Raw genomic sequence first — 104,082 nt, 5'->3', positions numbered from 1 at the left:
CATTCGACTTTCTCCAGCGTCGTGGAAAACACGATTTTGGCTGTCTTTTCGATCCACTCGGCATGATTCCGTTCATGCTGCGAAGCTGATGGGTTCGAAGGCACAGACGGCCAGTAACTGTGCATCATCTGATAAGTCCCACGTCCCCAAATGACAGTGTCGGCAGTACTCAGAATTTCTTTCGCGTGTTTCTCCAAATCAGCATCGTAGGAAACCCAGCCAATGTCCATTTCACCATTCGGCCCTTCTACAAAACCGTCAAGCGATGCGTGCAGAAATAGAACGAGTTTTCTCATGTTCGTTTCTCCTCCAATTTTGAATTTATTTGTTCGATTTTTTGGCCGTTGGCCCGCGTATCACCCTGCTGTTACATTCATAATAAATCATTACGTAACGTAAGGTTCAAGTGGAAATCTGAATTTTTTTGAAGACAACAATGTTGCGCAAAACTGTCCGTTACTTCAATGGCGAACAGCAGCCGATCTTATCAGGCCAGTTAGAGCCTCGCGAACGTGATGTAATCGACTTGGACAGGCTCTGCCGATTCGATCCGAAGTGCCCGGTTGATTTGCCCCCGGTGATATTGCCCATGTAAGAGAACCTGCAACAGGATGTCCCGGATGGACGTTTGGAACGGAACCCCGCTCTGGTTCGCATAGTCGATCATCTCGTCCAACTCGGATTCCTCCAGCCCTTCGATATAGACGCGATATTGATCGGCGTTTTCTTCGAACATCACTCGAATCGCCATCAGGTCATCCACTTCCTCCCACAACGAATACTGCGCGCTGCCCTTGCCCTGCAATCGGGACAGCCAGACTCGTTCCGCGACCGCGATGTGCCGAACCAGCTTCAGTAGATCCTTGTTCTTCGTCTCACTCTCCTCGAGCGCGTCCAAGATGCGTCCGTCCGCCCAGTATAGGTGGTCCATCATGCACTTAATCGTCTTCATTTCGGTTTCCCCCTCTTCGTCTCATCGATTATTTGAACCTACTATTATCCGTTAGTTTAATCATTTGAATCAACTAAAACAACTTTTTTTCATGTGAATTCCTTGTTGCTGTAGCACTTCCCCATTCGGTCGTTTCTACATGGGGGCGTACACAACCAGAAATATGTGGTCCAACAACAGGCTTTACATCCAGCGTTAATGAAATGATAAAAGAGAACGAATATTTATTTCACAAAAAACTTCATCATCTTTATATAAAATGGATTAACCAAATAACCAATCGGATTGACCGAATACCTTTTGCCCGTATTCAATCGATCTATTTTTTCTATTTCTTTTTCTGTTAATTCAAAGTCGAATATCTCAGTATTTTCTTTTATTCTTCGTGAGTTTGAGGATTTTGGAATCACAATAACCCCCCTTTGTAAATGCCAACGCAAGATGACTTTAGCCACCGACTTATTGTGATGAAAGGCTATTTTGACCAACTCCGGACGATCAAGCAACGCTTTATTTCCTTGCCCCAATGGTCCCCAGGCCTCATGTAACCTATGCCGAGCGAGATATTCGTGCAATTCGTTCTGTGGAAACTCCGGATGAGTCTCGATTTGATTAATCATCGGCGGAATCCTGGAATGCTTCATTACATTCTCAAGGTTTGAACTAAACTGCCAGTTACTTCAACAAAAATAAATATAGGAGCAGAACCACTAAGGCTGTTCTGCTCCTTGGGCATTCTGTTACCGGGTTGGTGATATTAAGATATCGTTAATTGAGTAATAGTATATATAAAAAAAGTGTTTCTCAACAAACAATTTCACATCGGATCGCGGAAATTATCGTCTAATTCTGTATTCATATTGATTTTATAAACGGTATATTGCTTATGAGAGTTGTCGTTAAGAAAATAAAAATGAGCTTCGAAGTAATCATGATCTCCATTAGACCATTTGAAGCTGTACTCAATATCAAGTAATTTCGTTTTTTCGTCAGGGTAAGTCTTTTTCAAATACTGAATTGCTTCATTCTTAAAGTTATATTTTTGAAATGGACTGCCGTAAGCCAAGGAGTATACAAAAAACACTAGATATCCTGCACCTATCAGAACAACGATTAATAGTAGCTTTGACAGAAACCTCAAAGTTATCACGCTCCCGTTAAACATGTCATTATGTATTCTAGGTGTTGTTAGAACATTACAATAGTACTATCTTTACTTAGTACTCGAAAATCGAAGATGATGGCGAAGTACTATACAGGAGACTATTGCATTATAGGCTTCTTGATGCTGAGAATAAGCTATAATAATAGCAAAGAACGAAAAATTTATTGAACGAGGAGAAAGTATGAATCCTAACGATTTTGTAGCGATAATTCTTGGCAGTGATGAGAATGCCTATGGCAACGTCAGACTTATCCATGAAACCTATCAGATCAAACCGCTCCTGGTTTGTACTCGACTGTTGATTCCAACCAGACACAGCAACTTATTCGATCTTATCCAAATCGATCATTTCGACAATGAGGATGTTTTTCCCGGCGCGTTGTTGTCCATCTTGGAGAAATTTGCCTCCTCGAACAAGAAACTGATCGTCATTCCTTGTTCTGATTACTATGCCGGGATGTTGTCGCGCCACTATGGCAAATTCAATGGATTGATAGCAAATCATTTTCTATCAGACATGTTGTTGGAAACGCTCGATACTAAAGACAAGTTCTATGAACTGTGCGATCGATTCGGTTTAGACTATCCAAGGACGCTTGTTTGTGAGCCGCATGAACGTGAAAATGCTTTGGAACGCATAGAATTTCAATTTCCGATTGTTGTAAAACCTGAGAATAGTAATGCCTATGAATACCTTCATTGTTACTTCAAAGGCAAAAAGAAAGTGTTCTTCTTTAACAATCGTGAAGAATATTTAGCGATGATCAGCAACATGAATACATCCGGCTATAATGGCAAACTGATCATACAAGAGTTTATTCCCGGCGGCGATAGCGCAATGCGAGTGATCAACAGCTACTCCGATGATAGTGGGAACGTGAAAATGATGTGTCTCGGTCAGCCTGTGCTCGAAGAATATGCGCCGAATACGTTAGGTAACTACGCCGCTATCATTAGCCGCTCAGATATGGACATATATGAGAAGGTTAAGGCATTCTTGGAGAAAGTCGGTTATGTTGGATTTTCCAACATCGACATGAAGTTCGATAGCAGGACGGGCAAATACATGATGTTCGAAATCAACCCGCGATTAGGTAGAAGTAGTTTGTTCGTACGGGGGGCCGGGTTGAATATGATAACAGCGCTCATAAGTCACGTCGTTTACGGCGAAGACACCGAATGCAAATACGGTCAAGCTACCGCATTATGGACTAACGTACCGAAAATGGTATTGAAGCGCTACGTCACCGATCCGGCGTTGTCGATCGAGATCGATAAGCTTTATAAGCAGAAAAGAGTGATCCGCTCACTTTGGTACAACAAAGACCTAAATGTGAAGCGTATTATTAGTGTCTCGCGCTATTTTTTTGGACACATTAACAACTATCGGCGATATTATTTTGATAAAGAACAAGCCTTATTTGTGGATCAAGACCGCTCGGAACGATAACAAGAAACGATAGCCAACTGAAGCAGCTATGCCGATAAGCTAAATATAATTATCATGGACTACCATAGATATATAGTTAATTTGATGTAGTTGAAGAAAGACAACCGGTCATTTCTGGACGGTTGTCTTTTTGTTTTTGTTGATCTGTCATTCACCTTCAGGTTAATCATCAACTTGAGCTGACACTAAAATTGATAAACCCCGTTCTTCACCATAATCCCATAATTTCACCCACGGATATGTTCCAGTAGGAAGCAGAAATGTCCTTATTTCAAATGGCTTAATATTGTCCATATCACACTTAATGCCGCTTATCTCCGTACCAGGGTGAATACTGATTAGTCTTCCAGTGTCATTATAAAATTTGAATTTCATTCGACGCACCTTTCTTTCTATAAACCCCAGAATAATGTTTTCCACCAATCTATTAATCTCTAGCCCGTTAGTATAATGAGTTGTACTAATTATCAAACCAAAAGACCATACGGATATTTTCTGGCTCGTCAATTTTAATTAAACGGGGGATAAACTCATCCACAAAAGGAATTACCATCGCTCTAGATGAAAAATTTCATCATTGTCATCCTCGAAATTTTGTTGCCAATCATATTCGAGAAGTTCTTTTAAAGTAAGCCAACTTCTGGTATGTGCATCCTCACCTTCTATATCACTTCGATTTTTCACTTCTGGGCTAACATCGTCAGGCAGTCCCTTTGGTAACGCAATAGGATGGATATCATAATGATTTCTTACATCCGCTAGTATCGCAAATAAGAGATAATTTCTATCCCTCCAGTATGGTTTTTGAACCCATGTTTCCTCATAGTCAGGGGTATGTATCCATTCGTCTAAGCTTATCCATTCAGTTAACAAAGGATTGTCTTTTTTGATTGTTTTCTGCTCGATAAATACATGAATATCGGTGCCCATCTGTTCCCATTCCTTTCATTAATGAAACTCACTTGAGGTTCAGTGATCTTCGAAAATTTACTACATACTGGATTAAATAATACTACTTAGCTCAATGATTAGGCTATGAAAAATCCATCTGGGTAGATTTTATCTTCGTCCGTATCTACATCAGGATATCGTTTAAAGACTGACTGAAAATTGTCTTGTATAATTAGATGGTCGATAAGCAGTTCAATTCTCTGCCTGCTAATAACGTCAATTAATACCATGTGACTGGACCAAAAATATGTACCATTCATACATTCACCTGAATTTATGTTCTTTTGCCTCAACGACTCAATATTCTTGTAGGTGAAAAAACTTGTAAGTATTCTGTAAGTTAACTAAATGAAGAAACTTCAGTCTGTTAATTCACAAACAAACAGAAAGAGATGTCGAAGATCGACATCTCTTTCTACATTCCATTACATTTTCCATTATTGCTGCTCGAGAACTCGCTTCGTAACCGGTATCCATATTTCGCTTCGATAATTCGGAGAGGAGACATCTTTGCTTTCATTCCACAGCAGCTCAGGTCCGTTAATCTGCTCATAGCTCGAGGAAGGGAACCACTCGGAATAGATGCGACCCCATATTTCTTGGAGCGTTTGGGGAAACGGACCAACCGCCTCGAACACCGCCCAGTCGCATGCCGGCACTTCCAAGCACGCCAGATCATCCGGACATGCCAATGTCGTAGCCGCTCCGATATAATGATCGAGCCCTCCTTTCTCCTCCATTCGCTCTTCGGAGAAATTGACCGATGCGCTGATTAACCCGATAGGCTGCGTATTGGATAAGCTTTTCAACTGTCCGATTATTTCCTCATTCAAGCTTCCCCACATCGCAGCAATTTCAGGATTCACTCCCTCGAATTGAATGGGAACCCGCTTCATAATGCCGACGATGCGAAAAGCTTCTTTTTGCTCGATACGATAATTCATTGCACTTACCCCTTTGATGGTCAGCTGGAAGGTCATACGAGGATATGCAAGCAATGACTGCCCGTTAACCCTCGCTTCGGTTGGAGTTATACCATGCATGCTCAGGAACGCTCTCGAGAAGGAATCCGGCGATTGATATCCGTATTTGACCGCCACGTCAATAACCCTCACGGAGCTTTCCTTAAGCTCAAAGGCGGCTAGCGTTAAGCGTCTGCGGCGAATGTATTCGGACAGCGGCACTCCTGTAAGAAACGAGAACATTTTTTTGAAATGAAACTCCGAGCAAAATGCCAGCCGCGCTGCCTCCTTGAAGTCAATATCATCCGCCAGATGTTCCTCGATATAGTTTAACGCTGCATTCATAGATTCAAGCATTCGGTATGACTCCTTCCTTCTTCCGCAACTATAACGTAACAAATATGATGCCGAACGTTCCGACTTTTCGTGTCCGATGATGCAGGGGGTGCAACAAAGAAAGACGCCAAGCGTTAAGCGAGTCGTCTTTCCAATCGTGCTCATGCTTCATATGAGCTTATGCTTATACCACTTCTTCCCGCGGAAGCGCCATAGGAAGATCGCTCCGCGTACGCCCCATTCACAGTTCATTGCAATCCATACCCCCATAATGCCTAAGCCCGCTGTAATGCCCAGCAAGTAACCTAGTATGACGCGGAATAACCACATGCTAAGCATCGAAGACAACGAGGTGAAGCGGGAATCGCCAGCCGCCCGCAGCGCGGACGGCAATATGAAGCTCATCGCCCACAACGGGATTTGCACGATTGCCGTAAGCAGCAGCACCCAAAAGATGTCGTCTACAATTTCGGCAGGAGGTTCGAACAACCCTACCAATAACGGATAGAACGGCATAAGTATAATCCCCATCACGAATAACATTAGCGATGCTATCCATAGGAACGACTTGACGAACTTGCGCGCATCGGCCACATCGCCTCGTCCAATGCACTGACCGACAACAGTGACGATCGTTAAGGACAATGCGGCACCTGGAATTTGCAGGAGACCAGTCAGTACAGAAGCAATCGCGTTCGTAGCAATCGCGTACGTTCCTAGGCTAACGATGAACACCTGGGTGAGCAGCTTGCCGCCGTTGAAGAACATCTGCTCGGCGGCGAATGGCAGTCCGATGGACATAATCTTCTTCAGCATGGAGATCGGGACATGGAACATATCGCGCAAGCGCAGATGCATTGTCCCATCCATTTTGAACAAATAATAGATCGCGCAAGCAGCCCCGGCAAATCTGGCGATATTGATCGCAATCGTCATTCCCATAACACCCATATTCAACATCGTAATGAATACAATGTTAAGCAGCACATACAACAGGTTCATTATTAACGAAAGCGCGAGCGAAGCGCGGCTCTTCCCGACTCCTCTAAGCGCGCCGCATACGGCTTGAACAATCGCCAGCCCAAGGAAAGAAATGCCGCTCCCTATAAGATAAATTCTTGCACTATCCAGCACTTCGGCTGACGCGGAACCGAACAGTAAACGCAGCAGCGGATTATGCAATGCAATGATGAGCAGCCCGATTACTACGGAGAGCATGGAGACGGAAGCAATGCTGCCCGACGTGGCACGAGCTACCATCTGATTGTTCCCGCTCCCCTTATATTGCGCTACGACGACAGTGCCCCCGGTTGCTACGGCTACGAAAACATTAATAAGAAATAAATTCAAGGAATCGACCATATTGACCGCGCTAACCGCCGATACGCCGGAGGAGCTGATCATCGCGGTGTTCACGAGATTCAGTCCGACGATAAACGCCTGATCAATCAGAATCGGGATATACAAAGCGATAATCGCCCTGTAATCCATCGACTCGCCAGTCAAATACTTATTCAAATACGCACTCATCTGCGTTCGCAAACGAATCGGAATCAATACGATCACATTCTTTTCTATTGAAGTTAACGAAGACACTAACTGCACAGTTAGTGTCTTCTTATCGTACCTTATTATTTGTCTATGATTTCAATAATTTGGTTAGCGTTGTCGTAATCATCTCATGATCCATATGGCCTTCAAGCCCGGATACCGTAATCGTACCGACAGGTCCAGCATTCTTAATGATGATCGGGAAGCTGCCGCCTTCCGTCGCATATTCCATTGGATCGAGATATTCGCTGTCCTTAATGTTGGTATTCCATGATTTGTACAGCACGTGCATATAGTAGGAGCTATGTCCAAAATGTTTGACGATGTTATTTTTGCGTTCGATCCAGCGATCATGTCCAGCGCCAGTACCATCCATCTTCGCATGGAATAGTAGTTGCCCGTTCTTTCTGATGTCTACGACAATAAGTTTGTTCTCATTTTGCGCTTTCGCGAGAATAGCGCTGCCAATCTGGACAGCTGTTTGATTCGAGAACGAGGTGAACTGTAATTCGGATTCCTGCTCAAGCAACTCTGCTAATAATACTTCGTAATTTTCCAAGTGAAATCCTTCTTTCTTCATCCTAAGTCGTACAGCCCCATTCATTATACCTCCTAAATCGTTAAATCGGAAGATAGATAGAGAATATACTGCCTTTGCCTAACTCGGATGTTACCTTCATATAGCCAGACTGATCGGTAATAATCTTACGGGCCAGATAGAGACCTTTCGTAGCAAGCGCCCTGGCGATCGCGACACGCTGCTGCTGCCCGCCGGACAGCTGATTCGGCAGCTTGTCCAGCTTATCCGCTAGACCTAGCGTCTTAACGATATGATCAAGAAACGGCTTATCGATGGCATTTCCGTCAAGCTCGATCGGAAGCACGATATTTTCATATACATTAAGAATCGGCACTAAGTTGTATTGCTGGAATACGCTGAACTTCTTACAAACTCGTGACAATCGGAATCACACTACATATCAATCTATCAATGAAAACCTATTTTATTCTATTAAACGCACTCGTCCAATCGAATCTGTAACCTAGCGAATAAACTGCATTAACTTCTAAAAGAAGGAGGAGATTCGAATGGGATACTATGTTAAAAAATGCTTCAAACCAGTGTTCAAAAAATCGTGGAAAAAAGAGCACCACGGCAAAAAAGAGCATGGCTGTAAAAAAGAGCGCCCTTCTTACGACTACGGCAAGAAGGAGCATCACTTCTACGGCAAAAAAGAGCACTCTTACGGCTGTAAGAAAGAGCATCATTTCTACGGCAAAAAAGAACATTCTTGCGGCAAAAAAGTTCATCATTGCTGGAAGAAAAAAGAGCATCACAAAAAATGGAAACCTTATTGCTAAGATTCCAGGGGGAGCCTGTTCATTCAGGCTTTCCTACATATTCGAAATAGTAGATAAGAAGCAGGGAATCGACAGCGATTTCCTGTTTTTCTATTTTGTATTTGTTATCCAATATTGCTACAATAGTAAAGGAGTTAAAGTATACCAATGAGAACAGAGGAGCGATAACCTTGTCCGTTGACGTCTATCTGAATTTTGACGGTAATACTCGTGAAGCAGTAACTTTCTACGCAGAGGTATTTGGGACAGAGCAGCCGCATATTATGACATTTGGCGAGACTCCGCAAAACCCGGAATATCCGCTTCCGGAAGAAGCAAAAAATCTCGTTATGCATACGAGACTTAACATTTACGGCAGCAACGTCATGTTCTCCGATGTGTTCCCGGGCATGCCGTTCACACAAGGCAACAACATCAGCCTCTCTCTTGTACATAAAGATGAGGAGATTATTAAGGCGGCTTTCCATAAGCTGAAGGAGGGCGGCACTGTCGTCATGGAGCTTCAAGAAACGTTCTGGAGCAAATTGTATTATGTAAGTTCTTAATGGAGTAACAAAAAACCTTACTCTTTATGAGTAAGGTTGTATATACTGACTAGAATTTTTTTTGATTCTGTCCCATAGCCGAATAATCTAACCGCTTTTTTGTAATCCTCCCACAGTTCTACGATGACCTGATCCAATTCTTCTTCTACCAACATACAATTCTCCACTTCTCAAATCCTCCCGCTTTTTCCTTATACAGATGCTTATTCAATAAGTTGATTGTCCTATTCTCTGGTCGAGTACGTTCTTTTTGTAGAGATGAAATTGTGTCATTTAATATTTCACTTCTATGTATTACTGTTGAATGATATGTTTTATCGTATAAGTTCATTTATCCAATCTCGTGTTTGAATCAAACTTTCTTTATTTATGTATCCTCTATGCAAGTAAAACTTTGGAGACTCTAAACTAAAACCATCGATATCATATTTGTAATTAGTTTTCAATAGTTTGCTTTTTACTTTAATTCCAAGCAATTCACAATCTTCTCTACTTAAGCTTGATTTATCATTAGACTCAGCAAATTTAATAAAATCATTTATATGTATGAAGTATGTGACATTAGGGAAACATTTTGTCTTTGTTTCTCGTTCTCTAAAGTTAACAACAAATCCCCCAATAACTCCATGAACCTCAACTGCCTTCATTAGTTCCTTAACTTGGTTAGATTTAATCATTACTTGCGTTTTCTTATTTTCTGGTTTCTCATATGGCTTCTTTGGATTAAAACTAATACCTGTTCCTTGAGTGCTTTTTAATTCAAGCAACCAAATAAATGGTGATTTATATTGAAGTGAGTCAAATGGATTTTCTGGAGTAAAAGTTGATCCTTCTCCTCTTTGCCATTTAGCAGCATCCTTTAACCTTAGATAGTAAATGGGCAACTTAGCATAACTATTTTTCCAACATGCTTCGAACGCTTTACCACCGTTAGTTTTACTATTGATCAATCCTCTATCTCCTCTCCTGCGATTTTACGCACTACACCATATCGCTCCATCAAAACTTCCTTGTCGTCAAGTAGTACATCACCTTCAGGAGTCTCCAAGTATGTATTTTCCTCATAAATCTCTTCAGTAGAAACCGCACAAGTATATAGTACTTTAGCGCATTGCCGATCTTTTATTCCAAACTGGATACTTTTGTGCCTATCCATTAGCTACACCTCGTTTTGATGTATAGCGATAACTGACAAACTTACCTACCGTTTTCAGTATGCTCAGTGATTCTTTATTGATCGGTCTCTCATTAGCAATGCTAATGATTCTTGATTTCAATATTTTATACTTATTGATATGTGATTTCATTGAATCAACATTTCTGAATGAAAGAGTAATTTTATCACCTGACTCATCAAGGTATTGAAGATAAATCTTAGTGTTTGTAAGGGTTTTATTAGTGCTATTTTTGGACATTTCTACATTCCTCCTAATGATCGTGTTTCAACCTTTAATGATCGAGCAGCCGATAAGCCAAGGCTCTGTTGTTTCCATTTCAATCCACTCGCCATTTTCATCTTTCTTTTTTCTATTTTTCACTTCGATATCAAGATTTTTAATCATTGAGCCTATTGCCAATCCACTCTTTTTAAATATCTTGGCAGACATTTTTATTATTTCCTCTTCACCTGTTTGCAAATTGTATATCGATAATTTTGGCGAATACTTGGTATCAATTTCAACAATTACTCCATGATATTCTTTTAGATGTTCATATTTCACATCTGCATAACCCAAAGCTTCTTTTTGAAAAAGTATCATTTCTGAAGGGAAGATGTTTTTACTTATATCAGAACTTCTGATTTGTAGTTCTTCTTCCTTTAGTGCTTCTGTTCGTTTAATTTTTGTTTTTTCTACATAGGTCTTCTTGTACTGATTTTTACCTGTTAAGAAATTCTTGTATATTTCTAACAGCTCATTATTGCCACCGAATCTCGAAAAATAATTTAGTTTAATAAGTATTTCAATATGTGTTTTATTGGCGCATGTATTTTCTGTTAAATCTATCAGTAAATCCGTAAATGTTTCATATGTATTGTCTCTCATATCATAAAGATCATTGGCTAGATTGTTACTCATGTGTTTAATACCAGCTAGATCAGGGTAGATTGAATTTGTTTCAGTATCGGCAACAAAACTCCTGTTGTCCTTCCCGAACTGCATACCACCATCCTTAATATTAAAAGCAAATCCCATTTCGTGTTTAAGTTTTGCTACCTTATCTTTATTCTTTTTTGCAGCAAAGTGACGAAGCAATGTTTCATAAAAATATAACGGATAATGGCTTTTGAGGTAAGCGCAGTATGCAGAATCAAGTGCATAACTGTAAGCATGACTAGCGTTAAATCCGTATCCGCTAGAATCCTCAATGATCTTCCATACTTTATCACTCATTTCTAATGCTTCATCTAGGGTAACCGTTTCTCTTTGCAAAATCTTATCACTGAAACCTTTGAGAAACCTTTCTTTGAGTGGTTTTACTACCGCAGGTTTCTTCTTACTGATTGCTTTAATGATTCCGTAAGTTTCATCAGAAGGAAATCCAGCATAAGCCAAAGTTGCCATTGTCTGTTCTTGATATAGTACGTATGAATTTTTCATTTCTTCTGTCTGAATCAAATCATCAAAACTACTTATCCCATATGAGAAAGGCTTTCTTGTTTCAAATGTATGATACATTGACTTAAAAGAAGGCCGTATAGCTGCTATAAATGCAGTTAACTCGGAAATATTCTTCGGTTTATATTTTTTAGCTTTCTGTGTTGTAGAGTATTTCTCCACTTGGTTTACTCCAACGGTATATCCGTCTGCATATACATTCCATACTTTATCATTATTCTTAATCGTATTAAGTAATTCTGTTTCACTATGTATAGGCAATCCAATTCGCTTATAAATATCATGTATTGTTTTTGCGACATCTACTTTCAATAGATCATTTTTCAGGAATTTAAATCGCTCTGCTATATCTCCATCAATCAAAACAGCGATGACTTCTTTCTTTGTTGATTCGCTTTTAATTCGAATTAAACCAATCTCTTCCTTGATGTTTCCTTGATATAGAAGATATCCACAAGGATGAGGCTTCTTGTCAGAAATAATGCCAGTATACTTTTCACTCTCTTTAATAAGATGATGATACTTTTCTTCTACATAATCATATACGTCGATCAAATCTTTCTCATCGTCTTCAGCATACTTAAGATCATTTTCATATTCCTCAAGTTGTTTTGATATCTCATTAGCAATATCAAATGATAAGTTCTGTGACTTAGCATACATTTTAAAACCTGATTTAATTTTAAATGTACCATATGCAATCATAGGATATGCATGTCCTTCACCTAGTACCTTGTTTTGAGCTGCTACAAATACTTCCACGTTTCCGAGGTTTAGATCTAAATCGGGAAGCGACTTAGTCTCAAGTATTCGACTTTCACTCATAAACCTTTCAGGGTATAAATGTACTGGGGCAGATATTCTATCCACTTTCGAGAACCCAAGAAGAGTATTAGTGTAAAACGAAACTCCTGAACCTCTTCCTGTTGAGGTAATGATACCCCCATTTTTAACTGCTTCATCAACAATGGCTGTATCGATTAAGAAATAATCGGCCATTCCTGTATTTACAACAACTTCTCCTTCTTTTCTAATCTCCTCCAGATACTTTTTATGTTTCTCGTTTGGGATAGTATTTCTAATCTCTTTCCATTTTTCATTTAATAACTGCTTATATTTATCGTCTTTTTCCTTCTGTGTTAATTCAGGATATAGGGTAGGTAATTTAATGTCCTTGCTGAATACTTTAATGTTATTATCATCATAATCTTCAAAGTCCAAGAAAATTAATGTGTTTTTGATTGCACTGTTGATTTGTTCATCGGATAATATGCCTTGCTCCTGAAACCTTTTGACGAGTGTTTCTCCATCAGGATAATCCATATACCATCCGACTTCATCTTCATAATGTACACCTTTCGCTTCCAATACATCATCTCTATCCACTTTCTGTTCAGGGTATATGAAATGACTATCACAACCAGCAATTAATTCAACATCATACTTTTTTGCTAAGGAGAGAATACGTTTATGTAGATTTTTTTGTGGTTCTGTATTGTGTGCTTGAACTTCAAACATAAAGTTCTTTCCGAAGTATGATTTTAAATCTTTGACAATAGCTTCAATGTCTTCATAATGCCAAAATGCAATACAGGCAGAAGTGATGAATACCTCGTTCGGATCTAAAGTTGAAAGTAAATCTATATCAACCCTTGGTCGATAATAATAGCCAGTCAAATTTGCTTCTGACAAGATCCTGTTAATATCGCGTCTTCCCTTTTCAGATTTCGCAAAGAGACAGATATGCGCATTAGTCTTATCCTTATCAAATCTGTTTTTTACCCAATATGCTTCAGTACCAAAGATGAATTTTAGACCATTTTTCTTAGCTAAGTCATATGTATTAAAGTATCTTCCCTGATATCCATGTTCAATGCTAGCAAGAATTTTGTGATCTAATTCTTTAGTACGCTTCACATAATCCATTATTGTAACTGGACTGTCTGGTACATATATGTTGGATTCATCAGTATGCTTATGGTAGTTACAGAAGAAACACAATTATCTCTCACTTCCTTCACAATAAAACTATCATTTCAACGCCTGTTTTCTATATTTAGCATCTATATGTAGTGTATGAATCCAATCTTATTGACTATATGTGGGCAGGATACTTCCTAAAATAGCAGCTCTAAACTCATCAGTCACATCTCTCCCATTATTAAAGTAACGAAACCCCATCTGCAATTTATAATCAATCCACTTTTCAAGTCTATATGTATAAAATCCAATATGTTCTGCATCTTCATGTGACAGTGTGATACCAGCTAAAACTGCGTCACCAAGCTTGAAACTTTCGAAAACCTCTTCTTCTTCGATACCGAGGCCATACTTTATCAACTTATATTTTGTCATGTTATATTTCCTTTCGAATTCTACAAATGTATAATTAGGACGTATTCTCTAATAAAGGAGCAGTGCTGTGCTTAATGTAAAAATCTCTATTGATGATGGAAACGGAAAGAAAGCTGAAGTAGAAATTAATGAAGCTGACAGTGAAACAAAAATTCTTATCATCCAAAAAGTTTTCAACTTATTCGGTGTAGACACAGATGTTATAGAAATGACAAAGACATATCAAAAGGTAGGTGACGCATACAGCACATTCTTCTCTCAAGTTAATCCTATAGAAGAAGTATCAGATAATGAATTACCTCTAAAACATAAGGATGATATTAAGAAGGAATTAACTGAAGGTTTGACAGAACATAAAGAAGAATTAGAATCTACATACAAGGAAGTAAAAGACCAACCTGAGTTCATTCGAACAGGCATTAAGATTCGAGAAGATGGAAACAAAAGCTACAGATTACATTACAAGTGTATTGCTTGTTATAATCGAGGATCGCATTATATCCCTGAATATGCAAAGAACACTTGGTGTCATAAATGTAATCATGAAATGGTTGTTTATCCAGCACATCCAGATGGTTTCCCATCACAAGACACATTCGGTAATTTCTTTAGAGCTGGTGATTTCAAAGATTGGAATATAGAATGGAAAATAGGTTAATTTATATATTTAACTTAATAAGTGTATTTAGGGAGGGAGTAACCCCTCCTCTATTTATTCTTATCGTTAACATACTTTTGAACGTTGTACTCTTCTGAACGTCCAAATGAATCGGAAATAAATGCTCCCTTTCTCTTCTTATGCCCCCATGTAGAGCCTTCTTTGTAAACAGGAAGTTTTGTAGCTTTTTTTGTTTTTATTGCATCTATAGTATATGGCTTCTCCCATATCGTCATTAACCAATGTGGTTTGAAATTATCTTTGGCTACTTCTAACCATCTGTCACCAAAGGCAATCTCCCCCAATTGATTTCTAGTAGGATTTTTTATGCCCTTTATATCAAGATACTTTCGCATCATCTTGAGGAACTCATTTAGTAACACATAATCTGGTCTTAAAACCATCAACGAGTTAGTCATTCCTCTAATAGCATCAAGATAAAATTTCTCGTCAACAAAGTTATTAATGATAGCTGCTCCAGATTCAAAGTCTACATTACCTTCTATTAGTCCAAACCTTATGATACATGTCGATCCTACATGTAATACCGAATTCGTATGAGGATTTCGAATTACAAAATTACACTTTAGATGAGGATTGTTACAAAGGCCACAAACGTTTGTAAACCCTTCAGATGTCTCATCGATCGCATTTTCTAGTTGCCATTCAAGTTTTGCATCATCAAAAATACGCGCCCGACTATTATCCAGAACAATATTAATCGAAATAGGTTTGGGCTTGGACAGCTCTTTTCGGGCATCTAGTTTGACTTTGAATTTATTGCGAGCACTTTTATACAATAAGTTTGTACCTCCGAACGTATGTTTTGTGGATTGCATTTCCAACTATATCATACATTCAGTAGCATATCAATATGTATACACAAAAGTTCTCTACAGAGAACAGATTAACTATATATTGTGTTGCACTCAGATTTTTTTGATAATGAAAGTGTTCTTTCAATTGCTTATCCCTCTACCCCAACATTTCAACTTAGGCTGCACAATAATTATTTCTTGCCAATCGGGTTCGTAAAAGGGTGGTTCATCTCGGCTTCCTTCGTGTACGCAAACCAAATCTCCAGACATTATGTATGTGTGAATATACTTGCCGCCCAATTCTTTCTCATCAATGTAAGTTCGATATTTATAATCATTTGGATAACTCCATGTCATTGGATGATTAACAGGATGATATGATACCTTAATATCGTATATTTTATTCAATTGATTCTCCTTCCCAATACAATGACATTTTCATTAACTTCATGCTATAATTTACTATTAAAAATATACTTGCTAAAGGTGGTTATATGCTTGAAGCTCACTTCATCAGTAAAAGACGTTGGTGGAATAGTTAATGAAAAAGATGGGATCGCCTATTTTTACATTACAGTAGAACGAGGCGACATAATAAAAGTTGGTTACAACATATCTGAGGAAAGATATCAAAATATAGCTCATTCACATCAGGCATATTGTGTCGACTGTGGCTCAGATACTTGTTTCTGTCTTCATGATCTTCAGGAGTCAATTTTTGACAACCTTATTGCCCTTAATGCATTCACTATGGCTAAGTTAATAGATATTAAAACCTAGTTTTTATTGGCTATAGTTTCAATATTAACAATCCTGCCAAAACTAGGCACTTCATTTGCCTCAACTAGAAATTGATTAAACAGATCGTTAAGTTTTCCATTGTATTTTCCTAATACTTCCTTCGATATGTATTTCAGATTGAGCCAAGATTCAGCAACTTCACCACAATCGTCATATGCTTGCTCTCCTGCATTGTCGATTAAAGTATCTAGATCAACACTAGGAATATATTTAGACAATTGCCCTATTTGAAATTCTTCTCTATCCAATCCATTCTCAATAATTTCTTCTTGTGCTGCTTGAATTGCTTCTTCTTTGGTATCGAACCATTCACATTGCCAAACATCGCGGCTATTATAAAGATTGAATCCCCCCATTGATTTGTTTTCATTTCTCATTCTCCTTATAGGTCATAAAATTTAACTTTTATCGCCATTTAGTTCATGTCGATAATCAATCCTTCTTTCACACACAAATACCCATCTCGTAATTGATTGTATTCACCACCACTTTTAATACAAATGGTTCTAGGTGTGACGATGTTTGAGGTATCCATTGCAGCCTTAATATCTGTTTTAAGACATAGAAAAGCAATAAACAAAATCAATATTAAAAATAGCGAAATACTTGAAATAAGTCCTATAATATAGTGGTTTGAATTTTCAATAGTCTCGTTCCCCTTAAAAATCACATTTCATTATTTGGTTTTGTACATTATTCTGTACAATATTTCTTTTTGACATTTCTACGTACATTTTTGTGGTCATGAAATTAATGATTTATCGATTCTAATTAGCCATTTGATTACGCTCAACTGCGTTCTGAATTGCTTTTTGCTTATAATAAACTTTTTCTGCTTCACTTACAAAAAATAATTTGTTTATGTAGTTCATATCTACTAAGTATCCATCTTTAACATAAAATAAGTTGTTGTAATAGTGATATGTCTTTGATCCATCCTTTCGATCCCCGAGATAATTCCCAAGTTCTATGCAGCGCTCAATTTTTAATTTCAGTTCATCAAATGTACGGCATTTCTTTGCACTCTTAGGGCAATACTGTGAGTACAAAGTAATTGCCATTTCATCAACATTGATCCGTCCTCTTGTTGATTGATAATATTCCTCTTTGCTTAGATATGATTTACTCAGCCTATCTGCCAATGAATTATTTTCTCTAGAAGTCCAAGTTAGTTCATAGTAAGTGAGATTACTTAATAAATACTTCGCCTTTTCTCGCAATTCATATACTTTTTTATTTTTCTTCCTTACTTTATTTTTTTCATTTATAGAATCGCATAAAGTAAGGCAATCAGAATAGATATCAGTTATAAGGATATTGTGTTTCTGTATTCTTTTTAGCAATTCTATTAAAGCAATAAATTCAACCACAGTAGAGTCTGACTCATAATTAATTTCGATACTATAATCCTCTATTATCTCATCATCGGGCGTTAAGATATAGCCACCGATGCCAGACCTTTTCGTTATTGGATTAGATGATCCATCAAACCAAGCTTTATGAAATTTACTGTTCATATTTTCTCCTTTCTTGAAAAACTGTATAAAATGGAGTTTTTATTGGATTAAAAAATATCTTCTAGGCTTACATAGTTCCAGTAGACTGTTTTATTTGGTTCATCTACTGCCACATACATTTGTTTCCTATCAAGTTTACTTATATAGAGTCTTCTATAGGCTACTGTAAATTCTTTTAGTGGGATTGTCTTTTTCTCGTAATCAAACTCCCTATGTAATATTACTCCGAAAACTCTCATCTCAGAGGTAACTTTTCGTTGCACAACATCTACTTCATTAACTGTAGCAGCTACTTGAATCCGCTTATATCTTGGAAAGTCTCTTCTCATAGCTTCCTTCATGTGTTCATAAATCATAATTATCCTCCTTCMCTATGAATTTCCCTTTTAGTGTCTCTATGGAAGAATCCTTCTTTATATAGTATCCCCATCGCCTTGAGTTCTTCTTTAAAGAATCTTTCATTTGGATAGTAAAAATGTTTATTATCTTTCCTCGAAATATAAGAGAAACTTGAAAGATAATACCTATTATTTTTCAACAAATTATTGATTTCTTCTCCAAGAGACCTGATCTGTTTCATGATTTCATCTTGGTATTTAGATGTTATGATTTCATTATCAGATAGTTTTATGCTGATGTTTTTATTTTTATCAAATATCATGTTTGTCTCGAACACCTTACTTTTGTTGTAGATTGGTCTAAATTCATTTATTAAGTAAGTTTCATATATATCTGTTAACAATTCACACTTAATCTCTGTTAATTTCACGTATTTAAAATGGTTATGAAAATCTACCGTATGAGTTTTTCCTGATAGATGATCGTTGACTCGTTTATATAAATTTTTTGTTTTTCCAATGTAAACTAATTCGTGGCTAGAGTCGAACAACAGGTAAATGCCATTTGTTTTTGGGATATAGTATCTGAACAATTGAGAGTTTTTCAACTCTGTGAAAAGTAAACCACTAACGTCCAATGAAATACACATATTTCCCCTTCTTATAATGTATTTTTAATAATCACATTTCAAGTTAGATAATTAATTCTTTATAGAACTATGTCCTCTAAACATTTCTCCTAGGAACAAGTGGACTTCTTTCATCAATTTCTAGTTCACATGGAGACTCAGATATTTTTTCAACAACAATATGTTGTTTATTGACCATAATATACCTGAACATTTCTACACCATTTATTCTTGATAGTGATTTATATATTTTATCATTATAGTAAGGACAGATCGTAATCATTCTAACGAATTCTGAAAAATATGAAGGATAAATCAAACATTGATATGGTAATCTTTCATCATCACCATTGTTTTTTATCTCTATAATACATGTCATCCCAGCAGCATCCTTTGTAAGTATGTCAATTCTCCCCTTCCTTTCAGGAAGGACATGTTGGGATTTCACAAGAACCATACCTTCCTCAATTAATGACACATCTCTAATTATTAAAGACTCGATGTCTTTTTCAGATAATTTATAGTCATTCAATTCTACAACATCAGTTGACATGAAGACACCTATTTTCTCCAGAACCTCCTGTTTATCGAGTGAATGACTTTTGCAGGATGAATGAGAGCATTTTAATATACCAATCATTTCAGGGCGCTTCTCAAGACTAAAATCGGTATATGTATTTTCTAAGTATGACTTGAGTCGTCGGAATTCATTTTCAGTTATAGACATTGGAATATCAAATGTATTCCAGATTGATTTTTTTATTTTCTTATTGGCAAAGCAGTAAGAGCATAATTCATTAATATCGTCTAGCTTTTTATAACTTATCTTTAAAGAATCTAAAAATTGATAAAAGTCTGTTGTACTATTATTGTAGACATATCTCCCTAAAAAAGTAGCATTATTAATTGACCATTCATTGCACGAAGTATTAGAATAACCAAAAATTTCAACAATCCTATCATATCCATCATATCTTTCTGTAGTATGAAAAAACCCATAATCGGAAATTCCCATTTTTTGTTCCAAATCAGATTTTATATATTTCGATATTAAGGTCAACTCTTCTGCTTCAGATAATGTTAAGCCAGTTTGATACACATATGACTCCAGTAACCTATAGTATCTCTTCATAAATTTTTCTTCTGAACCACATTTTTCGACTAAATACTCTATTGAATAATTTGACATACAAGCCTCCTAAACCAATTTTCGTTATTATTCTATTGAAACAGGTATTTTATTTCCTATAAGTMAACTTAATTTTATTTCCTATAAGTCAACTTAAATTCAAGCTCATATGTCTCTTTAGGAATAATTGCTTTAATTTTCATGCCATCACTGCCATCATCCTGAACACCTGCAAACACGGTCTGACCAACATAAATATCGTCTAAGTTTTTCATCCAATAGTCCGTTGTAAAGGTATTTAAACAAAGTAGGCTATATTTGTGTGTATTATTCTTATCCCAATAATCAATGATTGCAAATGGTAGTCCTTCAATCATTAAAATATCTCCGCATTTCAAATTATAATAATTCATTTTTATTTCTCCTTTATATAGTTGATATTGGTTTCAGTTAGCTAAATATTCAACGCTTTCTTCAATTTAAGATAGTCTTCCCATAGTAAATCTGGTCGTTCTTTCCACTMTTCATTCTCATTATTTCTAACGTAGTACTTTCCATCCTCTTTCTTTCTTTGGTGTAATATTTTATTTCCAAGTCCACCTCTAGCCTCAATCATTTCCCCTTCTTCTGGGATCATCTTTAAAGTTAGATTTCCGAGGTTAATTATGTCTTGACTATTCAATGTATTCTCTTCMCCTCCCTMATAAAACGTGTCTTTCATTTGCTTTCCAGCCATTTTAAAATTCTATCAAACATGGGTATTGTACTGTCATAAGGACTGAATTTTTTATCATCAAAGGATATTAAAAAACATTTCCCATCTCGCATATCCCAGTTAGGTCGAATGTATTTAATACATTTGTGATTAGCAGGGAAAGGATATTGTCCGAACCTATGATTTCTTCGAATTTCAGTCATTATTTCTTCGTACTGATTATCTGTTAATGAAAGGCTAACTGTCACAAACTTCCTCTCCTTTCTAAATGAAATAATTTCATCTTATACACCCATCAGAGTAACGCTTTTCTCGCTCCTGCTAAGTACTTTCACCATACCGCTTGGCAATGTGCATCAAAGATGGAACACCAACAGGAATTCAACCATTCTTTGGTGTAAAATATGCAAATGTGAATGATTATAAGTTTACAGAAAAAGTTCTAGAAGAAATGCTTATAAATGCTGCTGCTTCTTTAGTGATCATATAATTGCTCCCGACTAAGAATGAATGGATTGAACCAATATTACGTATAGATTGAAATACATATGGGCTAAGATCGTTGTATAAAGGTTCTTCGTTTTAAAGTAGAAGTAACAGAGTATCATACCTACTGTAAAGTATCCAGCAACATAGATAATGTTCATGTGTAATGCTGCGAAGATGATAGAGCTTATCGAAGCAGCAAACCATGAAAACCTTTCTCTGTACTTCTGTAAGACACCATAGATAATTCGCCTGAAGATGACTTCCTCGATTAGAGGAGCAAATAGGACTGTATAGACTGGAATGATTGGTAAGAATAATGATTGGGAGTTTGGTGGATATGGATTCATCAGTGTTATCGAGATAAAGTTTAACCCTGTCTGTGCAACCAAGGCTAATACGAAGGCTGTAATTGATTTGTCAAACGCTTGGTCATTCTTCAATACCGTGTTCCAATTGAAGTTTTTAATTTCTTCTCTGAATATGTATGTAATGAAGATCAATGTAGCTGGCGAACAAAACAATTGAGTGTATTTGTTTGGAATCAAGACTGATAAGATAATCGTTAAAGTGAAGAATGAAATAATTAGAATGTAATTTCTATTAGTTATTTTAATGACCTCTTGCACCTTCTTTGCTTATTTTGTGATAATCGGTTTGAATGATGTTTTTATATAATGGATATGTTTCTATGTATGAATGTTCTTCGATCATTATTTTCTCTTTAACCATTTTGACTTTCATTTTAAGTTTATTGCAGCCTATTGATTTCAGCATATTTCTTAACTGTGTCAATTCGTATTTTGTTTTCCTTCTGAGCTTCAATGCGTTTTGCAATCTTATTGAGATATCTAGCGCTTCTTTCTCGTTTAAGACCTTCAATTCGATTTCATGATAAATACGTGACACCTCTTTATCATACTTTTGAACCTTTTCATTTAGCATCTCGCAGTCACTTTGTATTTTATTGATTAGACCAAGTAATTGAGATGAGTGCCTAACTGCTAGTAAAGTCATTTTTCTCTCCTCCTTTAATATAAAATATGGGATAACCTATTTCTAAGTTACCCCAATGATAGCATGGCGATATTTAAGTGTCAATTATAATATTTCTCTTTGTTTTTTCGTATATTCTAAAATCTAAGCCATATGCGCCATTCTCTTCTTTTCGTTTGTAGACAGTTACATAATCCTTCAAATCGTACTTCGGGAAATATGTATCACCATCAAACTCATAATCAATGTGAGTGATGTATAGACGGTCTGCATAGGGGAGGAATTGACGATATATCTCTGATCCTCCAATTATCATTGTCTCATAATCTGCTGATGTCCATTCGCTCAGTATCTCTTCAATAGAATGAGCAACATAACAAACTTGATCACGATAATTTTCTGCCTTCGATTCATCTTTAGTTAGGACAACATTAATTCTATTTAGCAGTGGATTGCCTATAGATTCGAAAGTTCTACTTCCCATAACGACAACCTTATTCGTTGTTTGCTTCCTAAACCATTCTAGGTCTGATTTAATTGATTTACCCCAAGGCATATTACCATTGAGGCCAATAGCACAGTTGATATCGTGAGCTGTGATTAAGGAAATCATACGGCAACAGGAGCCTTTATTGTTGGATGAGGATTGTAGTCTTCGATTGCCAAATCAGCCATTTCAAAATCGAATACTGTAGCTATTTCATTATTTAAAACCAATCTTGGAAGAGGCCTCATTTCACGACTCAGTTGATTGCTGATTTGATCAAGATGGTTTAAGTAAATGTGAGCATCCCCTAATGTATGTACGAAATCTCCCACACCAAGGCCGCATTCATGGGCAATTAGATGAGTCAAAAGTGCATAGCTGGCGATGTTGAACGGCATTCCAAGGAAAATGTCTCCACTACGCTGATAGAGCTGGCAAGAGAGTTTGTCTTCTGAAACGTAAAACTGAAACAGTGTATGGCATGGTGGTAATGCCATACTTGGTACATCCTCTGGATTCCATGCCGATACAATAAGCCTTCTAGAATCAGGATTGTTATTAATAGATGTTATTACTCCTTTGAGTTGGTCAATTGTGTCTCCATGTGCTGTCTTCCAAGCACGCCATTGCTTCCCATAGACATCTCCTAGTTCTCCGAACCTAGCTGCAAATTCATCATCTGTCAGAATGCGACTTTTAAATTCGTTCATTTCAAACTCATATTCCAATGCAAAAACGGAATCTATCTGAGAACGTAAACCAAAATCGCTCATATCAGACCCATTGTATTCTGAACTCTCAACCCATTTTTTAAAAGCCCATTCATTCCAAATGTTATTATTGTTTTGAAGAAGATAGCGGATATTTGTATCCCCTTTAATAAACCAAAGTAACTCACTTGCAATGAGTTTAAAAGGTACTCGCTTCGTTGTAAACAATGGAAAACCTTCGTTTAGGTCAAACCTCATTTGGTAACCGAATATAGAGAGTGTTCCTGTTCCTGTTCTGTCTTCTTTCTTTGTTCCGTGATTCAAGACATGCTGAAGCAAATTAAGATACTGCTGTTCACTATTGCTCATTTGTTTCTCCCTTATATTAAGATTAGAGGACTACATTACATAGTCCTCAGTAGAGTGTATTACTGTTTCGCTGCTTCGATTTGTCGTTGTATTTCAGCCTCTAGTAGAGGTTCTGGAGCATATTTTTCTTTCCAGTCATCAGGTTTGATGATTTTACCAACTTCAGTATATCGTGGCTTTCCATCAGAGAAAAGTTTGCCCATGTTAGCATTATGCACAATGTCAAACAACGGATCTGGGTCAACATTAATAAGCGTAAAATTACCGTTGTTAAAATATGAAATGTCAGTAAACGCATCGGCCAAAGAAGTAAGCTTATCTTCTGGAATTGGCTTCTCATATTGCTTTTCAAAGGAATTTTCCATACGCTCTAGGAGTCTCCAGTACAATAATTCAAATTCGGTTTTGTTATCGCTTACTGCATGAATTGCTTCAATTACTTCTTCTGTAATAAAATCCATTCGATTGAGCAATGCTTCCTTATCAAGTGTTGTTGGCGAGATTGGCATAGAAATATTGAATGATTCATGAAACTCTTTAACTTTCTCGTACTTTGTTTTAGTCATTCCTCTTGAAATTCTCCTTTCATTGGTTACATGTATGTAGAATAATCAAAATCTGAATCCAGAAGTGGTTCAACATTCAATGTTTTAACGTAACTGCCACCTTTTTTACTAAAGAAGTCATGCTGTTTTGTACCTGTTCGAATACCATTGAGAACAATAGGATTTATATCCTCTTCTGGGAATAAAGTTTCGAGGCCAAGGTTCATTAATGCTTTATTTGCATTGTAACGAACATACTTTTTCACCTCTTCTTCGAGACCGATAGTAGAATAAAGCTCATCTGCATACTTAACTTCAATCTCGTAAAGTTCATTTACTAATTCATAAACCTCATTTTTAACACTTGTTTTAGTCCTTTTATTGAAATCTTTAAATAGCTCCTGCGCTAAAACACCCACGTACAAACCATGGACAGCCTCATCTTGAAGAATCATATCAATTATTTCAGCACTTGCAGTCATTTTACCTTGACCAGCTAAATACAAAGGATAGAAGAATCCAGAGAAAAATAAATAAGACTCCAGAAATACAGATGTTGCCATGCCCATGTATTGATCCCGTTTTGTTTTGATGTTTTTATAGTAATCCGTAATAATCTTTGCTTTAAGTTGCAAATATTTGTTGTGTTCGACCCATTTAAAGATCTCATCAATTTCTTCAGTTGTGGCTAGCGTGGTAAAGATGCTGCTATATGATTTGGCATGAATCTGCTCCATCATGCCCATAAATGATAGAACGGCTTTTCTTTGCAATCCATCTACATGTTCTAAAATCTTCGGCATACCAACCCCACCCTGAATAGTATCAAGAAGGGTGAGCCCACCAAGTACACGCTTATAGACCTCTTGTTCTGATTTACTTAGATCAATCCAACTCATTTTATCTTCAGATAGAGGAAATTCCTCATCTGTCCAAAACTGCATAACATTCTGTTGCCAGAATGTATAAGTAAAATCATCTTCTGGGATATTCCAATTAACCGCATTATATGTTGTCATCATATTCTCCTCTTACACTTGGCACGATGTGCATTCTTCAACTGACAAACGTTTCGTTCTGGTGTAATACAAACTAAACAGTCCTTTGTTCTGAGCATGTAAATAGAATCTAGACAATTCTCTTGTGCTGATGTTACTGTTTACGTGAATAATTGTAGATATACCTTGATCAATATGCTGTTGAATCTCTGCAATCAAATCGATCAGTTTATATTGATTAATATTATAAGCTGACTTGTAGTAGAAATAGTTGTCTTGTGCTAAATAAGGCATTGGATAGTAGGTTGTAGAATTTGCATAAGTACGAGTTTCTATATGATCTACAATTGGCATAACACTCGAAGTCGCATTTTGAATATAAGAGATGCTTTGAGTAGGAGCAATAGCAAGTCGATAAGCATGATATAATCCATACTTCTTCACTTTTTCCTTTAGGATAGCCCAATCCTCTTGTGTGGGAATTTCCATACCTTCGAAAAGGGCTTTAACTTTGCTTGTCTTAGGTCGGAAATCATTTTTAGTATACTTATCAAAATAAGTTCCTTTGGCATATTCTGAACGTTCAAAATCTTTAAAGGTAACACCACGTTCTCTGGCGATTTCCATACTCATTTCAATTGAGTAGAAGTTCATCATCATGAAAAATACACTAGCGAAATCCTTTGCCTCTTCACTTTCATAGGCGATTTTATTTTTAGCTAAATATCCATTTAAATTTAATGCTCCAAGCCCTACGGAATGAAGTTCTTCATTAGCCTTTCTTACTCCAGCAGCATTCTCAATGTTAGACATGTCACTAACTGCTGTTAAAGCAACAATACCAGTTCTCGTTGCGTAGCGTAATTTCTTCCGCTCCATTACATTTACAATGTTCAAACTAGCTAGATTGCAACTGATGTCCCTTTTAATCGTGTCTTCTTTCCCGTAATCTGCAATAATTGAAGTTTCCATGAGCTGAAAAATTTCTGTACATAAGTTTGACATTTTTATCGTTCCAATGTCTTTAAGGGCGTGGTTCTTATTAGCATTTGTGCGGTTCATAATATATGGATATCCTGATTCCAACTGAATAGTTGCTATCTTTGTTAACATTTCACGAGCGTTCATAACTATCTTTTTCTTAATACGTTCATCTGCTAAGAGCGTTTCATACATCAAATCAATATCCATATCATCCAGATGCTTTCCATATGCTTTGTATACTGAATACGGCTCAAACACATGTAGCGGTTTATTCTGTGATGCAAGTTCATAGAACTTGTAAGGAATAATCAAACCAATGGACAGTGTTTTAATCCGAGACTTTTCATCTGCATTGATTTTTTTGCAGTCCAAGAATTCAATGACATCCCACCCAAAAATATTGTAATAACCAGCACCACTACCTTTGCGCTGACCCATTTGGTCTGCATAAGAGAAAGCATCCTCCATTAGCTTGAGTACTGGCATGATGCCCTTAGCTGCACCTTCCACGCCTTTAATTTCAGCACCACGACCTCTGAGCTTCGATAAGTTGACTGCGACTCCTCCACCGATTTTAGAGAGTTGCATACATGTGCCAAGAATGTAATTGATCGAGTTAAGCGAATCATCCATTTCAAGTAAGAAACAAGATACCAACTCACCCCTACGTGACTTTCCTGAGTTTAAGAATGTCGGTGTCGCCATTTGGAGAAGCTGCTCAATGCTAGCGATTGCAATATCTTTAGCTTTTTGGTAATCACCTTCACCAAGATACAGAGCAACGATTACAATACGATCTTCGTAGAACTCTAGGTATTGTTGTTTATTATTAGTCTTCAGAGCGTAATCTTTATAAAATTTAGAAACTGCCATATAGGATTGAAATTTAAAATCATAACTCTTAACAATCTTGTCAATTTCAATAATTTGCTCAATTGTGTATTCGTTTAAAACATTATAATAATAGTCGTTTTCGATCAGATATTTAATTCGTTCTTCAACCGAATTGAAATATACCATTTTCTTTTTAATGTCCTTCATAAATTCGATTACAGCTTCTTTATCTTTATCTAAGTTAAAGAAACCATCTTTTTTTATCATAAGTTCATTGTTAAGCAAAATTGCCTTATCAGCCATTAATTTTTCGCAACCCTTCGAGGAAAATATCTACGTCTCTATTTGTTCCACTCAATTCAAATCTATGTATTACTGGCACTTTATATTGCTCACTAATTATCTCTGCTGCTTTAGCAAAGGTCTTCCAATTACGATTACCACTTGAAGCTACTCCTACCATATTTTCACCACTTAAGTTAAGAAAATCGTTTGTTGTCGATGGAACTAATCCCAACCCTGTAGTGAATGTTACAAGCACAAAAGGCATTGTTATTTTCGTTCCCTCTTCGACTCTCCTACACTTTATCCCAAGATGCTCTAATTTCCTAATAAATCTCTCTACATTTCCTGTTTTCGAATCCCATACTACAAGCAGTAAGCATCTCTCCTAATAAATTAAATATTTTATTTAGTTGCTAGTTACGATATCTGTAAATCCAAGTAAAAACAGGAGCATTGCTAAGACAATTGTCCATCCATAGAAACGCCTTCCTAAGTCTTCGCCTTTGATATGTAAGTACAAAAACAATCCTAAAGCGACAAATGCCAGAACATGAAGGAAACCAAAAAGTACATCAAGCATCTAATCCTCACCTCCCTTCACCGCCAAATAAAAGCACAATTTTATGACCTATACTCTGGATTCATAAAAGTTAAGTATCTGGAGCAGTGCATCTGTATAGCCTTGATTATACGTTTGCATGTCTACACCATTTAAAGCACCAACTGTTTTTGAGAGCTCTTCAGGTGCAACAGAGTTGAAAACTGTATATTGAATCTTAACGTGTTCCATAATCTCTTTAGCGGTTACTTTTGTGTTGCCAGTTACATATACGTGAGCATTGTTCATGTTATCACCTCCTCATTAAGAACTGTTTCATTGGATGAAAAAGTCCATCACATAAAAATCATCAAAATTATCTACCCTAGCATAATCTACAAACCCATCGGGAAACTCCAGCTTATATCTTGGTGTTCTCTTAGCAGCTACTGTTGCGTCTAATAAAGTAACTATACCTGTTATGATCGGAGAACCTCCATGCTCCTGATGAAAGTCATTCAACCTCCATAATGTATCATTAGCTTCATAGTTCTTCGATTCTTCCCGACTCAGATAAGGTTGTCTGGCAACTGCTTTAATCTTACCCTCTCTCATTTGATCACCTCATTTAGTTATTTTCTACAAATAAATGAAAGAATGGATTCATGATCTATGTTCTGTAAGTACTTCTGATACCTGCTGCTTTAACTCTTCAGAGATTTCTACCCATTTCCCACTAATCCTTTTAAAGACTTGTTCAGCATATTGGGTGTCACCACTGGTGATATCAATTCCAATCAATTCATACAATTGTTCACTTTTCATTTAGTTTTCACCTCCCCAATGAAAGGACGATTTTATTTCCAAAATTTATACCATTTTTTATTATTACCATGATTATTAGCATTGGTAATAGCAAGTTCACTACAATGCTTATACTGTTTAATTTCCTCTAATTTTTTTAATCTTTCTCTCTCTTCTAGGATCAGTTTACGTATTGCCAAATCTTCTTCTGCTTTTTCTTTAGATTCTTCATCTGCAATAATTACTTTCTTGGCAATCTGATAATGAATAGTCCCATCTTCGGCATGTGAAACAGAAGTGATTTCATAATTATTTCCATTGATGTTCAGTTTTTCGCCAACTATAAATTCACGAGTGTATTCATCTGTTCTCAATAGTTCTGTCCAGTGCATGTGCTCATCTTCATGTCTAACAAATCCGCTGACATTTGTGAGTTCTTCTTTTACATCTAATTTATACACTGCATATGCCGAAAATCCACTTCCACGGTAGGCAAGAAAATATTTTCTACTTAATTTTTCCTCAAAAACTACTGCCTTCATTTTTTCATCTCCCTCATTAAATGAGCATTTCAATAACTTAGTCTTCAACAATTATCCATTCACATTCTATATCCTCTATTAAGAAAGTACTGTCTCGAAGTGGATCATATGAGTTGATGTGGCTTTCAGTTACTGGCTTTATTTTCTTTCCATTTTTAAAAGCATTAAACGCTGCTTCAAAAGTCACTTTAATAATTGGCTTTGGCAGCTTGATCCATTCAGCACTTAACGCTGCACTACACATTTCTAACAAGTACCCTGCCTGACCAGTCCTACCTCCAACTCTTACAATGCATAATGAATTGGTAGTCGCAATAAATTCATACTCTTTCTTGTTCCAGCTATCCTGATCGCTATCGCATACAAATTTGTCTCCTTTAGTACCATCTCTGAGCATTTCCCAAAGCTTCATATAGTCACTCCTTAATTTTCTACTTAGAAATACTATTTCCAAACCTCGTACCACTTTTTGGTAGGAATTAAGTTTTCTTTATCAATATTATTTATTTTATTTTCTTCTTCAACACAGCATTTTTTATTTTCTTGTCCCTTTTTTCTCTCTTCCAGTATCTTCTTACGAGACTCTAGATCAGATTCAGCTTTTATTTTACTTTCTTCATCTACAACAATAATGTTCTTATCAATTCTATAAAAGATTGTGCCATCCTCAGCATGCGAAACATTTTCTATTTTATAATTTTCACCTTTAATATTTAGATATTCATTTTCAGAAAACTCACGTATATAATCTTCTGTTTCAAAAACTTCCTCCCACGAGACGAAATTATCTTTATAAACAACATCTCCTGCCTCATTTTCATTTGATTCTATTTTAATCTGCTTGGGAAGAAAGCTCATGAAACGGTAATAATAGTAACCAAGAAAATATGTTCGCATAAGTTTTCTTTCAAATACAACTGCTCTCATAACAATCATCTCCCATTAAAATTCGACTTTMATTAGCTCTTTACCACTCTATAATCCTCTATAAACAACTGCTTGGTTTTAACGATCTCATACTTAGGCTTATACTTAGTCCAAAGATTAAGATTCAGACTAGCAATGACATCAATCTTATCATCCTCATTGATCCCTTCAATTGTCTCTTCATCAGCTTTAAACTTCATTACCACAAAAGAAGGCTTAGTATTCTTAATATCCTCTTTATCCATAAACCAAGTATCAGTTTCAATTAAGCAGCCCAGTTTAAGTGTATCGCCACTACCAACTATCTTCTTCTCATTCACTACCAAATTCCTAATCATAAACTTAGCATCTTCAAAACCTGTTCCAGACACTCTACAGAAGTTTTGTACTTTTGTGATCAAATTCTMGTTAATTTCAGACGCATCCAACTCGAAATCATACTCAACTATTTGTTCAAATGTTTCATGTTCAAGCTTCTCATTCAAGGCTTCTTTGAATAATTCAAGATCATTCGCTAAAATTTTCACGCCTCCAGCTTCTGGATGCCCTCCTGTATTAATCACCATTTCAAATGTAGATAAGAACGCTAAGAAATCGAACTCCGCATATGATCTAAAACTGCCGTGTAATTCATCACCAACAACCCCTAGAACAATAACTGGTCTCTGATAAATACCAGCAAGATCATTTGCAACTAATCCGTTGTATCCTTTTCCTAAGCTGCTATCGATCAGAACAATACATTTATCTTCTTCATTCACATCTTGTCGCAACCTAGCTACTGCTTCTTTTTGTACCTTCTTTCGAAGCTCATTAAGTTCTTTCAGTTCAACTGCAAGGCTTAGTGCTTCTTCTGGATCATCTGATGTTAGTAAGTTTAAAGCAAGTTCCAGCCTATCTAATCGTGTCGCAGCATTTATAAATGGAGCAAGGTTATAACCTATAGTAGTTCCATTGAGTTTTTGATTTTCTTTATTTAACACTTTTATAAGTGCTTTGAGGCCATAACTTAGAATATTATCCAAAAACGTACTTACAAGATATCTATTCTCAAAATTCTCTGTGCCAACACTCATCATGTCTCCATACAATCCAAAGGCTGCAAACTCCAAAAGAGAGTCAGAATATGATTCGTGAAAGTAATCATCAAGCACCTGACACATCTTCCATGTCAACAAAGATCCCGAAGACTCTTTGTTGGGATACTCACAATCAACTTGTTGAGGATTCACAAGAATACAATGATAATTATCTTCATCAACTGTGTGATGGTCTATGATGATAATATCAATTCCTTGATCAGCTAGTTCTTTGCACTTTTCAATGTCATTACTTGAACTATCTAGTATGATAAGTAAATCAACTTTCGGTATAGTCATCGTTAATCCAATTCCGTGGCCTATAGAACGCTCGTTATAGATCAGTTGAACATTATTAGTGAAGTTCCTCAGATAATGATCCATAACAGCTCCAGAATTCAAGCCATCGTTATCACAGTCCAAGTGTACACCGATTGACTGCTTAAGTTCGATGGCTTCAACAATTCTATCTCTAGCTGCTTCAATATTTTTCAAGAGATACGGACTGTGCAACTCTTCTTCGCTTGGATATAGAAATCGAAATGGATCTTCTATACCATTCACTGCTATCAACTTATCGATMACGCTATATGTATCATCGTATTCTTTCTTAGGCTTCTTCTGTCTCCATTCCCTGTTCACTGCTCAACTCCACTCTATGTTTGCTCATCTTACCATTCGTTATAAATACTAGTCAATATTTTTATATTTTATTATTATATGTATTTACTCACCGATAAAATAACTTAGCTCTTTCACTCTCTCTGGACTCAATAAATCTCTTATGCTTTTATCCATATTGTCCCAAAACAACTGTTCTTCTTCATCGGTATATGTATCATTACCATCCCTGAAATACCCCACTGGAACATATCTGAATGTGCTGATCAAATCATAAATCTGCTCACCAGAGAACCATTTTTCATACTGTCTTGTATAATGCTTTTTGGAATTTTCATCGAGGTTCTCTAGCCCCTTCATCATAAATTTGTCATATTCCGATTGACTTAGAACGAACGAAAAATTCTCTCCTTCTAAACCATGTCTTGTATTGTAGTTAAAGTCATTCTTAATATGGAAGTCATACAACTGTCCCTTTGTTTCACCAGTCACATTACATCTATCCATCATATTACCTCCGATTCGATATTTTGTGTTTTAAGGTGTTTTCTACTTCTTCGAGTCTCGACATATACTCGTCATCTCCAAACATATCATACAGAACCTTATAGTCCTTCAGCATATCCAACAACTCGTCTGTCGTCTGAGCTGATTTAATATATACTCCGCAACTGTCCTCTTTCGGCCTAACTAGGTCATGTACAATCTGCCAGAGCTTTCCGTCTTTCTTTCGTACGGTGTACATAATTGACTCCTCATACACTCCCTTATGTATCTTTAGGTAAATATGATAACCCTCAATAGTAAACTCGTCATAATTGAAATTCTCGACCGTCACTACAGTTCCGATCTTATATGGTTTAAGGTTCACTGTCTTCACCACTCGGAAACTTTTTAGATACTCTCTTGTAGGCATCATTGGCAAGATACTTCAGACCATCAATAGCAGCGTTAGGCGATTTCATAAATGGCAGTGTAGTTGATAACTTTTCAAATCCAACAGGATCAAATTTATCAATGTAAGATGCTAATTTCTCACCATTAGCCTCAGCAGCAAAATAAATCAAAGCTAAAATCATCATGTCCTTTTCAATTTGCTTCATTGTCACACCCCTTTAAAGAGATCTTTTATTGGTTTAGTAGACCAATCAAATAGCTAAGCACCAACCATAAGAAGATAAAAAATAAGCAACCTACTTTGGTCTTAGGTGTTCCGTCTCTAAAAAAGTCTTTATAAACTTCAGACCACTTTTTCTTAATATTATCACAACTCCTCATGACAGACGTATCTAATGTTATTCCGACCTCGTTAGTTTAGGACGATTCATTTTAAATCGCTTAATCACGTCATCGATGCTAATCGGAGTGTAGTTAGTGTTCTCCACTGACACGCATTGGTACTTGGATTGGTCATAGCCCTCGATCTGACTATGCACATGCCCATGAATATTAAATTCGATTCCAGATGCGTTCAGAAGGCTCATATTCTCTTCTGAAATAGGTTCGTGAGTTAGAAGAGCGTTGAGGTATTGCAACATTCTATATGGCTTAAATCCTAGCTTAAGGAACTTTCCATTGGTAACACCTTTATCATGATTGCCACGTATCAAAATATTTCTGCCCTTGGTCAGCCGTTTAGCTATGTATTCCATTCTATCTGATTTACAGAAAAACATATCGCCTAACCAATATACAGTATCACCTTCTGACACTACTTTATTGTAATTTTCAATGATTACATTATCCATATGTTCTGTATCAACAAACGGCCTAGATTCATATGTAATCACATTTTTATGACCAAAATGCGGATCTGAAATGAACCAATCTTTACTCAATCTATTTCACCTCCTGAAAATTTAACCGCCAAACGAAACAATTATAGCCACCTGTTAATGTACGATAAGCATCCTGAAAGGTTGTCTTCAAGTCTAATGTTTCCTTCCTCAATTACTAGAAACACTTCCTCATGTTCATCTCTTCTATAGAGATCAAAAACATCTATGTGAATGCTACCATCATAGTTATAACTAAAAATTGATTCAAAAATTTCATTGTTACAGCTTTTAATAACATCAAGATCGTGTTGTGAAAACAATTGATTACCTCCCAATAAATCTGTTATTTTAATGGCTATTCTTTGAGACTAGCAGCAATAGCATCAAGTTCAATTTCCACTTTTTTCTCATCAGATAGAAGTTTATCAAGAGTTGTCTCCATTGCTTTCAGTTTTTGTTCCTCTTCTTTTCTCCCCATGAAGTCGAGTTTGCCCTTCAAGTCAGTAATCCAATCCATCACATTGTATCCACTGATACTATATTCATTGATCAACTCAAGATCCTTAGCAGCCATAGCATAAGAATTAATTTTAACTAGCATATTGATAAGCTGTTCTTTACTGAGAGTCTGAATGTTGGTTCTAATTCCGTCCAATTCAATTGAGCAATTCGTGACAGGGGAGAATTTCTGCGATTTTCCAAGCTTAAATTTCTTATCTTCAATTTGCTTTTTAAGATTTAAGATCTTCTGATCATTTGTATTTACCATTAGTATGTAACCCTCCGATATAATTTTCCGTTTTCTAAATATTCATTCTTATATACTGGACTGAATTCATTGAAAACCTGCTCTAGATTTCCGATACTACTCTTCTCATACTTGCCAAGTGCTCTATCGTAGTTTCCCTGAATATAATACTCCGCTGTTTCTGGGTCGTAATTTACTTTCATGGTAGAGGTCATATTCACTCTAATTTCAAAATAATTATTCCATTGATATTTACCCAATTCTTTCTTCGCAACAAAATCTTTAAATTCATCAATCGAGTAATTTATGTATTCATCTTTTGTTTTATCATAATGTGAATACTCTGTTCTTCGTTCTAAGCGATCAAATAAATCTGCGTAATTACCAACGCATTCATTTGAAATTGTATTAATAAACTTCTCCCCCAATGATTTAAGTGTAAGCAGATTTAATCGTTGAGTTCCACTATAATTGTCACTTGCTTCTCTTATAAAATAATAATGCTTACCCTTATTGACATTGTGAGAGATATATTCATAGCTCCTATCCCAATAGCTGCTCCCTCTACTTTTTTCTATACGCTCTGACCTAGTTCCGAGCAAATCAAATCTTCCCATGTAAATCCATTCTGTGTTGTCTTTTGATTTATAAGTCCCTCCCATTACTAAATCTTTGGATTTCACATATTTCTTTTCGTGTACAGTTTTGTTGAACTGTGACATTTCTACATAGTCAGGAGATTCCGTAGGAATGAGAATAAGATCCGAACCATCCCATCCATAAACAAACTCACCCTCAAGACCCTTACCTTTAATCGAGTTTGTATTCTCAAGTATATACAGCAGATTTGGAACTGTAATTTCGAATTCAAATCCTCGCGGATCATACACCCTTGTGTAAGTCTGTCTGTGATTCCAACCTGTCGAGTATCCTCCTGCTTTTTTATTGAGAACAAATCCTGATGTTGGCTCATTCGCGAAGTCATCTGGATCAATCTTCTTATCTCTCCAACTTTGCCAAGATGCTTCTTTACGAACTTTACCTTTTTCGTCAATATAAATTACGTATGCTAGTTTCTGTGTGTATGTATCGTTGCGGTTTTGATAGCCTACTTTAATTGTTTTAGGGATAAATATATTTGTTTTCATTGTACTGATCGCCTCTCCATATAAAAGTTATTGTACTACGAACTTATGATTGCCTTGTTCAACCTCAGATGTTGGAACGTAATCCTTAAAGCCATCCTCATATGTAACTTCAAAACAAAGATGTTCCTTCAGTCCTTCAGGTTCAACGTGAACTAGTCCAGTAATCAAAGGAATATCGAAATTTGGTMTACGATATGCATTGATGTTAACAGGCTCTAGAAACACATAATTAATCTTCATTCTTGTCGTCTCCTCATAAATGCATTATTTTATTTGTTAGTTACAACGTAGACTTCTTTGATGTTTGATTTTCCAATATCATAGTACTCTGTACCTTGTGTCCATAAATTTTTGCGCTTATTGTAGACCAATTCTCCACCATGATTATTAATATACACCCAATGATCAGTAGTAATCATTTCACCGTCTTTAGTTACTAGGATAATCGGAACACCTTTCGTCCACTTTTTACTTCCGTTGTGGATATTGGATGTCTTCGGATCTTCGTATTTGACCATTTCTTCAAGTTTATTAATCTTAATTAGTTCAAGCAGCACCGACACTCTCCCTTTATGGATTACTATTACCTGTAATATCTGCTCGTAATTGTTCATGTGCTTTTATAATCTCATAAGCAATATCAATATCAGGAGCTACCCATAATTGTTCCTCTAGTGATTCATCTATTTGTTTCAATCTAACTTCATTCTCTTGGTAATTAATCTCTACATCATTTATGTATTGGTGAATTGGACTTCCCTCACGAATTGTATCATATGAATTATATCTTCGATCCTTGTCAATGCCTTGGGTATAGTCCCTAATTTTAGATTCATGTTCTCTTCGTTTCTCTTCAAGTTCCTTGATTTGCGTATTAATTTTCCCGATATCTTCAATTACAATTGTGAGTCCAAAATGCTCGAAGGCTTTCGTTTCTTTAGCCTTAATAGCTCGTTCTTTTTCTTTTCTATAACCTTGAATAATGCTTGAAGACTTCTTATGAAAATTGGAGATTAATTTCTCAATCCTTTTAAAATCTAAACCCCTGTCATTTCTAATAATTGTCATTTTATATTTTCTCCTTTACCATCTAATTGAATAGTCGCCTTCACATTCCATCTCAGGTTTAATAACCTCTTCTACACGGTAATACTCATGATCCCAGATAACTATGTGTGTGTTTAGCGGCGGTTTAAAATCATCTGCTTTAATTTTTTCTATCGGTTCAAGCTTAAGAATCAGAATCTCCTCATTAACAGTGCTTACACTATCCCATGGTTCGTTTTCGGTATAATATTTAAGATGCTCCTCAACTTCATCATTATCATCACAGAGGTGAGTTTCATTTTGATAATTGTCGATAAGTAGATATTTCATTGTTTCTTGTCTTCTACTTTCATTATCTATTTTCTCTTGGCATTTGCTACAGGTACAATAGTTCCCGTATTCATAACTTCCGATCATCCATGACTCACGATACTTTAATGATTCAGACGAATCGCATGTTTTACATTTGGCCTCAATAGGAAGCTTTTTAATTTCCCCGTAACTCTTCCATGAATATTTAGTTTGGCACTCGCATTCTAAAGTTGTTTCCGAGTAAACCACGTTGCAATATGTACAATATTTCATTTTGCTTCCCATTCTCCTTCTCTTTCGATCTTTGTCATTCCACACGTCTTAAATGACGCATAATGCTCTCCAAACCATTCTGGCTGCAACATATCATATGTATAACTTCTACCCGTACAGGAGACGATTGTAGCTCCTTGAGCGAGTTTCATTATTGCTTTGTTGAGGTTCATAGCGTCTTGACCATTGCAGTAGGTGTTAGATCAAACTCAGCAATACCAAAATCGTGGCATATATGTATTGGCTTGATGTATTGCAGATATTCAGTTGCAAACGAACCACTAAATCCTTCTAAAAATACCTCGCTATAGTTGTGACCTTTCCTGACAAATTCATCAGATTTACAGACCCAGACCTTGCCGAAGTTTTTAGGAAAATCATGTTCCATGCATGTGTGCATGACTACATGATCGGCTTTTTTGAGCTCATAATAGTCCCTTCTTCTTTGCTTCATATGTCCTCCTTATCACCCAATGAAAATCATGTTTTATTTACTCTTGAGTACACCATCATCAAAGAATCTTGAGCAATCTTAAACTCATGATCTTCATTTCCATCAGTGTCCAAAATAGAAAGTACTATCACAACTTGATTCTCTTCATTTAAGATCTCCTTCACCTTTGCATATTCATTGGTGTAATCGTCACGCTCTAATAGTTCTCCAACTTCATAATTAAACTTGCTCATTATAATATCATCCTCCTCTTGAAATCATTGTTTTAATGCTTCGAGCAATCTATTCTTATCGTTGAAAAGTAGCCATTTATTTTCCACGACTTCTTTGGATAGAATTGAAATTGCTTCGTCATATTTTTCTTCTTTAATTAAATCGATGGTATATGACATTTCATTTAAGAGCCATCGTATCTGTAGGCGTAATACGCTAGGATCATTAGAAAAACTACTAGTAGGAACACTACTCATTTCACATCTCCTCTTGAAATCGCCGTTTCATTTGCTGTTTGATGCTGTTTCATTCAAGGGTCTCCAAACCTCATATTTCTTGACTTCAACAACTTTCTTAATTTGCCTTTTAAAATGTTCACCGCAATAACGACACTTACGACTATTCTTATTAATAATGTGATAGCGTTGATTATAGCTATTATCAAAATCATAATGATCTTTATCAAACATACAGCGGCCAATTTGAATATATGTATTAAAGAACCATTCGGTTATGTCAATCATGTGATTGGGATGAAACGTGCATAACGACCATCTTGTTGGATTATTTTTATCTAGGCTTTCACCAAGGAAATACCCACTCACCAACTGCCCACTTGGATCAATTATTATTTGGCGCTTAATGCCTAGTTCTCTATGAATGTTTTTATGATATTCGATATGGCTACCATCCCACCGACTCTTCGTATTAAACCATACTTTCACCTTACAAGTTCCTTTTTTATTGTTGTTTAGTTTTCTAAGCATATTGTATAACTTCTTATTATATTTTCCATTCTCATCTGAACCAACTGGCTTAATTTTTAACAATAACTTCTCAATATCTATTGCCATTCATCCTCTCTATCGTCATAATGACAACAATCTTTATTCAATAGTTTCATTTCTTCTAGCAAACGGGAATGAACCTGACCGATTCAGAAACCCTGACATACGTTTAAACTTCGCAGTAAGTATTTCAGTATAATCCTCTTTTGTTTCCTGATTGTAAACTTTAATAATATTTGAATTATTTATATTTATGTTTAATTCCTCGTCATTCCAATTAAAGGCTTTAATGTGACTAGGCCAGTACATTAGTATTGGCGATCCTTTTGCTCCTCGAACTGGTATATCATAACTAATAAAATATACACCTTCAACAATTTGACCATCTTCTTGTTGAATGTTAAATAATAACTCCATACATTCACACCACCTCATGAAAACTCTCTTTTATGTCCTTACTATCGGTTACTTGTCTGCAAATCGATATCTGGAATGATAGCTTCTGGCCTAAACACCATCCGATAATGGAATGGATCTACGCTAGCTGCATCAGTCTGCTCCACGAGAAAGCTAACATTGTCGCTTAATCCTAAATAGTGTTTCTTGTAAGAGTTCTCACCCACCTTACAGGTGACGCTCAATTTCTTTGGATCGTCGTTATTCCCTAATGAGCATAACCCCTCAACAGTAAGCAGATACTTGTCAGTGATTCCATTAAAAAAGACAATCCTGCGTTGTACTTCAAATGAATCGGCTGACTTTGAGAGATTATGTGACACCGTATCTGCTTCCGTTGTACATGCTGCCAATAGAATTACCATAATACCTAAAATTGTGCTTACGAGTTTCTTTTTCATTTTTTATCTCCTTTTTTGTTAATAATTATTTTTATCTTCTATTACTAATTCAAGATTATGCATCCCAGTTAGCTAACACGACATTAAAACCACATGACTGTAATAATTTTGTCGACCCTTCATGAGTCTTACCGTAAAACGTGTGAGTAGATAAATAATAGTCATCCTCATTGCTCTTGCTATGAATCCAACCACAATACTCCTCAATCTTTAGGTAATGAGTGTCTGATTTACACTCTTTTAGTTCCTCCCAGTTTTTTATTAACTGTGGCTCACTCATCTACTTCAGCTCCTTCGATTTTTGGTCAAATGTGAACCAATAAATCTAATATTTGATTGGCCTATATGCCAAGCTTCTGATATCGTTCATACTCTTCTTTGGTCAAGACAGGTGTATAATCTATGACATCTTTAAAGGTAATCTTCATATGCTTGTTTTGTTCAGGCACAAAAACTTTAAACTTCTGTGTTAGAGGATTAATTTTTGATTTGATTAAAGCATATGCCTTCTTATCATTACTTTGAATTTTAATATACTTGCCTAGTGCAAACTTACTTTTAAACTTATTGATTTTATAAGCATCCCAATCGAACTTACCGTTTTGATCGAGTTTCCCATGCGTCTTATACTCACTTGATTTGTTTAGATAATATCGATCATCTGTTGCACCCATTGCGGCGTACACAAAACCGAAGCATCCACAATTAACTGTGTAATCACATGTTTCAACTAAGTCGCATCCGCCGCAGCAACGATTATCGTTAAATACTGGACACTGGGGTTTATCAAACGGGATTTTTGATTCCTCATTTTTATATCGATTTCTTGTTTCTAGCCTATCGCAAATGTATTTGGGCTTATCATAATTGCCCTGTTTTATGTCATGATTAAGCAGAATATACTTCAATTTAGTAACAAGCTTTTGTTTGAGTTTGTTAAACATGTTTCCCTCCTTTAAATAACTATACAATTAAATTCTGACACGTACCTCTGCCATCCATCAGGAGGATCAATTACATAGCCCTTTTCTGGAGTATCCCAGTCTCCAACTTCTGAGATCTCGTATACTTCAAATTCATCTCCTAATTTGTCTTGATACCATGCAGCCCCATCAGTAATTCGAATCTTCATATCTCATCGACTCCCATGAAAGTGATATTTAATAACCTAACCCCAAGATTCATGATACTCTAAGACTCGTTTATCTACATTAACAGTCCTAACTTCAATATCAGAATAACCTACACCTTTTACACCATGCACTTTTATTAATGCATTAATTGCTGTTTGAGTAATGTTATACATTTCGGAATCATCTAATCCATTATCTACACTAAGTGATACCCCTAGTTCGATTGTTGAATGCTGTTTATCCTCTTCTTTAACACTATTAATAACCGTCATTTGCTCACTCCTTTTTCGACTAACGAACTCTTCCCAATGTTTTATAATGCAGATCAATCGCTTCTTCTACAAACCATAAACAATCAAATAATTTACTTTTATTTCGTTTGATATAATACTCTACAAATTTCAAATTTCCTCTGTGCTTTGAATCCTTCAGATTCAACATTCGTTTGTATTCAATCAATAGCTTTGATAGCATATCGGTCATAAATTTTTCACTAGGCATGATTTCACTTCCTTTGGAATTTAGTTTTTAAAGGCTCATTGAATTAACAATTACATCAACAAGATCAAACAATTCGCTTTGGGTGTCAACGTCTACAGAATTATCTGCGATCTCTTGTAATTTGTTTGCCATTGCTGCAAGAAACTCATTGTCCGCTTTCATTAACACAGCCTCCCTTCGAATTAGCATTAGAACCTACATTTATAGCCATGCACTCGCAGTAGTTTGAACATGTTGATTATATTTCCTCTTCAAATTTGAATCGATATATACCATTTTTTCGTTTTTATTTCTTTCCATTTTCATAATTTTGTTTTTATGTATTGTAAAATCTAAATCATAGTACCTGATGATTAATGTATCGCCGCCGTTTTGAATATCTATAACTTGGCCTAAAGTCACTGCTCTATGTATCTTAAATTCGATTTCACTATCGTTATTGCATTTTGAAGAACTTACTGGACAATGTTTCCTATAATGCGATATGACACATCTTCTTATTTTCATTTCACAATTCTCCTTTTTCATCTTTATTAGTTGAGTGCAAACCAAACTTATTAATGACAAGATTATGTAGATCAGACAAGCGATAGATAGGACACCTATACTACTCAACCCCCTTTTTAAAATTCCATATTTTACTTAGTAGGTCAATGATAATACAGAGCACATGATTTGGCAAGAACTATTTTTGCATAATTTATTTAGAACTTAACTTCACTACAAAAATTACCCGAAAACCAAGCAACTTATCTGCGTTTCATGATTTTCGGGTAAAAGTACATATAAAAAGTCAGTGTTTATAAGGGTTTTTCAGAGTGAAATTCCCGATAAAAGAGTAGTTTTATCGGATGGACGGTATTTAGGCCATACGGTGCTTAAATGAGTCTTTGTAAAGCTTCAGGAACGTCTCATAGCCATTATCAACAGGAGATTGCTTCAACTCTTTAGATAGCAGATTATGAGCGTCCCATAGAGCGTATACTTGTCGTGACTGACCAAACTTTTTACCTTGCTTCTTGAAATCGTCTACAGACTTATCTTTGTCGAGTGCAATCATAATTTTGATTTCGATACCTAAATCCTTAATCATCTTAACTTGATAGTCGCTTAAATCATCGCCACCGACTGCGACACAATTTGAAAATCCAAATTGAGTTGCCAGCCAACAGGATTTCTCACCTTCAAAAATAATAATTTCTTTCTTTTCATGAATATAATCAATGGCTCTGTGCCAATTGTATAATTCAATCATCTTATTAAAGTTATATAGATACAAAAATTTGTAAATGCCCTTATCTTTGTACAAAGGATCAGTAGTTCTTCCTTTAATTGAGATGATATCTCCAAACTGATTATGTATTGGATAGACCACTCTTTCGGATTGAATGTCATATCCCACTTGGAAATCAACTTGTGTTTGATATTCTAATCCTTCTTTTATGTATTGATAATAAGGATACATTACATATTGATTTAAAATGGAATCTGGAAGCATTTCATTCTGACTAAATTCACGTAATGTTTTTTTATTTCTTTTTTTCTTTAAATCCTTTAGCCATTGTAGTGGATCTGCTTTATTTGGTTCTCTGCTGCCGTTATATGCTAAAAATTCTGAAAAACCAAGAGTTTCACAGATCCATCTTTTAGCTTTTGGTAAGTTCTTAAGATGTAAAGATTCGTTATGTATATCAAAAACCAAAAAAGACACAAGCCCATATATGTCTAAATTACTGGATAATCCCATGTTCCTTACTCTGCTTGTTAAATTTTCATTGATATAAACTTGAACTGCTCTTTGGTTGTTCGAATCAAATTTATCTGGGAGTTGCGCTTCATACCTATTTGATCTAGGTTTAATCAACTGACAACCCATTGCATTCAGTAAATATTCTATTCGCTCTTCCTCTAGGATTTTCTTCTTGATATTCCATAGATCAGCACTCACTAGCCTCCTCTCCTTTTACTTGTTCAAACCGAGATTTTTAACCTTTGCATAACATACTTCTTTCCAAACGTTTAAGTCTGATATGACCTCAAATACAATCTGTTCCCCCTCGTCTCCCTCCCTATTTTTTGGTAAGAAGAGTATCAAGTATTTTTTTTCTGGGTCTAATACGTATTCCTTCTTTCCCCATTTACCGCTAAAAGCATCCTTTTCATAATTGTAGCAAAATACTTTATGCTTCCCATCAAATTCATCGTCATACATCAATCTACCAGCCATTACAACCGCAGCAACCTCGACAATTTCCATTGATTTACCAATACTATCCAAATCCAAGTAACGATATTCTTTACCAATTTTCATTTGCACGGTAGCAAGCGTTGCACAGTTGTAATTTTCATCTTTTATACAATCGTGCAAATCTTGAGCTGAGTTTGAGAATGCAAGCCAACGATCCGTTTGTTGAGTCAGATCTGGTTTGAAGGTGTCAAAATAAATATGCTTATAACCTAGCGGTCTATGTAGTTCGATATTACTAATTACATCTTCTATTCCATATTTTTTAAGGATGACTAACTTGATAAAATCTGGCTGGTTTTGTTTTAACCACTTAGCAGACTCAATAAGAATTGCCTTTTGTTCTGGAGTAAACTTGCCTCTGTTTACAGTGTCTCTCGCTATTGGCTTCTTAAGAATCCTCGACGCTACAGTAGCTAGTAAACGAGCCTGCCAACGCTTCTTTCCTTCCTCGTTCACGAATATTAATGCTTTTTCAAAATCCAATTCACTTTCTGGGTCAAGAGCTTTAACATTGTTTTCGAAGATAGAAAGCACAAACTTTTCAGTGACAATACTGCTTTTACCAACTCCTGATGATAAAACCAAATACATCAAATTCCCAAGTTTTTGACCATTAATTTTCTTGGTGAGTCTTGGAGAATCAAATAGCGGCAATCCAACCTCTTCACCTTGATCTAATTCCTCAACCATTTCTTCAATGTCTTCAGTAAGGTTATAGATAATTACATCACCTGAATTGATATGTGAGAATGATGTCTTGAACTTATGTTGGCAGAATGTTTGTAGTTGTTTCAGGTTCATATTTGCAAGTTTTTTAATAAATTCAGCACTATGAACATTTAACAAGTTTTCATCTTGCAATATTCTTAAGCTCTCATATTTCTGAATTTCACTAAAATGATAATCATCATTACTATTGTCTTTTGCACATTCATTCATTAAATCTTGAATTGTTGAAAACCCACCTGATTCATCATAATATTCAAAATATGATTTTTTATTTTGTTCTTTAGGTTTGGATGTCAAGTATGAATAAACTGATGTATCTTCAAAACTTCTTATGCTGTTATCGTACATCTCTTTACCTATATGATAATAAAAGTACCATATAGGCTTTGTAAATGTACTCTGCTCAATTTTATGCGATTTGTATTTTGAATAAAGATTAGGATTTTTCCAGAGGTTTCCTACAAACAAGCTTTCGTGAACTTCGGATGGTAATACAAACTCATCAATATATTTCGTACTAATATGACCACTCCTTTACAATAGATGTGAAATATCTCTACTGTCATTTTTTCTTTTTTGCTTAATTGGTTCTTCAATAGACATGTCTTTTGCAATTGTTTCCGACAAAGCTTTTGCTATCTCTTGTTCTTGCTTAATTTTAATCTGCCTATTCTTCCAAGCAGTGTTCAATCCATTTAACATCATCGAAATACACTTATTGATGTCGCTTGCATCTTTTCCATCATTTAGGACATCCTTAATGAACCACTTAATCTTATCTTCTTGTAATTTATATGCTTCCAACATCAAATCAAATTCAACACCAATTCGATAGCGTTGGAATTCTTTCTTTTCTTTAGTGTCAATTCCCTTTCGAAGATTCTTTAATCTAGTCACGTTCCAAGGAGGTAAAACGATCAATCCATGTAATTCTTTTATGTATTCATATAAATCTGACCACTTTTTATTTTCTTGTTTTTGATATTCCTGTTGTTCTATGTATTGTTGATGACAATCATTAATATGATAATATCTCATATTATCCACTTGAACCATTATGCTTCGAAAGTCCAACTGATTACATATTGGACATTTAACTTTCCTTTCTGCCATTTACTCACCTCACCTATATTGCTCCACAAATAAGTTCTTGTCTCCAATGTGACTAATTGTAAGATTGTCTTTGCTACGTGTCACACCAACATAAAATAATCTGGCCTCATCGATCAATTGACTTCTCTCATGTGGAAACTTCGTATTCTCAATACCTACAAGAAAGACATGTTTATACTCAAGTCCTTTACTTGCATGAATACTCATTAACTTAATGCAATTGCTCTTTGCTTTCTTCTTTGTGTTAAACACATATTTTAAAAACTTCTCAGGGCTTTCTGATTTAACGAATGACTTCAATGTATTGAGTGAAGCAAGCCTTTCGTTTCTATCGTCAGGGTTATTATATTTTTGTTCTATGTATTTTGTAACTTCAAAAACTTTAATTATGTTCGCAATTAGATCAACAGTGCTAATTCCTTTATCTTTTTGTAATCGAAGTTTTGTAAGGTATTCTCCGAATAATTCTGCATTCTTCCGCTGCCATTCAACACCATAACGTAAATCCAATAGGGATTCGTAATAAGATAAGTTGTTTAAACCAGCATGGCGTTTAATATCCTCTAACACCTTTCCACTGAAGAATCCAAGTGGATAGTTCCGCATTTTAAACACATCTAAGAAAGCTCCATCATCATGGGGGTTAATAATCAATTTTAGATAAGCGAGGATACCAGCAATTTCTTTTCGTTTAAAGAAACTTCCGTCACTTGTGATGTCGTAATCAATTCCACGTTTCATTAATTGATGTTCTATGTGCGTGGAATGGTCATTAAGACGATAAAGCACACAAATTTCGTTTGGATCTTCAAAGTTATTTATGAATGCTTCAATCTTATCAACTATTTTCTTACCTTCCGTTTCCCTATCCAAATGTCTGAAAATGTCAATCGAACCTTCTTCTTTACGATGAGGAATTGCATCTGAATAATGTTCATAGTGTCCATAATACTTTTTCATAAAGTTGTTCGCTTTTTGAACAATATTGCTGCAAGAGCGATAGTTTTTATCTAAATTAATTACAGTTGCATTATCCCAATCCTTATGAAAATTCATACAGTACTCTGGATTCCCACCTCGAAAGCTGTAGATGGCCTGTCGGTAATCGAAAACGCAAAACACATTGCCAGACTTAGTAAGTGCCTTAATCAATAGGTTATTTGCCAAGTTGGAATCCTGATGTTCATCTACCAATATAAAGTCATATGTATACTTTTGAGGATTGACCTGAAGCATCTCTAGGCATTCAATTAGATAATCATCAAAATCATGAAGTCCATTCGCCTTCTTGAATTCTTCATACATCTTGAAGTATCTGCGAAGTTCAAGTTCATCATAATTACTTTCTTTTGGTTCAAATTTATCTTTATAAGTATGTAGATAATTCTTTTGATAACTTATGAAGCCTCTTATGTCATCGATATCTAACTTGCCACTTTGGGAATCGCTTAGTGCCTTTTCAATCTGCCATTCTTGGATTAATTTATCTTGCTCAAAATACCTTCCTTCTCTAGCCAAAAGTCTCGCACAAATGCTATGAAATGTACCTGTGTTTACATTGTTATAACCCAAATTACTAAGTTTGTTCTTTAGTTCCTTTGAGGCATTGTTTGTAAAACTAATCGCTAGAATACATTCCTCAGAGACACAGTGTTTAGTGATTAAATTATCGATCCTGTTTACTAAAACCGTACTCTTTCCTGAGCCAGCTCCTGCGATTACTGCACATGCTCCTTCACGAAAATCAATAGCTGCTTGTTGCTGTGGATTAAACTTTACTGAAATCATTCTCACGTCCCTTCATTCTTAGCCCATTAAAATTTAAGTTCTATTGCCTTTTTAATTATTTACTAATATAGCTGTGTGAATAAAATTCTTTCTAAATACAGGATGCTCAAACTCTAGAGTTAAAGCATTGCCATTCTTATGAAATTCGACAATTTTACATTGTCTAGGTAAGCTCGGATATGGATCTTTACTTTTGTCTGATTCCAAATATTCAGCGTACTGATCAAAACTCTCATACGAAGTAATTACTCTCTGTTGAAAATTGCTTACATTTCCGACTTCATATTGCTTTTCATAAATACTAATCATCGCTTCTCACCTCATAAATGTATAATTCTATAGGCTCTCTTCGTACTTCTTTATCATCATCAATTTTGTTTCCTGTAAAGCCCAGATCACAACATCGATTGATTCAATCTTATCGAATGACATTCTCACTGGAATAAATTCTGGCTCTACTATCCTGTTAGGTTCGTAATCTACATGTGCTCCGATATCATTTTCATCTTCTCGTTGAAAGAAACATACTGCTCCGCACACTTCATGGTATTCAAGCAAGGCTGGAGACACATAGATATCTCCTGTCCCGAATTGCAATTGAACATTTCCCTTTTCATCTTTAATAATTGGCATAATTACCATCTCCTATTTTATATTTTCTCTCATTGAAAGACTTCTTTCATTACCCTATTAGTCTCTAATTAAATGATCTGCCACTCTGCTCTTTGGTAGCCTCATCAATGTAACAATGCCAAAATCGTTAAGCGCATTATCGCCAACTATCGCATCCTCTGGAATCCATACTTCAAATTTCATTCTAAAGTATCCTTTGTTTTTTCCTTTTGTTGATGGAGCATACGTTGATGCAGTTCCTGAGATTGGAGCTAGCACCAGAATACTATCTTGATGTTGTTCTGCAATTTGTTCGGCAACTTTTCCTACAGTTTCCTTGGTTACATCGAAAAGTACGTTTCTGGTCATTTAATAATCTCCTTTGTATTTTCATAATGAAAAGATTGTTTTAACGGAACTGCTTAACGTTCTTGATCCACTCTAAAACTCTCTCATGCTCTTTCCTCAGTGTTTCTAATTCATTAATTGTTCTACTAATAATAATATCTGGGTCATCTATACTTACAGGTACACTTAAAGTATAAGTACCATCAAGTAATTTACTTAGTGCTACTTTTGCCTTATCAATATCAACAGGTTCTTTGCATCTTTCTTTAAACTGTTCGTAAGTTTCCAATGTGACAAATATCTCCTTCTCTATCCAAAATCTTCGACATTATAATCTCGTTGAATTTCTAAATTTTCTTTTATTAAAAAAGAATCATAGCCAAACTCCTTGGCTTTTGCAGCCACCACATTAAGATCAGGAAGTTCATCACTTCCAAATTTCTTAATGTCAGCATGTTCACCCATTTCGACCACATTTTCAGCATTATATAGCTCAATATCAAACCATCTATATTCTTCTTCATGAAACGGTTTATTCATATGTATTCATCCCCTCATTATTTCTTGGGTAATCGCAGGATTCGACCAATGTCGAAAACTTTTAATGATACATGTCAATCGCCTCCTCATCTGAGTTTATTGTTCCAATACCCAATATACAAACTATTTCGGAATTGCATATTGGGCATTCAATCGCAGACTCAAAAGATTTATCTTCAAAGTAATTAAACCAATACATCCGTACTTGAATCGGCGTTGTCTTACAATTGCACCCACCAATGACATCTAATTGTGCTCCCATCGGTAAATCAGTAACATTGACTAACATTAAACCTTTCACTTCCCCATTCTAATCTTCCATATTGATCTGCAAATGCTTTTCCAGTCTAGCAGCAACCTCAGTTTTAATGTGACTAAAAACCATTACGTATTCATGTTGATAGCCCCTACATAAGTAACTAGTAGTAGCCCTATCTTTTTCGCGTTTCTCTTCAATCAACTTAATACCATTATTCCTCATGTTCTTCCTAATCAAACTTAATGCAGCTGAAACATTGTCTTGAGCTTTCCTAAATAGCGTGACATACAGCTCTTTCATCTTAAGTTCAGACTCGTTTATCAACTTAATGTCGTGTTCTAAAGTGCTTAAGATGTAAGGGAAAAGAATTGCTTCTTTAACAAGTAAAAGTTCATCTTCGGTGATTGGCTTAATGGTCATATTCGTCTCACGCTCACTATCTCCTTGAAGTCAATCCATTCATAGCCTTCCTCGAACTCCAACTTAAACTTTTTCTGAAATTGGTTAAATGCTGTTACAACACCGATAACATCTCTAGATGAAATTGAGCCAAATATTTCAACTTTTACAGCACTTTTTTGTGAGTATGATTCATTCAAATCAGTCAGAATCATATCCCACTCATCGGCATGTATTACTGGCTTTACCGTACTTTTTTGTTGTATTAAGTTTTGGTTAATAGATTCTTTGTGGGAAGGCAACATCATTCGAGATGATTCCCATAGTCCGTTTCCTGTTAGCTTCTTACTCATCAATTTACCTCCTCTGAATCAACCACGATGTGCTTCCATGTTCGTCCCTTTCTGATTTGATATACATAACTTACATCAAGATGAAACTTATCTGCAATTATTTTGACTGGTAAGTTATCACGCAAAAGAGTTTTTATAATTACTACATCCTCTTCCCTTAGTTTCGATCCATATCCAAGATGAGGTCGATTCTTATGTGCTTCACTCATATTTTTTTTAGCTTCTTCTGTGTGTTTTTTACCTTTTGAACTTTCAGAAAGCTTCTTTCTGGTTTCTTCTGAGACTTCACGTCCCTGTAATTTTGATCGAATCTTTTCCTTTACTTCTTCAGGACGTTTTCTGCCTCTCAATTTATCCGAGGTCTTTTTTATGCCTTCTGGAGTCGGCATTGCCCTTTTTAGGTTGTTTTTTGAAATCTCTAACATTTCTTCAGTAAAAATCCGAGCTTTTGCACTTTCACTTGACTTTTGTCTTGATTCATCAGGAATAGTTTTCTTTCTTGTCGCTTTTGATTTTACGTTGTACCCATCATCGCTACTGGATCTATAATAAGTGATCCAATACTGCTCTCTTTTATCGAGTTCATCTGTGTTATCGACTTCTTCTAATACCTCAAATTTAAAACTATCTAAGCCGTAAATATCCCAGTCCATTTGCAGTTTATCAGAATGATGCTTATTCTTTGTTAACTTATTTACATGGGTCATTAACCTTCTTTTCACATTTAAACTACTAACTACATAAATTTTCCCATTCAACCTATTTTCAATTAAATATACACCAACAATTTTCTCCAACGTGCCTCCTTAGTTATCATTTGTAATGCCCTCCTATCTTTGCTGCACGATCAATAGCTTGCCCTGCTGTGGTAATCGAACTGGCTCTCATTATCGCCAGAGAACCAAATCGATCTTCAATTTCATCCATAACTTTATCGATTGTTTTTTCTCTCTCGTTGTTCTCAGAAAATAGATTTAGCTGATATGAATCAGCATCAGACAGTGAAGAAAGTGAAACGTTAAGCCTTCTTACAGGTAGACCATCCCAATGAGTATGAAAAACTTTCTTTACCTCTTTAAAAACCTCTAACGTTGAATTTGTAGGATCAATCATTTTTTTCTGCCTACTAAAACCAGTTGGATTATCCCAGTCAGCACCAGAACAACCAACTGAAATGACTGAGGCTTGAACGCCCATTTTTCGTGCTCTTCTTGTTACTTCTGTTGTTAGGTCGAGCAACACTACCTCGATCTCCCATGCCTCTCTATAGTCCCTTGGGAGCGTCATACCATTTCCTATTACTTTCTGGTGACTATGAGTGCTCGGTGTCACTGGAGAGTCATCTATACCATTTGCTACCCTCCAGATGACCTGCCCATTAACTCCCCACTTTGCAAGACGTTTAGGTGGAGTTTTAGCCAAATCACCAATCGTTCGAATCCCCATCTTAATCAGATGTTTTTCCATCCTCGACCCAATGCCCCACATATCACGAATCGGATTGTTCCAAATATGTTGGTCAAGTTCATCCTTTTTCAAATAGAAAATTCCGTTCTCATTTTTCTTTGCAATCATGTCACAACACAATTTCGCGACTACCTTATTTTCACCCATACCAGCTCGTGCATATATGCCTGTTTCAGCCATAATCCGCTTCTGAATCAGAAGAGCCATTTCATGAATTGAATTACCGAAAAGGTGCAACGAACCTGAGCAATCAACGAACAATTCATCTATACTATACGGCTCAACTAGGTCACTATAAGACTCCAAAATCCGTGTAATCTGCATAGAAACATCAATATAATGTTGCATATGTGGTCGAACAATTGTTAGTTCAGGACACTTTTGCAGTGCTTGCCAAATAGCTTCAGCAGTAGTAACACCTTTTTTCTTGGCAAGAGGACAAGCTGCCAAAATTATACCAGAACGCCGTTCAGGATCTCCGGCAACAACTAATGGCTTATCCTTATATTCTGGATGCAAGGCCTTCTCACATGATGCGTAGAAACTTTGCATATCGATTAACATTATGGAGCGTTTAGCTTTCTGAGTCATTACTACTCCTCCATTTTACGAACGTTTGTTTGGTATTAGTATTCACCATTATACTACAAACATACGTTCGTTGTGCAAGAGGAAAATTTTATCGTACAGAAGTCTGATATGTATTACATATTTCAATATTTCATCTTATAAAATCATGTTTCCATATGTGTTAGAAATTCGATTCTCCAACCTTGATAAGATCCTCTCTAAATGCTGTATGTTTCATACTGCCCCTGCCTCCAACTCGTTTATTGAACTCCACTGTTACTTTATATTCATGATCATCGTCAATTCTTCCGTATCTACCAAGAAAATCTTCGGGAAGTGACTTTGAGCCAACCACCATTACAATATCTCCAATATGCATTTTTTATATTACTCTCCTTTCTTAAGGTAATGAAAGCTATGTTTTATCGCAGCTCTCTCTTCTGTAAGATAACCCTATACTCAGCACACCATCTATCCTCATTTTCAATCTCAATCTGAATCGGATAATATAGCAATCTTACTTCGCCCATCCGATCTGGATAATGTTCAAACTCCTTCTCAACAAACACCGAATGCTTAATCTTCATTTCATCTTCAAATTCTAGAATTGTTTTCTCATCAATCACCATGTCAAATTCAGTTTTTACTTTTTCAATTCTTTTTGAAATGTGTTCCTTAGCATCATCCAATTGTTCAAATAGCACATGATTCTGTCCAGACTCATAACCGAATTCTTCTTCGTAAACCTCATAAACAAATTTCATGTATAATCACCTCTTACTCTTTAAATTTTATATAACGTCACTTCATAATCGCTAAACACTTCATCGATAATCTGCACAACAATTGACCAATCACCATTTGCAAGGCCACAGCCAATATTAAATGGCAATGCAATAGTATAACCTTGTTTACGTGCAAAGCTTTTCAATTCAATTAAACTTGACTTCAAAGCATCATAATCAGTATATCGAACATTTTGTCTTCCAAAGTTAAGCTGCCCAAACAAATTAGCAGTAGAATTCGAACCAGTTTTGACTATGTGGCATCTCCCCAACAAATCATGGGGATTGTATCTGTCGCAAAATTGCTTGTATGAGGGGTATAGATTAGGGTAGGTGTCACGAAGTGCTTTAGCGACCCCTGACCCCATTACTCCTTGACAATTAACTTGGTGTCCAATGATATTCTCTATCGCATTCAGTAAATCTCCATTAACAATCTTAACCATAATAAAACCTCCTTTATCCAGACCCGTTTTCGTTTGCATAGATATCGTTTACTGCATTCAAACTCACTTCGAGCATCATTTTTATACTTCTGGAGATCTCTTTCTGACTCCTCTTAAGATCATGAATCTCAAGATTGAAACTAGGATTTTCGATTCTGTACTTATCATGCTCAAACAACCTTTTCCAATCATGAACTTCCATATCGATGGTCATAGCTGCACTTCTAATTCTATTAGTTGCAGTTTCAAATTTATAAAGTACGAGTGAATTAATTCGATGAGCAACTTTTGCTCTAACAAGATCGTGAAATGTTGAATATCTCAAATGTTTTGAAGCAGCCCATATTGCATCAAAAGTTGATTCAATCGGTGAATTTATTGCCGAATGAAGATACAGACTCATATTTTCTAAAGTTTTTTTGTTATGCTCCATATCACTGTTCAATATTTTTAGAAAAGCGTCACTGGTTGCAGCTTCTTCAGCCAGTTGTTCTTTTAATTTTTGATTATTAGCAAGTCTTGTACCATACCATGCTCCAACAAACACGCCAACGCCACCAATTACTGCGCCTATTGATTGCCAAGCTGGATCGATTAGATACTCATAGAATGTTGACATTGGCATACCTCTTTTTCTATTAATAAGGTTAATATTCAATTCATTCTATCAGTTCGCCTCTGGTAATTTCAACCTCTTTTTGAAGACAATGAAACAGAGTTTTCATTACCTAAAATAACATATGCCACATCGCAATTAAACTTCTTTTCCAAGTTCCGTCATCTTTCAATTTGTACCCATTAACATACACTTTGCCATCTATATTAGTAATGTTATTGCCTTTTATGTAATCTGGAATATCTACTTTTTGTCCATTTTTATAAACATATCTTTCTTTACCATTAATCACAATGCCATTATTATTGCTCATTTGATACACTCACTCACCCCCTTGAAAACGAGATTTTATACGCTATAATCCTCCCACTCACTCATATCAACTTGCTCATTACATTTACCGCAATAGATAACATCTTCATAAATACCATCTAAGTGTTCTGGATCAATATCATATGTCTTACCATGCTTAGTACCGTTTTTTAAATCAATTCTTTGTTTGGCAACGACTGATACCTCTCTGTAGAAGTATCTTGACTGTCCACAACTCTTGCAAGTATATTTCACTGTCCTGAACTCCTCATGAAAGAATTATTTTAAGACCTTTAGTACTTCTTCGGATTCTTCGCTTTGCATCATTTCATCAAGAACGAATTCTAATGTTCCTGCTTCTCCATGCTTCCCCTTCTTAATAAAGCCATCATGTGTTAGAGTCAATGTAGACTTTAACTTGTTCCACATTTGTTCGTAATCCATTCTCAAACCTCCTCCCCAATAAATCACTTGTTTTATGGGTTTTGATTGTTTTTGTTTGCTCCATCAATATAACCGAAAAAAGCTTTATCTCGATGCATATCGATATCGTCTTTCCCAAACCCCATCTCTTTCCTAACTTCATTTCTTAGGTCTGTAATAATATCGAATGTTGGATTTACTAGACCTAAACCCCATGCTTTTCTAAAAAGACTGAGCAACTCTTTATTATCAATTACAGTAGTTAATGTGTTATAACAGCTTCTAACTTGCTCCATAGTGAAATCTGTCTTAACAGTTGTTGATTTTGTTGACTTGTGAGATAATATCGCATCGGTAAGATTGAGAGCCTGAAGTAGCGCTTCTCTTTTAATTTCTAATCGCACTCTATTTGCCTCGGTTTTCTTACTATATGCGTATGTTAAAATAATTCCTAGTCCCAATGCTACCGCTGCAATAATAGCTGCCCAAATTTCTGCCATATAATTTTCCTCCTAAATAAATTTTAGTATGCATCTACACATCGTCATAAAATTATCTTTTCAATGCCTTATCACTTTTCACAATTAGGGACTTTATTGCATCTGCTGCATCATAAAACCCAAGTTTATTTGCTATCAAAACTAAGTCTTCTAATTGATCCACAGTAGAGTCTTGTCTTTGGGGGCAGTTATTGAGTTTGTTAACTTCATCTTGCCAGTTAGTCTCGTGTTTTTCATCGATGATTTGAAAGCAGTCAATTTCATAATCATAATCAAACCAAATTTCTTCAATTTTGTTTTTAGGATAAAAGTTTGTTTCACTCCATTTTAGGGTAGCGTTCCCTTCTCTATCAATCCAATTAGCTTTCTCAAGCACTTTGTTTTCCGATTCAAACTGAGTAAAACCAAACGAAATCTTAATGCAGCCATTCCCATCATCTGTACTTGTTACAGCCCTAGCCATCATATCTTCATCAAAACCAGTTTCAAATTCTCTTTCTACTTTAGCATTAAAGCTCACAACTGGCTGATGATTCAGAACGATTCTATGGAACTCTTTTGCGTTCATCATACTCCCCCTTAAAATTAACCTTTCATTAATCACCAATCTTCTTCCACGAGCAATAAATTTTCTCATGCATCCATTCGTCATAATGTTCGTCGATCAACGCTTCTGCCGCTTCATCGCTCAAACCTACAAAATCGTCGTCGTCAATTTCATAGATTTCTTCTCTAGCACTACCCACGAATCCAGTGCTAACGCTAAATTTGAATTTTGCCAATTCGATCACCCTTTCACAATATTATAAGATCAATCTACAAATTTGAAGTTATCCAATATGACTTCAATTAGAGCTTCCTTGAGATTATTGTTCCGTTGATAATACTGAGCTGCCGTATTCAAATCTAAGATGTACTTTTTGTCCTCAATTTTTATCGTCCATTTTGTATTGAGGCTTTCACCCTGCTCAATAGACTTTGCTTCAATATGATATTCGGAAGCAAGTTCCTCTAACAATTGGGCTAAATTTCGACCAATCTGATTTAACAGAACTTCAAATAACTCTCGTTTTTCAACTCGATTCTGAAGTCTATTCGCGATTTCATCTTTCCATGTTTGATGCAAATGATAACCTCCATACCTGATATATCTTATTAGTCAAGACTTCCTTTTACTCTGCAAACAATTATGACAAGGCATCCATCTATACCTTTTCACAGTAGGATCTTCTAAGATTTTAGAATTATGGTGAGGTACTATTCTTTGGTTATTACATACTAAGCAAGTGCAGGCTTCACGTTTATCCTTGTCTTTTTGTCGCCACTCACAATTTTCATTTATCAACTTTTCAAGCTCAATTAACCTATTATTAGAAACTTTACAACGGGTAGGTCTTGTGACCTTTATCAAGATTAATCGACCCCCAAACAATAAAATCAGCATTTTATTTCCCCATACAACACCCTATTCATTATGTTGTATTGCCTTCGTCCTGTAGAATACCAAGTGCGTTTTTTGCACTCTCGCACAACAGCACTTGTATCCAATCCCAAAATTCTATGTCTTCGAAATCAGGAGCACTCTCAGGTGGCGTAAAATCATCATCATCATACAGGCTCAAATCAGCGCACCTTACTGCAATCTCTTGAACCTTTTTATCGTCAATTTCCATGTCCTTCCTCCTTCGATCATGAACTCACCATATTCATTGTGTTTCATCGAGCATGGATTCAAGCTCGGTTTTCTCGCGCTGTAATCTGTACATTATTTGTTCCCACATATTGCGTTCGGTTTCGGCGTTATCCAATTCCACCGCCAACTTGTCGAGACGACGTTCAATTTCAGCCCTTTTCACATGTACACCGCCTATTCATTATGTTACTAAAACGCTAATTCGCSCCGTATTACCCGATCTTGATCGTCATAATCAACCTCATATCGTTTGGTACAGGTATCACACAATAAATACTCCAAGGGATTTATTGGGTTATCCTTGCTTCTAAATTTTTTTGATATTTTCCCTCGTTTTGTGAGTTGGTGATAACGATTAACCGTAAGTTCTTTTTCATAGGTGAGTTCATCGCCACATTCGCAAACAGGTCTGCTGTAATTCATTCAATCACCTCATGTTCAAAGCTATTCTTTGAGATGTATCACACACCTCAACCTCGATTTGTTTTATCTTATCCGTTTCCGTATTGGTTATCTCACATGTGCATACAGGACAGCAAATTTCCACCTTGCCATTCTCGACTGCAAAGTGTGAATCACAAAAACCACACTCATAGACGTCCATAATTACAATCATGCTAACTCTCCTTTCAACAATCGTTCCCTATTCATAATGTTGCGTCGAACTGCTCCTCCAAATAGATAAGGACATTATCAGTATCAACACTTTTGAAGGACGTGTATCCACCTTTGCCATCGTGCCAAACCAATTCGCACTCATCCGGCATATTTTCAATTGCCTTTAACAAATCTGCTTTTGTCATTCTTATCGCTCCTTATGGGCAATTGTATTCACTCAGATACTTTACGGACTATGCTGTCGCGAATAGCATTTAGTTCCTCTTCGTCCTCCCTACCTTCCGCAGACCAATTGCCGTAATCGAATACCATTTGAAGCAAATCTAGTTCGCGACTTGTGAGGTATACCGTTTTCCCTTTTGCCATATTCATTCTCACCCTAATCATTCATATTGAGATCCCCATTGAAACTAGTCTTTCATTAGTATTCGATATTATAATCCTCATCATCAATCAGTTTTGGCTTCATATTTTCCCAAGCTGCCATTAAGGCATTATTTAAAACCTGTAACCCAACTCTCTCAACATATCGTTTAATTTCGGCTTTTCCCCTGTCCTCAGTGTTTAAACGTCTGTAAGAATACTCATCAGTAAGTATATCTTTCAGATACACTACTTTACGCTTACCTTTGGGAATCAATGCGACTCGATAAATATACAACTCGCCTTTTGAATCATTCAATCCCACTTTGACTAACGCTTTGTCACCATTATCTAATGTTTCCCTGTGTTCATATTGAAACCACATTACTTTTCACCACCTGTTCACTAGTCCTTCAATGCCAAATTGATAATTCTTTAAGAGACCCATCTTCGTTCAAGAGATAATGATGAATTGTTTTACAGTCTTGACATTCGACATAATCAGGACTTGAAAACGAGGAAACCTGCTTATTGTAAGGTTTTTTGATTAGTCGACCTTTACTAGTGAATTTATTATATGTTACATGAACCATTTCTTTATATCTCGAAATGTTTTCACTACCGCAACTTTGACATAAAGGTTTGATTATCGTTTCCACCTCCTCATAAAATAACCATTTTATCTTACTCTAAATAGCCTCGTTCTCTCTCAAGACGTCGCTTTTTTCTATATTCATTAATAGCAGCTAAACATTCATCTGTTTCCATATTCCAAAACGCTGTTTGATTATGGCCTTTCGTTAAAGAAAATATGTTGTCGATCATTTCGCCAAAACTTAGGTCATCGTACTCATTCCAACACTTAGCTAAAGCGTCAGTTATTTGGTGCAACTCTTCTGGTTCTTTCATATGTAATTCCCCCAAAAAACCGAATGTGCTACAATTTCCCTTTTGTAAGTTCATTGTAGCACACCGTCTGTTTCTCAGTCAATATTATGTATTTTTTTATAATTCATTTATTTATTCTTTATTTAAAGTCCAATCCAATTTCGCAGGACGTTCAATAAGTTGAATAAATTCAATTACATTTCCTTCGGAATCAATATAGACTGGCTTATCGTCAAAGGTGGCTTCTTTTAAACTCTTTTTCAAATCAGCCCATTTGACTTCTTCTTTTATTAGATTATCTCCAAAAATCTTAGCGAGGGCAATCAACTCAGGATCATTTTTCGCCTTATCTACTTCTTTACCATTAACCAAAATTTGATGTGCTTGATCTCTGATTGTTAAGCTGCGGTAAGGCAATTTAATTGTTTTGGTCTTTTTCTTAGACTTGTTTGCTTCTTCTTCAGCAATAATTCGTTGGTGATATGCATGTAGATGAGTCTTGAAGAATTCAATATCATTCACATGCTTTTTACTTGCTTTCTCTTTCCATTCATTTAACTTTGTTGTATATGACTCCATTCGTTCTTTATATATTTGTTCTATTTCTTCAATTTTCATTTCAATCTCATGGACTAAACCATCTGCCCATACTGCCTTACCCAGATCATTAATTCTCCATGTCTGATCCTGTTGTAGCTGATAAATCTCATCCTCTTCAAGTAACATATCCTCAATTTGCTGATTGTACGATGTCATTTATATAATTTCTCCTTTAATTTTTTTGATATTGCACTTGTTTTGTCGTCTACTTGATCTGATGTTGTTTTAGTCCATTTAGAATAAACGTACCGCAGCTATGTTCGGTTCTATAAATAATTTTCACTTTGTTGTGTTCGATTCTATTTGGTTCGTATTTTTCATTTTCAAGAAAGCAACGCCTAGCTTTTAATTCATCGTAATAAGTTTCGATTTCGGTTTCTACTTCAACACTTTGAATGTCGGAGCATTTTTGGATGTCCTTAAATAACTTTTCAGATATCCAAACCACCTTATTATTCTTACCGTAGATAGGCATGGCCTTATATTTTTTGTTCATTTCTCACCTCATATGAAATTACAATTTCATAGTATCTAAAATTACATATAGCTGTCTGAAGAATGTTTGCAAGCCACCCTTGCCAGTCTTAGCAAGTAACATAATTTGCGACTTAGATATGTCATCTAAATGCTCCCATTCAGATATCAATTGGTTCATTGCTGACAACTTTGCAAGTTTATCAAGTTCTATTTGTTCTATTTCCAACACCTTCTTTCCATTGAATTCACGATTTCAATGCCAATTTGCTTCGTAAATCTCACCAGTTATGATACTTTGTAATTTCCGATGCTTGAGATGATCCACAACTCTCAACCCATACGGTTTAAGAAGTTCCGAGTTGTAGTCATTATCTTCCCAAGGTGCAAATATTAAGTCTTCACTAGCCTTATCATAAACGTCAAACTCGTAGTTCCATGCATAGTAGATTGCTTCTGCAATGTCCTCTTTCGGTATAGTGACAAAAGCGCATTCATCAGAGTCCCATGCCATAAGTTTATAATCCATMTCATCAGACCTCTCCTAATACAATTGTCATTTTATATTCATATAAATAGATATTGCTAAAATCAGTGCTACTACATCATCAATAAGCCTTGCTGTGGCATGCCCATACATCATCTTTTCTGCAATAGTCCAGATAACTGCAACTATTACATACAACACAAAGACAAGGATCACATCAATAATCAGTTGGATCAACGCCCTTCTTCTTTTCTTCATGCATTTTCTTAAATCGCTCTGAAGCTGCGAGTTTTTGCTCATCTGATATCTCACGTTCCTTACCAGACCGAAATGACACTTGATTAAACTTCAAATCTTTAAACCAATGAGCACCGTCTAAATCGACTCTATATGGTCTAGCACCGACTTTAGATAACTTGGTAATCATAGTTTGCTGCAAGGTATAAACTGTCCATAATTTAGTTTCATCGTCACATCGAATGACTGTTTCACGCTCTGCTGAAGAATAGCTAATTCTAATCAGCTCCTTTTTTAATGGTGGGTTTTAAGGATAACTCTAGGCGATTTGGGAAATAATAATTATAAAGGCATTAGCCTATTATTCATACAATACGCTGGGAGGAACACAAATGAAAAACTATACTTCTGAATTCAACTACAATGGAAAGGAGCACAAGGCAATAATAGTGAGTAGGGATATACTTTTTAATGATGAAAAACTTTCGCAACTTGTCGCATACTTCGATAGGCCAATGTGCTTCATAATTATCCATAGTACTGGTTTTGAATATATTGGTGAAGGAACTGAATACTTTAAAAGTAATCCACCAAATAAACTTAAATGGACTCCATCAAAAGTATCATAAGCAGCCTTCGGGTTGCTTTTTTTATTTGATGATGAAATGTCGCTTTTATTTGCTCTTAATTTCATTAAAAATATCAACTAATAGTCCAATAACAAAAAAGATTATATAGTATCCAGCAATTGTAATTGATCTATTTGTTAGCTCATTAAATCCCTTTATGAAAAGTTCATCAAAATCAAACCAAGTTAAAAACCAAGCAATAATCAGCATAAATAGAAACATCTTTTATCTCCTCTCGTTCTTTAGTATCTTAAACGTCCTGAACCCTTCTTCTCTAATCTCCAGACAATTTAGTTGTCGTCCATAGGCACAAGCTCCATCGATACCTATCTTTCTATCGCCAAACCAAACGTCTGAAACTCCATGCAAATATTCAGTTGGAGTGTGGCCAAACACTACAGTCTTTTTCAGGTTCGTACCGTTCTTATAGAAACTATCTCTGATCCAATAGAAATCACTTTCAGGTTGCTTCTTCCAATCTGGATATAATGGATTAATTCCAGCATGGACAAAAATGTGTTTATCATCTTCATGAAACAATGACAGGTTTTCGAGGAAATCGATATGATCCATAAAATTTTCACTCATCAATTTCTTGGCTCTTAAGTAAACACTCCAATCAAAACCTTCATCAAATAAATCTGAACCGACATAGCTTTGAACAGTTGTGACCCCTCCATTGTTTAACCACAAACCATCTTCGCCCAACCTAAAAGCATTGACCATCATTTGATCATGATTTCCTTTTAGTGCGATCACGCCATAATCCTTCTTCAATTGCCTTACTTTATTGACTACATCCTTACTGCGTAGGCCACGATCAATGTAATCACCAAGCAAAATGAGCTTATCTTTGTCAGGATTATATTCAGCAAGTTTAAGTAAATCATCAAATTGTGCAAGGCAACCATGAATATCTGAAATAACAAGCGTCTTAATTAATACCACATACTTTCATTAATTATTTATTAAAACTTCCTATTTTACGTTTAACTGTGAACTCGTTCTCTTCCAGCAATTTAACTAGTTCTTCAGTTCTCACAACGCCATCATATGTATTATCAATCTCTTTAATCAACAAACTAAGAGCATCTTCAGCTTTACCGTTAAGAACTTTCGGCTCAGAAATCAACTTATACTTTGTAATCCCATTAGGGTACACTTTCTTCTCAATCACATAACCTAGCTGATACAATTCCTGAAGCCTTGCATTGTATCTAAGAGCCATTTCAGACAACATTACATTGGTAACTCCATCTAATCCCTTCATTCGTAAGAGATTAAGTATTTTGCTACGTTGACTCTTAGTTCTTTCTCTGGTTTCTTGATCCAATCAATCACCTCTTTTATATTGAACAGTTTTAACAATTTTGAAGCATCGTTTACCGTCTTCTTTTAGTAAAATAGTTTTATCTCGTATGAATAAACCAATCAGAATTAAAGCAATGCCAACTAGTAGCCATGTTCTCATACTGACTAACTCCTTTCGCGAATTCCGTCAATGTTATCCAAATGTATTTTACTCCCACTCAAAACGTAGTAATCAACGCCAACCTCATCCACAATTACAGTTTGAGTTTTATCTTGATGCACAAATGACACATCTACTATTTCGCCAACAACTGGTCTGTGATTCCACATTTTATATTATCCTTCCTGATATTTTATCTCTTACTAGGTAGTCAACTTAAGCAATTTATAATAATATTCTTTCTTCCAGTCAGGCCAACTTTCAATTTCTAGAAGTGCATTATTCACATGTCTATCTGCTGATTCGTCATACAAAGTAACCTTTGTCTTCCCTACTTTGACTGAATGTTTTGAATTGCATTTCGTACACACTTCGATTCCTGTTGTATGGTATGGCTCAAATACAACTGTGCTGGAACAATTCAAACAAGAAAACACGTCCTCAGCCATAATTCCCATTCAATATTCACTTCCCTTATAATAGTTCCCTTTCATGTCACACGTTTTCATATTTCTTTACATCGCACTTCCATCTACGTGCGGCACATTTACAGCACCATACATGATGTAAGTCAGCCCTCGATTTCCATTGATGAATACAGAACCATGATCTAATCCATCTTAGAAATTCCATTTTGTCCCCCAATTAAATCCGTCTTTTAATGTATATTTCTAATTTACCTCAAGAAACTTATAACCTTCATAATTTAGACTTCCGTCTTCGTTTTCAGAAAACCAACACATCATTGTTTTATCGAAAAATGGCTCGTGGTTAATATCCAAACCAACAACATAAGATTTGTCATCTTGTTCGAGTTGGGATAGTGTGCGAACGTAATCAGGATTTCGTTTTAATTTATTTAGATTGCCATCACAAAAAATCTTATTAATCAACCAATTTCACCCCATAAATCCCGTATTTCAATGACTACACCTAAATAAATTTCGTATATCATTTTCATAATTAATTTATATTGCTGTCTCTGATTGAACAACATCAGAGACTCGATTCTTAAATCTACTCTTCTAACAGCGCATCGTTCCAGTCTTCAACTGATACCCCTATACCCTTTACTTTCTTATCATTGTAAGAAATAGTAATCTTGATTTTTCCATCTTGTGATTGGCCTACCTCCATATATCTGAGGCCTTCAGAGATAGATTTGATGCTTTCGCTTTTATAAAGCATAAACAAGTTTTTTTCTTGCTCATCGTCTGACAGTCTAGACTTTCCATGCGTTACTTCTCCAATCAACTCAGAATCAGAAGGGAGATATTTTTGAGCAATTTGTATAGACTCTTCTTTAGTAAGCCCATCTTTAAAATTGCTATTACCGTCAATATCATTTTCGATTCTCACTTCAAAAACCTTATTCTTTCTATTTGGATGAAAGGAAAACGTATAGTTATCATAAATAAATACGTCTGACGCTTTTTCGTAATCATCGCCAAATATTTTTATATAGTCATCTTCGCTTTCGCCTAGTGTCGGAGGGCTTACTGCTACTCGCTCAAATAGGCTTTCGTATTTTTCATCTTGTTGTTCTTGTGGCGATTGTGGTGCTTGAGTTGATTTCGATTCGCTAGTTAGCACTTCATTTGATTCAGTGTTAGCAGTTTCGTTCGTGTTATCAGAGTCATCATTTCTTCCAAGTACCCATCCTATAATTACTAAAGCTGCAACTACTCCGATAATCATTTTCTTGTTCATCGTTTATCCCCTTGTTCTTTTTTAACAAACAAGAAAATTATATACTAAATTTCGTTATCTGGAAATGATTACAGCAAAGTAGGAGAATGAAATCTCATTATTGCTTCGCCTTTCTAAGCTCCAATGCAGTAAACGAACTAACCCTATAGCGGCCTGACAAAGTAATCATTGTACTTAAGTCTTTGAAAATTTTTATTTGTTTTACTGTTAAATCTTCAAAAGAATTTATAGCATCATGTAATCGTCGACTCTTCCATACGGTCATATTATGCGGTTCATAAATATGTATTTCTGAGAACAAAGCATCTGTATATCCATTTAATTCGCCGTCTGATTCATAGGTATCTTTCTTTGGATAGATATGAATAATCGGATCTTTAATTGTGTCAGGTATTGCTTCAATTTCGCGATATTCCTTAAATACCTTACTCAAATAGTCTACACTTTCTTGATGAAGATCAATATCGTTTAAAATTCTCATTTCCCTTTCACCTCTTGAAATTTCCATTTCAATACCCTATTATGCTCTGTATGTTTTATAAAATCCTTGATTCGGATCACCATAACTTGGACTCTTGATTTCCTCATATGTACCCTTGAATGAAACAGATACTAACTTAAGAGGATATTTTAGTTTATCAATATCATCATCGTAGCAACCAATATCAATTCCGCGATTTCTATTTTTTTGTGTATGATCGTCAATTGTTTTTAACTTCGGAAACTCGCCTTCATAATACAGTTCTTTACTTTTAGCCTCTAACTGCTCATGATTCCAAAACGCAAGTAATTCGTACATATCATATTTTGGCTTACCCTCTTCCGTTCTACCTAAATACCCATAATCTTGGTAATAATCTTTGATGAAACCACCACCATACTTTTGAGGTATTAGACATTTGAATGGTTCACCATATGCAATATTATTTACTTGTGTTAAACTATCGGCTTTTAGCCAACTAAAACTCCCCATTTTTTAAACCTTCCCCTCTCCCTAATGAAATTCCAGTTTGATTGGTTTATTTAAATTCTTGAATMATATCTCTTAATGCATCTCTATAGCCAATATTGTAGTCGCTTCTATCATGTAAATTAGTTGTAGATATCTGATTTCGAAGTTTTTTGATAATCTCATCAGATGAATATTTACTCTTAGCTGCTAAATCATCCAAATAACGATCAATTGATTTTTCTTTCAAATTATTCACCCCATAAAAGTCAAGTTTTATTACCTCTCAAATACCAGAACTTCTCTATTCCAGCACTCAAGACATTTCTTTTCATTGTCGCCATTCAAAAACTTACAACTATTCTTATCGTTCTTTTCAGGTGAGTATGGCTTTTCGTAAGGAGTATTTGATAAAATTTTAAATGCAGATGGACAATATCCTGTAGTGATATAATCTTTTGCTTTTATATCATAGTGACTTGCCATAACTTCAATTCGATCCACTTCATTTGCTTTCTCAAATACATAATCCACTAATTTCATTGTTATTCACGCCCACCCCTTGAAAGACAAAATTTATTGGATTTTCAGCCAATCCACAATCTTATTAAAAGAATTTATATCGAATACAATATTATCTGGTGTATACCACACATCCCAATCTCGATGATTTTTTGTGCTGTTACAACTCTTACAGGCAAGAAGGCAATTGTCTATGCCGTTTGATCCTKAGTTATAAGCATGGTCACGATGAAGTCTTTCACCAAAAATATATTTACTGTATTCTTCAGTCATTCCGCAGTACATACAAGAGTAATTAGCGTATTCATATAATACATTTAACTCGTTATCAGAAATTTCATGATCCTTTTCCTCGCTTCTCTTTCTATTGTATTTCTTTGATTTTTCGGGATTTTCTTTTCTCCATTTTTGGTTGTAACCAGTTAACCTTTGTTTCAATGATCTTTCACTAAGAGTTTTTAATCTCCGAGGAGATGGATTTTTACCTCTATGCGTAATCATTTCGTAATATCTCTCACTATTATCTTCTTGCCATTTCTTAGTCTTTTCTTTTGTGCATTCGATGCAATATGGATTAAAACCATCTACGCTGCTTTTGTTTCTATAATAGTATGTATCATTCATTGGCAACCACTCATTATGAATACTGCAAATTTTATAAATTGTCTTATCAATAACATTATGAGTGCCATCATACTTTTCTTGTCTCTTTTTCTGTTTTCTAGCATCTATTTCTTCTTTACTTAAACCCATTTTACTTTTCAATCACTCCCTTCATAGTGAATAAATTCCTGATTCTATTGGCTATTACTTTTTGGAGGATGATAATGAATCTCTCCTAATCCATCAAAACCATAACCAAAAGATTTTGTACCTTTATCATTTCGTTTATGCTCCATCTGTAGATGCTGAAACACTGCTTTAATCGCTTCATCTGTTACATCTGTTCTACTATCATTCATTATGTTTGGGTTACGCTTGCTAATCGTTCCTGCATAAATCCTATTCCCTAAACCACTTACCCTTAGAACTACATTTTTACTCATTCTCATCAACCTTCTTTCCACATTCAGGACAGTAATAAAATGTACAGTTATTCATGCAGCCTCTCCCAATTCCTCTTAAAAGAACGATTTTATGTTCTTTCCCATACCTCAACATGAACTTCATCAATTCTTGTGCTACTACTATTTTTAACATATTCAACAATAGAGTTTTCTTCAGACATTTGAAGTGCGACGATTGTATCACTTAAATGGTTTCTTATAATCTGATCTAATTCCAATTTACTGATTACAACTTTCATGCTTCATTTCCCCTTTAAATTGATGTTTTATTCGCCTTTATCAATCCAATAATCTGGATAGTCTCTTCTAAGAACTCTCATCCCCAACGTATGCTGTATAAGATGGATGCCTCGATGAAATTCGATTTTGTCGTTCGGATGAGATTGTTGCAACTTAATAAATCCGTTCCAAGCAGCAATAATATGATCAGCAATTTCCTTTTCTTCTATAGAAAGTCCACCAGTGCTCATTTATTTAAAGTCCTCTGAATTTTGTTTTATATTAGTGCAATCTTCATCTCGTTGCAGGAGACATTTCTTATTTAGATTCGCATTCCAATTTGCGTTTGGAATTGCTCCTTCACAGTCAAACATTTGATTACACTTTTTACACCAAATCTGATTTTCCATTGTCGTGATCTCCTCTAGTCCATGAAAGGTTGCTCTGTTTCCTCATACCACAACGGCTCTATAACTTGTAATAAATATTCTCTCAGCTCATCTAGTGTTAAGTTTCTGCTGTGATCTCTTGAATACCACTGTCCTTCGTTGTAGAAAACAACTTCTTTTCCATAGTTCCTATCAAGAATTTCCTTTATCAAGTCACATACAGCAATAATTCTTGCATAATATTTTCCTCCTTATGACATGCCTCACACAAAACTACTCCACTCTTGATAATACTCTTCGATTGCATCGCTGAATTGATTTTTAAAGGTTCTTAGTTCGCAGCAATCTCCCCAATTCAATCCTTTGTCTCGCCATTCAGTTAGCAATCCTATAAATCTTGTAACCTCTTCATCCTCCATTTATGTGCACCGCCTATCTAAACAACTTACGAATTTCATTTAACATCTCATCATCTTCAGACCTGAAAACTAGAATGTCTCCAGTTCTCAGGTGCAGCGACAACAGATCAAGCATGCTTTTAGCGTTAACTACTATGTATTCTTTGTTCAACTTATTTACCTTAACAGGTCTTTCAGCAATTGATGCGGCCTTAGTGACATCCCATAATTTTCGGAAACTCGGTTTGCTTAACTGGATCTTTAGTTCACTCATATTTATACCTTACTCAGCTTTCTTTTTCATAATGTGTTTTACAACAATATAAGCACCGAAGGCAACAACAACGTATAAAAATGAATCTGATATCTCGATAAACGTGTGTAAATATGGATGCTCAAATGCAAATTTCCATTGGAAAGCAGTTTCTAAATGGCTTGTTTGACCAAAATCACCAATCAATTTTTCTAACATGTCATAATCCTCCTCATTATCTCTTGATTACAACTCAATGAGGATATATTCTGTTGCGATTAAGAGATAATGAGTGCAGCAAATGAGTCGCTTTTGAATATTTTATATTCTTACATTTTTACGTTCTTCGAGTTCAAGTAAATAATATTTATTTGACAAGCAACCTCTTTTAATTAACTCATCAACCATCCCTATGTATGACGGCGCATTATTCAAAAATTTCACACCTTTATGTCCATCCCTACGTTCACAGAGATGTATCACATTCATTAAATGACTACTCTCCATGTCTTCAGGTTCATAAGTTGTTCCATTAGCCGAAGTCCATACAATGTTCTTCTTCGTTCTATGGTTCAGCGGATAATGTCGATCATCAACCAACTTATCTATGTATTGAGCTGAAATTTCTCCCATGCGAGTCCTCCTTTCTTTAGGTCATAAAAGATGACTTTCAAAGACTGTTAATGGATTAAGAGTTGATTCATGCCATAAGAAAAACAAGCAGCAGGATCATCATCGTAAATAGGATGTCTGTCATAAAACAACAGTGCTGCATCTACACATTCATCAACCGTAAACCCTTCTAGAAGAAAAAAGGATACTTCCTTCTTAATCAAATCATAATCAGCATCATTAATTTTGTGAGGGTACTTATCAATTAATACTTTGTATAAAGTTCTTCTCAAGATTCCACTCCATAAATTATAATTTTCATCGCCTATTTAATTCGTTTCACTTCTTCGATATGAATTGAATCACCTTCGAAGATACCGTAATCTAGCATATGTTTTGAAATTGCGATCTGCACTGCCATACTATTACGCTTATTAACTATAGCAGGCGATACGAACTCTTCATCGTTTAATCCTTCGACGGTAACACTATGTATTTTTCTTGTTACTGTTTCTTGGGTTTTCTCATCTTTATGCAATATTGACACTAGATATTGAGCCATTCAATCCCTCCTTAGAATTCAAAAGAATCCACTCTGCCCAAATTGATTCCTTCTACGTAGTGATCGTATTGGAAGTCTTTATACTTCCCAGACTCCTTGGGATTGCTGAACTTCTTACTGGTGAACTTATGTTCCTTCTGTTTAAATTGCTTTTTGTTTCGCTCGTCGGATTTCATATTTCCTCCTATACTCCAAAGAAAGTAGCAATGTCATTCCAGTCCATCATTCGATTAAATCGATCCTCGCTTTGATTATGAGAGGCATTAAACAATAATTTATTTTCACCTTTGAAGGTTTCTAGGTTGTGAGGAGCATCATCAATCAAACTATCTGCTAGACAAATGCTCTTATTTACTGCATACACAACATTCTCTCTTTTAACAAAAGGAAAATTCTTTTTGATCCAGCGAGCTTTTGCAGGAATGACTTCAGCATTTCTAGCTGCTGTAACGATGAAGACTTCATACTTTTCGGTTAACTTTTTTACCACTTCTTGAGAACCTTGAATAACAGGAAGATTCTCAAATAGGTCTGGAGTCAACATTTGATATATTTTCTTAGAACACTCTGGTTTTGTAGCTACATGCCAATCCCACATCGTTATATCAGATACTTTCAAATCATCATTATATGTATTATTATATTTCTCTACCCAAGGAGAAATTAGATCGGCTAAAACGTGGTCTTGATCAATACAAATGCGCTGCATTCTTAACCTCCGATAATGTCCTTTACATCCTCAATTGCATCTTCGATTAACCCCTGCTTATTCGTTACAATATAGTCATAATACACAAGATTATTAATCTCATCATCATAGGTCTTTAGACGTTTAAAGATATTTCCTTCTGAATCCCCTCGTTGTCTCATATTAGATTCAACAGTTTCTCTATCACAATAAATAAATATTGACACACAATTGCTATGTATTTCTTTCATTTGACGCATTCCATTTACATCACATATGAAGAACGTATCTCCACTGTTAAGCTTGGATTCATACTCTTCGCGAGTAACGCCATAATAATTGCCACCATAATTTGTGTATTCAATAAGGCCGTTGTTATTTAGGAGATTTTGAAACTGTTCGGGAGAAATAAAGATATAGTCAATACCACTTTGTTCTCCTTCTCTTGGTAGCCTAGTTGTAAATGAGACAATCTCATTATCCATGATTGAGCGCATCACTGTTGTCTTACCTGAACCTGAAGCGCCTGAAACTAGAATAAGTTTATTCTGCTGTAACAAGATTTTCACTCTCCTTATCTAATTCAATTAGGGTTAAAATCGCATATCCAGCTAAATCTTGAATAGTATCGCGAATCGATTCATCGTTTACTTGCTGCTTTGAACCGCTGATTAGATTTTCAAGCCTAAGCCACTTATCTTCCATTCTAATGAACGCCGATAAAATACCATGTTTCCTATACCTCTTGGCAAAGGCATCTCCATAATCGGCATTCTTGCGAACTAATGTTGATTTTAACTGTCCTGCTACTTCGGCTATTCGCTGATCCTGAGTTATCAATAAATTCACCTAGCTTTCTTCTCTTTTAATGACTCTAACTTCTAGTTTTCTTCTGCCGAACTCTAAAGCCTCATCAACTGTCTCCATATAGATATCCAATTTGCCAGCTTTGATTGCCCCTCCTCGGTCTTCGCATACAAAAGTGTTGTCAAAGTAAGGTATGTATAATTCCGTTCCAAATGGCATCGATTTAGGGCATGCTGCTGTGTGCATTGCTTTTGTCTTTTCTCCGCTTGCTGTAATCCCATACCCATCTTCACCTTTACGCTTCTGCGTAGATTCATACCCATTGGTGTATGCGGTAACGTTGAAAATTTCGTAGTTATTTTCATCAATCATAGTCGCTATAGCTACAGATTTAATTTTCAACTCTTTCTCAACAGTCAAACTTTCTTTGGTAGTAATATCAATATTTTCACTTTTTATTTTAATATCCTCGATTAATTGGACGGTGAAATAAGTTAATTCGTCATAAATATAGTTGTTTGCCTCTAGTTTCTCATCGATTTTAACATTTGTGAATGAAGTTAAGATAATCAATAAGAAGATAGAGAGAATGATTCTTCCCATACACTCCTCCTCGGTATTCGTTTTTGTAAAGAAGTCCCAGATAGTTGCTTGTTATGGCGAATCATCTGGGACTGTTGCGCTACTATATATTCATCTAAGGCAACGAAATATCTCTTTCAATGGGTTATTTTTTAGCCAATGTGTTAACGTAATCAAGTGCTTTTTGCAATTTTTTAATGTCTTCTACTTTAGTGTAGTTTTTCATACCAAGCACTTCCAAAAACTTATCTTCAATATCTTTTTTACTTACGTCTTCATGTAGGTTTGCAATAGCTGTTTTAATTTCTTCTTTGATAACCTCTTTGGTTTTAACATCAATCTCAACTTGCTCTTCAACCATATACTTTTTAATCTGATCTTCTTTTTCTTTCAATTGTTGTGCTTCAAGCTTATCAAGCGACGTCTTAATACCAGCTTTTTCAAGGTTGCGCTTAATGCCTTCTTTAAATCTAGCTTGAAATTTTTCCATGGCCTCTTCTTCCGTATCAAAGACTACATCATCTTCAAAGTACACTCGATTTCCTGCGACAGCATCATCAGTACCTTTGACAGTTAAAACACGTTTTAGTTCAGTTACGCCTTCTTCGATTTCAATTTTTCGACGTTCACCGTGAATGATATAATCGCAAGCTGGATAAACAATATTGGCACAACGATCTGTCATTGTTGATTTATAAACATCATAAGGTTCACCGTTTTTAGGTTTGATTTGTTTTACAGTACTATGAGTAAGATAAAGGATTGTAAATCCCATGCTGATGATGCGTTTAATTTGACGCTTAAACTCTTCATCAACTAGCCCCCAGCCTTGACCATATGGAATATCTTTTAGTTTCTTATATGCAACTTGGTCATTAATGCTCTCACGTTTTACTACATATGGCGCTGCCATTGGATATAGTTCATCTACAGTATCAATAATGATCGTTTGAACACTTGTTCCAATTTGCTCGCGGTTCTTAGCAAGCAAGTCAACAAACTTAACAAAATCACTCCAGTTATTAATATCCTTTTTATTGATAACTTGAGCCATGTATCCCTTCTCTGCTGCTAGCAGGATTGCATTTGGATAAAGCGCAGAGAACGCTGTCTTACCAAACTTCTCAGGTGCTTCAAAGATTCCTGTGTACTCAAGAAAATTTACCTTTGGAATATTTTGCTCTACTCCTAGAATACTCAAATCAAACATTTTTAACATTTCTCCCTTTTTGTTTAAAGATATTGAGAGTGATGTCGTTCAACATCACTCTTTTTTGTATTTAATATTTCATTTTCTAAAATGGCAAATCGTCCTCTTCGATTGTTACCCCACCGCTAAATCCTCCGAAATTATTTCCGCTTTCTTCAGGGAAAGGATTCGCTGTTGGAACAAAATCTTCCTCATTGTAACGCTCTTTAATTAGTGTTTTACCTTCACCACTCGTAATTTCAAGTTCTCTAATTGTCGTACCAGTTATGTATGTTTCTTGTCCTTTTGCTTGGAAACCACCAAAATCAGGAATAGAGTCTGAATTATCTTCTGCCTCTTCAGTTTCTTTTTCAACATAGATATTAATATTACCAGTTACGTTGATAGTTGACCCAAAAGGAAGGTTATCAAAACTTTCTTTTAGCTGTTTGAGTGCTGCTGTTTTTTCTGGATCTTCTTTATACTTTTCATGATTGATAAAAAACATATACGGCATTGTTTTAATGTCGCCTTTTTCTTTATAAATTACATATGTATTAACAGCAGTTTTATTGGTTTCTTCAACATAATCTGTACCCACAAACACAATGTTCTGATTAAATGAAGACTCAGGTTCAAAACCTTCTTCTTTGAAGTCGATGGCTTTAGTGGTGTGATAAATTTGCTTAATAATGTATTTCACTTGACCTTTTCCTTCGTAAACATTGAAAGAAAGCGAACCTCTAATTTGTACAGAATCTCCTTCTTTAAGATGATCTTTAATATATTTAACTGCATCAAACTGAGTCATAGAAATAACTTTATTTTTTTCTCCACCTTCTTCTTTTACAAGACCTACTTTAGAAGCCATAAAGATTTCCGCTTTGTCTTTACGTTCTTTGTACCGATCTGCCCATTTTACTGTGTATTCTTTTTTATTTTTTTTATCCGAATTGTCTACCAGTTTTACAGTATCACTTTTTGATCCCATCATCTCAACAAAGATAGATGCATTATCATTGACTTTTACAGAGAAATTCAAACGTCTCCAATCATTTCCGTTCGACTTTCCTTCACTGAAGAATTTATCGGACTGTGTTCCACCAACAATCCCTCGCAAAACAAAATTTCCGTATGTAGGCTGTAATTCACTCATTATTAAAACTACTCCTTTATTTTTATAATTTATGTATAAAAAACTTATGAATTAGGAAGCAGCAAGGTGGATCTCGACCATACTCTATGGTTCTTCACATCCTTTCAACGTTTAGTCTCTATGTCATCACTCAATTTCAAGTGTTGATTTAATTATGGTGGACTCTGTGGGGCACGATCCCACAACCTACCGCTTATGAGACGGTTGCTGCTAACCAGTTGAGCTAAGAGTCCTTACTATGAGGACGGAAGGGATTGAACCTTCCCAACGCGCCAGCGTCAATACAGGAATTGAACCTGAGCGATCCGTCGATCTTGGCATTCCAGCATCCTCATGAAATGTATGTTTTATTATATTTTATGTATTTGTGAGGTGTTTACATCCTATCAAACATTGTGATTTGTTGTCAACATTTTTTATTTATAATACCTCTGTCTGAGGTTACAACTATGATACGGTACGTCCCCACTAACTCTCCCCTTTCATTTGTGAATCAAAAGCTCAAGTGATAAGAATAACTCGAATCACTCCTTTAATTACTTCAATTTCCTCTGGTGGTAATTCAGATATTAAACAAATCCAGCTTTTATAGTTTTGGTGTTTTAATATCTCACCATATCCTTCTAACGCATTTATATCGGTAGTATATACTCGATATTCATTAGCCAATACCATCAGCCCTCTCTCAAGGCTCTTCGATTTTCCTACGTTGTCATACTTCTATACTCAATAAATCTTTCTGTGGTAATTGCTACATTATCAAGATCTCCATCAAAATAACATACCCATTCACTTATTGTTACCTCGTCTAATATCAGTCGATTTAAGTTTAAATAGATATCGGAGTTAATACTGAATCCGCAAATCAGATTAATCCATTTCATGAAATTATCCTTATTGTCTTCCCAAGTTTTCCACAGCAAATCATTCTCTTCGTATTCCGTCATCATTCTTCCTCCAAACCCTAAATGAAGTATTCAATTTCTATATTTACATTGTATTACCAACCTCCCAGAATTGGAAGCTTGATTCCAAACGCCTCATATATGTATTGACATATGACAATGAATGTGATTCGTTGTCGAACTATACACAAATAATGTCGAATCGTTATCACTTTTTGTCGAAATGTCATATTTTTTATTTTGATAATTAACTATGTTAATTTTTTTGTGAATTTCAAGCCCATCGGAGAATAAGCACCTTTCTTGCTTTCTTCTCTCTGCAAGAACAGATCAAGTTGCTTATCTTTAAACTTAGGTAGGATATTCTTGATTGCAGCGCCTGTGACTTGAATGGAATGTTCCATAGAGAAATAAACCCTGTTCATATCAGAATCATACCATTTTACCATATCCATATTTACAAGAATCCCATTGACTTGATCAAGACATTTGAACTTTTCGAAGTGTAATTCCACATAGGACAGTAAATCCATATCTAAAACTTTATATATTATTTCTTCTCCAGTTACTAAGCTTATTTTCGCATTTTTCTTAATTGGTTGTGCAATGAATAGAATGGTTTCGATGTCTACTTTAGTCCCTGTTGTTGGAGTTTGTGGACACCATAAATATCTCCCACCATCGCTTTTATTGAGCATCATTTGTGCAATATCAATTTTCTCTGAATCACTTAAAATGTTGATTTGATCCTTAATCAACTGAAGGATAGTTTCGCTTGATAATTTGAATTTATTAGACATAATTTTTTCCTCCTTCGATAAAGACTTCTTTAATTGTGGCGCGTCCCATTAAGACACGCCACATATGTACTAATTATTTGCTATTATGTATTACTTGCGTGGGTCAATGAAGAATAGGAATTTTGCAGTTGTTGCTACTGGAATAACAGAAAGAATACCAACGATTGAAGCAATAAATAGATTCTTTTTCAAATGTACACCTCCTTTATAGATTTATTTATATTCAAAATTATCTCTCTTATATGAAAAATAATATAGAATCAAACTTGAGGCCAATATAACACCACCAAAAAGCAAGAAAACGGCATTACTGTTTTTATGTAAATATAGTGCATCAAACGAGAGACCAACAGCACAGAGTAAAACAATAGAGATAAAAATAAAACCTCTTGAACTACCCTTTCTAAAACTAAATCCGAAACCACTTTTAGTTAAACCAATTACCAGAGCAATTGCACATATTGTGATAGCATTTATGGTCTGTAAGAAGTATGTTTTATGAGTAAATGAATCTGCCAAATTACTGCTATTTATGTAGTCCAAGTTCATGAAGATACCAATAATCGCTGTCTGAATAAGTCCTGAGAGTATGAATCCGATAGTAGAGATTACAAAGGTAAATGTCCATCTCTGCTTCAGAGTTAATTTCAACAGCAGCCATATAGTAGGTATCGAAATAAAAGGAGCAGGAATTACATTATAGATCTGTGATACAACTAATAAGTAAGAAATTAGTGTGGTGCTTCCAGTGAGGATGACTAACTCTTTTTTATACTGGTAAGGATAAAGACTAAACAAAGAGCAGATTAAGAAATAGATTGCAAAATATTCGAGAGAACTAAATATCATATAACCAAGGAAATCTGTTACATAAGTGATCATTGGCCTTTGCACCTCTTTATATGTATCTGATCGAAACTTAGTAAAAACCACATAATCATTACGATATCACTACAAAAGAAAGATATGGTACAGAGACCTAATGAAATAATTTTCTTTGTATAGTAGTGCTTCTTAATACTCTCAAATGGTGCAAACACTAAGTTTAGTACTAATGATACAAAAAGAAAGATGATCATATAAGCACTTGTATATTCTTCTATTACCACTGACCCAATTATAACTGATACAGTAAGAATGTAGCAAACATCAACACTGAAATGATGTCCTCTATTCCACCACCGTATGAATAAAAATGAAATGAAAGAAATAGTCAAATCCATCCATCTATTTGTAGTTATTCCGAATGCAATTAATGTAGCAAATACGGATATGTATAACAGAACAACTTTGATTTTATTTTGGATTTCATATACATCGATTTCGCTAATTTTTAATTTTTCTCTTTGAACCTCATTTAAATTTTTCCAAAGCTTATTTCCTAAAAGTATGGCCGTCCTCTTTAGTAGCATATGTTAACACTCCTTTGATGTATTAAATATAGCACCGTTCATAATATTTAGTCAACATATTTATTTTTTATCTTTAAAAGAAAAAACTACCCTAAAAATTAGGATAGTCCATACAGTTCTTTTACTGTTCCATCAGTAAGGAAATCATTTTTCAATCGATAAATTGCACTGTCTGAATTCTCTCCGAATTGAATCGCAATTTCAATATAATCATCGCTTGTAAGTTGACCATGATCCAGTATTCTGTCTTTAGCCATTTGAAGCATTCCAGAACGACTAATATTAAGCGGTGTAAAGTTTGGCTGCTGAATCTCATCAGCAATCTTACCTAAACGTCTATGCACTACTGATTTATCTGCTTCATTTAAGTGGACAGTTCTAGTCAAGGCGTTCCTTACAATAAAATCACTTTCAGTTAGATTAGCCATAGGAGCTTTAATATCTGGCGATGCATTACCGTTCATTTTACTGTACTCAGTTTCCAAATGTGCTTGCTGACATAGCTTAATGCATTTATCACTTACTGTTATAGTTCTTCTTGTTCCATTGTCGTCTTCAAGGTGCAATTTATTATTTAAAGCGTCTACAGATTTTTTGCTAAGATTCAGTATTTCACTGTTTCCTGAGCCTCTGATTCCAGATCTCAGCAATTCAATGATTACTGCATCCTGTGCATTTTCTCTGCTCTCGATAATCTTATCCAATTCTTTATCTGTCCAAAAGCGCTTAACCATATTGTTTGCAAACTGTTTTTTCCAAGCCGAGTCGACCATATCAAGTGGATTCAATCCTTTGTGATAGCCCTCTTCAATTGCCCATGAAATGTAGTTTGATACATATGTGACATTCGAGTTACTGCTTGATTCTGTTTTCGGCATATACATAAAGAAAAGTCTTCTTAGTTGATCAATATTGAACGAAAAAAGATCCCTACCCAACTCTGTTTCAAGAATCTGAGAAACTTTAAATAATCTACTGAAAATCTTTTTAGTACCTTCTTTTAAATCATCTAAGAACTCGTTTTTGACTGGTTCGTTGTACATCTTGTCTTCATATATTGTATTGGACATTATTTTACATCCTCTCTCTTAACTAAACTTAACCAAGTAGTGTGTCCACTTTTTCTTCTGTAAATTTACGAAGTGTACTCTTGATTTTATTTGAGTTAACCTTCCCTTGACTACTTAAAAGAGTGTTCAATTCAGATTCAGTTTTCGAGAAGTTTATCGAGTCAACAATACGTGTAATGTCTGAGACAGGGAAGTCTTTGCCGTACTTATCATAAAGTTTCTTTGCAATAACAACAAAGGCAACAAACATGTTATGGTGAGTAAACCAAGAAGTTTTCAAGTGTTCGTTCCTGTTTTTAAATTGTTCCTCATAGGAAGGAATCAAGTATCCAAAGAACTTCTTAAGAACATCTGTGATGTCATAACGATCTTTATTGTTTTGAGGTTCAAAAATTGTTTGAATCGCATCTGATAAAATTGCAAAGTTTGTGTAGTAGTTAATCTTTTTATCAAGTGCTGTCTTGATAGACACTTTTTGTTTCAATTCAGGAGTAGTCATCAAATCCTTAGTAATTTGTTCACCAATGGATTCACTCATATAATGTTTTACTAGTGTTTTATCAAACCTATTCACAGTGTTTACTTGACCTAGTAGGAACTGACTTTCTGCAAGTGGGAAATGTTTAATGGCTACATTGATGTAACCTTCAAATTCAGGGTTCTCTTGCAAGACTTTAATCATTGCCTGTACACGGTGCATTCCATCGATCAGGTTAATAGTTGTACCTTCTCCAATTGTTAATTCACCATCACTGTACTCTACAAGGTCATTACCATCCACCAAAATGTTAAATAGCAGTGTATCGGCTTTGTATTTCCCTTCTTTCATTAACCGAACAATATTGTTAACACTTTTAAGGTTTACACTTGCCTTTTCAGTAATCTTGCCTTTCTTACTAATTGTCTTTTTAGACAAACGTTGTGCGTTATAGTTGTATGTCAGAATGCCAGAGTTATAAAGATCTGCAACTTCACGATAAGAAAGTATTGTTACATAATCTCTTCCTGTTGGAGCAGCAATAACTCCTTCGATTGTATAGGGCAAAGAAATTAGTTCTTCACTCTCAGTTTTATACTTTTGACCTTTACCAATTTCCTTTTGTGTAAAGAATGCTTCAGGATCAAGACGAGGATCTCTAGTGACTTCTTCAATCGTCAAAGTGATTGCCACGAGTTCTTCTTGCGACAAATTTTCTAGTCTTTCGTTTTGAATAAGTAGTTCATTGATTGTACCATGTGATATCTTATGTTTTTGATAAAGTAGTTCATCAATTGCTCTTTGTTGATCTTTATTTTTATTAATAACTGCAAAAACTTCAGTTAAAGTTTCTAAGATGTCCTTATCCTGAGTTACCTCGCTCATTAAAACAACTCCTCTTTATATCCGCTATTTTATACTTCTTTTCTAATAATCATTTTACTTTAATTATTGACAAAAGAAAAGTAAAAAATACTCTAAGTGTACAGTTTTAGGACTGTAGTCTCAGAGTATTCCCCAATGAAAGATGAATTTTAATGCCTACCTAGAGCAGTTTAAGATATTGTGAAGCCAGTTTCTTAGTTCCGTTCTCTAGCCTTGGTGCTGCAATAATGATTTTCAACGCCTCTTTTAGCTGATTTACTGACGTAAAGATTTTCTCAGAGAAGTCCACCCTGATCTTAGCACCATCATAATCGTACTTATACAATAGGAGACTAATCTTCGTTTCTTTGTCTAAATCACTACGATAAATACTTTAATCATTAATAAACGCACTCTTACCAATTGACTCAAGATCAGTTTGAACACTCATAATTAAAACCTCCTTAAATTTCTAAGGAGATTATAACATAAAATATTGTAATCGTTCTTAGCAATTTTGTTTACTGCAATATATTGATAGCGCTAAATACGATTACAGTTCCCTCTTCAATATATGCTCAGTCGAGTTTAATGGAGCAGTATATTGCCACTCATCTTTACCTAAATGGTTCAATGCATCTACCAAAGGAAGACCAACTAAGTCCTCAAGCATTTGCCTACCGCAATAATCTAATATCCAGAAATGCTCTTCTCCAACATTGTCTTTTCTGATAAGCATCGCATGTTCATAAGCAGCCATTCATATCCCCCTACAATTGGTCTATAAAGTCTACAAATACTGGAGTCATTATGTTTCCACTCTTCAAGTAGCCTCTATGTTTAATTGTACAACGAATTAATGGCTGTATCCAGATACTTCCTTTTGTCTCGCCAGTTATAATTTTTGAGGCCACTTTATAAAAACTCTTCTTTTGAGTAGTCGATAGTCCAAATTCTACAGTACCAACATATTTAAAACCATCATCTGTCGAAATACTCAGGTAAAGTGCTGTCGATTCTTTCCTGTAACCTGTCACAACACATTCTGAATACTGCCAATTGATGATCTTGCACCACAAGTCCTTCGGACGTCTCCCAGCCTTATAGGTCGAATCTAGGCGTTTGGCAACCATTCCTTCTAGTTCGTATTGTTTTATTAATTCAAAAAGCGTTTTCCCTGTTTCAAGGACATGAATTACCTTAGTTAATCGCTGCTGGTTCTCTACACTGCTCTCCAATATTCCTTTGCGTATAGAAAGTGGTAATCTCATTACTGATTTATACTTGTGTGTCAGAATATCAAATACAATTAACGTACATGGCCTTGCTATTGCAGCACTGGCAATACTAGAATGTCTCTTACTCATAATTCTTGTCATAACCGCTTCAAAATCTTCTTTTAGGGGATTTTCTAAATCATAACAGACTAACTCACCATCTAGAGTAATTCCTTGCTCTACGTGCAACGATTTTATTTCAGGAAGACTTAGTGTGATATCGTTTCCATGGCGAGTTATCAGTTTGATTCCACTCTCATCACTTAGAAGCTCTATCCTTACTCCATTGGATTTAGGTTCAAATAAATAATCATTCGAATCAAACGGATCAGTTCTTGTATCCAAGAGCATAGGCTCAATAAACTTTAAATGTTTCATACTGATGTCTTTTTCTTGTCTGATTTCTTTTTACTTTTACTTGGACTGGTTAAATTTAACTCAACATCAATTTCAAATACTTCTTTACTTCTTGTATCTCTAAGTGAAGCTTGTAATATGTCCATCAGACTCGAAGACTCATTTGAAATCACTTCTATAGATTCTTTTTTCTGCACTAACTTTGAATTGATAAGAGACAGCATATCAGATCTATATTCATTCTTGTATTTTGTTGGCTCAAATTTAGCAGTAAGTTGTTCAATCAGCATATGAGCAATCTTAAGTTCCTTTTCATCTACTACAGTCTCAGAAGTATTCGGAACATTTTCCACTGGCCTTACTTCGTCTGGATAGTGCAATGTTTCAAGAACCAACACGTCTTTATAAGTTCTGATTGCAGCTAATTGTTGTCCAGAACGAATTGAAATTTTTGCTATGCCTACCTTATTTGATTCTGTTAACACTCTCCGTAGCAATGAGTATGCTCTTACGTGTCCTTCTTCAGGTGATAGATAATAACTTAGATTAAAGTAGATAGGATCAATTTCGTCCAATTCAATAAAATCCAATACCTCTACAGCTCTAGACTCAAACTTTTTCTTTATTACTTCAATTTCTTCATCTTCTATCACTACATATTTATTGGTTTCATATTCAAATCCTTTTACAATGTCTTGATGTGGAGACGATTTTGATTGTTTGACAGGAGCAAGGTTATACTTATCCAGATTCTTAAACTTAATATCCTTGTCGTCAACAGTACTATGAAGTTTTACAGCAATGTTTATTAGACCAAATGATATGTTGCCTTTCCATATTGTATGCAAAAGAAAAGACCTCCTTAATCGTTTTAGATTTAGGATGGTCTTTTTGACAAGAATATATTCAGTTTGGCTAAAGCCATGTTAATTCAAATTGCATTACGGTATCTTCACCTCGAAATTTCCTAGTGTTCCACTCTTGAGATTTCTGGTCTCCAATTACATAGTGTTTTTCAATAGATGCTACTGGGAGCATAGTAATATTAATCGTTCCTTGTTGATCAAGAACAAAAGCAAAGTATCCAATACAATCAAAATCAGATTCGGCCTTTTTGATCTTACTTAGAGTCGTTTTGGGATTATTTATTGTAAAGCCAAAATTAGATTTTCCTTTCTTCCTGCTTCTTGCTTTAACAGATATTCCTAAACGCACTCCATCTTTTACTGCTATTATATCGATTCCGATATGTCTCACATGAACACATTCGTATCCATTTTTTGAAAGCCAATACATAACTAAGTGTTCACCAAAATCACCAGTAATCTGCTTGTGATTGCTGCTATGCATAATTGATGACCTACTCCTCTATATGCCTTATACTTGATATTTCCATTCCCCTTGATCTGTGCTGTAGAATCTGTTTGACATAGTTCTACTCGTGTCACGTATATCTTCAAGTTCTTCAATTGAGTACCGTTTTCCTTGAAGACTCAAAAAATAGTATATGTCTTTACTGACTTTATATTCTGTAACCTCTTCAACTATATAACCTTTTACTAAATTAAGAAACATGTTTAACTTTAAAATAAGTACTTGGTTTTTTGTTTTGTCAATAATATCAATTTCCTCTGAAGAGGCTTCATTCAACTTAAATTCTAATCTGCTATCAATTGCCCGAAATTGAAAATCAATTAGTTCAACAACAAAATATTTCGACTTTTCATTAAATATCTCACTAATTTTAACAAGGTTTTTTATATTGAGAACAGCTTCAGATTTATCATCTAAAAGCATTAGTCCAAAATACTCCATAAATTTATGAAATTTGCATGATATAGAAACCGCCCCACTATAGGCATTAAGGTTCATTATGATTTCTTGTTCTTCATAATCAACTTTTTCAACACTCAGTTCCAATGTCTCTAGTAAGCTTGTAATATCTTTTTCAATTTTATTGATGAATCCTTTTTCATAAATTGTGTGTATCGTTTTTGAATCAACATATCCAGTATCTTTTAATGAATCAATGATTGCACTATTTCCCTTTCTTTCTAGCCACCGTACTACACTTTTTGTTGCAACAAACTTGTCATCTATTTTTTCACTTTGATACCTTTCCATGGATTCAATAAAGATATGATACTCCTTAAACATTAATCCAATCTCATGGAATGTAGATTCACTACTCTTTAGATCTAAATAGGCTTTATATTTGTCGCTGAGCTCTCGACCTAGCTGTAAGTAAGGTTGTCGTATTGCGTTGGGTATTAACACATCATAATACTCTATTTTCCGTTCCCACGTATCGAGAATTTTATCTATGTCATTGAAGTGCTTATTAATATCAGCCATTCTTCTAGTTTTCTTCGCTTGTGCTATCAATTGTTTTCTTGTTTTTCCGTATTGATTCATCTCAAAATCAACAAAATCATTTATGCAATCGCTACCCACATTTAAAGTAATCCCGTTAATTTTGTTTTTGATGTAATGCACTAACTTATTCGCTGTATTACAAAGGGAGCATCTAATCCTGTCATCGCCTAAATCCTCGACATGGTTTAATAGATCCTCATTACCTTTCCATTCCTCACCAGCGTTTTTAATAACAAAAGGAACTACATTTGCAAATTCATTTTTGAACTCTTCAGGTACGTCGACGTAATCAAGCTTTTCATTTTCTTTCAATAAATTGAGCAGCCATGGAAATTCTTGAGTGACAACACTGTTTATTAATAGATTCCTTTTCTTCTTGTCAATTGCAATTTGACTCAATAGATTACCCCCAAATAGGAATGTATGTTTGGTAGGTCTATTGTATCATACTTCTACATTTTTCCACAATATACAGTCAATAAGTATTAGGTCTTCGAGGTCTGTAGTTCCCCAATAAAGCCAAGGTCAAATGAAATCATCGTTTCATTTGATATATTCTTCAATTTTCACCACATTGTAATTCCTAACCAGATCTCCTTCTTGGTATGGAATACTGTTAAACTGTTTATTGAAATTTGACACTGCATCTTCTTGACTAAAGCCTTGGATAAGAATATCTCCTTTCATTTTCATCCAAGGATTAGAATGAAAAAGAGAAGCCCATCGATATTCATATTCATAATAAATGACATAACTACTTTTTAAGAAACCCAGCAAAATGAACGACTCCCTCAATACATCGGATATTTTATTCTGATTTATTAATCCTTATTGAATTTGCAGCTCTTACAAGATCCTCATAATGGATGATTAAATGGCAGATTAACTTGTCTGTTTCACCGTTTTTTGTCATGATTTTTATTGGGATTAGACCATTATCAGATATCGTCTCTGGAAATTGAATCCACCTCCCTGAGACTTCGCAAGGTACATATCCATTGCCTTTTTGATTAATCATCCGTTGCTTATATCCAACAGGAAAACGAATAATGTTTTGCATTTATGCGCTAACCCCTTTCCTCTTGAAATAGTATTTTTATCTGAATATTAACGGCCTGCCATCTTTTAATTTAACAGCCTTTCTGAACATGATAAAGTTGATTCCTTTTTCTATTTCATCGTAACTGACAAGTTCTCCGTCAATTTTAATTCTCCTGTCTACAACCGATGAAACATAAACGCCTCTATCGAATGGTGTTTCTACCATGACCTGCTCTTCAACAGAGTTAATAAATCTGTATCCCTTATTATATAGGTCATCGAATATATTAAATAACTCAATGAAATCCTCGGACATAATCGCACTCCTTTTCAGGGGGAATTTATCTATTCGAGACGAATATTATTGAAATCTACTGTATGTAAAGCCCCAGTCAAGTCCTCAACAATCGCCTTGTTTCCATCCTTCAATTGAATCACAATAACACGCTCTTGGGATTTGAGTGTTTCTGTAGCTTTAATAACTGCACCTTTTACTCCCACATCGTCAGTATTTACAAAAAAACTTCCTGTGTTATTCCCCTTAGTGTCGGCAGCTTTATTAATATCATCTGTTGCTATTAGAAGTTCGCCTTCTCTTATTCCATTCGTCCAGACTTCATACTTCACAATAACATCTCCTTTTTATATAAATGAAATGGATCTTTCAATGCAACTTTCTTATATTGAAATCGGACTTAAGAATCTCAGTCCTATAATGTTCGATTTTCTTAGTCAATTCTTCCAGTTCCATTAATGCTTCATTGAGCAATCTTTCGTTCTCCTGTTTAGTTAAGGTAAATTTTTCAATCTTCGTTTTGTTGTCTTCAATTATGCTTAAGTCCTCTAGATTTATTTTTCCTCTTCGACCATTATCAGTAAACTTAACAGACGCACGTATATCTCCGTCGAATTCCATTATAATACAATGTCTGCCCTGATGTCTGTTCTGGCTGTCTCTGATAGAGTCGACAACGTAAGTATAATATTGATTAATTTCAAAATCTCTAAGCAATTTCCCATTTTGAAGCAATTCATACTTTATGGTTTGTGAAGATACTCGTTTTAAGTTTACTTCAAGCATCATTTCACCTTCCTTTCCTAGCCAATAAATCTGACATTTCATCTACTCTCAAACTCTAACTTACGTTGTTTCAGTTCAGGATCATCCTCATCAATAATGGCATTATTTTCTCCGCACATGCAATCCCAAATAATACGTACTTCATTTCCACAAACTAAACATTCAGGATGTTGAAATTTGGATTCATGCTCAGGTGCGTCTTTATATAATGGATATACACGTTCAAACCATTCCTTAACTTCTCGGTCAGTAAGTGCATACATTGACATCACATAATCCATGCCTTTTTTCAAACGTAGCCACTCCAAGCGTTCCTTTCTTGTTTTTGGCTTCAAGAATCTCTTCCTCTCAGTATATAGTCTGAATTCCTTTCAATTGTCTTCATTAATATATCAAGCCCTTCCTTGGAAAGGTGTTCAGTAAGATTATCACGCAAAAGCTCAATAAAAGTCTGATCCCACTCATCGAAACCACCATTATTTGTTTCGTTGTATGCTTCAACAATCATTTCTTTAGCTCTTTTAATCATCTCTTGTTTTTTCATAATGGCTCACCCCATAATAGCACCGTATGAAATTGACCTTTTATATGCCATTTGCCTTAAAGGCTACTAATCGAATCTACAGTCTTCCTTAGTTCGTCCATCAATTTTTCGAATTCATCGTATTTATTCTCATTTGCAAAATCCTTGAAATCAACCGTATTTAACAAGGCGATTGCCGCTTTAATTTTAAGATCATGTTCCCAAAATGGCATTTCTGTTTTCCCTTTTACATTAATTGAAACCTTTTCTCCATTCATGTGCGAGTTAATTTCAAATTCAGTGTCTTGTTTTGCCATCTATATTCTCTCCTTATTTTTCAAATGAATAGTCTTTCTTATCTACTTGCACGCGGGGTTTACCACAGCAAAACGCTCCACATTATGTTGTTTAGATCAAAATGAACATTTATCGGTTCTCTAACTCATTAATGGTTGCTTCTAAAGAGTCTTTTGCTGCCTTGAGTCTGATTATTGCACTTTGCTCATCATTCTTCTCGTTCAAATCTTCTTTAGCAGTCCTTGCAAAGAAAATAACATCTGTGATCMGATCTAACAATTCTTCTTTATTTTTCATAATACCTCTCCTCATGAAAGTCAGTTTTCATCGTGTACTTTTCTTTCCTTCAACAGCCAACTTTCTAATTATCTCCCACATTTCGTATTCAGTTAGTTCTTCATAGGCTTCATAAACATCTTCCGGAATTGTTTCAAAAGCTTCTGCCAGCTCCATAATTCTATCATGGAAAGATGCCTTATCTTTGAAATTCGTATTCTCAAACAAAAACTTTTTCACCACTTCAGTCGGCTTCATAGTTCACTCCTTGTGTCATGAAATTCAGGTTTCATCGACATACTGCCTTCCCTCTTTGGTTATGGAAGCTCTATGTTCAAAATTATAATAGGTTAGTCTAATTAGTCCTCTTCTCTCTAAGGCATTCAGAGTCCTCTTATCGGAATCTTCTATACGATCACATATTGACTGGATTCGCTTCAATAGTTCTAACTGCTTATCATTTATCACTTTGATTGGCACATAAACCACACTCCATATGAAACAACTCTTTCGTTACCTTTAATCAAGATTCCTTGCTCCAAGAATGTGCATTTTTTCGTTAACAGAAATACGATCCGCATTTAATTCAATAAACTCATTAAGCTCTTCTTCGCTTTCAAACCATGAATAGCTGTTTACATCATCTCTAACAAAGGTTAATAAGTATTGATGTTCCATTTCACTTCATCCTTTTCCTCAAAGTTAATAAATCTAGTATTTTATTAACTTATTTGCTCAGCTTTGACCATAATCCATTTGCCAGTTATCTTTCCAATTAGCCGAGAAACATCTGTAATCATAGATTTTGAAACAGGGTTTAGTAACAAATCATCTGTCCATCCAACTCTTTTCCAGATTCCTGATATATAGATGTCATCTGCATTAAATGTTTCAAAAGCTATATCTAGACGTGCCTTATATGTTGCAGCAACTGAAGCCATGTCACCAATGATGTGAACTTGTAAAGCAGCATAAACTCCTCGCTCAAGAGCAAGCGAATCCTCACTAAAATACTGTTTCATTTGAATCATATCAAGAACTGCCGTAGCAACAAGAATCTCGTTCTTTAAGGCATCTGTATTCTTATCAATGAAATCACCAACATATTTTTTTAACCCATCACTTGTAGAAGGCCAATGTCTATTTAAATCATCTAAATATAAGCCGACAACTCTGTGAGATAGTTCATTTAGTACTCTATCTTTGCTGTTCGCTTTTTTAAACCATCCGAAGATAGAAATTGTACATCCTCCTCAATGAAACCAATCATTTATTGTCTCTCAAATTCCTTGCCACGTAATAAGTAATCACAGCTCACATTAAAGAAATCAGACAATTTCACCAATACCTCGAATGTTGGTTTTGCTCTATTCAGTTCATAATTTGAAATTAGAACCCTAGAGTCATTGCTATCGTGACATACCTTCTTGCCTACCTCTTCTTGTGTTAACTTTAATTCAGTCCTAAGCGCCCTTAATCTATTACCTAGTGTATCTGGATCGATAACCGAACTAGAAGTTTCCTTTGATATGTTGTATTGATCTCTCAGAACATTATCCCATCTAGCCTTGCATGTATTAGCGGTTTTTGAGAGCTTTGCACCAGCAATTTCAAATGCAGCTATCCTTGTTTTTCCGTTCTTAAGGTATGAAAGCACGATCTCAGCAAGCAGTCTATCCTGTTCGCTAGTCCATCCATAATTACTCAAAACTCAGCTTCACCCCTGAAATCTCCGTTTTATGTACCTCTTATTCGGGTAATGACATATCAAAGACTAAAACTTTTTCCACTTCATTCTCCTGAATCGTAATTATAAATCTCTTACCAAGTCTTCTTTTCCAATTTAGAAATTTATCTGAGTCATTTATAAAAGAATTTAAGGAGAGAACAACATAATCGATCTTATTTAAAATCTCCTTGTCTTTCTCCAGTTCTGATAGTGCAGCAATTATCTCCTGAAATGAATTAACTTGAATTGTGTAAGCCGCATTATGTGAAATCGTATGCAACCCTACCGCATCGATCATTAAGATTTTTTCTCTGTTCAGTTGCTTCATTTGAGTCTCAAGTATTCTTGATTTACCTTGCTTTCCTAAAATAACTCTCACGGATTTCAACCTCCCTTAAAATCAGTTTTTATCGGTAATCGCTCACCGACTGCAATAAGCGCATCATTCGTAATTTGTTTCAATTCAGAAATGAACTCAACCAGCTCTTCATGGCTTACTTCTTCAACAGCAATACCATGAGTATCAATCTGATCTAGTGCCCTTATCAGAATTGTCTCTCTGTCTTTGAATGTTTCTAAATCAGCTAACAGCTTTTTTTCTTGTGGAGTTGCAAAGATTTTTATATCTTTTAGTTGACTCTCTGTAAGCATTCTTCTTTCCATCCTCATGAAATCCGTGTTTCATTTACTTTATATTAATTCAAATGCTCCGCTCTTCTTGGTTTCTATCCGACCCACCAAGTCAACATCAATTCCACAATGTAATCCTGAAACTACTTCAGTGTTACATGTGCAGCACATACCAGTGAGGGTGTATTCTTTTGTATACTCCTCACATATTGAACACCACATAGATACATTTTGCATAAATATTCTCCTTTCCTAGTAAATGAAATCAGACTTTTATTTACTCTTTATCATCTGGAATCGTAATATTGTAAGTAACCTGAATAAGTTTTGGTTTAAGTTTACCGTACAGAAAACTATGCTTCTCACCGTATGCTTTTGCTCTATCTTCGCTAGGGAATTTATATGACTTCATCACATCGATCACTGGAACAATATTCAAATGAACATCTGTGATATATAGAAACTTCCCCTTGTGCTCTCCTTCAGACCAACTTAATACCCAGAAAGATTCCTGTGTTTGCAATTCCATTTTTGAACCTCCAAATTATTGATTTTCTACAGGGAATAACTACCAGAAGAATACACCACAATGTTCATCCAATTTCCGCATCGCTTCATCCGAAACCAAGCAATCAACAAATTCTACTTCGATTCGGTTATAAGTCCCCAACAACAATCCCAAGACTTTCCAAGTATTCTTTTTCATTTTCATCAGCCGCAATGCTCCACTTATTCATATGTATCTCTCCTTATTAATAAGTAGTGAGTCATTTATTAAATGTCTACATTCGTTTACGCACCTATCTAATTACCACTTTTACATTTAGATCGTAACCAGCTAAAGTTTTTTGAAGTTTTTCTTCAAATCCTTTCGCTAAACCAATCAACGTCTTCTCTTTGTTTTTTAATCTCGACCAATGTTCAAACTCTTCGGAATCCATTGTGCGATTAGCTTTTATTGTTATCTGAATTTCTGCCAAATGTAACAACCCTTTCTTGAAATATTTACTAGAGCATCGCTTTAAAAATCAGGCTTTTAATGATTTTTAAATTCCATTTGGTTCAATTTTGTTTTGCAGTAGTCAAGATATTCCCCAACATGCTTATTTTCACGCTTAAATGACTCAACTCTGTCAACCCAATTTACATCCCCGAACACATGCTGCTTGTAAACCTCTGGTTTCGTCTTTCTGATCCAATGAAAGAACGTCATTTAATCACCACCAGTCACCATAAAATTAGGTTTTTATTGTCCGTATTTATAATCTTCATCAGTTAAGCTCAACTTGGTCTTAAGAGCGTCTTCATACTTGATTGGAAACCTACCACCGTTCACTTCCCAAAAGCTTATTTGCTGTGCAGTAACACCGAGATTCTCGGCGAGTTCTTTTTGCGATACTTTTATCTTTTTCCTCAGTTCTCTTACCTTATCAATTACAATGAAACGATACTGTACATCCTTAATATCTACTTGAGCGCTAAAGTTGTTTCTGTTCTTATATTTAAAGTTATCATATATCCCAAATTTAATAAGTCTGTAACGGATTGATTCTAATAAGATCCCAAACTTGATCGAGAGCTCCTTAAGTGAGATATATTCAGTATTATTCTGGACAAATTCATCAAACTCGCTCCAATCAACCCTGTTTACCTCAATCTCTTCGACTTTGGCTACTTCGATTACTGGTGGGCTACTGGGGAAGGCGTTAATAAATGTAATGTATCGTTCAATCTTATCTTCTTTCATTGGATGAACATCAGGCTGATGTTCCCATCTACTTATGTGGTTGTAGCTACATCCAACATAATCCGAGAGGTCTCCAGTCAATTGTATTTTCTTCTCTATCCTCATTTTTCTCCAATGATTATAATCGTAGTTAGTTGATTCATTCATTAGAAATACTCCCCCTAAGTGATACCCTCATTTTACCATTTGTTACATGTAAAATCAATTATATTTTTAAGTTAATAGAGATACAGTATGTAACTAAAAATGTTCGAAAAGATACACGAACATGTGTTCTTGCTATTTTAAATACCCTATGCTATACTCAGTTCATCGCTAGTCCAACACAACAACTTAAACGTCATTGGGAGATGATAAGAAGATGGAAAGAAGAATTTACACTGTTCAAGGAAGGATACTGCTGCCTATCGAATTTAAAGTAAAGGCTGATTCTCAACAGGCAGCATTGTTATATGCAGAATCAATTTTTAATGAGAAGATGATTACTCGAATGGAAGCAGATTTGTACGATAGAAATGATAAACAGCACTATCTCTTGTGTGACAGCTTAAAATTTGAATGGATACAAGATAAATAGATTCATCTCCCTACCTGCAAAGAGCACCCTCACTCTTGCAGGTTTTCAGCTCGTTAAGGTTCAAAAACAACTCTCCCGTTTGTTCGATCAAATATTCTATGAGTTCTCGATGGGCATAGCATTTTCAAGGCCTCTAAATTCTCACTGCATTTCTTCGTATCCTTCCAAGTAGTAAGTCGTTTGTCCTTGTCGTGTGTCTCCAACTTTTGAATACAATAACGCTTGGCTTTGGTCATTTCATTCGCCTACTTTCATAGTATTTGTCTAGGATGACTGTTTCTATGTATAAAGTAGGTGTATTTGATTTTTAATTTATATCAATTGATTATAGCTCCCAGAATGCTTCGTAGCTGTTCCAGTGCTTCTTTTGGATCAATGTAATGACCCAACTTATCCAGTGCCCCGAAATGAAGATGGCTGCCTGTGCTGTGGCCTGTCGAGCCACATTTTGCTATTACATCACCTTTATGGATTTTCTCTCCAAGACTCACAAGAATCTTTGATGCGTKACCATAAATAAATTGATATCCTTGAGCCGTTCTAATAAAAACTCCATTACCGAGTGAAGTTATTGACGCATCAGTAATCTTCACAACCACTCCATCTGTTAAAGAATGAATGGGATCTCCAGTCCCACAAGCGAAGTCTATCCCTCGATGGGGTTTAAAGTCCCTCACGGCTTCAATTGAGCCGTACTTAGATGTGACAGTACCTGTGGGCGATATTGAAATCTTCACACCGCTCAACTCCTTATGATGCTCAGGTAATAAAACAAGACTTTCAATGACTATCATAGTCAACTGAATCAATTTCTTCTTCAAAATAGTAATCTTGCAATTCATATAACTTATTTAAATCCTCATCAATTTCTTTTAATTCCATTTGAAGTTTTTGTTTCTTACTTTCTTTAACTTCAATTTCACTTGTTATTTTTCTAAATCTGCTGATGTTATAATCTCCTTTCATTCTAGGTTGAAATGCGGATTTTATCGTCATTTGACTACTATTGAGTCATACATCGGATTCAGCAACTTTCCATTTCTCCGAATTAATCTACTCCGTTCGGACACAAACTGATAATTATTCGCCTTCCATGCATAGCAACTTGAAAAGCAATTATCAATAGTACCGTCATCGTTAATACGGTGAACGTGTGAAGTTACACCATAGGGGTTTTCTTCAAGTTGCTCATGGTATTCGTCAATAAAGACATCTCCACGCATTACTTTCTGACCATCTCTGTAGACAAGAGTGCTTACCTCTTCAAGTTTTGCAGCTAGTTCTTCTTCTGCGTCCATCTCTTCAACTGCTTGTTGAATCATCGCCTTACCTTCTTCGCTATCCAACCAATCTTCCCATTCTTTTAGACGATCCACCCTATATCTACTCTCCTTATGAAATACGAATTTCATGTGGGCATAGTTCTGTATGAATTATGCCCACATGTTTAATGCTTACATTAATCTCCTAGCGCTTCAATCATGGCTTTTATCTCGTCAGTAGACTTACTTTCTAACTCTTCGTTCTCTTTGCGAGAAAGAACTTCAAAAAGCTTTTGCTTTTCTTCGCGTTTCGTTTTTGCATTTAAATGAGCTTCTTTCTCTGCTAACTTGATTCCTACAATGTATTTCACAATTTCAATTTTAATATCCAACTCTTTATCTGCTTTAGTTTTTGTGTTAAGAAGACTCTCTTCTTTAACAGTTTTCAGATGGCTATTCAATGTCTTGAAAACCGAATCCAGATTCTCCACACTTAGATCCCAAAGATCCTCTACAGAAACCAAGCCTTTAAACGGAAACCGCATTTTATTGCGTACTGCTACCTCGAAATTATTGTTTGTCATTTTAACATTTCTCCTTTTAATATGTTTATTTTTTTAAAACTTGATTTTAATAACTCGTTCTGTTTGCCCTTTAACCTTTACAAGTAAATCGTTACGTTTAGTTGAACTGAAACCAAGACCACTCAACTGATCATCTACTACCTTCACAGCCATCTTACCACCTAAAGCTTCGAATACTCGCTTATGCTGCATAAGTTCTTCCTTTAGGAATTCATTATAAAAACCATTAGGTGACTCAGGATTAATACAATCTTTCATCATAAAGAAATAATGCCTGTGACCAATCCCGTGTTGCTCATCCCAATAGTTTGGTGAATAGCATACTACCGCTGCTGGTACAAACTGATTAGTTTTAAGTCCCMAAACTTCCCTTGAAGATACGTTTGACGGAAGTTTCTCTTGAATGGTGAACCCATTAGATTTACTAAAGGTCACTTCTGCAACCTGAACTCTTTCTTCATCTCGTAATTCCTTTGCATAGTCAAAGGAGAATATTTGACCATCAAATTCAATCTCTGCCTTGAATCCCGTTCTACCGCCTCTGTGAGCGTAGTTATGGACAAAGAATTTATATGTCCCTTCTTCCATCCTTTTCAGATCATGCCACGTAATATTCTCAACCGCCACTTGATTTCTATTAGGATTCATAATATCAACGTCCAATTGTCCAGTAGTTTTTGAGTTCTGCTTTCGACCATAATAGATCTCATTTCCTCTAGGTTCGATACAGTGAGCATCTAAATCATTACCATCATACTCACCATCATTCCATTGAATGGAGAATCGTAATACCCCATCAACGCTACCACCTGCTGACTTGACATTCTCTTTCATGGAACTGTCTGTAATATTTCCTGAATATGCCCAACTGAATCCATTATTCCATTTAAACATCGACTGAATGTCTTTGTTCTCTGGGGCAACCAAGGAAACCATATTGCTCGAATGTTTATTCTCAAAGAACACTTCTAGTTCATTTGCAGTAGGGAGAATGTTTTCAATAAACGATTCAATCGAAACTTCATCAACCCTAGAAAATTTTTTAGGATTAACAGTAATTGCCTTTGACATTTCATCAAAAACATTTGCACCCTGAACTCTCTTAGCGGAATCCTTATTTGAGAATAGAATATTGTTCACTGTAATGTCATCTAGAGTTGCGTGTCTTCTACTCAATGCCTCCAAATAACCTAATTCTTCAATGGTTTTCTTAGCATCATTAAGCATCTTTTGAGTAAAAATTGCCTTTGGTCTCTTATAATTTGTAGGTGCAACAATAATCTCATATTTTCTAACTGCGGTATCTAGATCCATACCTTCACTTATATTAATCAGTAATGTACCAATACTATGGTTTCTAATTCTACCAATAGCACCTCCCACCTTAACTGATTGCTCCCAAGCATAGTTAACCTCTTCAGATTGTGAGGAGAGTTTGTCATATGCTTTCTTAAGATTCAAAAACTCACTAAGAGCACCTTTCCATTCTTCCCCTTTATAAAGGGAGTTTTGCGAAATCAGCTCCAGCACAGTAAGTAGGCTTTCTTCTGTAATTTCGTCCAATGAACGCTTAAACACGTTGCGCGTATCTCGATAACCGCCTTGAATTTCAGCTTCTGATTTATTACTTTTATCAACAAACTGATCAGGTAATTCAAGATAGAAGTGATTCCACTCGATAGTTTTTCCATCAGTGTGTTCGAAGTTCTTATCTACTCCAATTTTCTTTAGTTTGCTCACATGTACATCGGAAACAGTTTTTGAAAGAATGAATTTATTTAGAGCATCCAGCACAGGTTGAAATTTATCATCATTGGTTTCAAAATCCCAAATCGTTTTCACTTGGTTGTTTTTGATAACAACAACATTACCAAAGTTCCTGACAAAACTTCTATCATAACTTCCATCATATTCTCGACGTGTCCTGAAAATATTGTTTGTTCCTTCTGGGAAGCTGTCTAGGTACAAATTCCACAACTCATCTTTATCCAACTCCACCTCGAACAGTTTTGTTGCATCAGATGTAATTTCTTTAAAGTTTGCTTGCAGTAACGTCCTCATCTGTTTGAATTCCATTTCATCATTCTCCCTTTATTTTTATTATGGTTTATACTTTTTATTTATAATTTATGTATCTAATTTAATTACAAGGCGACCTAATCACCTAGCTCCCTCCCTAATGAAAGACGAGTTTCATTCCCTTTCATAAGCCCTTCCCAATTCGTAATCATCTGCGTGTTCCCAATTTCGATACCAAATTGGAGCGTGTATTGTAAACACTTCATTATGCTCCTGAGAATTATTTACGATCCAAGTTTTTGATTTTACTGTATAATCGCCCATATTGAATACTTGAATTCCGTCATTGCTATCGAATCCAAACCTACCTTTTTTCCAGCGTGCTCGAAAAGGCCAATAATCTTCAGCTTTGGTATCGCCTGTTTTCCAACATTCAATCTTATTGTCAAGTAATAGAACATTTGCATGTAGTTCATGTGGATATTCTTCAGACCATTGTGTCAACCCATATCACTCCTCATCAATTTTATTCACTTTCTTTAACCTCTTCGAAGACTTCAAGAAACCTATCTTCACCACCAGCAGCTTCAATCATATCTATAAGGATCTGCTCTTTTGGTGTATTTTTAAAGTAATTATCCATAGCTTGTAACAAGGTCTCCTCATCATGCATCTACTTCACCCCAATCAAATACCGATTTTATTTAATTTTCTCAGTAGCATTTAATAATGTGCCAAGCATGTTTCCTGCCCATTGAATATTGCCTTTCAACTGTTCATCAATTCTATTTTCATGTTCTTTAAGTTTCTTCTGGAGATATAAATTCTCTTTCTTAAGTCTAACATTTTCATTAATAGTGTTAATGGTTGCCCATGCCTGCTCATAAAGATTTCTTTCTTCATAAGTCATAAAATCACTATTATCATTGCCTTGTATTTTAATAATCATATTTTTCATCTTATATTCCTCCATTGAAATAGTGATTTCATTTGTTCAAGAACCGAAACATTTCTGCATCAACATAAGCCTGATAGCTATTGTCAATTCTAGCTTTCGTATCCTCTAGGCTTTTAAAATAGTACCAACAACCCCAATATGGTGTGAACTTACCATCCAGAGAATAAATCTTATTACCCTTATACTCTTCGACAAATCTTTCTTTCTGAATTTCATGTTCAGCAGCTGGAAAGCAAGTTTTACAATAAGAGCCTAACCTGTTACCATCCAGATCAGCTAATCTCCTTATATTCATAAAAGATAATTCTGCTGAACAACCTGCACAGATTATTTTCATTGTCGACTCCTCTCTATAGTAGATGAAAGAACAATTTTATCGTCTCAATTTACTTCTTACATTAACAATTGCTCCGATAACTAGTGGCAAAAAGCATATTCCAATCAATATATATTCCAACATATACATCTCTCCTCCCTAACAGGCCACAAGGCTATTCTGTAGTTCTTTCCATTTTGAGTAGACATCTAGTGCCAAACGCACATCATGTGTCGCAGGTTTTAGTTTACGTTGAAATGCATCAGGATCTGAGACTAGGATTTCTAAGATATCTTTTTGGAAATTGCTCAGGGTTAAATTCAATTCGGATTCGGCATATTTAATTATATTCATAAGGTCAAGTACTCCATTCTTTTATTTATTGTGCTATTTTAAATTTGTTTCTTTTATTTGATTCTTTGCTTAAGATTTCTCTAATCTTGTTTATTGATTTTTCTACTCTTGTATCAATTTTCTTCTCTTCAATGAGTGCCATACGCGCCTTGGCTTGTAGTGTGGAAATCATTTTCACTTGCTGAAGATAAAAGTTATTAGCGACTGGGTTTAGATCATCTAGAGATATTTCGTTATCCGTATCATTGTCGAATATACGAGTCGCGAACCCTGAACCATGCGGAATAAAGTTGAATGTTACATCGCATAGATTAGGCTGCTGGTCAATTTCAGAGTATATTTGTTCGTCTGTTATGTATTCTGCTGATGATTTAATAATATTGAATAGATAATCTCTTTCAATAAATCTGATTCTGAATCCGCTATTTTCAATTTTCATATTAATCATCTCCTCTAGAGCTTTGTTATTCTATCTTTATACGTAAACATCATATCGCTTAAAATCTCGTTGGATAAATTTTGAATATCTCTTTTAGTCATCTTCTTTTTCCTCTTCCACTTTGGATCTGGAGTAGTGTTGCCAACTTGTTTCCTACGAGCTGCTTCGCCCATTTTAATCACCTCAAATTCATTTTATTTTACCCTGTTCTTTTTATAAAACAACTATGTAGAACTTTTCCGTCAGGTTTTATAAATTCACCATTTAGGCCGATCCTAAAGGAACTGAATTCATGTAGAAATAGTTCAATATGCTGTACAGTATCACCATACTCATTAAATCTATAGTAGACTTTTGTATGATTGTCTTCTTTAATTCTATTAATATGTTCTTTTACTGTTTCCATAGAATCACATCCCCTTAAAATCTGCTTTTTATGACCATTTATGAGAACTCATATCGCGCCCAACTGTAACCCTCTGAATCTTTATATACATCACTACCTCGACTGTCTCTTTCACCTTTCCAACTAATTAATTCATCAAATAACCCATCCCAATCAAAAACTTCGTTATATTCATTGATGATATTGTACTTTTCAATATTTTGCTCATAAAAGTTCTTCAACTCTGCCACAGTGGAAAATAGTCCTTCTTGTTTCTCGAATAGAGGTATCCAGCCCATTGAACGTTTGCCAATATGTATTCTCTCATATCCGATATATGCGGCATTTTCAAGTTTCCATTGAATATCTTGAATTTCATCTTCATCATTAACAATCATTTTGATGTCATTGATAATTGTAACAATTTTATCGAGCACTTTCTTATTAGCCTCGTCATGCTTCGCATATTCTTCCTTGTTTCTGAAATAGAAATTTGTACTCATCATAGTATCCTCCTGTTATTTGGAATGAAATTGCTTTTCATTGTTTATTTATAATTTAACMTATTCATCAACTTCTTAATGGCTCGTTCTCGCAACTCTTCTTCAGTTGTGTCTGGTGTACATAAAACAAAAACCTCACAAACAATATCATCGCCTAAATCCAAGATAACATTTTTACCGTACATTTTATTACCTCCTGTTATAGAATTAAAAATTTTTTATGCTAATTCATGTTTAGTCATTTGAACACCACAATAAGATAATTCTGTTATATCTATCAATTCAGTGTTCTTATCATTAAACCAAAAATCGTCAATCAACTCTTTTGCGTGTTCTTCGTTTTGTGCAGTTACAATATGATATTTAGTATCTTGCAGCGCTTTAACTTCTGCATAATAAACTTTCAAAACATATCGCCACCCCTTAAAATCGCTCTTTCATTGCCCTTCCATGATGTAATTAAATAGATCGGTGTACATATTTACTATATAAATTCTCACCATATCGTCTTCTATATCTAACGATTCAAATGCATCGGCTAACAGTTTCTTCTCATTTTCATTCAGCCCTCTTGGAGATATAAAGGCAAAACTGGCTAGGCTAAATACTGCAAGAACATGATTTTTATCCATTTTTTTGTTCATCTCTCTTCCGTTAAATGACTTATTTCATTCTGATCATTTTTTCTTTAACTTTCTTTTTATTATTCGAATCAATAATCTTATTCGGCTTGAAAGGAATGAAGTCTTGAGCATTAACCCAGAACCATCCTTTTTCATCAATAATGATAAGAAACTCGATTTTATCTTCTCCTTTGACGTTGTAGACATCAAAATATTTTCCAGTCTCATCTGATTTCTTTTGCACTTTAAATGTCATAGCCAGCAACCCTTCTCTTGAAATACTTCTTACAACGCCCTATGCTAAACCTTCTTCGTAATCTTTTTGCTGTTCAAAGTAAATGTGATTTGCATAATGATCACTTTCCATTACTGCGTCATAAGCTTCTTCATAAGTCATTCCCTCGTCTTGTAACTTTTGAATTCTTCTCAATTGACTCATTCTTAATTCCTCCTTTTTTAGACCCAATACAAGATTCCTTTTATTGTCTTAGTAGCACATTCAATCTATTGTTAATTTCAACTTCTTCGATTAATCCTCTAATTAACAAAGTCGCATCGCCATTTCGCTTAATATCAAATTTTTGATTTTTAAGAAGTTCTATGCGATCATTTTCCCAATCGTTCAAAGGTTTATCAATTAAAGCCTCTCTAGTTGACGATCCGAATCCATCAGTAAGCCGCAGCCACTGGTTTCCAGTTATTTTCCTCCACTGTTCTTCTAACATGTCTTCGGCCAAGTGTCTATCATTAGTCACCAATAATTCCTTCTCGGTCAAGCCTTCATAAAGAGTTAATATGTATTTCATCCGTAATCACTCCCTTTAAAATATTCATTTTAACTTCTGTATTTCTCTTCGGCTACTTTTTAGACAGTTCTCTTTGTAAATTTACCACACCAGAATGATTCGTTACTGTGAAGCGAAGGTGACTCTCGAATTTGACCGTTGCACTCCCAACCTTCGGCCTCCATTTCTATGACATGCTCATCTCGTTCTTCTCTGGAGTCATAGTAATATGTAACGTTTGTGTATTCCAGTACCTTTTTCAAGCCATCATCTCCTTTGGTAAAATCATTTAATAACAAATTCAATTTCCTTGTACTCGAATCCTTCACCATGTTTTGATTTGAAGAATGTTTCCCAAGCTGATATATCTTCTTCTTTCTCATAATCATCAAAAACTCTGGCATCAATCAACTTATCTGTATAAGCCCCAACTTTACCGATACTAACAATTCCTTCTTCACTAAGAATGTTACACCATTGAATGAATTTATCTTCGACTTGAATCACATATCTGCTCATCATTTTTCACCCCCATTGAAAGGATCATTTTATTCTAGTCAGGAATCTCAATCATTCTGTATTTCGTAAAAGCGCCAACGAATACAGACTCACCAGAAAGCAGATTATCATAGTGCTGATTGAACAATTTTGATTCTTTGTGCAGTTCACAATCCTTGATAAGTTGTAAGTCGTCTACTAAACCCCATCCACCGAAGCCAATTACTTTTCTAAAAGTTTCTTTTCCAACATAATCACCACCCAATAAAAATATAGTTTCAACGCCTCTAATCAAATTCAATTTTGTTGTTCTTTTGATATTTACATCTTATCATTTACAACTATAAAACGCAACAACTATTTTCCATATTTAATTTATTATTTGAAAAACAAAAGAGGTTGCCAATCCACTTGAGGATCAACAACCAATTATCAACTATCACACCAAATGAAATTCAAGAAGAGCACTTTCAACACGTCCCCTACATCGTATCGTTTATCTCACTAACAATATTTTATGTGTATCGACTGTGCTCCTTCCTTTTCGTTCAGCTTCATTAACAACTGATAATGCATTTTGAATTCCCCATTCTCCAAGTTTACTAATGAGCGCATCCTTTAGATATGTTCCTTTTCCAACAACTAAAAACATAGTAACCCCATCCTCTTCTTATAATTTAACTTTATTTTATCTTAGACTGAGCAGAGTATTTCATTTCGGTTTTCAAATGTCTTCTTAACTGGCATGTAGTCATACAATCCAACACTAATCATTAAAGCCATTTCCACTTTCATTTGCGTTTCAATATCAATATCACATAATTTATGTAATAGTMTGGCCTTATCAATTGTTCTCAATTGTTCGAGCATCGCTATGCTTTGTTCTTTTAGATTCAATTCTACGTGTGTAGGCAACATTTTTTTAACTTGGGAAGTGATTGAACATACAATGACAACTGGAGCAAATTTATTGCACTGCTCGTTACTTAGTACGAGTACAGGTCTCTCTCCAGCCTGCTCAGATCCCACCGCAAGACTCATGTCTGCAAACCAAATCTCTCCTCTTCTCACCCACATATTCGCACACTCCCGTTTCTTTGTTTTATCTTTATATTAGTACCATTGACTCATTTTTATAATTATCTTATTTCCTGTTTTGATTATAATTCATTTTTCACTTTAAGTATAGTCGAACATTTGTTCCTTTTTATGCCTTGTCAAGATAAACATGAAGCATATAATCTTGTCTTGACTTCCGATATTTTTTTCTATATAATTTTCATCTTTTCAATATATGTATATTTTCATTGTTCTCGGTCTATGATTAAAATATACCATACATCGGAGGAATCTTATGAATGAGGAGAATACATTGGATCGTAAGGACTCTTGGAGTCCGTCAGATGACTTAATACTAGCACAAACAGTGTTGCATCATATTAAGTCTGGTTCGACGCAATTAAGTGCTTTTGAAGAGGTCTCAGGCCGTCTAAATCGTACTTCAGCAGCTTGCGGTTTTAGATGGAACGCAACTGTACGAAAGCGATATGATGACTCCATTAGATTAGCAAAAGAAGAAAGAAGGCATAACAGCGCAACTAAGGCCAATGTTGCATCTGTACCAGTTAGATCTGTTTCTGCACCTTACTCACCTGCCACAGAGCAATTACCGATCAATGCGATTATTGAAACTATCAGACAACTACAACAAGCAGTGATAGATCGAGACAATCGTATTATCGAATTGGAACAAGAAGTTGCGAAACTTCGAAATACCGACATATCACTCACAGAAGACTACAAAACACTAATAAAAATCATGAACAAGGCAAGAGATATAGGTGCAATATCATGACAAATTAAAAGCCTTACTGGTTAATTACCAGAAGGCTTTTTTACTTTCCATATGTCGTATACGGACACCTCTAATGCTTCAGCAATCCTATATGCTCTATATAATGATGGTTCACTTTTTTCATTTGCCAACATTGTTATTGTTGTTCTACTTATTCCTGTAATCTCCGATAACGTCTTCTGATCCATTCTTCGCGACCATAATATTGTCTTGAGCATATTTTCAATTTCCATCTGTTACCCCTTTCTAATCACTGTTTTAATTAAATTCAAGTTTCCTTAGCACACATTCTGAATTGTTTGCATAAGTTATGGTATGAGTTAAAACGAAAGGATATGATTAAAATGAAATGTGGATATTGCGAAAAGGTATCATTAATCCATTTTACCGACGAAGTTCATGATTTATGCCAACATTGCATCGAAGCACTTAAAATTAATTGGTTGGAGGTGTCTGATAATGATGCACATTCATTGGAGACTTGGAGAATTATGGACAATTCAACAAAGAAGAGAATTATCTAATATCGAGCTTGAAGAAATGCGACAGTGTATGCAATTGAATGCTGCGTTTGCTTACAAATTAGCTGACCTTTATAATTTGTCTTTGATTGCAAGTATGACAGATGATATGGACTATCTCCATGAAATTAGCTGTTCAATTGATAAACTGGAGATTGAATATAAACTAAAAAAGCCAACGACTCAGGATCGTTGACTTCAATGGAGATGTATTTGATTAAATAAAGTATGTACCTTCATCGAATTTGGTGAAGGTTTTCTATTTTGAATAAATTATTTTTATTCATGAAAGGGCACTCCTAATCTTTCAGCTAATTTCTTAGTCGCAGCCTCAGTATGTATAGCGTAATAGGTATCTGTTGTTGTTTTAAATACAGCGAGTCCATCTTTTGTTCCATCTTCACTAGTAATCATTAATACATCATTTGGTGACAATTCAAAAATCTCATCCTGTTTATTCTGGACGAAAAATATGTCAACTTCTTTACCTTGAACCATTTTCTTTGCTAACAACTTAATCACTCCTTTTAAAATTCATTATACACTCAAATTCACCAATTGAAACTTGCATTTAATCGGAATCAATTCATTATCAGTTCCCATTCAGCATAGGCATCTGTGCTCACTTCGAAGAATGATTTACCTTTACAATCATACATTCGGTAATGGTTTGGGTAATCTGGAGACTCAATAACAGCAATTGCATAATCTCCATCTTTAATATTTTTGTATTTTGCACCAGCAATAAAAATAATTAGGACACCTCTTTTTTGTTATATAGTTGTTCTTATTATGTAGTTTTCTCGCGCTGGGAGACATGTTATTGTCCATTTAAAACACTTTTCGTTGCTCCAGAGTCAAAAAAGTAGAATTTAAGAAAACACCCATTGAAACATGTCTTTCAATGCCTTACTCTTTCAATTGCTTTATCATACTTTCTACGGCCTCTAGATAGCCCTGATACCATCTTAAATTCGATAAGTCTGATAAGTGCTTACTAAGGTTTGTAATGGTCAAGTCACCCATTTCTGACTCTGTATGCGCGATTGTTGATTTCATTAATTGTTGTTGATTCTCAAGTTGCGTTAACAGCTTATTTATCATGTCTCTTTCGCTTGTCATTTCGAATCCACCTGTATTCTAATCTCTCGGATAATTTACGATCATAATATCCATAAACGGAACTTTATCAATTCCAGCAATAGTTTCAATATGTACTTTTCCTGTTCTAGAATCCATTTTCGAAATAGATCCTCGTACTAACTCATCCCTGCCCCAAACGGTTAATACAATTGTTGCCTCCTCTTGAAAAGCCTCTGACAATTGGTTTCCAATTTCCTCTAAAACGAATTCGTCCCTAGTGGGACGTTTTGCTACTTTTTGTTTAGCCAAGATGTAACCTCCTGCTGCTTAAATTATTATGAATCCCTTCTAGATACAACAGTCATTTTATTTTCTATACCTCAATTTCATCTTCTTCGTCATCATCTTCATTCAGTTCGAATAATAACCAATTATCCTCTTCAAATACGTAACTGTATTTATATGATTTATCATGTGGTAACTGATGAAAATTTATAAATCTTCTCGCATTAGTATATAACCGTCTATCAAATTTAAAAGTCTTAATCTTTTTAAGAACTACGATGTCAGGATCTGCAACTCCAATTAGTTTTCTTTCTTTATCATACGCTAAGTATAGAGTCTTCGACTCTTTTGTGAAATTTAATTCATCGCGTGTCCCAGCACTCAGACGAACACGGAATTGTTTATCTATTTTAATAAACATAGCCTCATTAGAAAAAGGAACTAATGGCATTTCTATTATACCCCCTTATAAAATAACCCTTTCAATGCGCTACTTCAGTGAAGCCTAATTCCATCTTTAAGTGTTACTGTGATAACATCACCATTAATCGAATGTACTGTATCATTTGAAAATGGTAACCAACTCTTTATTTCTTCGAAAAGTCCATCTGTTACATCGACATTTACATCACCTGCATATTTTACAGGTTGATGCCATCTTGTTCCTCTTTCAATTACAAGGGTTTGCCGTTTCCCAGTCCATACATGCTCAACCCATTCAAGTATAGATTTAGCATCCTTGCTTAGATCTGCCCACAACATGAGGATTCCTCCTTCAATATAATTCTTTCA

186 protein-coding genes, 1 tRNA gene and 3 pseudogenes (1 of these 190 cut by a window edge) are annotated in these 104,082 nt (G+C 35.3%); 9 read left to right on the top strand and 181 right to left on the bottom strand.

Going from position 1 to position 104,082, the window contains the following annotated elements; genetic code table 11:
- From AC1DF0_RS12925 to AC1DF0_RS12910, 4 genes and pseudogenes are all read right to left on the bottom strand, one after another.
- On the bottom strand, positions 1-296 hold the 5' portion of the coding sequence (locus AC1DF0_RS12925) for a dihydrofolate reductase family protein (protein WP_442053546.1). 280 nt of this gene lie to the left of the window's left edge; only the first 296 of its 576 coding nucleotides appear in the window; its start codon is at positions 294-296; the stop codon falls past the left edge of the window.
- 200 nt (positions 297-496) lie between these two features.
- Positions 497-952, bottom strand: a complete 456-nt coding sequence (locus AC1DF0_RS12920) for a DinB family protein (protein WP_442053547.1) — start codon at positions 950-952, stop codon at positions 497-499.
- A gap of 224 nt (positions 953-1,176) precedes the next feature.
- Positions 1,177-1,620, bottom strand: a pseudogene (locus AC1DF0_RS12915) (aldo/keto reductase); the annotation flags it as partial.
- Positions 1,621-1,769: 149 nt separating this feature from the next.
- Positions 1,770-2,117: a YfjL-like protein gene (locus AC1DF0_RS12910; RefSeq protein WP_477574271.1), complete on the bottom strand. Its 348-nt coding sequence runs from the start codon at positions 2,115-2,117 to the stop codon at positions 1,770-1,772.
- A 181-nt stretch (positions 2,118-2,298) separates the two neighbouring features.
- Here AC1DF0_RS12910 and AC1DF0_RS12905 point away from each other — a divergent pair, with 181 nt between their 5' ends.
- Positions 2,299-3,567 carry a carboxylate--amine ligase gene (locus tag AC1DF0_RS12905; protein WP_477574270.1) on the top strand — a complete coding sequence of 423 codons (1,269 nt, stop codon included), beginning with the start codon at positions 2,299-2,301 and terminating at the stop codon, positions 3,565-3,567.
- A 162-nt stretch (positions 3,568-3,729) separates the two neighbouring features.
- Here the strand turns inward: AC1DF0_RS12905 and AC1DF0_RS12900 are convergent, their stop codons facing one another.
- The 6 genes and pseudogenes from AC1DF0_RS12900 to AC1DF0_RS12875 all read right to left on the bottom strand — a co-directional run.
- A complete protein-coding gene (locus tag AC1DF0_RS12900) occupies positions 3,730-3,942 on the bottom strand; it encodes a hypothetical protein (RefSeq protein WP_477574269.1) in 213 nt (70 codons plus the stop codon).
- 171 nt (positions 3,943-4,113) lie between these two features.
- Positions 4,114-4,497: a hypothetical protein gene (locus tag AC1DF0_RS12895; RefSeq protein ID WP_477574268.1), complete on the bottom strand. Its 384-nt coding sequence runs from the start codon at positions 4,495-4,497 to the stop codon at positions 4,114-4,116.
- A 458-nt stretch (positions 4,498-4,955) separates the two neighbouring features.
- Positions 4,956-5,837, bottom strand: a complete 882-nt coding sequence (locus tag AC1DF0_RS12890; RefSeq protein ID WP_477574267.1) for an AraC family transcriptional regulator — start codon at positions 5,835-5,837, stop codon at positions 4,956-4,958.
- Between the two features lie 147 nt (positions 5,838-5,984).
- On the bottom strand, positions 5,985-7,346 hold the full coding sequence (locus tag AC1DF0_RS12885) for an MATE family efflux transporter (RefSeq protein WP_475821905.1): 1,362 nt from the start codon (positions 7,344-7,346) through the stop codon (positions 5,985-5,987).
- A 109-nt stretch (positions 7,347-7,455) separates the two neighbouring features.
- Positions 7,456-7,971 carry a heme-degrading domain-containing protein gene (locus AC1DF0_RS12880; protein WP_477574266.1) on the bottom strand — a complete coding sequence of 172 codons (516 nt, stop codon included), beginning with the start codon at positions 7,969-7,971 and terminating at the stop codon, positions 7,456-7,458.
- Between the two features lie 127 nt (positions 7,972-8,098).
- A pseudogene (locus AC1DF0_RS12875) lies at positions 8,099-8,302 on the bottom strand (ATP-binding cassette domain-containing protein); the annotation flags it as partial.
- A gap of 154 nt (positions 8,303-8,456) precedes the next feature.
- Between AC1DF0_RS12875 and AC1DF0_RS12870 the strand changes: the two are divergent.
- Positions 8,457-8,729: a hypothetical protein gene (locus AC1DF0_RS12870; RefSeq protein WP_477574265.1), complete on the top strand. Its 273-nt coding sequence runs from the start codon at positions 8,457-8,459 to the stop codon at positions 8,727-8,729.
- Between the two features lie 170 nt (positions 8,730-8,899).
- Positions 8,900-9,274 (top strand): VOC family protein, encoded by a 375-nt coding sequence (locus AC1DF0_RS12865; protein ID WP_477574264.1) that lies wholly within the window; start codon positions 8,900-8,902, stop codon positions 9,272-9,274.
- A 314-nt stretch (positions 9,275-9,588) separates the two neighbouring features.
- Here AC1DF0_RS12865 and AC1DF0_RS12860 read toward each other — a convergent pair whose 3' ends face one another.
- From AC1DF0_RS12860 to AC1DF0_RS12840, 5 genes are all read right to left on the bottom strand, one after another.
- Entirely contained in the window at positions 9,589-10,224 is a 636-nt protein-coding gene (locus tag AC1DF0_RS12860) for a hypothetical protein (RefSeq protein WP_477574263.1), read from the bottom strand.
- Positions 10,221-10,430, bottom strand: coding sequence for a hypothetical protein (locus AC1DF0_RS12855; RefSeq protein WP_477574262.1), 210 nt, complete (start codon positions 10,428-10,430; stop codon positions 10,221-10,223). The genes AC1DF0_RS12860 and AC1DF0_RS12855 overlap by 4 nt, the downstream gene beginning before the upstream one ends.
- Positions 10,423-10,689, bottom strand: coding sequence for a hypothetical protein (locus AC1DF0_RS12850; protein WP_477574261.1), 267 nt, complete (start codon positions 10,687-10,689; stop codon positions 10,423-10,425). The genes AC1DF0_RS12855 and AC1DF0_RS12850 overlap by 8 nt, the downstream gene beginning before the upstream one ends.
- A gap of 27 nt (positions 10,690-10,716) precedes the next feature.
- Entirely contained in the window at positions 10,717-13,893 is a 3,177-nt protein-coding gene (locus AC1DF0_RS12845; RefSeq protein ID WP_477574260.1) for a PHP domain-containing protein, read from the bottom strand.
- Between the two features lie 87 nt (positions 13,894-13,980).
- Positions 13,981-14,247, bottom strand: coding sequence for a hypothetical protein (locus AC1DF0_RS12840; protein ID WP_477574259.1), 267 nt, complete (start codon positions 14,245-14,247; stop codon positions 13,981-13,983).
- A gap of 67 nt (positions 14,248-14,314) precedes the next feature.
- Here AC1DF0_RS12840 and AC1DF0_RS12835 point away from each other — a divergent pair, with 67 nt between their 5' ends.
- Positions 14,315-14,905, top strand: coding sequence for a hypothetical protein (locus AC1DF0_RS12835; RefSeq protein ID WP_477574258.1), 591 nt, complete (start codon positions 14,315-14,317; stop codon positions 14,903-14,905).
- A 50-nt stretch (positions 14,906-14,955) separates the two neighbouring features.
- On the opposite strand, the gene AC1DF0_RS12830 is transcribed toward AC1DF0_RS12835, so the two are convergent.
- Positions 14,956-15,705, bottom strand: coding sequence for a hypothetical protein (locus tag AC1DF0_RS12830; RefSeq protein WP_477574257.1), 750 nt, complete (start codon positions 15,703-15,705; stop codon positions 14,956-14,958).
- A 516-nt stretch (positions 15,706-16,221) separates the two neighbouring features.
- Here AC1DF0_RS12830 and AC1DF0_RS12825 point away from each other — a divergent pair.
- Complete coding sequence (locus AC1DF0_RS12825; RefSeq protein WP_477574256.1) at positions 16,222-16,503, top strand: hypothetical protein; 282 nt, start codon at positions 16,222-16,224, stop codon at positions 16,501-16,503.
- Here the strand turns inward: AC1DF0_RS12825 and AC1DF0_RS12820 are convergent.
- The 80 genes and pseudogenes from AC1DF0_RS12820 to AC1DF0_RS12425 all read right to left on the bottom strand — a co-directional run bounded on the left by AC1DF0_RS12820 (position 16,500) and on the right by AC1DF0_RS12425 (position 60,240).
- On the bottom strand, positions 16,500-16,901 hold the full coding sequence (locus tag AC1DF0_RS12820; RefSeq protein WP_477574255.1) for a hypothetical protein: 402 nt from the start codon (positions 16,899-16,901) through the stop codon (positions 16,500-16,502). The two genes, AC1DF0_RS12825 and AC1DF0_RS12820, sit on opposite strands and share 4 nt — an antisense overlap.
- Before the next feature lie 390 nt (positions 16,902-17,291).
- Positions 17,292-18,041, bottom strand: a complete 750-nt coding sequence (locus tag AC1DF0_RS12815) for a reverse transcriptase-like protein (protein WP_477574254.1) — start codon at positions 18,039-18,041, stop codon at positions 17,292-17,294.
- A 47-nt stretch (positions 18,042-18,088) separates the two neighbouring features.
- Positions 18,089-18,397, bottom strand: a complete 309-nt coding sequence (locus AC1DF0_RS12810; protein ID WP_477574253.1) for a hypothetical protein — start codon at positions 18,395-18,397, stop codon at positions 18,089-18,091.
- A 2-nt stretch (positions 18,398-18,399) separates the two neighbouring features.
- Complete coding sequence (locus AC1DF0_RS12805; RefSeq protein ID WP_477574399.1) at positions 18,400-18,702, bottom strand: hypothetical protein; 303 nt, start codon at positions 18,700-18,702, stop codon at positions 18,400-18,402.
- A gap of 39 nt (positions 18,703-18,741) precedes the next feature.
- Positions 18,742-19,029, bottom strand: a pseudogene (locus AC1DF0_RS12800) (GIY-YIG nuclease family protein); the annotation flags it as partial.
- Positions 19,030-19,105: 76 nt separating this feature from the next.
- Positions 19,106-20,197 carry an endonuclease NucS domain-containing protein gene (locus AC1DF0_RS12795; RefSeq protein ID WP_477574252.1) on the bottom strand — a complete coding sequence of 364 codons (1,092 nt, stop codon included), beginning with the start codon at positions 20,195-20,197 and terminating at the stop codon, positions 19,106-19,108.
- Between the two features lie 74 nt (positions 20,198-20,271).
- A complete protein-coding gene (locus tag AC1DF0_RS12790; protein ID WP_477574251.1) occupies positions 20,272-20,550 on the bottom strand; it encodes a hypothetical protein in 279 nt (92 codons plus the stop codon).
- 41 nt (positions 20,551-20,591) lie between these two features.
- Positions 20,592-20,819: a hypothetical protein gene (locus tag AC1DF0_RS12785; protein WP_477574250.1), complete on the bottom strand. Its 228-nt coding sequence runs from the start codon at positions 20,817-20,819 to the stop codon at positions 20,592-20,594.
- A gap of 533 nt (positions 20,820-21,352) precedes the next feature.
- Positions 21,353-21,688, bottom strand: a complete 336-nt coding sequence (locus tag AC1DF0_RS12780; protein WP_477574391.1) for a lysostaphin resistance A-like protein — start codon at positions 21,686-21,688, stop codon at positions 21,353-21,355.
- 262 nt (positions 21,689-21,950) lie between these two features.
- Positions 21,951-22,355, bottom strand: a complete 405-nt coding sequence (locus AC1DF0_RS12775) for a hypothetical protein (protein ID WP_477574249.1) — start codon at positions 22,353-22,355, stop codon at positions 21,951-21,953.
- 73 nt (positions 22,356-22,428) lie between these two features.
- Positions 22,429-22,947, bottom strand: a complete 519-nt coding sequence (locus AC1DF0_RS12770) for a dihydrofolate reductase (protein ID WP_477574248.1) — start codon at positions 22,945-22,947, stop codon at positions 22,429-22,431.
- Positions 22,944-23,900 carry a thymidylate synthase gene (locus tag AC1DF0_RS12765; RefSeq protein ID WP_477574247.1) on the bottom strand — a complete coding sequence of 319 codons (957 nt, stop codon included), beginning with the start codon at positions 23,898-23,900 and terminating at the stop codon, positions 22,944-22,946. Before AC1DF0_RS12765 ends, AC1DF0_RS12770 begins: the two co-directional genes overlap by 4 nt.
- Before the next feature lie 59 nt (positions 23,901-23,959).
- Positions 23,960-24,466: a pyrophosphohydrolase domain-containing protein gene (locus tag AC1DF0_RS12760; protein WP_477574246.1), complete on the bottom strand. Its 507-nt coding sequence runs from the start codon at positions 24,464-24,466 to the stop codon at positions 23,960-23,962.
- 26 nt (positions 24,467-24,492) lie between these two features.
- Positions 24,493-25,467, bottom strand: coding sequence for a class 1b ribonucleoside-diphosphate reductase subunit beta (nrdF, locus tag AC1DF0_RS12755; protein ID WP_477574245.1), 975 nt, complete (start codon positions 25,465-25,467; stop codon positions 24,493-24,495).
- Positions 25,468-25,476: 9 nt separating this feature from the next.
- Positions 25,477-27,564 carry a class 1b ribonucleoside-diphosphate reductase subunit alpha gene (gene nrdE / locus AC1DF0_RS12750; RefSeq protein WP_477574244.1) on the bottom strand — a complete coding sequence of 696 codons (2,088 nt, stop codon included), beginning with the start codon at positions 27,562-27,564 and terminating at the stop codon, positions 25,477-25,479.
- On the bottom strand, positions 27,557-27,919 hold the full coding sequence (gene nrdI / locus AC1DF0_RS12745; protein WP_477574390.1) for a class Ib ribonucleoside-diphosphate reductase assembly flavoprotein NrdI: 363 nt from the start codon (positions 27,917-27,919) through the stop codon (positions 27,557-27,559). The genes nrdE and nrdI overlap by 8 nt, the downstream gene beginning before the upstream one ends.
- A 33-nt stretch (positions 27,920-27,952) precedes the next feature.
- On the bottom strand, positions 27,953-28,126 hold the full coding sequence (locus AC1DF0_RS12740; RefSeq protein WP_477574243.1) for a hypothetical protein: 174 nt from the start codon (positions 28,124-28,126) through the stop codon (positions 27,953-27,955).
- Positions 28,127-28,174: 48 nt separating this feature from the next.
- Positions 28,175-28,393 (bottom strand): hypothetical protein, encoded by a 219-nt coding sequence (locus tag AC1DF0_RS12735; RefSeq protein WP_477574242.1) that lies wholly within the window; start codon positions 28,391-28,393, stop codon positions 28,175-28,177.
- A gap of 27 nt (positions 28,394-28,420) precedes the next feature.
- A complete protein-coding gene (locus AC1DF0_RS12730) occupies positions 28,421-28,699 on the bottom strand; it encodes a hypothetical protein (RefSeq protein ID WP_477574241.1) in 279 nt (92 codons plus the stop codon).
- Positions 28,700-28,747: 48 nt separating this feature from the next.
- Complete coding sequence (locus AC1DF0_RS12725) at positions 28,748-28,909, bottom strand: hypothetical protein (protein ID WP_477574240.1); 162 nt, start codon at positions 28,907-28,909, stop codon at positions 28,748-28,750.
- Positions 28,910-28,941: 32 nt separating this feature from the next.
- Positions 28,942-29,430, bottom strand: coding sequence for a hypothetical protein (locus AC1DF0_RS12720; protein WP_477574239.1), 489 nt, complete (start codon positions 29,428-29,430; stop codon positions 28,942-28,944).
- 37 nt (positions 29,431-29,467) lie between these two features.
- A complete protein-coding gene (locus AC1DF0_RS12715; protein WP_477574238.1) occupies positions 29,468-29,842 on the bottom strand; it encodes a hypothetical protein in 375 nt (124 codons plus the stop codon).
- A gap of 32 nt (positions 29,843-29,874) precedes the next feature.
- Positions 29,875-30,357: a hypothetical protein gene (locus AC1DF0_RS12710; RefSeq protein ID WP_477574237.1), complete on the bottom strand. Its 483-nt coding sequence runs from the start codon at positions 30,355-30,357 to the stop codon at positions 29,875-29,877.
- Positions 30,358-30,389: 32 nt separating this feature from the next.
- Complete coding sequence (locus AC1DF0_RS12705; protein WP_477574236.1) at positions 30,390-32,078, bottom strand: DHH family phosphoesterase; 1,689 nt, start codon at positions 32,076-32,078, stop codon at positions 30,390-30,392.
- Positions 32,079-32,162: 84 nt separating this feature from the next.
- Positions 32,163-32,567 carry a hypothetical protein gene (locus AC1DF0_RS12700; protein WP_477574235.1) on the bottom strand — a complete coding sequence of 135 codons (405 nt, stop codon included), beginning with the start codon at positions 32,565-32,567 and terminating at the stop codon, positions 32,163-32,165.
- A 350-nt stretch (positions 32,568-32,917) separates the two neighbouring features.
- Complete coding sequence (locus tag AC1DF0_RS12695; protein ID WP_477574234.1) at positions 32,918-33,160, bottom strand: hypothetical protein; 243 nt, start codon at positions 33,158-33,160, stop codon at positions 32,918-32,920.
- A 192-nt stretch (positions 33,161-33,352) separates the two neighbouring features.
- Positions 33,353-33,895, bottom strand: a complete 543-nt coding sequence (locus AC1DF0_RS12690) for a metallophosphoesterase (RefSeq protein WP_477574233.1) — start codon at positions 33,893-33,895, stop codon at positions 33,353-33,355.
- Positions 33,896-34,190: 295 nt separating this feature from the next.
- Positions 34,191-34,604, bottom strand: coding sequence for a hypothetical protein (locus AC1DF0_RS12685; RefSeq protein WP_477574232.1), 414 nt, complete (start codon positions 34,602-34,604; stop codon positions 34,191-34,193).
- On the bottom strand, positions 34,604-35,731 hold the full coding sequence (locus tag AC1DF0_RS12680; RefSeq protein ID WP_477574231.1) for a hypothetical protein: 1,128 nt from the start codon (positions 35,729-35,731) through the stop codon (positions 34,604-34,606). Before AC1DF0_RS12680 ends, AC1DF0_RS12685 begins: the two co-directional genes overlap by 1 nt.
- A 27-nt stretch (positions 35,732-35,758) precedes the next feature.
- On the bottom strand, positions 35,759-35,971 hold the full coding sequence (locus AC1DF0_RS12675; protein WP_477574230.1) for a hypothetical protein: 213 nt from the start codon (positions 35,969-35,971) through the stop codon (positions 35,759-35,761).
- A 29-nt stretch (positions 35,972-36,000) separates the two neighbouring features.
- Positions 36,001-36,288, bottom strand: coding sequence for a hypothetical protein (locus tag AC1DF0_RS12670; RefSeq protein WP_477574229.1), 288 nt, complete (start codon positions 36,286-36,288; stop codon positions 36,001-36,003).
- 13 nt (positions 36,289-36,301) lie between these two features.
- The gene (locus AC1DF0_RS12665) at positions 36,302-36,799 is read right to left on the bottom strand and encodes a hypothetical protein (RefSeq protein ID WP_477574228.1); all 498 of its coding nucleotides are present in this window, start codon (positions 36,797-36,799) and stop codon (positions 36,302-36,304) included.
- Positions 36,800-36,814: 15 nt separating this feature from the next.
- On the bottom strand, positions 36,815-37,375 hold the full coding sequence (locus AC1DF0_RS12660) for a hypothetical protein (protein ID WP_477574227.1): 561 nt from the start codon (positions 37,373-37,375) through the stop codon (positions 36,815-36,817).
- A 157-nt stretch (positions 37,376-37,532) separates the two neighbouring features.
- Positions 37,533-37,817 (bottom strand): hypothetical protein, encoded by a 285-nt coding sequence (locus AC1DF0_RS12655; protein WP_477574226.1) that lies wholly within the window; start codon positions 37,815-37,817, stop codon positions 37,533-37,535.
- A 26-nt stretch (positions 37,818-37,843) separates the two neighbouring features.
- Positions 37,844-38,050, bottom strand: a complete 207-nt coding sequence (locus AC1DF0_RS12650; RefSeq protein ID WP_477574225.1) for a hypothetical protein — start codon at positions 38,048-38,050, stop codon at positions 37,844-37,846.
- 24 nt (positions 38,051-38,074) lie between these two features.
- Positions 38,075-38,287 carry a hypothetical protein gene (locus AC1DF0_RS12645; RefSeq protein ID WP_477574224.1) on the bottom strand — a complete coding sequence of 71 codons (213 nt, stop codon included), beginning with the start codon at positions 38,285-38,287 and terminating at the stop codon, positions 38,075-38,077.
- Between the two features lie 27 nt (positions 38,288-38,314).
- Positions 38,315-38,884, bottom strand: a complete 570-nt coding sequence (locus AC1DF0_RS12640) for a hypothetical protein (protein WP_477574223.1) — start codon at positions 38,882-38,884, stop codon at positions 38,315-38,317.
- A 33-nt stretch (positions 38,885-38,917) separates the two neighbouring features.
- Positions 38,918-39,235, bottom strand: coding sequence for a hypothetical protein (locus AC1DF0_RS12635; RefSeq protein WP_477574222.1), 318 nt, complete (start codon positions 39,233-39,235; stop codon positions 38,918-38,920).
- A 41-nt stretch (positions 39,236-39,276) separates the two neighbouring features.
- Positions 39,277-39,675, bottom strand: a complete 399-nt coding sequence (locus tag AC1DF0_RS12630) for a beta-sandwich lipoprotein (protein WP_477574221.1) — start codon at positions 39,673-39,675, stop codon at positions 39,277-39,279.
- 55 nt (positions 39,676-39,730) lie between these two features.
- Entirely contained in the window at positions 39,731-39,955 is a 225-nt protein-coding gene (locus tag AC1DF0_RS12625) for a hypothetical protein (protein WP_477574220.1), read from the bottom strand.
- A 61-nt stretch (positions 39,956-40,016) separates the two neighbouring features.
- A complete protein-coding gene (locus tag AC1DF0_RS12620) occupies positions 40,017-40,619 on the bottom strand; it encodes a hypothetical protein (RefSeq protein ID WP_477574219.1) in 603 nt (200 codons plus the stop codon).
- A gap of 11 nt (positions 40,620-40,630) precedes the next feature.
- Positions 40,631-40,807 (bottom strand): hypothetical protein, encoded by a 177-nt coding sequence (locus AC1DF0_RS12615; RefSeq protein WP_477574218.1) that lies wholly within the window; start codon positions 40,805-40,807, stop codon positions 40,631-40,633.
- Positions 40,808-40,843: 36 nt separating this feature from the next.
- Complete coding sequence (locus tag AC1DF0_RS12610) at positions 40,844-41,080, bottom strand: hypothetical protein (RefSeq protein WP_477574217.1); 237 nt, start codon at positions 41,078-41,080, stop codon at positions 40,844-40,846.
- A 19-nt stretch (positions 41,081-41,099) separates the two neighbouring features.
- On the bottom strand, positions 41,100-41,309 hold the full coding sequence (locus AC1DF0_RS12605; RefSeq protein ID WP_477574216.1) for a hypothetical protein: 210 nt from the start codon (positions 41,307-41,309) through the stop codon (positions 41,100-41,102).
- Positions 41,310-41,336: 27 nt separating this feature from the next.
- Complete coding sequence (locus AC1DF0_RS12600; protein ID WP_477574215.1) at positions 41,337-41,471, bottom strand: hypothetical protein; 135 nt, start codon at positions 41,469-41,471, stop codon at positions 41,337-41,339.
- 39 nt (positions 41,472-41,510) lie between these two features.
- Complete coding sequence (locus AC1DF0_RS12595; RefSeq protein WP_477574214.1) at positions 41,511-41,816, bottom strand: hypothetical protein; 306 nt, start codon at positions 41,814-41,816, stop codon at positions 41,511-41,513.
- 355 nt (positions 41,817-42,171) lie between these two features.
- Positions 42,172-43,257, bottom strand: a complete 1,086-nt coding sequence (locus AC1DF0_RS12590; RefSeq protein ID WP_477574213.1) for a DNA primase — start codon at positions 43,255-43,257, stop codon at positions 42,172-42,174.
- Between the two features lie 15 nt (positions 43,258-43,272).
- Positions 43,273-44,754 (bottom strand): replication protein, encoded by a 1,482-nt coding sequence (locus tag AC1DF0_RS12585; RefSeq protein ID WP_477574212.1) that lies wholly within the window; start codon positions 44,752-44,754, stop codon positions 43,273-43,275.
- A 66-nt stretch (positions 44,755-44,820) separates the two neighbouring features.
- On the bottom strand, positions 44,821-45,399 hold the full coding sequence (locus tag AC1DF0_RS12580) for a hypothetical protein (RefSeq protein ID WP_477574211.1): 579 nt from the start codon (positions 45,397-45,399) through the stop codon (positions 44,821-44,823).
- A gap of 9 nt (positions 45,400-45,408) precedes the next feature.
- The gene (locus tag AC1DF0_RS12575) at positions 45,409-47,187 is read right to left on the bottom strand and encodes an ATP-dependent helicase (protein ID WP_477574210.1); all 1,779 of its coding nucleotides are present in this window, start codon (positions 47,185-47,187) and stop codon (positions 45,409-45,411) included.
- Between the two features lie 51 nt (positions 47,188-47,238).
- The gene (locus tag AC1DF0_RS12570) at positions 47,239-47,496 is read right to left on the bottom strand and encodes a hypothetical protein (protein ID WP_477574209.1); all 258 of its coding nucleotides are present in this window, start codon (positions 47,494-47,496) and stop codon (positions 47,239-47,241) included.
- 27 nt (positions 47,497-47,523) lie between these two features.
- Positions 47,524-47,820, bottom strand: a complete 297-nt coding sequence (locus AC1DF0_RS12565) for a hypothetical protein (protein WP_477574208.1) — start codon at positions 47,818-47,820, stop codon at positions 47,524-47,526.
- A 57-nt stretch (positions 47,821-47,877) separates the two neighbouring features.
- On the bottom strand, positions 47,878-48,168 hold the full coding sequence (locus AC1DF0_RS12560) for a hypothetical protein (protein WP_477574207.1): 291 nt from the start codon (positions 48,166-48,168) through the stop codon (positions 47,878-47,880).
- 40 nt (positions 48,169-48,208) lie between these two features.
- Entirely contained in the window at positions 48,209-48,436 is a 228-nt protein-coding gene (locus tag AC1DF0_RS12555; protein ID WP_477574206.1) for a hypothetical protein, read from the bottom strand.
- 20 nt (positions 48,437-48,456) lie between these two features.
- Positions 48,457-48,687, bottom strand: coding sequence for a hypothetical protein (locus AC1DF0_RS12550; protein WP_477574205.1), 231 nt, complete (start codon positions 48,685-48,687; stop codon positions 48,457-48,459).
- Positions 48,688-48,997: 310 nt separating this feature from the next.
- Positions 48,998-49,366, bottom strand: coding sequence for a YhjD family protein (locus tag AC1DF0_RS12545; RefSeq protein WP_477574204.1), 369 nt, complete (start codon positions 49,364-49,366; stop codon positions 48,998-49,000).
- Positions 49,363-49,698: a YolD-like family protein gene (locus tag AC1DF0_RS12540; RefSeq protein ID WP_477574203.1), complete on the bottom strand. Its 336-nt coding sequence runs from the start codon at positions 49,696-49,698 to the stop codon at positions 49,363-49,365. Before AC1DF0_RS12540 ends, AC1DF0_RS12545 begins: the two co-directional genes overlap by 4 nt.
- Entirely contained in the window at positions 49,698-50,495 is a 798-nt protein-coding gene (locus AC1DF0_RS12535) for a GIY-YIG nuclease family protein (RefSeq protein ID WP_477574202.1), read from the bottom strand. Before AC1DF0_RS12535 ends, AC1DF0_RS12540 begins: the two co-directional genes overlap by 1 nt.
- A 16-nt stretch (positions 50,496-50,511) precedes the next feature.
- Complete coding sequence (locus AC1DF0_RS12530) at positions 50,512-51,756, bottom strand: DNA polymerase IV (RefSeq protein ID WP_477574201.1); 1,245 nt, start codon at positions 51,754-51,756, stop codon at positions 50,512-50,514.
- A 160-nt stretch (positions 51,757-51,916) separates the two neighbouring features.
- The gene (locus tag AC1DF0_RS12525; protein WP_477574200.1) at positions 51,917-52,114 is read right to left on the bottom strand and encodes a hypothetical protein; all 198 of its coding nucleotides are present in this window, start codon (positions 52,112-52,114) and stop codon (positions 51,917-51,919) included.
- A gap of 43 nt (positions 52,115-52,157) precedes the next feature.
- Entirely contained in the window at positions 52,158-52,499 is a 342-nt protein-coding gene (locus AC1DF0_RS12520) for a hypothetical protein (protein WP_477574199.1), read from the bottom strand.
- Positions 52,500-52,519: 20 nt separating this feature from the next.
- Complete coding sequence (locus tag AC1DF0_RS12515; protein WP_477574198.1) at positions 52,520-52,966, bottom strand: macro domain-containing protein; 447 nt, start codon at positions 52,964-52,966, stop codon at positions 52,520-52,522.
- A 13-nt stretch (positions 52,967-52,979) separates the two neighbouring features.
- The gene (locus AC1DF0_RS12510) at positions 52,980-53,585 is read right to left on the bottom strand and encodes a hypothetical protein (protein WP_477574197.1); all 606 of its coding nucleotides are present in this window, start codon (positions 53,583-53,585) and stop codon (positions 52,980-52,982) included.
- Between the two features lie 109 nt (positions 53,586-53,694).
- A complete protein-coding gene (locus AC1DF0_RS12505) occupies positions 53,695-53,895 on the bottom strand; it encodes a hypothetical protein (RefSeq protein ID WP_477574389.1) in 201 nt (66 codons plus the stop codon).
- 35 nt (positions 53,896-53,930) lie between these two features.
- Complete coding sequence (locus AC1DF0_RS12500) at positions 53,931-54,149, bottom strand: hypothetical protein (protein WP_477574196.1); 219 nt, start codon at positions 54,147-54,149, stop codon at positions 53,931-53,933.
- A gap of 24 nt (positions 54,150-54,173) precedes the next feature.
- The gene (locus AC1DF0_RS12495) at positions 54,174-54,338 is read right to left on the bottom strand and encodes a hypothetical protein (RefSeq protein WP_477574195.1); all 165 of its coding nucleotides are present in this window, start codon (positions 54,336-54,338) and stop codon (positions 54,174-54,176) included.
- Between the two features lie 32 nt (positions 54,339-54,370).
- Complete coding sequence (locus tag AC1DF0_RS12490) at positions 54,371-54,817, bottom strand: hypothetical protein (protein WP_477574194.1); 447 nt, start codon at positions 54,815-54,817, stop codon at positions 54,371-54,373.
- 52 nt (positions 54,818-54,869) lie between these two features.
- Entirely contained in the window at positions 54,870-55,385 is a 516-nt protein-coding gene (locus AC1DF0_RS12485) for a hypothetical protein (protein WP_477574193.1), read from the bottom strand.
- 28 nt (positions 55,386-55,413) lie between these two features.
- The gene (locus AC1DF0_RS12480) at positions 55,414-55,599 is read right to left on the bottom strand and encodes a DUF7167 family protein (RefSeq protein ID WP_477574192.1); all 186 of its coding nucleotides are present in this window, start codon (positions 55,597-55,599) and stop codon (positions 55,414-55,416) included.
- A 29-nt stretch (positions 55,600-55,628) separates the two neighbouring features.
- Positions 55,629-55,943, bottom strand: a complete 315-nt coding sequence (locus tag AC1DF0_RS12475; protein WP_477574191.1) for a hypothetical protein — start codon at positions 55,941-55,943, stop codon at positions 55,629-55,631.
- Positions 55,944-56,289: 346 nt separating this feature from the next.
- Positions 56,290-56,490 carry a hypothetical protein gene (locus AC1DF0_RS12470; protein WP_477574190.1) on the bottom strand — a complete coding sequence of 67 codons (201 nt, stop codon included), beginning with the start codon at positions 56,488-56,490 and terminating at the stop codon, positions 56,290-56,292.
- A gap of 33 nt (positions 56,491-56,523) precedes the next feature.
- Positions 56,524-56,673: a hypothetical protein gene (locus AC1DF0_RS12465; RefSeq protein ID WP_477574189.1), complete on the bottom strand. Its 150-nt coding sequence runs from the start codon at positions 56,671-56,673 to the stop codon at positions 56,524-56,526.
- Positions 56,674-57,157: 484 nt separating this feature from the next.
- The gene (locus tag AC1DF0_RS12460; RefSeq protein WP_477574188.1) at positions 57,158-57,313 is read right to left on the bottom strand and encodes a hypothetical protein; all 156 of its coding nucleotides are present in this window, start codon (positions 57,311-57,313) and stop codon (positions 57,158-57,160) included.
- Positions 57,314-57,341: 28 nt separating this feature from the next.
- Positions 57,342-57,494, bottom strand: a complete 153-nt coding sequence (locus tag AC1DF0_RS12455) for a hypothetical protein (RefSeq protein WP_477574187.1) — start codon at positions 57,492-57,494, stop codon at positions 57,342-57,344.
- A gap of 55 nt (positions 57,495-57,549) precedes the next feature.
- Complete coding sequence (locus tag AC1DF0_RS12450) at positions 57,550-57,876, bottom strand: hypothetical protein (protein WP_477574186.1); 327 nt, start codon at positions 57,874-57,876, stop codon at positions 57,550-57,552.
- 299 nt (positions 57,877-58,175) lie between these two features.
- Positions 58,176-58,400, bottom strand: coding sequence for a hypothetical protein (locus AC1DF0_RS12445; RefSeq protein ID WP_477574185.1), 225 nt, complete (start codon positions 58,398-58,400; stop codon positions 58,176-58,178).
- Positions 58,401-58,511: 111 nt separating this feature from the next.
- A complete protein-coding gene (locus AC1DF0_RS12440) occupies positions 58,512-59,135 on the bottom strand; it encodes a host-nuclease inhibitor Gam family protein (RefSeq protein ID WP_477574184.1) in 624 nt (207 codons plus the stop codon).
- 49 nt (positions 59,136-59,184) lie between these two features.
- Positions 59,185-59,475: a hypothetical protein gene (locus AC1DF0_RS12435; protein ID WP_477574183.1), complete on the bottom strand. Its 291-nt coding sequence runs from the start codon at positions 59,473-59,475 to the stop codon at positions 59,185-59,187.
- A 234-nt stretch (positions 59,476-59,709) separates the two neighbouring features.
- On the bottom strand, positions 59,710-59,982 hold the full coding sequence (locus tag AC1DF0_RS12430) for a hypothetical protein (protein ID WP_477574182.1): 273 nt from the start codon (positions 59,980-59,982) through the stop codon (positions 59,710-59,712).
- Positions 59,983-60,009: 27 nt separating this feature from the next.
- Positions 60,010-60,240, bottom strand: a complete 231-nt coding sequence (locus AC1DF0_RS12425; protein WP_477574181.1) for a hypothetical protein — start codon at positions 60,238-60,240, stop codon at positions 60,010-60,012.
- A gap of 329 nt (positions 60,241-60,569) precedes the next feature.
- Between AC1DF0_RS12425 and AC1DF0_RS12420 the strand changes: the two genes are divergently transcribed.
- Positions 60,570-60,806, top strand: coding sequence for a hypothetical protein (locus tag AC1DF0_RS12420; protein WP_477574180.1), 237 nt, complete (start codon positions 60,570-60,572; stop codon positions 60,804-60,806).
- Between the two features lie 45 nt (positions 60,807-60,851).
- On the opposite strand, the gene AC1DF0_RS12415 is transcribed toward AC1DF0_RS12420, so the two are convergent.
- The 58 genes from AC1DF0_RS12415 to AC1DF0_RS12130 all read right to left on the bottom strand — a co-directional run bounded on the left by AC1DF0_RS12415 (position 60,852) and on the right by AC1DF0_RS12130 (position 90,390).
- Positions 60,852-61,028 (bottom strand): hypothetical protein, encoded by a 177-nt coding sequence (locus tag AC1DF0_RS12415; protein WP_477574179.1) that lies wholly within the window; start codon positions 61,026-61,028, stop codon positions 60,852-60,854.
- A gap of 3 nt (positions 61,029-61,031) precedes the next feature.
- Positions 61,032-61,754, bottom strand: coding sequence for a metallophosphoesterase family protein (locus AC1DF0_RS12410; protein ID WP_477574178.1), 723 nt, complete (start codon positions 61,752-61,754; stop codon positions 61,032-61,034).
- 13 nt (positions 61,755-61,767) lie between these two features.
- Positions 61,768-62,139, bottom strand: coding sequence for a hypothetical protein (locus AC1DF0_RS12405; RefSeq protein WP_477574177.1), 372 nt, complete (start codon positions 62,137-62,139; stop codon positions 61,768-61,770).
- Positions 62,140-62,277 (bottom strand): hypothetical protein, encoded by a 138-nt coding sequence (locus AC1DF0_RS12400; protein WP_477574176.1) that lies wholly within the window; start codon positions 62,275-62,277, stop codon positions 62,140-62,142.
- A 671-nt stretch (positions 62,278-62,948) separates the two neighbouring features.
- Positions 62,949-63,170, bottom strand: coding sequence for a hypothetical protein (locus AC1DF0_RS12395; protein ID WP_477574175.1), 222 nt, complete (start codon positions 63,168-63,170; stop codon positions 62,949-62,951).
- 124 nt (positions 63,171-63,294) lie between these two features.
- Positions 63,295-63,987 (bottom strand): hypothetical protein, encoded by a 693-nt coding sequence (locus AC1DF0_RS12390; protein ID WP_477574174.1) that lies wholly within the window; start codon positions 63,985-63,987, stop codon positions 63,295-63,297.
- A gap of 97 nt (positions 63,988-64,084) precedes the next feature.
- A complete protein-coding gene (locus tag AC1DF0_RS12385) occupies positions 64,085-64,468 on the bottom strand; it encodes a hypothetical protein (protein ID WP_477574173.1) in 384 nt (127 codons plus the stop codon).
- 39 nt (positions 64,469-64,507) lie between these two features.
- On the bottom strand, positions 64,508-64,960 hold the full coding sequence (locus AC1DF0_RS12380) for a hypothetical protein (RefSeq protein WP_477574172.1): 453 nt from the start codon (positions 64,958-64,960) through the stop codon (positions 64,508-64,510).
- A 46-nt stretch (positions 64,961-65,006) separates the two neighbouring features.
- Positions 65,007-65,186 (bottom strand): hypothetical protein, encoded by a 180-nt coding sequence (locus AC1DF0_RS12375; protein ID WP_477574171.1) that lies wholly within the window; start codon positions 65,184-65,186, stop codon positions 65,007-65,009.
- 29 nt (positions 65,187-65,215) lie between these two features.
- Complete coding sequence (locus AC1DF0_RS12370; protein WP_477574170.1) at positions 65,216-65,479, bottom strand: hypothetical protein; 264 nt, start codon at positions 65,477-65,479, stop codon at positions 65,216-65,218.
- Between the two features lie 33 nt (positions 65,480-65,512).
- The gene (locus tag AC1DF0_RS12365; RefSeq protein WP_477574169.1) at positions 65,513-66,223 is read right to left on the bottom strand and encodes an HNH endonuclease; all 711 of its coding nucleotides are present in this window, start codon (positions 66,221-66,223) and stop codon (positions 65,513-65,515) included.
- A gap of 32 nt (positions 66,224-66,255) precedes the next feature.
- Positions 66,256-66,504, bottom strand: coding sequence for a DUF7446 family protein (locus tag AC1DF0_RS12360; RefSeq protein WP_477574168.1), 249 nt, complete (start codon positions 66,502-66,504; stop codon positions 66,256-66,258).
- 89 nt (positions 66,505-66,593) lie between these two features.
- On the bottom strand, positions 66,594-66,764 hold the full coding sequence (locus AC1DF0_RS12355) for a hypothetical protein (RefSeq protein WP_477574167.1): 171 nt from the start codon (positions 66,762-66,764) through the stop codon (positions 66,594-66,596).
- Positions 66,765-66,791: 27 nt separating this feature from the next.
- Positions 66,792-66,995, bottom strand: a complete 204-nt coding sequence (locus AC1DF0_RS12350) for a hypothetical protein (RefSeq protein WP_477574166.1) — start codon at positions 66,993-66,995, stop codon at positions 66,792-66,794.
- Positions 66,996-67,154 carry a hypothetical protein gene (locus AC1DF0_RS12345; RefSeq protein WP_477574165.1) on the bottom strand — a complete coding sequence of 53 codons (159 nt, stop codon included), beginning with the start codon at positions 67,152-67,154 and terminating at the stop codon, positions 66,996-66,998.
- A 242-nt stretch (positions 67,155-67,396) separates the two neighbouring features.
- On the bottom strand, positions 67,397-67,552 hold the full coding sequence (locus AC1DF0_RS12340) for a hypothetical protein (RefSeq protein WP_477574164.1): 156 nt from the start codon (positions 67,550-67,552) through the stop codon (positions 67,397-67,399).
- Positions 67,553-67,565: 13 nt separating this feature from the next.
- The gene (locus AC1DF0_RS12335; RefSeq protein WP_477574163.1) at positions 67,566-67,805 is read right to left on the bottom strand and encodes an HPr family phosphocarrier protein; all 240 of its coding nucleotides are present in this window, start codon (positions 67,803-67,805) and stop codon (positions 67,566-67,568) included.
- A 9-nt stretch (positions 67,806-67,814) separates the two neighbouring features.
- Entirely contained in the window at positions 67,815-68,003 is a 189-nt protein-coding gene (locus tag AC1DF0_RS12330) for a hypothetical protein (protein WP_477574162.1), read from the bottom strand.
- Between the two features lie 102 nt (positions 68,004-68,105).
- Positions 68,106-68,417, bottom strand: coding sequence for a hypothetical protein (locus AC1DF0_RS12325; protein ID WP_477574161.1), 312 nt, complete (start codon positions 68,415-68,417; stop codon positions 68,106-68,108).
- 47 nt (positions 68,418-68,464) lie between these two features.
- Positions 68,465-68,689 carry a hypothetical protein gene (locus tag AC1DF0_RS12320; RefSeq protein ID WP_477574160.1) on the bottom strand — a complete coding sequence of 75 codons (225 nt, stop codon included), beginning with the start codon at positions 68,687-68,689 and terminating at the stop codon, positions 68,465-68,467.
- Positions 68,690-68,721: 32 nt separating this feature from the next.
- Positions 68,722-68,958 (bottom strand): hypothetical protein, encoded by a 237-nt coding sequence (locus AC1DF0_RS12315; protein ID WP_477574159.1) that lies wholly within the window; start codon positions 68,956-68,958, stop codon positions 68,722-68,724.
- A gap of 11 nt (positions 68,959-68,969) precedes the next feature.
- Positions 68,970-69,134, bottom strand: a complete 165-nt coding sequence (locus tag AC1DF0_RS12310; protein ID WP_477574158.1) for a hypothetical protein — start codon at positions 69,132-69,134, stop codon at positions 68,970-68,972.
- Between the two features lie 8 nt (positions 69,135-69,142).
- Positions 69,143-69,667, bottom strand: coding sequence for a 5' nucleotidase, NT5C type (locus AC1DF0_RS12305; protein WP_477574157.1), 525 nt, complete (start codon positions 69,665-69,667; stop codon positions 69,143-69,145).
- A gap of 2 nt (positions 69,668-69,669) precedes the next feature.
- Positions 69,670-70,206: a guanylate kinase gene (locus AC1DF0_RS12300; protein ID WP_477574156.1), complete on the bottom strand. Its 537-nt coding sequence runs from the start codon at positions 70,204-70,206 to the stop codon at positions 69,670-69,672.
- A complete protein-coding gene (locus AC1DF0_RS12295) occupies positions 70,190-70,495 on the bottom strand; it encodes a nucleotide modification associated domain-containing protein (RefSeq protein ID WP_477574155.1) in 306 nt (101 codons plus the stop codon). Before AC1DF0_RS12295 ends, AC1DF0_RS12300 begins: the two co-directional genes overlap by 17 nt.
- On the bottom strand, positions 70,496-71,056 hold the full coding sequence (locus AC1DF0_RS12290; protein ID WP_477574154.1) for a 3D domain-containing protein: 561 nt from the start codon (positions 71,054-71,056) through the stop codon (positions 70,496-70,498).
- A gap of 124 nt (positions 71,057-71,180) precedes the next feature.
- Positions 71,181-72,245, bottom strand: coding sequence for an ATP-binding protein (locus AC1DF0_RS12285; protein ID WP_477574153.1), 1,065 nt, complete (start codon positions 72,243-72,245; stop codon positions 71,181-71,183).
- A gap of 85 nt (positions 72,246-72,330) precedes the next feature.
- Positions 72,331-73,380, bottom strand: a complete 1,050-nt coding sequence (locus tag AC1DF0_RS12280; RefSeq protein ID WP_477574152.1) for a hypothetical protein — start codon at positions 73,378-73,380, stop codon at positions 72,331-72,333.
- A 155-nt stretch (positions 73,381-73,535) separates the two neighbouring features.
- A tRNA-Ile gene (locus tag AC1DF0_RS12275) sits at positions 73,536-73,613 on the bottom strand.
- 268 nt (positions 73,614-73,881) lie between these two features.
- Positions 73,882-74,049 (bottom strand): hypothetical protein, encoded by a 168-nt coding sequence (locus AC1DF0_RS12270; RefSeq protein WP_477574151.1) that lies wholly within the window; start codon positions 74,047-74,049, stop codon positions 73,882-73,884.
- A 487-nt stretch (positions 74,050-74,536) separates the two neighbouring features.
- Positions 74,537-75,085, bottom strand: a complete 549-nt coding sequence (locus AC1DF0_RS12265) for a hypothetical protein (protein WP_477574150.1) — start codon at positions 75,083-75,085, stop codon at positions 74,537-74,539.
- Positions 75,086-75,298: 213 nt separating this feature from the next.
- Entirely contained in the window at positions 75,299-75,967 is a 669-nt protein-coding gene (locus AC1DF0_RS12260) for a hypothetical protein (protein WP_477574149.1), read from the bottom strand.
- A complete protein-coding gene (locus AC1DF0_RS12255) occupies positions 75,964-76,497 on the bottom strand; it encodes an accessory gene regulator B family protein (RefSeq protein WP_477574148.1) in 534 nt (177 codons plus the stop codon). The genes AC1DF0_RS12260 and AC1DF0_RS12255 overlap by 4 nt, the downstream gene beginning before the upstream one ends.
- A 98-nt stretch (positions 76,498-76,595) precedes the next feature.
- Positions 76,596-77,567 (bottom strand): phage lytic cycle repressor MrpR family protein, encoded by a 972-nt coding sequence (locus AC1DF0_RS12250; protein ID WP_477574147.1) that lies wholly within the window; start codon positions 77,565-77,567, stop codon positions 76,596-76,598.
- A 28-nt stretch (positions 77,568-77,595) separates the two neighbouring features.
- Complete coding sequence (locus tag AC1DF0_RS12245) at positions 77,596-78,930, bottom strand: DNA sulfur modification protein DndB (protein WP_477574146.1); 1,335 nt, start codon at positions 78,928-78,930, stop codon at positions 77,596-77,598.
- Positions 78,931-79,462: 532 nt separating this feature from the next.
- A complete protein-coding gene (locus tag AC1DF0_RS12240) occupies positions 79,463-79,669 on the bottom strand; it encodes a hypothetical protein (RefSeq protein ID WP_477574145.1) in 207 nt (68 codons plus the stop codon).
- Positions 79,670-79,679: 10 nt separating this feature from the next.
- Positions 79,680-80,564, bottom strand: coding sequence for an ATP-dependent DNA ligase (locus AC1DF0_RS12235; RefSeq protein ID WP_477574144.1), 885 nt, complete (start codon positions 80,562-80,564; stop codon positions 79,680-79,682).
- Positions 80,561-81,391, bottom strand: coding sequence for a non-homologous end joining protein Ku (gene ku / locus AC1DF0_RS12230; RefSeq protein WP_477574143.1), 831 nt, complete (start codon positions 81,389-81,391; stop codon positions 80,561-80,563). Before ku ends, AC1DF0_RS12235 begins: the two co-directional genes overlap by 4 nt.
- Before the next feature lie 67 nt (positions 81,392-81,458).
- The gene (locus AC1DF0_RS12225; RefSeq protein WP_477574142.1) at positions 81,459-81,893 is read right to left on the bottom strand and encodes a hypothetical protein; all 435 of its coding nucleotides are present in this window, start codon (positions 81,891-81,893) and stop codon (positions 81,459-81,461) included.
- A gap of 27 nt (positions 81,894-81,920) precedes the next feature.
- The gene (locus AC1DF0_RS12220; protein WP_477574141.1) at positions 81,921-83,318 is read right to left on the bottom strand and encodes a basic helix-loop-helix domain-containing protein; all 1,398 of its coding nucleotides are present in this window, start codon (positions 83,316-83,318) and stop codon (positions 81,921-81,923) included.
- A gap of 144 nt (positions 83,319-83,462) precedes the next feature.
- The gene (locus AC1DF0_RS12215; RefSeq protein WP_477574140.1) at positions 83,463-83,696 is read right to left on the bottom strand and encodes a hypothetical protein; all 234 of its coding nucleotides are present in this window, start codon (positions 83,694-83,696) and stop codon (positions 83,463-83,465) included.
- Positions 83,697-83,727: 31 nt separating this feature from the next.
- Complete coding sequence (locus tag AC1DF0_RS12210) at positions 83,728-83,979, bottom strand: hypothetical protein (RefSeq protein WP_477574139.1); 252 nt, start codon at positions 83,977-83,979, stop codon at positions 83,728-83,730.
- Positions 83,980-84,015: 36 nt separating this feature from the next.
- The gene (locus AC1DF0_RS12205) at positions 84,016-84,276 is read right to left on the bottom strand and encodes a hypothetical protein (protein ID WP_477574138.1); all 261 of its coding nucleotides are present in this window, start codon (positions 84,274-84,276) and stop codon (positions 84,016-84,018) included.
- A gap of 29 nt (positions 84,277-84,305) precedes the next feature.
- Entirely contained in the window at positions 84,306-84,587 is a 282-nt protein-coding gene (locus tag AC1DF0_RS12200; protein ID WP_477574137.1) for a hypothetical protein, read from the bottom strand.
- Positions 84,588-84,624: 37 nt separating this feature from the next.
- Entirely contained in the window at positions 84,625-85,044 is a 420-nt protein-coding gene (locus AC1DF0_RS12195) for a hypothetical protein (RefSeq protein ID WP_477574136.1), read from the bottom strand.
- A gap of 35 nt (positions 85,045-85,079) precedes the next feature.
- Positions 85,080-85,376: a hypothetical protein gene (locus AC1DF0_RS12190; protein WP_477574135.1), complete on the bottom strand. Its 297-nt coding sequence runs from the start codon at positions 85,374-85,376 to the stop codon at positions 85,080-85,082.
- Positions 85,373-85,585, bottom strand: coding sequence for a hypothetical protein (locus AC1DF0_RS12185; RefSeq protein ID WP_477574134.1), 213 nt, complete (start codon positions 85,583-85,585; stop codon positions 85,373-85,375). Before AC1DF0_RS12185 ends, AC1DF0_RS12190 begins: the two co-directional genes overlap by 4 nt.
- Positions 85,586-85,641: 56 nt before the next feature.
- On the bottom strand, positions 85,642-85,881 hold the full coding sequence (locus AC1DF0_RS12180; protein ID WP_477574133.1) for a hypothetical protein: 240 nt from the start codon (positions 85,879-85,881) through the stop codon (positions 85,642-85,644).
- A gap of 109 nt (positions 85,882-85,990) precedes the next feature.
- On the bottom strand, positions 85,991-86,158 hold the full coding sequence (locus AC1DF0_RS12175; RefSeq protein WP_477574132.1) for a hypothetical protein: 168 nt from the start codon (positions 86,156-86,158) through the stop codon (positions 85,991-85,993).
- A 27-nt stretch (positions 86,159-86,185) separates the two neighbouring features.
- Positions 86,186-86,395, bottom strand: coding sequence for a hypothetical protein (locus AC1DF0_RS12170; RefSeq protein WP_477574131.1), 210 nt, complete (start codon positions 86,393-86,395; stop codon positions 86,186-86,188).
- 261 nt (positions 86,396-86,656) lie between these two features.
- Entirely contained in the window at positions 86,657-86,815 is a 159-nt protein-coding gene (locus AC1DF0_RS12165) for a hypothetical protein (protein ID WP_477574130.1), read from the bottom strand.
- Between the two features lie 44 nt (positions 86,816-86,859).
- Positions 86,860-87,168, bottom strand: coding sequence for a hypothetical protein (locus AC1DF0_RS12160; RefSeq protein WP_477574129.1), 309 nt, complete (start codon positions 87,166-87,168; stop codon positions 86,860-86,862).
- Positions 87,169-87,407: 239 nt separating this feature from the next.
- A complete protein-coding gene (locus tag AC1DF0_RS12155; RefSeq protein WP_477574128.1) occupies positions 87,408-87,845 on the bottom strand; it encodes a helix-turn-helix domain-containing protein in 438 nt (145 codons plus the stop codon).
- A 40-nt stretch (positions 87,846-87,885) separates the two neighbouring features.
- On the bottom strand, positions 87,886-88,245 hold the full coding sequence (locus AC1DF0_RS12150) for a hypothetical protein (RefSeq protein ID WP_477574127.1): 360 nt from the start codon (positions 88,243-88,245) through the stop codon (positions 87,886-87,888).
- Positions 88,246-88,250: 5 nt separating this feature from the next.
- Positions 88,251-88,529 carry a hypothetical protein gene (locus AC1DF0_RS12145; RefSeq protein WP_477574126.1) on the bottom strand — a complete coding sequence of 93 codons (279 nt, stop codon included), beginning with the start codon at positions 88,527-88,529 and terminating at the stop codon, positions 88,251-88,253.
- Positions 88,530-88,773: 244 nt separating this feature from the next.
- Positions 88,774-89,025, bottom strand: a complete 252-nt coding sequence (locus tag AC1DF0_RS12140) for a hypothetical protein (RefSeq protein WP_477574125.1) — start codon at positions 89,023-89,025, stop codon at positions 88,774-88,776.
- A gap of 271 nt (positions 89,026-89,296) precedes the next feature.
- A complete protein-coding gene (locus AC1DF0_RS12135; protein WP_477574124.1) occupies positions 89,297-89,476 on the bottom strand; it encodes a hypothetical protein in 180 nt (59 codons plus the stop codon).
- Positions 89,477-89,742: 266 nt separating this feature from the next.
- Entirely contained in the window at positions 89,743-90,390 is a 648-nt protein-coding gene (locus AC1DF0_RS12130; RefSeq protein ID WP_477574123.1) for a helix-turn-helix domain-containing protein, read from the bottom strand.
- Between the two features lie 214 nt (positions 90,391-90,604).
- Here AC1DF0_RS12130 and AC1DF0_RS12125 point away from each other — a divergent pair, with 214 nt between their 5' ends.
- Positions 90,605-90,820 (top strand): hypothetical protein, encoded by a 216-nt coding sequence (locus AC1DF0_RS12125; RefSeq protein WP_477574122.1) that lies wholly within the window; start codon positions 90,605-90,607, stop codon positions 90,818-90,820.
- A 317-nt stretch (positions 90,821-91,137) separates the two neighbouring features.
- Here the strand turns inward: AC1DF0_RS12125 and AC1DF0_RS12120 are convergent, their stop codons facing one another.
- The 21 genes from AC1DF0_RS12120 to AC1DF0_RS12020 all read right to left on the bottom strand — a co-directional run bounded on the left by AC1DF0_RS12120 (position 91,138) and on the right by AC1DF0_RS12020 (position 100,623).
- Positions 91,138-91,641 (bottom strand): M23 family metallopeptidase, encoded by a 504-nt coding sequence (locus AC1DF0_RS12120; RefSeq protein WP_477574121.1) that lies wholly within the window; start codon positions 91,639-91,641, stop codon positions 91,138-91,140.
- Positions 91,601-91,816, bottom strand: a complete 216-nt coding sequence (locus tag AC1DF0_RS12115; RefSeq protein ID WP_477574120.1) for a hypothetical protein — start codon at positions 91,814-91,816, stop codon at positions 91,601-91,603. Before AC1DF0_RS12115 ends, AC1DF0_RS12120 begins: the two co-directional genes overlap by 41 nt.
- A complete protein-coding gene (locus tag AC1DF0_RS12110; protein ID WP_477574119.1) occupies positions 91,813-92,196 on the bottom strand; it encodes a hypothetical protein in 384 nt (127 codons plus the stop codon). Before AC1DF0_RS12110 ends, AC1DF0_RS12115 begins: the two co-directional genes overlap by 4 nt.
- Before the next feature lie 83 nt (positions 92,197-92,279).
- Positions 92,280-92,666 carry a hypothetical protein gene (locus AC1DF0_RS12105; protein WP_477574118.1) on the bottom strand — a complete coding sequence of 129 codons (387 nt, stop codon included), beginning with the start codon at positions 92,664-92,666 and terminating at the stop codon, positions 92,280-92,282.
- Positions 92,667-92,699: 33 nt separating this feature from the next.
- Complete coding sequence (locus AC1DF0_RS12100; protein ID WP_477574117.1) at positions 92,700-94,742, bottom strand: hypothetical protein; 2,043 nt, start codon at positions 94,740-94,742, stop codon at positions 92,700-92,702.
- 117 nt (positions 94,743-94,859) lie between these two features.
- Complete coding sequence (locus AC1DF0_RS12095) at positions 94,860-95,189, bottom strand: hypothetical protein (RefSeq protein WP_477574116.1); 330 nt, start codon at positions 95,187-95,189, stop codon at positions 94,860-94,862.
- A 22-nt stretch (positions 95,190-95,211) separates the two neighbouring features.
- The gene (locus AC1DF0_RS12090) at positions 95,212-95,358 is read right to left on the bottom strand and encodes a hypothetical protein (RefSeq protein ID WP_477574115.1); all 147 of its coding nucleotides are present in this window, start codon (positions 95,356-95,358) and stop codon (positions 95,212-95,214) included.
- A 27-nt stretch (positions 95,359-95,385) separates the two neighbouring features.
- Entirely contained in the window at positions 95,386-95,643 is a 258-nt protein-coding gene (locus AC1DF0_RS12085) for a hypothetical protein (RefSeq protein ID WP_477574114.1), read from the bottom strand.
- A gap of 28 nt (positions 95,644-95,671) precedes the next feature.
- A complete protein-coding gene (locus AC1DF0_RS12080) occupies positions 95,672-95,980 on the bottom strand; it encodes a hypothetical protein (RefSeq protein ID WP_477574113.1) in 309 nt (102 codons plus the stop codon).
- A 138-nt stretch (positions 95,981-96,118) separates the two neighbouring features.
- Entirely contained in the window at positions 96,119-96,313 is a 195-nt protein-coding gene (locus AC1DF0_RS12075; protein WP_477574112.1) for a hypothetical protein, read from the bottom strand.
- A gap of 25 nt (positions 96,314-96,338) precedes the next feature.
- Positions 96,339-96,752, bottom strand: coding sequence for a hypothetical protein (locus AC1DF0_RS12070; protein WP_477574111.1), 414 nt, complete (start codon positions 96,750-96,752; stop codon positions 96,339-96,341).
- A gap of 444 nt (positions 96,753-97,196) precedes the next feature.
- Positions 97,197-97,643: a hypothetical protein gene (locus tag AC1DF0_RS12065; protein WP_477574110.1), complete on the bottom strand. Its 447-nt coding sequence runs from the start codon at positions 97,641-97,643 to the stop codon at positions 97,197-97,199.
- Between the two features lie 41 nt (positions 97,644-97,684).
- Positions 97,685-97,825: a hypothetical protein gene (locus AC1DF0_RS12060; RefSeq protein ID WP_477574109.1), complete on the bottom strand. Its 141-nt coding sequence runs from the start codon at positions 97,823-97,825 to the stop codon at positions 97,685-97,687.
- A gap of 33 nt (positions 97,826-97,858) precedes the next feature.
- On the bottom strand, positions 97,859-98,047 hold the full coding sequence (locus tag AC1DF0_RS12055) for a hypothetical protein (protein WP_477574108.1): 189 nt from the start codon (positions 98,045-98,047) through the stop codon (positions 97,859-97,861).
- 30 nt (positions 98,048-98,077) lie between these two features.
- Positions 98,078-98,284, bottom strand: coding sequence for a hypothetical protein (locus AC1DF0_RS12050; RefSeq protein ID WP_477574107.1), 207 nt, complete (start codon positions 98,282-98,284; stop codon positions 98,078-98,080).
- Between the two features lie 19 nt (positions 98,285-98,303).
- Positions 98,304-98,519 (bottom strand): hypothetical protein, encoded by a 216-nt coding sequence (locus AC1DF0_RS12045; protein WP_477574106.1) that lies wholly within the window; start codon positions 98,517-98,519, stop codon positions 98,304-98,306.
- Between the two features lie 39 nt (positions 98,520-98,558).
- Positions 98,559-98,702 (bottom strand): hypothetical protein, encoded by a 144-nt coding sequence (locus tag AC1DF0_RS12040; RefSeq protein ID WP_477574105.1) that lies wholly within the window; start codon positions 98,700-98,702, stop codon positions 98,559-98,561.
- Positions 98,703-98,742: 40 nt separating this feature from the next.
- The gene (locus tag AC1DF0_RS12035; protein WP_477574104.1) at positions 98,743-99,069 is read right to left on the bottom strand and encodes a hypothetical protein; all 327 of its coding nucleotides are present in this window, start codon (positions 99,067-99,069) and stop codon (positions 98,743-98,745) included.
- 264 nt (positions 99,070-99,333) lie between these two features.
- A complete protein-coding gene (locus AC1DF0_RS12030) occupies positions 99,334-99,570 on the bottom strand; it encodes a hypothetical protein (protein WP_477574103.1) in 237 nt (78 codons plus the stop codon).
- 31 nt (positions 99,571-99,601) lie between these two features.
- Entirely contained in the window at positions 99,602-99,847 is a 246-nt protein-coding gene (locus AC1DF0_RS12025) for a hypothetical protein (protein ID WP_477574102.1), read from the bottom strand.
- A gap of 392 nt (positions 99,848-100,239) precedes the next feature.
- On the bottom strand, positions 100,240-100,623 hold the full coding sequence (locus AC1DF0_RS12020) for a type II toxin-antitoxin system PemK/MazF family toxin (RefSeq protein WP_477574101.1): 384 nt from the start codon (positions 100,621-100,623) through the stop codon (positions 100,240-100,242).
- A 277-nt stretch (positions 100,624-100,900) separates the two neighbouring features.
- Between AC1DF0_RS12020 and AC1DF0_RS12015 the strand changes: the two genes are divergently transcribed.
- Positions 100,901-101,401, top strand: coding sequence for an RsfA family transcriptional regulator (locus AC1DF0_RS12015; RefSeq protein ID WP_477574100.1), 501 nt, complete (start codon positions 100,901-100,903; stop codon positions 101,399-101,401).
- 20 nt (positions 101,402-101,421) lie between these two features.
- Here the strand turns inward: AC1DF0_RS12015 and AC1DF0_RS12010 are convergent, their stop codons facing one another.
- A complete protein-coding gene (locus AC1DF0_RS12010) occupies positions 101,422-101,619 on the bottom strand; it encodes a helix-turn-helix transcriptional regulator (protein WP_477574388.1) in 198 nt (65 codons plus the stop codon).
- A 241-nt stretch (positions 101,620-101,860) separates the two neighbouring features.
- On the opposite strand from AC1DF0_RS12010, the gene AC1DF0_RS12005 reads away from it, so the two are divergent.
- Positions 101,861-102,118, top strand: a complete 258-nt coding sequence (locus AC1DF0_RS12005) for a DUF7667 family protein (RefSeq protein WP_477574099.1) — start codon at positions 101,861-101,863, stop codon at positions 102,116-102,118.
- Positions 102,119-102,201: 83 nt separating this feature from the next.
- On the opposite strand, the gene AC1DF0_RS12000 is transcribed toward AC1DF0_RS12005, so the two are convergent.
- The 5 genes from AC1DF0_RS12000 to AC1DF0_RS11980 all read right to left on the bottom strand — a co-directional run bounded on the left by AC1DF0_RS12000 (position 102,202) and on the right by AC1DF0_RS11980 (position 104,052).
- Positions 102,202-102,435, bottom strand: a complete 234-nt coding sequence (locus AC1DF0_RS12000) for a hypothetical protein (protein WP_477574098.1) — start codon at positions 102,433-102,435, stop codon at positions 102,202-102,204.
- Between the two features lie 396 nt (positions 102,436-102,831).
- Positions 102,832-103,044 carry a hypothetical protein gene (locus AC1DF0_RS11995; RefSeq protein WP_477574097.1) on the bottom strand — a complete coding sequence of 71 codons (213 nt, stop codon included), beginning with the start codon at positions 103,042-103,044 and terminating at the stop codon, positions 102,832-102,834.
- Between the two features lie 18 nt (positions 103,045-103,062).
- Positions 103,063-103,314, bottom strand: a complete 252-nt coding sequence (locus AC1DF0_RS11990; RefSeq protein WP_477574096.1) for a YolD-like family protein — start codon at positions 103,312-103,314, stop codon at positions 103,063-103,065.
- Between the two features lie 64 nt (positions 103,315-103,378).
- On the bottom strand, positions 103,379-103,741 hold the full coding sequence (locus tag AC1DF0_RS11985; protein WP_477574095.1) for a hypothetical protein: 363 nt from the start codon (positions 103,739-103,741) through the stop codon (positions 103,379-103,381).
- 44 nt (positions 103,742-103,785) lie between these two features.
- Positions 103,786-104,052 (bottom strand): hypothetical protein, encoded by a 267-nt coding sequence (locus AC1DF0_RS11980; RefSeq protein WP_477574094.1) that lies wholly within the window; start codon positions 104,050-104,052, stop codon positions 103,786-103,788.
- Positions 104,053-104,082: the final 30 nt, after the last annotated feature.

Source organism: Paenibacillus sp. 05T425, from assembly GCF_056396205.1.
This window is presented reverse-complemented; position numbering and strand designations above follow the sequence as displayed.

Coding starts and splice junctions, on each gene's coding strand:
- AC1DF0_RS12870 (WP_477574265.1), top strand. CDS start 8,457: ATGGGATACTATGTTAAAAAATGCTTCAAACCAGTGTTCAAAAAATCG.
- AC1DF0_RS12145 (WP_477574126.1), bottom strand. CDS start 88,529: ATGGAAAGAAGAATGCTTACAGAGAGTCAACTAAAAGATATAAAAATC.
- AC1DF0_RS12515 (WP_477574198.1), bottom strand. CDS start 52,966: ATGGTTAAGATTGTTAATGGAGATTTACTGAATGCGATAGAGAATATC.
- AC1DF0_RS12380 (WP_477574172.1), bottom strand. CDS start 64,960: ATGGGGAGTTTTAGTTGGCTAAAAGCCGATAGTTTAACACAAGTAAAT.
- AC1DF0_RS12105 (WP_477574118.1), bottom strand. CDS start 92,666: ATGACAAACAATAATTTCGAGGTAGCAGTACGCAATAAAATGCGGTTT.
- AC1DF0_RS12400 (WP_477574176.1), bottom strand. CDS start 62,277: ATGAGAACATGGCTACTAGTTGGCATTGCTTTAATTCTGATTGGTTTA.
- AC1DF0_RS12355 (WP_477574167.1), bottom strand. CDS start 66,764: ATGAAAGTTGTAATCAGTAAATTGGAATTAGATCAGATTATAAGAAAC.
- AC1DF0_RS12010 (WP_477574388.1), bottom strand. CDS start 101,619: ATGCTCAAGACAATATTATGGTCGCGAAGAATGGATCAGAAGACGTTA.
- AC1DF0_RS12250 (WP_477574147.1), bottom strand. CDS start 77,567: ATGTCCAATACAATATATGAAGACAAGATGTACAACGAACCAGTCAAA.
- AC1DF0_RS12280 (WP_477574152.1), bottom strand. CDS start 73,380: ATGAGTGAATTACAGCCTACATACGGAAATTTTGTTTTGCGAGGGATT.
- AC1DF0_RS12840 (WP_477574259.1), bottom strand. CDS start 14,247: ATGACAAAATATAAGTTGATAAAGTATGGCCTCGGTATCGAAGAAGAA.
- AC1DF0_RS12520 (WP_477574199.1), bottom strand. CDS start 52,499: ATGAAATTTGTTTATGAGGTTTACGAAGAAGAATTCGGTTATGAGTCT.
- AC1DF0_RS12650 (WP_477574225.1), bottom strand. CDS start 38,050: ATGAGCAAGTTTAATTATGAAGTTGGAGAACTATTAGAGCGTGACGAT.
- AC1DF0_RS12815 (WP_477574254.1), bottom strand. CDS start 18,041: ATGAACAGTAAATTTCATAAAGCTTGGTTTGATGGATCATCTAATCCA.
- nrdE (WP_477574244.1), bottom strand. CDS start 27,564: ATGGCTGATAAGGCAATTTTGCTTAACAATGAACTTATGATAAAAAAA.
- AC1DF0_RS12660 (WP_477574227.1), bottom strand. CDS start 37,375: ATGGGAAGCAAAATGAAATATTGTACATATTGCAACGTGGTTTACTCG.
- AC1DF0_RS12630 (WP_477574221.1), bottom strand. CDS start 39,675: ATGAAAAAGAAACTCGTAAGCACAATTTTAGGTATTATGGTAATTCTA.
- AC1DF0_RS12765 (WP_477574247.1), bottom strand. CDS start 23,900: ATGAGCAATAGTGAACAGCAGTATCTTAATTTGCTTCAGCATGTCTTG.
- AC1DF0_RS12205 (WP_477574138.1), bottom strand. CDS start 84,276: ATGTCCGAGGATTTCATTGAGTTATTTAATATATTCGATGACCTATAT.
- AC1DF0_RS12645 (WP_477574224.1), bottom strand. CDS start 38,287: ATGAGTAGTGTTCCTACTAGTAGTTTTTCTAATGATCCTAGCGTATTA.
- AC1DF0_RS12565 (WP_477574208.1), bottom strand. CDS start 47,820: ATGCCAATTATTAAAGATGAAAAGGGAAATGTTCAATTGCAATTCGGG.
- AC1DF0_RS12850 (WP_477574261.1), bottom strand. CDS start 10,689: ATGTCCAAAAATAGCACTAATAAAACCCTTACAAACACTAAGATTTAT.
- AC1DF0_RS12345 (WP_477574165.1), bottom strand. CDS start 67,154: ATGGAAAATCAGATTTGGTGTAAAAAGTGTAATCAAATGTTTGACTGT.
- AC1DF0_RS12625 (WP_477574220.1), bottom strand. CDS start 39,955: ATGAGTGAGCCACAGTTAATAAAAAACTGGGAGGAACTAAAAGAGTGT.
- AC1DF0_RS12700 (WP_477574235.1), bottom strand. CDS start 32,567: ATGATGGATAGATGTAATGTGACTGGTGAAACAAAGGGACAGTTGTAT.
- AC1DF0_RS12070 (WP_477574111.1), bottom strand. CDS start 96,752: ATGAAAATTGAAAATAGCGGATTCAGAATCAGATTTATTGAAAGAGAT.
- AC1DF0_RS12720 (WP_477574239.1), bottom strand. CDS start 29,430: ATGAAGGCAGTAGTTTTTGAGGAAAAATTAAGTAGAAAATATTTTCTT.
- AC1DF0_RS12605 (WP_477574216.1), bottom strand. CDS start 41,309: ATGCCTAGTGAAAAATTTATGACCGATATGCTATCAAAGCTATTGATT.
- AC1DF0_RS12170 (WP_477574131.1), bottom strand. CDS start 86,395: ATGAAGCCGACTGAAGTGGTGAAAAAGTTTTTGTTTGAGAATACGAAT.
- AC1DF0_RS12045 (WP_477574106.1), bottom strand. CDS start 98,519: ATGACATTTAAAGTGCAAAAGAAATCAGATGAGACTGGAAAATATTTT.
- AC1DF0_RS12310 (WP_477574158.1), bottom strand. CDS start 69,134: ATGAAATCCGACGAGCGAAACAAAAAGCAATTTAAACAGAAGGAACAT.
- AC1DF0_RS12725 (WP_477574240.1), bottom strand. CDS start 28,909: ATGAAAAGTGAACAATTGTATGAATTGATTGGAATTGATATCACCAGT.
- AC1DF0_RS12710 (WP_477574237.1), bottom strand. CDS start 30,357: ATGAGAGCAGTTGTATTTGAAAGAAAACTTATGCGAACATATTTTCTT.
- AC1DF0_RS12760 (WP_477574246.1), bottom strand. CDS start 24,466: ATGACTAAAACAAAGTACGAGAAAGTTAAAGAGTTTCATGAATCATTC.
- AC1DF0_RS12460 (WP_477574188.1), bottom strand. CDS start 57,313: ATGACAAAAGCAGATTTGTTAAAGGCAATTGAAAATATGCCGGATGAG.
- AC1DF0_RS12360 (WP_477574168.1), bottom strand. CDS start 66,504: ATGAGTAAAAATGTAGTTCTAAGGGTAAGTGGTTTAGGGAATAGGATT.
- AC1DF0_RS12600 (WP_477574215.1), bottom strand. CDS start 41,471: ATGAAAGCGGACAATGAGTTTCTTGCAGCAATGGCAAACAAATTACAA.
- AC1DF0_RS12440 (WP_477574184.1), bottom strand. CDS start 59,135: ATGACATCGTACAATCAGCAAATTGAGGATATGTTACTTGAAGAGGAT.
- AC1DF0_RS12335 (WP_477574163.1), bottom strand. CDS start 67,805: ATGAGTGAACTAAAGATCCAGTTAAGCAAACCGAGTTTCCGAAAATTA.
- AC1DF0_RS12905 (WP_477574270.1), top strand. CDS start 2,299: ATGAATCCTAACGATTTTGTAGCGATAATTCTTGGCAGTGATGAGAAT.
- AC1DF0_RS12505 (WP_477574389.1), bottom strand. CDS start 53,895: ATGAGCAATAATAATGGCATTGTGATTAATGGTAAAGAAAGATATGTT.
- AC1DF0_RS12655 (WP_477574226.1), bottom strand. CDS start 37,817: ATGAAGCAAAGAAGAAGGGACTATTATGAGCTCAAAAAAGCCGATCAT.
- AC1DF0_RS12525 (WP_477574200.1), bottom strand. CDS start 52,114: ATGCATATTGGAGATATTGTAATGGTGGTTGGCTCAAAGTCACTTCCC.
- AC1DF0_RS12620 (WP_477574219.1), bottom strand. CDS start 40,619: ATGTTTAACAAACTCAAACAAAAGCTTGTTACTAAATTGAAGTATATT.
- AC1DF0_RS12615 (WP_477574218.1), bottom strand. CDS start 40,807: ATGAAGATTCGAATTACTGATGGGGCTGCATGGTATCAAGACAAATTA.
- AC1DF0_RS12550 (WP_477574205.1), bottom strand. CDS start 48,687: ATGAATAAACCGTTTCATGAAGAAGAATATAGATGGTTTGATATTGAG.
- AC1DF0_RS12570 (WP_477574209.1), bottom strand. CDS start 47,496: ATGATTAGTATTTATGAAAAGCAATATGAAGTCGGAAATGTAAGCAAT.
- AC1DF0_RS12210 (WP_477574139.1), bottom strand. CDS start 83,979: ATGCAAAACATTATTCGTTTTCCTGTTGGATATAAGCAACGGATGATT.
- AC1DF0_RS12445 (WP_477574185.1), bottom strand. CDS start 58,400: ATGAAAGAACCAGAAGAGTTGCACCAAATAACTGACGCTTTAGCTAAG.
- AC1DF0_RS12695 (WP_477574234.1), bottom strand. CDS start 33,160: ATGAAGCAAATTGAAAAGGACATGATGATTTTAGCTTTGATTTATTTT.
- AC1DF0_RS12545 (WP_477574204.1), bottom strand. CDS start 49,366: ATGACCATTAAGCCAATCACCGAAGATGAACTTTTACTTGTTAAAGAA.
- AC1DF0_RS12595 (WP_477574214.1), bottom strand. CDS start 41,816: ATGAAAATAAGAAGATGTGTCATATCGCATTATAGGAAACATTGTCCA.
- AC1DF0_RS12485 (WP_477574193.1), bottom strand. CDS start 55,385: ATGAACGCAAAAGAGTTCCATAGAATCGTTCTGAATCATCAGCCAGTT.
- AC1DF0_RS12085 (WP_477574114.1), bottom strand. CDS start 95,643: ATGAAAAATATGATTATTAAAATACAAGGCAATGATAATAGTGATTTT.
- AC1DF0_RS12820 (WP_477574255.1), bottom strand. CDS start 16,901: ATGAGAAATGAAAACAAATCAATGGGGGGATTCAATCTTTATAATAGC.
- AC1DF0_RS11995 (WP_477574097.1), bottom strand. CDS start 103,044: ATGACAAGCGAAAGAGACATGATAAATAAGCTGTTAACGCAACTTGAG.
- AC1DF0_RS12775 (WP_477574249.1), bottom strand. CDS start 22,355: ATGACTTTACTAGCAGTTAGGCACTCATCTCAATTACTTGGTCTAATC.
- AC1DF0_RS12185 (WP_477574134.1), bottom strand. CDS start 85,585: ATGAAAAAACAAGAGATGATTAAAAGAGCTAAAGAAATGATTGTTGAA.
- AC1DF0_RS12575 (WP_477574210.1), bottom strand. CDS start 47,187: ATGATTTCAGTAAAGTTTAATCCACAGCAACAAGCAGCTATTGATTTT.
- AC1DF0_RS12470 (WP_477574190.1), bottom strand. CDS start 56,490: ATGGAAATTGACGATAAAAAGGTTCAAGAGATTGCAGTAAGGTGCGCT.
- AC1DF0_RS12015 (WP_477574100.1), top strand. CDS start 100,901: ATGAATGAGGAGAATACATTGGATCGTAAGGACTCTTGGAGTCCGTCA.
- AC1DF0_RS12075 (WP_477574112.1), bottom strand. CDS start 96,313: ATGAATATAATTAAATATGCCGAATCCGAATTGAATTTAACCCTGAGC.
- AC1DF0_RS12165 (WP_477574130.1), bottom strand. CDS start 86,815: ATGGAACATCAATACTTATTAACCTTTGTTAGAGATGATGTAAACAGC.
- AC1DF0_RS12115 (WP_477574120.1), bottom strand. CDS start 91,816: ATGACGATAAAATCCGCATTTCAACCTAGAATGAAAGGAGATTATAAC.
- AC1DF0_RS12195 (WP_477574136.1), bottom strand. CDS start 85,044: ATGATGCTTGAAGTAAACTTAAAACGAGTATCTTCACAAACCATAAAG.
- AC1DF0_RS12855 (WP_477574262.1), bottom strand. CDS start 10,430: ATGGATAGGCACAAAAGTATCCAGTTTGGAATAAAAGATCGGCAATGC.
- AC1DF0_RS12685 (WP_477574232.1), bottom strand. CDS start 34,604: ATGGTAAATACAAATGATCAGAAGATCTTAAATCTTAAAAAGCAAATT.
- AC1DF0_RS12530 (WP_477574201.1), bottom strand. CDS start 51,756: ATGACTCAGAAAGCTAAACGCTCCATAATGTTAATCGATATGCAAAGT.
- AC1DF0_RS12610 (WP_477574217.1), bottom strand. CDS start 41,080: ATGACGGTTATTAATAGTGTTAAAGAAGAGGATAAACAGCATTCAACA.
- AC1DF0_RS12425 (WP_477574181.1), bottom strand. CDS start 60,240: ATGAGCAAAAACTCGCAGCTTCAGAGCGATTTAAGAAAATGCATGAAG.
- AC1DF0_RS11980 (WP_477574094.1), bottom strand. CDS start 104,052: ATGTTGTGGGCAGATCTAAGCAAGGATGCTAAATCTATACTTGAATGG.
- AC1DF0_RS12315 (WP_477574159.1), bottom strand. CDS start 68,958: ATGGCTCAATATCTAGTGTCAATATTGCATAAAGATGAGAAAACCCAA.
- AC1DF0_RS12900 (WP_477574269.1), bottom strand. CDS start 3,942: ATGAAATTCAAATTTTATAATGACACTGGAAGACTAATCAGTATTCAC.
- AC1DF0_RS12390 (WP_477574174.1), bottom strand. CDS start 63,987: ATGAACAAGAAAATGATTATCGGAGTAGTTGCAGCTTTAGTAATTATA.
- AC1DF0_RS12385 (WP_477574173.1), bottom strand. CDS start 64,468: ATGAGAATTTTAAACGATATTGATCTTCATCAAGAAAGTGTAGACTAT.
- AC1DF0_RS12260 (WP_477574149.1), bottom strand. CDS start 75,967: ATGATCACTTATGTAACAGATTTCCTTGGTTATATGATATTTAGTTCT.
- AC1DF0_RS12885 (WP_475821905.1), bottom strand. CDS start 7,346: ATGAGTGCGTATTTGAATAAGTATTTGACTGGCGAGTCGATGGATTAC.
- AC1DF0_RS12130 (WP_477574123.1), bottom strand. CDS start 90,390: ATGAATGAATCAACTAACTACGATTATAATCATTGGAGAAAAATGAGG.
- AC1DF0_RS12090 (WP_477574115.1), bottom strand. CDS start 95,358: ATGCATGATGAGGAGACCTTGTTACAAGCTATGGATAATTACTTTAAA.
- AC1DF0_RS12490 (WP_477574194.1), bottom strand. CDS start 54,817: ATGGCAGAAATTTGGGCAGCTATTATTGCAGCGGTAGCATTGGGACTA.
- AC1DF0_RS12455 (WP_477574187.1), bottom strand. CDS start 57,494: ATGGCAAAAGGGAAAACGGTATACCTCACAAGTCGCGAACTAGATTTG.
- AC1DF0_RS12735 (WP_477574242.1), bottom strand. CDS start 28,393: ATGAACAATGCTCACGTATATGTAACTGGCAACACAAAAGTAACCGCT.
- AC1DF0_RS12005 (WP_477574099.1), top strand. CDS start 101,861: ATGATGCACATTCATTGGAGACTTGGAGAATTATGGACAATTCAACAA.
- AC1DF0_RS12340 (WP_477574164.1), bottom strand. CDS start 67,552: ATGGAGGATGAAGAGGTTACAAGATTTATAGGATTGCTAACTGAATGG.
- AC1DF0_RS12030 (WP_477574103.1), bottom strand. CDS start 99,570: ATGATGAGCAGATATGTGATTCAAGTCGAAGATAAATTCATTCAATGG.
- AC1DF0_RS12245 (WP_477574146.1), bottom strand. CDS start 78,930: ATGAGCGAGGTAACTCAGGATAAGGACATCTTAGAAACTTTAACTGAA.
- AC1DF0_RS12415 (WP_477574179.1), bottom strand. CDS start 61,028: ATGTTTCTATTTATGCTGATTATTGCTTGGTTTTTAACTTGGTTTGAT.
- AC1DF0_RS12160 (WP_477574129.1), bottom strand. CDS start 87,168: ATGATTCAAATGAAACAGTATTTTAGTGAGGATTCGCTTGCTCTTGAG.
- nrdF (WP_477574245.1), bottom strand. CDS start 25,467: ATGATGACAACATATAATGCGGTTAATTGGAATATCCCAGAAGATGAT.
- AC1DF0_RS12240 (WP_477574145.1), bottom strand. CDS start 79,669: ATGGCTGCTTATGAACATGCGATGCTTATCAGAAAAGACAATGTTGGA.
- AC1DF0_RS12665 (WP_477574228.1), bottom strand. CDS start 36,799: ATGACAATTATTAGAAATGACAGGGGTTTAGATTTTAAAAGGATTGAG.
- AC1DF0_RS12290 (WP_477574154.1), bottom strand. CDS start 71,056: ATGGGAAGAATCATTCTCTCTATCTTCTTATTGATTATCTTAACTTCA.
- AC1DF0_RS12180 (WP_477574133.1), bottom strand. CDS start 85,881: ATGGCAAAACAAGACACTGAATTTGAAATTAACTCGCACATGAATGGA.
- AC1DF0_RS11985 (WP_477574095.1), bottom strand. CDS start 103,741: ATGCCATTAGTTCCTTTTTCTAATGAGGCTATGTTTATTAAAATAGAT.
- AC1DF0_RS12305 (WP_477574157.1), bottom strand. CDS start 69,667: ATGCAGCGCATTTGTATTGATCAAGACCACGTTTTAGCCGATCTAATT.
- AC1DF0_RS12920 (WP_442053547.1), bottom strand. CDS start 952: ATGAAGACGATTAAGTGCATGATGGACCACCTATACTGGGCGGACGGA.
- AC1DF0_RS12035 (WP_477574104.1), bottom strand. CDS start 99,069: ATGAAATACATATTAACTCTTTATGAAGGCTTGACCGAGAAGGAATTA.
- AC1DF0_RS12140 (WP_477574125.1), bottom strand. CDS start 89,025: ATGGAATTGCAAACACAGGAATCTTTCTGGGTATTAAGTTGGTCTGAA.
- AC1DF0_RS12430 (WP_477574182.1), bottom strand. CDS start 59,982: ATGGATTATAAACTTATGGCATGGGACTCTGATGAATGCGCTTTTGTC.
- AC1DF0_RS12235 (WP_477574144.1), bottom strand. CDS start 80,564: ATGAAACATTTAAAGTTTATTGAGCCTATGCTCTTGGATACAAGAACT.
- AC1DF0_RS12640 (WP_477574223.1), bottom strand. CDS start 38,884: ATGGCAATAGATATTGAGAAGTTATTGTTAAAAATTAAGCCAGTTGGT.
- AC1DF0_RS12635 (WP_477574222.1), bottom strand. CDS start 39,235: ATGGAGTTATTATTTAACATTCAACAAGAAGATGGTCAAATTGTTGAA.
- AC1DF0_RS12125 (WP_477574122.1), top strand. CDS start 90,605: ATGGAAAGAAGAATTTACACTGTTCAAGGAAGGATACTGCTGCCTATC.
- AC1DF0_RS12740 (WP_477574243.1), bottom strand. CDS start 28,126: ATGCTTGATGTACTTTTTGGTTTCCTTCATGTTCTGGCATTTGTCGCT.
- AC1DF0_RS12255 (WP_477574148.1), bottom strand. CDS start 76,497: ATGCTACTAAAGAGGACGGCCATACTTTTAGGAAATAAGCTTTGGAAA.
- AC1DF0_RS12895 (WP_477574268.1), bottom strand. CDS start 4,497: ATGGGCACCGATATTCATGTATTTATCGAGCAGAAAACAATCAAAAAA.
- AC1DF0_RS12265 (WP_477574150.1), bottom strand. CDS start 75,085: ATGTCTAATAAATTCAAATTATCAAGCGAAACTATCCTTCAGTTGATT.
- AC1DF0_RS12880 (WP_477574266.1), bottom strand. CDS start 7,971: ATGAATGGGGCTGTACGACTTAGGATGAAGAAAGAAGGATTTCACTTG.
- AC1DF0_RS12890 (WP_477574267.1), bottom strand. CDS start 5,837: ATGCTTGAATCTATGAATGCAGCGTTAAACTATATCGAGGAACATCTG.
- AC1DF0_RS12435 (WP_477574183.1), bottom strand. CDS start 59,475: ATGAACAAAAAATATAAGGCCATGCCTATCTACGGTAAGAATAATAAG.
- AC1DF0_RS12350 (WP_477574166.1), bottom strand. CDS start 66,995: ATGAGCACTGGTGGACTTTCTATAGAAGAAAAGGAAATTGCTGATCAT.
- AC1DF0_RS12330 (WP_477574162.1), bottom strand. CDS start 68,003: ATGTTAGAAAAATTGATTGGTGATTTTGGTCAAACAAGCCATTTAGAA.
- AC1DF0_RS12050 (WP_477574107.1), bottom strand. CDS start 98,284: ATGAACAAAAAAATGGATAAAAATCATGTTCTTGCAGTATTTAGCCTA.
- AC1DF0_RS12910 (WP_477574271.1), bottom strand. CDS start 2,117: ATGTTTAACGGGAGCGTGATAACTTTGAGGTTTCTGTCAAAGCTACTA.
- AC1DF0_RS12580 (WP_477574211.1), bottom strand. CDS start 45,399: ATGGCAGAAAGGAAAGTTAAATGTCCAATATGTAATCAGTTGGACTTT.
- AC1DF0_RS12225 (WP_477574142.1), bottom strand. CDS start 81,893: ATGCATAGCAGCAATCACAAGCAGATTACTGGTGATTTTGGTGAACAC.
- AC1DF0_RS12065 (WP_477574110.1), bottom strand. CDS start 97,643: ATGATGAGTACAAATTTCTATTTCAGAAACAAGGAAGAATATGCGAAG.
- AC1DF0_RS12795 (WP_477574252.1), bottom strand. CDS start 20,197: ATGTCAAATTATTCAATAGAGTATTTAGTCGAAAAATGTGGTTCAGAA.
- AC1DF0_RS12420 (WP_477574180.1), top strand. CDS start 60,570: ATGAAAAACTATACTTCTGAATTCAACTACAATGGAAAGGAGCACAAG.
- AC1DF0_RS12370 (WP_477574170.1), bottom strand. CDS start 65,479: ATGAAATTAGTGGATTATGTATTTGAGAAAGCAAATGAAGTGGATCGA.
- AC1DF0_RS12080 (WP_477574113.1), bottom strand. CDS start 95,980: ATGAAAATAATCTGTGCAGGTTGTTCAGCAGAATTATCTTTTATGAAT.
- AC1DF0_RS12040 (WP_477574105.1), bottom strand. CDS start 98,702: ATGAGTCAATTGAGAAGAATTCAAAAGTTACAAGACGAGGGAATGACT.
- AC1DF0_RS12770 (WP_477574248.1), bottom strand. CDS start 22,947: ATGATTTCCTTAATCACAGCTCACGATATCAACTGTGCTATTGGCCTC.
- AC1DF0_RS12325 (WP_477574161.1), bottom strand. CDS start 68,417: ATGGGAGAAATTTCAGCTCAATACATAGATAAGTTGGTTGATGATCGA.
- AC1DF0_RS12450 (WP_477574186.1), bottom strand. CDS start 57,876: ATGTGGTTTCAATATGAACACAGGGAAACATTAGATAATGGTGACAAA.
- AC1DF0_RS12285 (WP_477574153.1), bottom strand. CDS start 72,245: ATGTTTGATTTGAGTATTCTAGGAGTAGAGCAAAATATTCCAAAGGTA.
- AC1DF0_RS12780 (WP_477574391.1), bottom strand. CDS start 21,688: ATGAATCCATATCCACCAAACTCCCAATCATTATTCTTACCAATCATT.
- AC1DF0_RS12510 (WP_477574197.1), bottom strand. CDS start 53,585: ATGTCAACATTCTATGAGTATCTAATCGATCCAGCTTGGCAATCAATA.
- AC1DF0_RS12495 (WP_477574195.1), bottom strand. CDS start 54,338: ATGGATTACGAACAAATGTGGAACAAGTTAAAGTCTACATTGACTCTA.
- AC1DF0_RS12680 (WP_477574231.1), bottom strand. CDS start 35,731: ATGAAAACAAATATATTTATCCCTAAAACAATTAAAGTAGGCTATCAA.
- AC1DF0_RS12560 (WP_477574207.1), bottom strand. CDS start 48,168: ATGACCAGAAACGTACTTTTCGATGTAACCAAGGAAACTGTAGGAAAA.
- AC1DF0_RS12730 (WP_477574241.1), bottom strand. CDS start 28,699: ATGAGAGAGGGTAAGATTAAAGCAGTTGCCAGACAACCTTATCTGAGT.
- AC1DF0_RS12715 (WP_477574238.1), bottom strand. CDS start 29,842: ATGAAGCTTTGGGAAATGCTCAGAGATGGTACTAAAGGAGACAAATTT.
- AC1DF0_RS12790 (WP_477574251.1), bottom strand. CDS start 20,550: ATGAATTATTATAATTTGAAATGCGGAGATATTTTAATGATTGAAGGA.
- AC1DF0_RS12540 (WP_477574203.1), bottom strand. CDS start 49,698: ATGAGTAAGAAGCTAACAGGAAACGGACTATGGGAATCATCTCGAATG.
- AC1DF0_RS12810 (WP_477574253.1), bottom strand. CDS start 18,397: ATGATTTATGAACACATGAAGGAAGCTATGAGAAGAGACTTTCCAAGA.